The 107,872-nt window shown below is 70.3% G+C and carries 117 protein-coding genes and 1 tRNA gene (2 of these 118 running past the window's edge); 72 read left to right on the top strand and 46 right to left on the bottom strand.

The features are described from left to right. Together secF and BM109_RS30380 are read left to right on the top strand one after the other, a co-directional pair. Positions 1 to 780: the 3' portion of a protein translocase subunit SecF gene (gene secF, locus BM109_RS30385; RefSeq protein WP_093351319.1), read on the top strand. 174 nt of this gene lie to the left of the window's left edge; only the last 780 of its 954 coding nucleotides appear in the window; its start codon lies beyond the left edge, outside the window; its stop codon occupies positions 778 to 780. Positions 781 to 945: 165 nt separating this feature from the next. Further along, positions 946 to 3,321, top strand: coding sequence for a DUF1631 family protein (locus BM109_RS30380; RefSeq protein ID WP_093351317.1), 2,376 nt, complete (start codon positions 946 to 948; stop codon positions 3,319 to 3,321). Between the two features lie 23 nt (positions 3,322 to 3,344). Here BM109_RS30380 and BM109_RS30375 read toward each other — a convergent pair whose 3' ends face one another. The 3 genes from BM109_RS30375 to BM109_RS30365 all read right to left on the bottom strand — a co-directional run bounded on the left by BM109_RS30375 (position 3,345) and on the right by BM109_RS30365 (position 6,379). Further along, on the bottom strand, positions 3,345 to 3,863 hold the full coding sequence (locus BM109_RS30375) for a Smg family protein (RefSeq protein WP_093351314.1): 519 nt from the start codon (positions 3,861 to 3,863) through the stop codon (positions 3,345 to 3,347). Between the two features lie 127 nt (positions 3,864 to 3,990). Continuing rightward, entirely contained in the window at positions 3,991 to 5,145 is a 1,155-nt protein-coding gene (gene dprA, locus BM109_RS30370; RefSeq protein WP_093351312.1) for a DNA-processing protein DprA, read from the bottom strand. A gap of 16 nt (positions 5,146 to 5,161) precedes the next feature. Further along, entirely contained in the window at positions 5,162 to 6,379 is a 1,218-nt protein-coding gene (locus BM109_RS30365; RefSeq protein ID WP_093351309.1) for a LysM peptidoglycan-binding domain-containing protein, read from the bottom strand. Positions 6,380 to 6,539: 160 nt separating this feature from the next. Between BM109_RS30365 and def the strand changes: the two genes are divergently transcribed. Genes def through BM109_RS30340 form a run of 5 tightly spaced genes read left to right on the top strand, consistent with a single transcriptional unit; the run spans position 6,540 to position 9,607 of the window. After that, entirely contained in the window at positions 6,540 to 7,061 is a 522-nt protein-coding gene (gene def, locus BM109_RS30360) for a peptide deformylase (protein WP_093351307.1), read from the top strand. Between the two features lie 18 nt (positions 7,062 to 7,079). Beyond that, positions 7,080 to 7,568 carry a hypothetical protein gene (locus tag BM109_RS30355; protein ID WP_256222872.1) on the top strand — a complete coding sequence of 163 codons (489 nt, stop codon included), beginning with the start codon at positions 7,080 to 7,082 and terminating at the stop codon, positions 7,566 to 7,568. After that, positions 7,565 to 8,524, top strand: a complete 960-nt coding sequence (fmt, locus tag BM109_RS30350; protein ID WP_093351302.1) for a methionyl-tRNA formyltransferase — start codon at positions 7,565 to 7,567, stop codon at positions 8,522 to 8,524. The genes BM109_RS30355 and fmt overlap by 4 nt, the downstream gene beginning before the upstream one ends. Positions 8,525 to 8,531: 7 nt before the next feature. Further along, entirely contained in the window at positions 8,532 to 9,272 is a 741-nt protein-coding gene (locus BM109_RS30345; protein WP_093351299.1) for an AzlC family ABC transporter permease, read from the top strand. Further along, positions 9,269 to 9,607, top strand: a complete 339-nt coding sequence (locus BM109_RS30340; protein ID WP_093351297.1) for an AzlD domain-containing protein — start codon at positions 9,269 to 9,271, stop codon at positions 9,605 to 9,607. Before BM109_RS30345 ends, BM109_RS30340 begins: the two co-directional genes overlap by 4 nt. Here the strand turns inward: BM109_RS30340 and BM109_RS30335 are convergent. The 7 genes from BM109_RS30335 to BM109_RS30305 form a co-directional block, all read right to left on the bottom strand. Continuing rightward, positions 9,591 to 10,535 (bottom strand): NAD(P)-dependent oxidoreductase, encoded by a 945-nt coding sequence (locus BM109_RS30335; protein ID WP_093351294.1) that lies wholly within the window; start codon positions 10,533 to 10,535, stop codon positions 9,591 to 9,593. The two genes, BM109_RS30340 and BM109_RS30335, sit on opposite strands and share 17 nt — an antisense overlap. A gap of 35 nt (positions 10,536 to 10,570) precedes the next feature. Beyond that, on the bottom strand, positions 10,571 to 11,554 hold the full coding sequence (locus tag BM109_RS30330) for a Bug family tripartite tricarboxylate transporter substrate binding protein (protein ID WP_093351292.1): 984 nt from the start codon (positions 11,552 to 11,554) through the stop codon (positions 10,571 to 10,573). A gap of 89 nt (positions 11,555 to 11,643) precedes the next feature. Continuing rightward, positions 11,644 to 12,618, bottom strand: a complete 975-nt coding sequence (locus tag BM109_RS30325) for an MBL fold metallo-hydrolase (protein ID WP_093351289.1) — start codon at positions 12,616 to 12,618, stop codon at positions 11,644 to 11,646. Further along, entirely contained in the window at positions 12,615 to 12,824 is a 210-nt protein-coding gene (locus BM109_RS30320; RefSeq protein WP_093351286.1) for a DUF2783 domain-containing protein, read from the bottom strand. Before BM109_RS30320 ends, BM109_RS30325 begins: the two co-directional genes overlap by 4 nt. Beyond that, positions 12,821 to 14,482: an FAD-dependent monooxygenase gene (locus BM109_RS30315; protein ID WP_093351284.1), complete on the bottom strand. Its 1,662-nt coding sequence runs from the start codon at positions 14,480 to 14,482 to the stop codon at positions 12,821 to 12,823. The genes BM109_RS30320 and BM109_RS30315 overlap by 4 nt, the downstream gene beginning before the upstream one ends. A 15-nt stretch (positions 14,483 to 14,497) precedes the next feature. After that, positions 14,498 to 15,619: an alpha/beta hydrolase family protein gene (locus BM109_RS30310; RefSeq protein WP_093351281.1), complete on the bottom strand. Its 1,122-nt coding sequence runs from the start codon at positions 15,617 to 15,619 to the stop codon at positions 14,498 to 14,500. Further along, the gene (locus tag BM109_RS30305) at positions 15,612 to 16,157 is read right to left on the bottom strand and encodes a VOC family protein (RefSeq protein WP_057594377.1); all 546 of its coding nucleotides are present in this window, start codon (positions 16,155 to 16,157) and stop codon (positions 15,612 to 15,614) included. The genes BM109_RS30310 and BM109_RS30305 overlap by 8 nt, the downstream gene beginning before the upstream one ends. 106 nt (positions 16,158 to 16,263) lie before the next feature. On the opposite strand from BM109_RS30305, the gene BM109_RS30300 reads away from it, so the two are divergent. From BM109_RS30300 to pyk, 3 genes are all read left to right on the top strand, one after another. Further along, positions 16,264 to 17,172 carry a LysR family transcriptional regulator gene (locus BM109_RS30300; protein WP_093351278.1) on the top strand — a complete coding sequence of 303 codons (909 nt, stop codon included), beginning with the start codon at positions 16,264 to 16,266 and terminating at the stop codon, positions 17,170 to 17,172. 89 nt (positions 17,173 to 17,261) lie between these two features. After that, positions 17,262 to 18,455, top strand: a complete 1,194-nt coding sequence (locus BM109_RS30295; RefSeq protein WP_093351276.1) for a phosphoglycerate kinase — start codon at positions 17,262 to 17,264, stop codon at positions 18,453 to 18,455. A 100-nt stretch (positions 18,456 to 18,555) separates the two neighbouring features. Continuing rightward, on the top strand, positions 18,556 to 20,004 hold the full coding sequence (gene pyk, locus BM109_RS30290; RefSeq protein ID WP_093351273.1) for a pyruvate kinase: 1,449 nt from the start codon (positions 18,556 to 18,558) through the stop codon (positions 20,002 to 20,004). A gap of 64 nt (positions 20,005 to 20,068) precedes the next feature. Here the strand turns inward: pyk and BM109_RS30285 are convergent, their stop codons facing one another. Further along, positions 20,069 to 21,085, bottom strand: coding sequence for a 1-aminocyclopropane-1-carboxylate deaminase (locus BM109_RS30285; protein ID WP_093351271.1), 1,017 nt, complete (start codon positions 21,083 to 21,085; stop codon positions 20,069 to 20,071). Positions 21,086 to 21,236: 151 nt separating this feature from the next. Between BM109_RS30285 and BM109_RS30280 the strand changes: the two genes are divergently transcribed. From BM109_RS30280 to BM109_RS30265, 4 genes are all read left to right on the top strand, one after another. After that, positions 21,237 to 21,776, top strand: a complete 540-nt coding sequence (locus BM109_RS30280) for an Lrp/AsnC family transcriptional regulator (protein ID WP_093351268.1) — start codon at positions 21,237 to 21,239, stop codon at positions 21,774 to 21,776. An 82-nt stretch (positions 21,777 to 21,858) separates the two neighbouring features. Then, entirely contained in the window at positions 21,859 to 22,788 is a 930-nt protein-coding gene (locus BM109_RS30275) for an alpha/beta hydrolase (RefSeq protein WP_093351266.1), read from the top strand. Positions 22,789 to 22,854: 66 nt separating this feature from the next. Continuing rightward, the gene (gene fba / locus BM109_RS30270) at positions 22,855 to 23,919 is read left to right on the top strand and encodes a class II fructose-bisphosphate aldolase (RefSeq protein ID WP_093351263.1); all 1,065 of its coding nucleotides are present in this window, start codon (positions 22,855 to 22,857) and stop codon (positions 23,917 to 23,919) included. A 102-nt stretch (positions 23,920 to 24,021) separates the two neighbouring features. Next, complete coding sequence (locus BM109_RS30265; RefSeq protein WP_093351259.1) at positions 24,022 to 24,927, top strand: phosphoribosylaminoimidazolesuccinocarboxamide synthase; 906 nt, start codon at positions 24,022 to 24,024, stop codon at positions 24,925 to 24,927. 50 nt (positions 24,928 to 24,977) lie between these two features. On the opposite strand, the gene BM109_RS30260 is transcribed toward BM109_RS30265, so the two are convergent. The 4 genes from BM109_RS30260 to BM109_RS30245 form a co-directional block, all read right to left on the bottom strand. Further along, on the bottom strand, positions 24,978 to 25,391 hold the full coding sequence (locus BM109_RS30260) for an META domain-containing protein (RefSeq protein ID WP_256222871.1): 414 nt from the start codon (positions 25,389 to 25,391) through the stop codon (positions 24,978 to 24,980). Between the two features lie 145 nt (positions 25,392 to 25,536). Continuing rightward, entirely contained in the window at positions 25,537 to 26,838 is a 1,302-nt protein-coding gene (locus tag BM109_RS30255; protein ID WP_093351672.1) for a type II toxin-antitoxin system HipA family toxin, read from the bottom strand. Between the two features lie 55 nt (positions 26,839 to 26,893). After that, positions 26,894 to 27,208, bottom strand: coding sequence for a helix-turn-helix transcriptional regulator (locus tag BM109_RS30250; protein WP_093351252.1), 315 nt, complete (start codon positions 27,206 to 27,208; stop codon positions 26,894 to 26,896). A 131-nt stretch (positions 27,209 to 27,339) separates the two neighbouring features. Continuing rightward, a complete protein-coding gene (locus tag BM109_RS30245) occupies positions 27,340 to 28,260 on the bottom strand; it encodes a tetratricopeptide repeat protein (RefSeq protein WP_093351250.1) in 921 nt (306 codons plus the stop codon). A gap of 36 nt (positions 28,261 to 28,296) precedes the next feature. Between BM109_RS30245 and purE the strand changes: the two genes are divergently transcribed. From purE to BM109_RS30230, 3 genes are read left to right on the top strand one after another with little or no spacing between them, the layout of a single operon-like run. Then, positions 28,297 to 28,839 carry a 5-(carboxyamino)imidazole ribonucleotide mutase gene (gene purE / locus BM109_RS30240; protein ID WP_093351249.1) on the top strand — a complete coding sequence of 181 codons (543 nt, stop codon included), beginning with the start codon at positions 28,297 to 28,299 and terminating at the stop codon, positions 28,837 to 28,839. After that, positions 28,836 to 30,017 (top strand): 5-(carboxyamino)imidazole ribonucleotide synthase, encoded by a 1,182-nt coding sequence (locus tag BM109_RS30235; RefSeq protein WP_093351246.1) that lies wholly within the window; start codon positions 28,836 to 28,838, stop codon positions 30,015 to 30,017. Before purE ends, BM109_RS30235 begins: the two co-directional genes overlap by 4 nt. A 7-nt stretch (positions 30,018 to 30,024) precedes the next feature. After that, on the top strand, positions 30,025 to 31,026 hold the full coding sequence (locus tag BM109_RS30230) for an L-threonylcarbamoyladenylate synthase (protein WP_093351243.1): 1,002 nt from the start codon (positions 30,025 to 30,027) through the stop codon (positions 31,024 to 31,026). Between the two features lie 69 nt (positions 31,027 to 31,095). Here the strand turns inward: BM109_RS30230 and BM109_RS30225 are convergent, their stop codons facing one another. The 3 genes from BM109_RS30225 to BM109_RS30215 form a co-directional block, all read right to left on the bottom strand. Then, entirely contained in the window at positions 31,096 to 32,697 is a 1,602-nt protein-coding gene (locus tag BM109_RS30225; RefSeq protein WP_256222869.1) for an alpha/beta hydrolase family protein, read from the bottom strand. A 157-nt stretch (positions 32,698 to 32,854) separates the two neighbouring features. Next, a complete protein-coding gene (dacB, locus tag BM109_RS30220; RefSeq protein ID WP_093351670.1) occupies positions 32,855 to 34,303 on the bottom strand; it encodes a D-alanyl-D-alanine carboxypeptidase/D-alanyl-D-alanine endopeptidase in 1,449 nt (482 codons plus the stop codon). Positions 34,304 to 34,311: 8 nt separating this feature from the next. After that, on the bottom strand, positions 34,312 to 34,899 hold the full coding sequence (locus tag BM109_RS30215; protein WP_093351667.1) for an NUDIX hydrolase: 588 nt from the start codon (positions 34,897 to 34,899) through the stop codon (positions 34,312 to 34,314). A 79-nt stretch (positions 34,900 to 34,978) separates the two neighbouring features. On the opposite strand from BM109_RS30215, the gene BM109_RS30210 reads away from it, so the two are divergent. The 6 genes from BM109_RS30210 (at position 34,979) to pyrF (ending at position 39,824) form a co-directional block, all read left to right on the top strand. Then, positions 34,979 to 35,749 carry a DeoR/GlpR family DNA-binding transcription regulator gene (locus tag BM109_RS30210; protein WP_093351237.1) on the top strand — a complete coding sequence of 257 codons (771 nt, stop codon included), beginning with the start codon at positions 34,979 to 34,981 and terminating at the stop codon, positions 35,747 to 35,749. Between the two features lie 66 nt (positions 35,750 to 35,815). Beyond that, positions 35,816 to 36,850, top strand: a complete 1,035-nt coding sequence (locus tag BM109_RS30205; protein WP_371268860.1) for a DMT family transporter — start codon at positions 35,816 to 35,818, stop codon at positions 36,848 to 36,850. Then, complete coding sequence (tsaB, locus tag BM109_RS30200; protein ID WP_093351232.1) at positions 36,843 to 37,571, top strand: tRNA (adenosine(37)-N6)-threonylcarbamoyltransferase complex dimerization subunit type 1 TsaB; 729 nt, start codon at positions 36,843 to 36,845, stop codon at positions 37,569 to 37,571. The genes BM109_RS30205 and tsaB overlap by 8 nt, the downstream gene beginning before the upstream one ends. Continuing rightward, a complete protein-coding gene (gene rimI, locus BM109_RS30195) occupies positions 37,568 to 38,122 on the top strand; it encodes a ribosomal protein S18-alanine N-acetyltransferase (protein WP_093351228.1) in 555 nt (184 codons plus the stop codon). Before tsaB ends, rimI begins: the two co-directional genes overlap by 4 nt. Next, on the top strand, positions 38,119 to 38,946 hold the full coding sequence (locus BM109_RS30190; RefSeq protein WP_093351226.1) for a uracil-DNA glycosylase family protein: 828 nt from the start codon (positions 38,119 to 38,121) through the stop codon (positions 38,944 to 38,946). The genes rimI and BM109_RS30190 overlap by 4 nt, the downstream gene beginning before the upstream one ends. Positions 38,947 to 38,999: 53 nt before the next feature. Further along, positions 39,000 to 39,824, top strand: coding sequence for an orotidine-5'-phosphate decarboxylase (gene pyrF, locus BM109_RS30185; protein ID WP_093351223.1), 825 nt, complete (start codon positions 39,000 to 39,002; stop codon positions 39,822 to 39,824). 16 nt (positions 39,825 to 39,840) lie between these two features. On the opposite strand, the gene BM109_RS30180 is transcribed toward pyrF, so the two are convergent. Continuing rightward, positions 39,841 to 40,575, bottom strand: coding sequence for a helix-turn-helix domain-containing protein (locus BM109_RS30180; protein ID WP_057596203.1), 735 nt, complete (start codon positions 40,573 to 40,575; stop codon positions 39,841 to 39,843). 157 nt (positions 40,576 to 40,732) lie between these two features. On the opposite strand from BM109_RS30180, the gene BM109_RS30175 reads away from it, so the two are divergent. The 7 genes from BM109_RS30175 to BM109_RS30145 all read left to right on the top strand — a co-directional run bounded on the left by BM109_RS30175 (position 40,733) and on the right by BM109_RS30145 (position 47,234). After that, a complete protein-coding gene (locus tag BM109_RS30175; protein WP_093351221.1) occupies positions 40,733 to 41,590 on the top strand; it encodes a hypothetical protein in 858 nt (285 codons plus the stop codon). Positions 41,591 to 41,661: 71 nt separating this feature from the next. Continuing rightward, a complete protein-coding gene (locus tag BM109_RS30170) occupies positions 41,662 to 43,623 on the top strand; it encodes an MFS transporter (protein WP_093351218.1) in 1,962 nt (653 codons plus the stop codon). A 184-nt stretch (positions 43,624 to 43,807) separates the two neighbouring features. Further along, complete coding sequence (locus tag BM109_RS30165; RefSeq protein ID WP_093351215.1) at positions 43,808 to 44,308, top strand: YiaA/YiaB family inner membrane protein; 501 nt, start codon at positions 43,808 to 43,810, stop codon at positions 44,306 to 44,308. 31 nt (positions 44,309 to 44,339) lie between these two features. Then, a complete protein-coding gene (locus BM109_RS30160) occupies positions 44,340 to 44,819 on the top strand; it encodes a hypothetical protein (RefSeq protein WP_093351213.1) in 480 nt (159 codons plus the stop codon). A 17-nt stretch (positions 44,820 to 44,836) separates the two neighbouring features. Next, entirely contained in the window at positions 44,837 to 45,613 is a 777-nt protein-coding gene (locus BM109_RS30155; protein ID WP_093351665.1) for a DUF2145 domain-containing protein, read from the top strand. Between the two features lie 37 nt (positions 45,614 to 45,650). Beyond that, a complete protein-coding gene (locus BM109_RS30150) occupies positions 45,651 to 46,742 on the top strand; it encodes a zinc ribbon domain-containing protein (RefSeq protein WP_093351209.1) in 1,092 nt (363 codons plus the stop codon). Between the two features lie 99 nt (positions 46,743 to 46,841). Further along, a complete protein-coding gene (locus BM109_RS30145; RefSeq protein ID WP_093351205.1) occupies positions 46,842 to 47,234 on the top strand; it encodes a DUF3597 domain-containing protein in 393 nt (130 codons plus the stop codon). Positions 47,235 to 47,306: 72 nt separating this feature from the next. On the opposite strand, the gene BM109_RS30140 is transcribed toward BM109_RS30145, so the two are convergent. Further along, positions 47,307 to 48,089 carry an SDR family NAD(P)-dependent oxidoreductase gene (locus tag BM109_RS30140; RefSeq protein WP_093351202.1) on the bottom strand — a complete coding sequence of 261 codons (783 nt, stop codon included), beginning with the start codon at positions 48,087 to 48,089 and terminating at the stop codon, positions 47,307 to 47,309. 271 nt (positions 48,090 to 48,360) lie between these two features. Between BM109_RS30140 and BM109_RS30135 the strand changes: the two genes are divergently transcribed. Next, positions 48,361 to 48,843, top strand: coding sequence for a beta-class carbonic anhydrase (locus tag BM109_RS30135; RefSeq protein WP_218159428.1), 483 nt, complete (start codon positions 48,361 to 48,363; stop codon positions 48,841 to 48,843). Here the strand turns inward: BM109_RS30135 and tgt are convergent. Next, entirely contained in the window at positions 48,840 to 50,012 is a 1,173-nt protein-coding gene (gene tgt, locus BM109_RS30130) for a tRNA guanosine(34) transglycosylase Tgt (protein ID WP_093351200.1), read from the bottom strand. The two genes, BM109_RS30135 and tgt, sit on opposite strands and share 4 nt — an antisense overlap. A gap of 5 nt (positions 50,013 to 50,017) precedes the next feature. Beyond that, positions 50,018 to 51,070 (bottom strand): tRNA preQ1(34) S-adenosylmethionine ribosyltransferase-isomerase QueA, encoded by a 1,053-nt coding sequence (queA, locus tag BM109_RS30125; RefSeq protein WP_093351197.1) that lies wholly within the window; start codon positions 51,068 to 51,070, stop codon positions 50,018 to 50,020. A 140-nt stretch (positions 51,071 to 51,210) separates the two neighbouring features. Here queA and BM109_RS30120 point away from each other — a divergent pair, with 140 nt between their 5' ends. Genes BM109_RS30120 through recG form a run of 3 tightly spaced genes read left to right on the top strand, consistent with a single transcriptional unit; the run spans position 51,211 to position 55,546 of the window. Further along, complete coding sequence (locus BM109_RS30120) at positions 51,211 to 51,882, top strand: DUF4166 domain-containing protein (protein ID WP_093351195.1); 672 nt, start codon at positions 51,211 to 51,213, stop codon at positions 51,880 to 51,882. Beyond that, entirely contained in the window at positions 51,879 to 53,369 is a 1,491-nt protein-coding gene (locus BM109_RS30115) for a TIGR01777 family oxidoreductase (RefSeq protein WP_093351193.1), read from the top strand. The genes BM109_RS30120 and BM109_RS30115 overlap by 4 nt, the downstream gene beginning before the upstream one ends. A gap of 11 nt (positions 53,370 to 53,380) precedes the next feature. Then, the gene (gene recG, locus BM109_RS30110) at positions 53,381 to 55,546 is read left to right on the top strand and encodes an ATP-dependent DNA helicase RecG (protein ID WP_093351191.1); all 2,166 of its coding nucleotides are present in this window, start codon (positions 53,381 to 53,383) and stop codon (positions 55,544 to 55,546) included. 15 nt (positions 55,547 to 55,561) lie between these two features. Here the strand turns inward: recG and BM109_RS30105 are convergent, their stop codons facing one another. Both BM109_RS30105 and BM109_RS30100 read right to left on the bottom strand, forming a co-directional pair. Further along, complete coding sequence (locus BM109_RS30105) at positions 55,562 to 56,191, bottom strand: LysE family translocator (RefSeq protein WP_093351188.1); 630 nt, start codon at positions 56,189 to 56,191, stop codon at positions 55,562 to 55,564. A gap of 61 nt (positions 56,192 to 56,252) precedes the next feature. Continuing rightward, positions 56,253 to 57,209 carry an AraC-like ligand-binding domain-containing protein gene (locus BM109_RS30100; RefSeq protein WP_093351185.1) on the bottom strand — a complete coding sequence of 319 codons (957 nt, stop codon included), beginning with the start codon at positions 57,207 to 57,209 and terminating at the stop codon, positions 56,253 to 56,255. Positions 57,210 to 57,478: 269 nt separating this feature from the next. Between BM109_RS30100 and BM109_RS30095 the strand changes: the two genes are divergently transcribed. From BM109_RS30095 to BM109_RS30070, 6 genes are read left to right on the top strand one after another with little or no spacing between them, the layout of a single operon-like run. Further along, on the top strand, positions 57,479 to 58,612 hold the full coding sequence (locus tag BM109_RS30095) for an amino acid ABC transporter substrate-binding protein (protein ID WP_093351662.1): 1,134 nt from the start codon (positions 57,479 to 57,481) through the stop codon (positions 58,610 to 58,612). A gap of 4 nt (positions 58,613 to 58,616) precedes the next feature. After that, positions 58,617 to 59,492, top strand: a complete 876-nt coding sequence (locus BM109_RS30090; RefSeq protein ID WP_093351183.1) for a branched-chain amino acid ABC transporter permease — start codon at positions 58,617 to 58,619, stop codon at positions 59,490 to 59,492. Further along, positions 59,489 to 60,421, top strand: coding sequence for a branched-chain amino acid ABC transporter permease (locus tag BM109_RS30085; RefSeq protein WP_093351181.1), 933 nt, complete (start codon positions 59,489 to 59,491; stop codon positions 60,419 to 60,421). Before BM109_RS30090 ends, BM109_RS30085 begins: the two co-directional genes overlap by 4 nt. Further along, positions 60,414 to 61,172, top strand: coding sequence for an ABC transporter ATP-binding protein (locus BM109_RS30080; protein WP_093351179.1), 759 nt, complete (start codon positions 60,414 to 60,416; stop codon positions 61,170 to 61,172). Before BM109_RS30085 ends, BM109_RS30080 begins: the two co-directional genes overlap by 8 nt. Beyond that, entirely contained in the window at positions 61,169 to 61,894 is a 726-nt protein-coding gene (locus BM109_RS30075; RefSeq protein WP_093351177.1) for an ABC transporter ATP-binding protein, read from the top strand. The genes BM109_RS30080 and BM109_RS30075 overlap by 4 nt, the downstream gene beginning before the upstream one ends. A gap of 30 nt (positions 61,895 to 61,924) precedes the next feature. Continuing rightward, positions 61,925 to 63,376 carry an aldehyde dehydrogenase gene (locus BM109_RS30070; RefSeq protein WP_093351174.1) on the top strand — a complete coding sequence of 484 codons (1,452 nt, stop codon included), beginning with the start codon at positions 61,925 to 61,927 and terminating at the stop codon, positions 63,374 to 63,376. 15 nt (positions 63,377 to 63,391) lie between these two features. Here the strand turns inward: BM109_RS30070 and BM109_RS30065 are convergent, their stop codons facing one another. From BM109_RS30065 to BM109_RS30055, 3 genes are all read right to left on the bottom strand, one after another. Next, positions 63,392 to 65,167 carry a cytochrome c biogenesis protein DipZ gene (locus BM109_RS30065; protein WP_093351172.1) on the bottom strand — a complete coding sequence of 592 codons (1,776 nt, stop codon included), beginning with the start codon at positions 65,165 to 65,167 and terminating at the stop codon, positions 63,392 to 63,394. A gap of 113 nt (positions 65,168 to 65,280) precedes the next feature. Then, complete coding sequence (locus BM109_RS30060; protein WP_093351169.1) at positions 65,281 to 66,654, bottom strand: ATP-binding protein; 1,374 nt, start codon at positions 66,652 to 66,654, stop codon at positions 65,281 to 65,283. A gap of 56 nt (positions 66,655 to 66,710) precedes the next feature. Next, positions 66,711 to 67,130 carry an organic hydroperoxide resistance protein gene (locus tag BM109_RS30055; protein WP_093351167.1) on the bottom strand — a complete coding sequence of 140 codons (420 nt, stop codon included), beginning with the start codon at positions 67,128 to 67,130 and terminating at the stop codon, positions 66,711 to 66,713. Positions 67,131 to 67,396: 266 nt separating this feature from the next. Between BM109_RS30055 and BM109_RS30050 the strand changes: the two genes are divergently transcribed. Next, positions 67,397 to 68,137: a response regulator gene (locus tag BM109_RS30050; protein ID WP_057597879.1), complete on the top strand. Its 741-nt coding sequence runs from the start codon at positions 67,397 to 67,399 to the stop codon at positions 68,135 to 68,137. A gap of 126 nt (positions 68,138 to 68,263) precedes the next feature. On the opposite strand, the gene BM109_RS30045 is transcribed toward BM109_RS30050, so the two are convergent. The 3 genes from BM109_RS30045 to BM109_RS30035 form a co-directional block, all read right to left on the bottom strand. Further along, positions 68,264 to 68,821, bottom strand: coding sequence for a thioredoxin family protein (locus BM109_RS30045; RefSeq protein WP_093351164.1), 558 nt, complete (start codon positions 68,819 to 68,821; stop codon positions 68,264 to 68,266). A 135-nt stretch (positions 68,822 to 68,956) separates the two neighbouring features. Then, positions 68,957 to 69,937, bottom strand: a complete 981-nt coding sequence (locus BM109_RS30040; RefSeq protein ID WP_093351162.1) for a tripartite tricarboxylate transporter substrate binding protein — start codon at positions 69,935 to 69,937, stop codon at positions 68,957 to 68,959. Positions 69,938 to 69,962: 25 nt separating this feature from the next. Beyond that, entirely contained in the window at positions 69,963 to 71,030 is a 1,068-nt protein-coding gene (locus BM109_RS30035) for a GntG family PLP-dependent aldolase (RefSeq protein WP_093351159.1), read from the bottom strand. A gap of 70 nt (positions 71,031 to 71,100) precedes the next feature. On the opposite strand from BM109_RS30035, the gene BM109_RS30030 reads away from it, so the two are divergent. After that, on the top strand, positions 71,101 to 72,033 hold the full coding sequence (locus BM109_RS30030) for a LysR substrate-binding domain-containing protein (RefSeq protein ID WP_256222868.1): 933 nt from the start codon (positions 71,101 to 71,103) through the stop codon (positions 72,031 to 72,033). Between the two features lie 9 nt (positions 72,034 to 72,042). Here the strand turns inward: BM109_RS30030 and BM109_RS30025 are convergent, their stop codons facing one another. Continuing rightward, positions 72,043 to 72,987, bottom strand: coding sequence for a GlxA family transcriptional regulator (locus tag BM109_RS30025; protein WP_093351157.1), 945 nt, complete (start codon positions 72,985 to 72,987; stop codon positions 72,043 to 72,045). Positions 72,988 to 73,177: 190 nt separating this feature from the next. Here BM109_RS30025 and BM109_RS30020 point away from each other — a divergent pair, with 190 nt between their 5' ends. The 6 genes from BM109_RS30020 to BM109_RS29995 all read left to right on the top strand — a co-directional run bounded on the left by BM109_RS30020 (position 73,178) and on the right by BM109_RS29995 (position 77,616). Then, the gene (locus BM109_RS30020; RefSeq protein ID WP_093351657.1) at positions 73,178 to 73,981 is read left to right on the top strand and encodes an SDR family NAD(P)-dependent oxidoreductase; all 804 of its coding nucleotides are present in this window, start codon (positions 73,178 to 73,180) and stop codon (positions 73,979 to 73,981) included. A 30-nt stretch (positions 73,982 to 74,011) separates the two neighbouring features. Then, positions 74,012 to 74,407: a tautomerase family protein gene (locus tag BM109_RS30015; RefSeq protein ID WP_093351154.1), complete on the top strand. Its 396-nt coding sequence runs from the start codon at positions 74,012 to 74,014 to the stop codon at positions 74,405 to 74,407. Between the two features lie 74 nt (positions 74,408 to 74,481). Beyond that, entirely contained in the window at positions 74,482 to 75,447 is a 966-nt protein-coding gene (locus tag BM109_RS30010) for a LysR substrate-binding domain-containing protein (RefSeq protein WP_057593137.1), read from the top strand. 146 nt (positions 75,448 to 75,593) lie between these two features. Then, complete coding sequence (locus BM109_RS30005) at positions 75,594 to 76,175, top strand: Dps family protein (protein WP_057593138.1); 582 nt, start codon at positions 75,594 to 75,596, stop codon at positions 76,173 to 76,175. After that, positions 76,172 to 77,071 (top strand): 4-hydroxybenzoate octaprenyltransferase, encoded by a 900-nt coding sequence (ubiA, locus tag BM109_RS30000; protein WP_093351153.1) that lies wholly within the window; start codon positions 76,172 to 76,174, stop codon positions 77,069 to 77,071. Before BM109_RS30005 ends, ubiA begins: the two co-directional genes overlap by 4 nt. Positions 77,072 to 77,100: 29 nt before the next feature. Next, on the top strand, positions 77,101 to 77,616 hold the full coding sequence (locus BM109_RS29995) for a MaoC/PaaZ C-terminal domain-containing protein (protein ID WP_093351150.1): 516 nt from the start codon (positions 77,101 to 77,103) through the stop codon (positions 77,614 to 77,616). A gap of 6 nt (positions 77,617 to 77,622) precedes the next feature. Here BM109_RS29995 and proC read toward each other — a convergent pair whose 3' ends face one another. Both proC and BM109_RS29985 read right to left on the bottom strand, forming a co-directional pair. After that, on the bottom strand, positions 77,623 to 78,480 hold the full coding sequence (proC, locus tag BM109_RS29990; protein ID WP_093351146.1) for a pyrroline-5-carboxylate reductase: 858 nt from the start codon (positions 78,478 to 78,480) through the stop codon (positions 77,623 to 77,625). Next, entirely contained in the window at positions 78,477 to 79,670 is a 1,194-nt protein-coding gene (locus tag BM109_RS29985) for an esterase-like activity of phytase family protein (protein WP_256222867.1), read from the bottom strand. Before BM109_RS29985 ends, proC begins: the two co-directional genes overlap by 4 nt. A 225-nt stretch (positions 79,671 to 79,895) precedes the next feature. Here BM109_RS29985 and rplN point away from each other — a divergent pair, with 225 nt between their 5' ends. From rplN to BM109_RS29895, 18 genes are all read left to right on the top strand, one after another. Beyond that, on the top strand, positions 79,896 to 80,264 hold the full coding sequence (rplN, locus tag BM109_RS29980) for a 50S ribosomal protein L14 (protein WP_093351140.1): 369 nt from the start codon (positions 79,896 to 79,898) through the stop codon (positions 80,262 to 80,264). A 13-nt stretch (positions 80,265 to 80,277) separates the two neighbouring features. Next, a complete protein-coding gene (gene rplX / locus BM109_RS29975) occupies positions 80,278 to 80,610 on the top strand; it encodes a 50S ribosomal protein L24 (protein ID WP_057593144.1) in 333 nt (110 codons plus the stop codon). Positions 80,611 to 80,621: 11 nt separating this feature from the next. Then, positions 80,622 to 81,161, top strand: a complete 540-nt coding sequence (rplE, locus tag BM109_RS29970; RefSeq protein WP_093351137.1) for a 50S ribosomal protein L5 — start codon at positions 80,622 to 80,624, stop codon at positions 81,159 to 81,161. An 8-nt stretch (positions 81,162 to 81,169) separates the two neighbouring features. Further along, entirely contained in the window at positions 81,170 to 81,475 is a 306-nt protein-coding gene (gene rpsN / locus BM109_RS29965) for a 30S ribosomal protein S14 (protein WP_057593146.1), read from the top strand. 20 nt (positions 81,476 to 81,495) lie between these two features. Beyond that, positions 81,496 to 81,891, top strand: a complete 396-nt coding sequence (rpsH, locus tag BM109_RS29960; RefSeq protein ID WP_093351135.1) for a 30S ribosomal protein S8 — start codon at positions 81,496 to 81,498, stop codon at positions 81,889 to 81,891. Between the two features lie 25 nt (positions 81,892 to 81,916). Beyond that, entirely contained in the window at positions 81,917 to 82,450 is a 534-nt protein-coding gene (gene rplF, locus BM109_RS29955; RefSeq protein ID WP_093351132.1) for a 50S ribosomal protein L6, read from the top strand. Between the two features lie 14 nt (positions 82,451 to 82,464). Beyond that, positions 82,465 to 82,830, top strand: coding sequence for a 50S ribosomal protein L18 (gene rplR / locus BM109_RS29950; protein WP_057593190.1), 366 nt, complete (start codon positions 82,465 to 82,467; stop codon positions 82,828 to 82,830). Positions 82,831 to 82,848: 18 nt separating this feature from the next. After that, positions 82,849 to 83,367: a 30S ribosomal protein S5 gene (rpsE, locus tag BM109_RS29945; protein ID WP_093351130.1), complete on the top strand. Its 519-nt coding sequence runs from the start codon at positions 82,849 to 82,851 to the stop codon at positions 83,365 to 83,367. 35 nt (positions 83,368 to 83,402) lie between these two features. Beyond that, the gene (gene rpmD / locus BM109_RS29940; protein ID WP_009124818.1) at positions 83,403 to 83,588 is read left to right on the top strand and encodes a 50S ribosomal protein L30; all 186 of its coding nucleotides are present in this window, start codon (positions 83,403 to 83,405) and stop codon (positions 83,586 to 83,588) included. An 11-nt stretch (positions 83,589 to 83,599) separates the two neighbouring features. Next, a complete protein-coding gene (rplO, locus tag BM109_RS29935) occupies positions 83,600 to 84,031 on the top strand; it encodes a 50S ribosomal protein L15 (RefSeq protein ID WP_093351127.1) in 432 nt (143 codons plus the stop codon). Between the two features lie 32 nt (positions 84,032 to 84,063). Next, entirely contained in the window at positions 84,064 to 85,377 is a 1,314-nt protein-coding gene (gene secY, locus BM109_RS29930) for a preprotein translocase subunit SecY (RefSeq protein ID WP_057593152.1), read from the top strand. Between the two features lie 49 nt (positions 85,378 to 85,426). Next, positions 85,427 to 85,540, top strand: coding sequence for a 50S ribosomal protein L36 (rpmJ, locus tag BM109_RS29925; protein ID WP_038201958.1), 114 nt, complete (start codon positions 85,427 to 85,429; stop codon positions 85,538 to 85,540). Between the two features lie 23 nt (positions 85,541 to 85,563). After that, entirely contained in the window at positions 85,564 to 85,929 is a 366-nt protein-coding gene (rpsM, locus tag BM109_RS29920) for a 30S ribosomal protein S13 (protein ID WP_013544105.1), read from the top strand. Positions 85,930 to 85,942: 13 nt separating this feature from the next. Next, positions 85,943 to 86,347, top strand: a complete 405-nt coding sequence (gene rpsK, locus BM109_RS29915; protein ID WP_009124825.1) for a 30S ribosomal protein S11 — start codon at positions 85,943 to 85,945, stop codon at positions 86,345 to 86,347. Positions 86,348 to 86,477: 130 nt separating this feature from the next. Next, on the top strand, positions 86,478 to 87,101 hold the full coding sequence (gene rpsD, locus BM109_RS29910; RefSeq protein WP_057593153.1) for a 30S ribosomal protein S4: 624 nt from the start codon (positions 86,478 to 86,480) through the stop codon (positions 87,099 to 87,101). Between the two features lie 145 nt (positions 87,102 to 87,246). Further along, the gene (gene rpoA / locus BM109_RS29905) at positions 87,247 to 88,236 is read left to right on the top strand and encodes a DNA-directed RNA polymerase subunit alpha (RefSeq protein ID WP_009124827.1); all 990 of its coding nucleotides are present in this window, start codon (positions 87,247 to 87,249) and stop codon (positions 88,234 to 88,236) included. Positions 88,237 to 88,322: 86 nt separating this feature from the next. Next, positions 88,323 to 88,724: a 50S ribosomal protein L17 gene (rplQ, locus tag BM109_RS29900; RefSeq protein ID WP_093351125.1), complete on the top strand. Its 402-nt coding sequence runs from the start codon at positions 88,323 to 88,325 to the stop codon at positions 88,722 to 88,724. 21 nt (positions 88,725 to 88,745) lie between these two features. After that, a tRNA-Met gene (locus BM109_RS29895) sits at positions 88,746 to 88,822 on the top strand. Positions 88,823 to 88,968: 146 nt separating this feature from the next. Here the strand turns inward: BM109_RS29895 and BM109_RS29890 are convergent. Genes BM109_RS29890 through BM109_RS29865 form a run of 6 tightly spaced genes read right to left on the bottom strand, consistent with a single transcriptional unit; the run spans position 88,969 to position 95,900 of the window. Continuing rightward, complete coding sequence (locus BM109_RS29890) at positions 88,969 to 89,367, bottom strand: RidA family protein (RefSeq protein ID WP_093351655.1); 399 nt, start codon at positions 89,365 to 89,367, stop codon at positions 88,969 to 88,971. Beyond that, positions 89,361 to 91,013 carry an AMP-binding protein gene (locus tag BM109_RS29885; protein ID WP_093351122.1) on the bottom strand — a complete coding sequence of 551 codons (1,653 nt, stop codon included), beginning with the start codon at positions 91,011 to 91,013 and terminating at the stop codon, positions 89,361 to 89,363. The genes BM109_RS29890 and BM109_RS29885 overlap by 7 nt, the downstream gene beginning before the upstream one ends. Then, complete coding sequence (locus BM109_RS29880) at positions 91,010 to 92,200, bottom strand: acyl-CoA dehydrogenase family protein (protein WP_093351119.1); 1,191 nt, start codon at positions 92,198 to 92,200, stop codon at positions 91,010 to 91,012. Before BM109_RS29880 ends, BM109_RS29885 begins: the two co-directional genes overlap by 4 nt. A gap of 4 nt (positions 92,201 to 92,204) precedes the next feature. Further along, entirely contained in the window at positions 92,205 to 93,059 is an 855-nt protein-coding gene (locus BM109_RS29875; RefSeq protein ID WP_057593158.1) for an enoyl-CoA hydratase family protein, read from the bottom strand. Beyond that, positions 93,056 to 93,535 carry a MarR family winged helix-turn-helix transcriptional regulator gene (locus BM109_RS29870; RefSeq protein ID WP_093351117.1) on the bottom strand — a complete coding sequence of 160 codons (480 nt, stop codon included), beginning with the start codon at positions 93,533 to 93,535 and terminating at the stop codon, positions 93,056 to 93,058. Before BM109_RS29870 ends, BM109_RS29875 begins: the two co-directional genes overlap by 4 nt. Before the next feature lie 16 nt (positions 93,536 to 93,551). Beyond that, positions 93,552 to 95,900 carry a bifunctional salicylyl-CoA 5-hydroxylase/oxidoreductase gene (locus BM109_RS29865; protein WP_256222865.1) on the bottom strand — a complete coding sequence of 783 codons (2,349 nt, stop codon included), beginning with the start codon at positions 95,898 to 95,900 and terminating at the stop codon, positions 93,552 to 93,554. A 187-nt stretch (positions 95,901 to 96,087) separates the two neighbouring features. Between BM109_RS29865 and BM109_RS29860 the strand changes: the two genes are divergently transcribed. Together BM109_RS29860 and BM109_RS29855 are read left to right on the top strand one after the other, a co-directional pair. Beyond that, positions 96,088 to 97,359 carry an SAM-dependent methyltransferase gene (locus tag BM109_RS29860; protein WP_093351112.1) on the top strand — a complete coding sequence of 424 codons (1,272 nt, stop codon included), beginning with the start codon at positions 96,088 to 96,090 and terminating at the stop codon, positions 97,357 to 97,359. Between the two features lie 13 nt (positions 97,360 to 97,372). Next, on the top strand, positions 97,373 to 97,696 hold the full coding sequence (locus BM109_RS29855; protein ID WP_057593162.1) for a DUF1840 domain-containing protein: 324 nt from the start codon (positions 97,373 to 97,375) through the stop codon (positions 97,694 to 97,696). Between the two features lie 91 nt (positions 97,697 to 97,787). On the opposite strand, the gene BM109_RS29850 is transcribed toward BM109_RS29855, so the two are convergent. Both BM109_RS29850 and BM109_RS29845 read right to left on the bottom strand, forming a co-directional pair. Further along, positions 97,788 to 98,810 (bottom strand): Bug family tripartite tricarboxylate transporter substrate binding protein, encoded by a 1,023-nt coding sequence (locus tag BM109_RS29850; RefSeq protein WP_093351109.1) that lies wholly within the window; start codon positions 98,808 to 98,810, stop codon positions 97,788 to 97,790. 123 nt (positions 98,811 to 98,933) lie between these two features. Further along, complete coding sequence (locus tag BM109_RS29845) at positions 98,934 to 99,872, bottom strand: LysR family transcriptional regulator (protein ID WP_093351107.1); 939 nt, start codon at positions 99,870 to 99,872, stop codon at positions 98,934 to 98,936. Between the two features lie 112 nt (positions 99,873 to 99,984). Between BM109_RS29845 and BM109_RS29840 the strand changes: the two genes are divergently transcribed. Next, the gene (locus BM109_RS29840) at positions 99,985 to 100,752 is read left to right on the top strand and encodes an SDR family oxidoreductase (protein ID WP_093351104.1); all 768 of its coding nucleotides are present in this window, start codon (positions 99,985 to 99,987) and stop codon (positions 100,750 to 100,752) included. A 9-nt stretch (positions 100,753 to 100,761) separates the two neighbouring features. Here BM109_RS29840 and BM109_RS29835 read toward each other — a convergent pair whose 3' ends face one another. The 4 genes from BM109_RS29835 to BM109_RS29820 form a co-directional block, all read right to left on the bottom strand. Continuing rightward, entirely contained in the window at positions 100,762 to 101,184 is a 423-nt protein-coding gene (locus BM109_RS29835) for a MarR family winged helix-turn-helix transcriptional regulator (RefSeq protein WP_093351101.1), read from the bottom strand. A gap of 18 nt (positions 101,185 to 101,202) precedes the next feature. Continuing rightward, positions 101,203 to 102,183, bottom strand: coding sequence for an alpha-ketoacid dehydrogenase subunit beta (locus BM109_RS29830; RefSeq protein ID WP_093351099.1), 981 nt, complete (start codon positions 102,181 to 102,183; stop codon positions 101,203 to 101,205). After that, on the bottom strand, positions 102,174 to 103,196 hold the full coding sequence (locus BM109_RS29825; protein WP_093351096.1) for a thiamine pyrophosphate-dependent dehydrogenase E1 component subunit alpha: 1,023 nt from the start codon (positions 103,194 to 103,196) through the stop codon (positions 102,174 to 102,176). The genes BM109_RS29830 and BM109_RS29825 overlap by 10 nt, the downstream gene beginning before the upstream one ends. Positions 103,197 to 103,297: 101 nt before the next feature. Continuing rightward, on the bottom strand, positions 103,298 to 103,993 hold the full coding sequence (locus BM109_RS29820) for a GntR family transcriptional regulator (protein ID WP_093351094.1): 696 nt from the start codon (positions 103,991 to 103,993) through the stop codon (positions 103,298 to 103,300). Positions 103,994 to 104,172: 179 nt separating this feature from the next. Here BM109_RS29820 and BM109_RS29815 point away from each other — a divergent pair, with 179 nt between their 5' ends. Genes BM109_RS29815 through BM109_RS29805 form a run of 3 tightly spaced genes read left to right on the top strand, consistent with a single transcriptional unit; the run spans position 104,173 to position 107,106 of the window. Then, positions 104,173 to 104,976 (top strand): maleate cis-trans isomerase family protein, encoded by an 804-nt coding sequence (locus BM109_RS29815; protein ID WP_093351091.1) that lies wholly within the window; start codon positions 104,173 to 104,175, stop codon positions 104,974 to 104,976. A gap of 43 nt (positions 104,977 to 105,019) precedes the next feature. Then, a complete protein-coding gene (locus BM109_RS29810; RefSeq protein WP_093351089.1) occupies positions 105,020 to 106,006 on the top strand; it encodes a tripartite tricarboxylate transporter substrate binding protein in 987 nt (328 codons plus the stop codon). A gap of 5 nt (positions 106,007 to 106,011) precedes the next feature. Further along, positions 106,012 to 107,106, top strand: coding sequence for a TRAP transporter substrate-binding protein (locus BM109_RS29805; RefSeq protein ID WP_177239496.1), 1,095 nt, complete (start codon positions 106,012 to 106,014; stop codon positions 107,104 to 107,106). A 10-nt stretch (positions 107,107 to 107,116) separates the two neighbouring features. Here BM109_RS29805 and BM109_RS29800 read toward each other — a convergent pair whose 3' ends face one another. Then, positions 107,117 to 107,872: the 3' portion of a branched-chain amino acid ABC transporter substrate-binding protein gene (locus BM109_RS29800; protein ID WP_093351084.1), read on the bottom strand. 405 nt of this gene lie beyond the right edge of the window; the window shows 756 of its 1,161 coding nt (coding positions 406-1,161); its start codon lies beyond the right edge, outside the window; the stop codon is at positions 107,117 to 107,119.

Raw genomic sequence — 107,872 nt, 5'->3', positions numbered from 1 at the left:
GCCGACGTCGGCAAGATCCGCGATGCCGTGAGCAAGCTCGGCTACCAGGAAGTGCTGGTGCAGAACTACGGCAGCTCGCGCGACGTGCAGATCCGCCTGCCGGCGCGCCAGGGCATGAGCGCCGAGCAGCAGAGCGTGCCGGTGATGGCCGCGCTCAAGGCCATCGACCCTTCCGCCACGCAGCGCGGCATCGAGTTCGTCGGCCCGCAGGTGGGCGAGGAGCTCACCACCAATGGCCTGAAGGCGCTGGGCATGGTGGTGGTCGGGATCATGATCTACCTGGCGTTCCGCTTCGAGTGGAAGTTCGCGCTCGCCACCGTGCTGGCCAACCTGCACGACGTGGTGATCATCCTGGGCTTCTTCGCCTTCTTCCAGTGGGAGTTCTCGCTCGCGGTGCTGGCGGCGGTGCTGGCGGTGCTGGGCTACTCGGTGAACGAGTCGGTCGTGATCTTCGACCGGATCCGCGAGAACTTCCGGCGCTACCGGAAGATGACGACCACCGAGATCATCGACAACGCGATCACCTCGACCATCAGCCGGACCATCATCACCCACGGCTCCACGCAGCTGGTGGTGCTGTCGATGTTCTTCTTCGGCGGCCCGACGCTGCACTACTTCGCGCTGGCACTCACCATCGGCATCTGCTTCGGCATCTATTCGTCGTGCTTCGTGGCGGCGGCGATCGCCATGTGGCTCGGCATCAAGCGCGAGGACCTGATCAAGGGCCCGGTCAAGCGCGACGGCGATCCGGACGACCCGAACGCCGGCGCCGTGGTCTGAAGCGGCGCCCCTGCGGCATCCGCTGGGCAAGGTAAAGTCGGGCCCGTCCCTCGCCGCGAGGCGCCCATGCAACGCGACAGGAAGCGCACCCTTGTGCGGATGCGCTTCCCGATGCAAGCTCGCGTCTGTCGGGTGAAACCGGTACCTGCCCCCTGATCTTCCTCAATGAGCATTGCGCGATCAGCCTCGTCCCTGCAGCTCGCGCGCGAGACGCGTGAGCGTTTCGTGCTGGCGACGGAAGGCGCCATCGTTCCGCTGGCCCGTGCCATCCGCGACCGCCTGACCCAGCTGGCCTCCGAGGTCGGCAGCGCGCGCGCCATGCAGGAGCACCGCGACGACTTCGTGGCGTTCCAGGGCAATGCCTCGCAATGGGTGTCGCTCGCGCAGACCGGCTGGCGCAAGGCGCTCGGCGAGAGCGGCGCCAGCGGCTTCCACACCTCGACCTCGCACACCCAGATGCTGCGGCTCGAGCTGATCGGCGACGAGGTGGTGGAAAGCAACATCCTCTCCTCGCGCCTGGCGCAGATGATCCATGACCGCGCGAGCTTCGAGCTCAGCGACCTGCGGCTGCGCATCCAGCACCTCGAGGGCACGAGCGAGCTCGACGGCAAGGACGTGCTCAAGCCCGAGACCCTGGCCAAGCTGCTGGTCGAGCAATGGCTGGCCGCCGGCCTGAGCCGCCAGCTCTGGACCCGCGTGCAGGACACGGTGCAGGCGCAGCTGGTCGACGTGGTCGCCAAGGCCTACGAGGACGCCAATACTCACCTGGTCGCCCACGGCGTGATGCCCGAGATCGACCTCAAGAGCTTCGTGCGGCGCACCGGCGGCGCGGCCTCGGGCGGCGCGACCGGCCCGGGCGCGCCAGGCGCCGCGCAGCCCGGCGGCCATGTGGCGCCAGCCGGCGCGGCGGGGGCGACGGCGTCCGTGCCCGGCACGTTCCAGCGCGGCGGCGGCGGTGCGCCCGCTGGCGGTTCGCCGCTGGCCACGGCACGCCAGCGCGCCCAGACCGCGCTGCTAAACCTCAAGCGCTTCGTCACCGGCCGCATCGGCGGCGACACCGGCAACAGCACGCAGCCGGCCTCGTCGATCGGCGTCGACGGCCGCGGCAGCGCCGGCGGCGTCGACTTCGGCGCGCCACGGCCTTTCTCGCGCACCTTCGCGGGCGCCATCGCCGACGCCGAGGCCGCCTACCGCGCGGCCGCCACCCAGTACCTGGAAGCCGCGGGCGAGCAGGCCACGATGATCCAGCAGAGCGCGGTCGACCTGCGCCGCCGCAGCACCGAGCTCAAGAAGCGCGCGCCGACCACCGCCGACAAGGCCACGGTCGAGATCGTCGCGCTGATGTTCCAGGCCATCCTGGCCGAGGAGCGCATTCCGTTCTCGGCGCGCGTGTGGTTCGCGCGGCTGCAGATGCCGGTGCTGCGCGTGGCCATCGCCGAGCCCGAGTTCTTCGGCACCTTGCAGCATCCCGCGCGCATGCTGATCGACCGCATGGGCTCGTGCGTGATGGGCTTCGACGCGGCCGCGATCTCGGGCAGCGCGCTCGAGAACGAGATCAAGCGCGTGGTGCAGGTGATCGAGCAGTACCCCGAGACCGGGCAGCGCGTCTTCAAGCTGGTGTTCGACGAATTCGTCGCCTTCCTCAACCGCTACCTCACGCAGAGCGACACCGCGCAGCGCGTGATGAGCGTGGCGCAGCAGGTCGAGCAGAAGGAGACGATGGCGATCCAGTACACCATCGAGCTGCGCAAGATGCTCAACGACATGCCGGTGCGCGACGAGATCCGCGAGTTCCTGTTCAAGGTCTGGGCCGAGGTGCTGGCGATCGCCGCGCTGCGCTACGGCGGCCAGGACGAGCAGACCGTGACGCTCAAGCGCGCCGCCTCCGAACTGGTATGGGCCGCGAGCGCCAAGCCCAGCCGCACCGACCGCGCGCGCGTGATCCAGGACCTGCCGCAGCTGCTGCAGCGCCTGCGCCAGGGCATGGCGCTGCTGGGCATCGTCGGCGAGCCGCAGGAGGCCTACATCAAGACCATCGGCGCGACGCTCTCCGATGCCTTCATGCTCAAGACCGAGGCCATCCCGCAGGCCAAGATCGAGGCCATGGCCGAGCGGCTGGCGCACCTCGAGGACTTCGTGAGCGACAGCGGCGGCGACGCCGACCTGCCGCTCGACGCCACCAACATCGAGCTGCTGCTGGGCGTGGACGCGAGCACCATCGAGGTCGTGGCCGACACGGCGGGAGCGCGCGCGACCGAGGACATGCTGGCCTGGGCCAACGAGCTGCAGGTGGGCACCTGGTTCATGCTCGACCACAACGACCGCGTGAGCCAGGTCCAGTTCGTCTGGCGCAGCGACCGCAAGCAGCTGCACCTGTTCGCCTCGGCCGACGGGCGCAGCTTCCTGATCCAGGCCGGGCGGCTCGCGTCCTACCTGCAGGCGGGCCTGCTGGTGCCGGCCGAGGAAGAGACGCTGACGGTGCGCGCCACGCGCGAGGCGCTCGCGAAGCTCGATGCGAACCCCGAGCGGCTGTTGAACTAGCGAGAGGTCGTCTCGCGAAGGGCTCAGTGCGCGAGCCGGCCTTCGTGGTTCTCGCAGAGCTCGTCGAGCACCAGCGCATCGGGCTCGATGCCGGTGCTCCAGTGCACCATCAGCACGATGATCTTGAGCTCGTCGAGCGCCACCGGCGCGCCGGGCGCGGCCATCGCGCGTTCGACGACGATCTCGCGCATGTCGCAGGGCAGCACGTTCGAGCCTTCGAGGAACTGGATGAAGCCCAGGCATTCGGCGCCCAGGTGCTCCTGCTCGGCTTGCGAATACACGCGCATCGAATCGGGCGACTGCGGCCGCGTGGCCTCGGCGCTGCTGCGCAATGCGACCGTGACGCTGCGGCCCTCCTCGTCGTTGCGCGTGAGCTGCACGCCTTGCGTGGCGAGGCTCAGGCCATCGAGCCATTGCAAGGCATCGCGTATCTCCTCGGCCTCGAAGCCGTGGGCGCTGAGCTTGCGGCTCAATTGTTCGGGTTCAGGGCAGGCATCGCTGCGCCAGTAGTTTTCGTAGACAAACACGAGCACTTCGAACATGGGCCCAATATAGCCCACGCCGATGGATGCGGCGCGACGCGTGGTGCAAATGCAAGGATCGGCGTAAATACCGATGGCCGCTCGCGAGGCCGTGCGCGACGGTGGCGGGTGGTGCGCGTTCGTGTGCTCAGGCCGCGCCCATGCGCTGGAACAGCCCGCCCGGCAGGCGCGCGACCTGGCCCTCGAGTTCGAGCTCGAGCATGCGGGCCTGCAGCGCCGCCGCACCCCAGCCGGTGCGCGCACCGAGTGCATCGAGACTCACCGGATCGAAACCCAGCGCCTCGAGCAACGGATCTCCGTGGTCCGTGCCGCCGGTCCACGGCCTGAAGGCGTCCGGCGATGGCTGCTGCGCGAGCGGGTGCAATTCCTCGAGGATGTCGGCCACCGACTCGACCAGCTTCGCGCCCTGGCGGATCAGCGCATGGCAGCCGCGCGACTGCGGCGAGTGGATCGAACCGGGGATCGCGAACACGTCCTTGCCCTGCTCGGAGGTGAGCCGCGCCGTGATCAGCGAGCCCGAGGCGAGCGCCGCCTCGACCACCAGGGTGCCGCGCGCGAGTCCCGCGATCAGCCGGTTGCGCTTCGGAAAGTTCTGCGTGAGCGGCGGCGTGCCGAGCAGGAACTCGCTCACGATCAGGCCCTGCTGCGTGATGCGCTGCGCGAGCTCGCGGTGCCGCGCTGGATAGACGCGGTCGAGCCCGGTGCCGACCACCGCCACCGTGGCGAGCCGCGGCCCGGCGCCCGCGGCATCGGCCGCGTCGAGCGCGCCCTGGTGCGCGGCGCCGTCCACGCCGAGCGCCAGGCCCGAGATCACGGGCAAGCCGGCCTCTCCGAGCGCGCGCCCGAAGGCGCGCGCATTCGAGGCGCCCTGCGGCGTGGGGTTGCGGCTGCCGACCACGGCGAGGCTGTGGTCGAGCTGGGTCAGGTCGAAGGCTTCGGCGCCCAGCACGTGCAGCATCAGCGGCGGGTCGGCGGTCTCGAGCAGCGAGCGCGGATAGCCGGGGTCGCCGAGCGTGACGATGCGGCGCACCACCGCGCCCTCGCCGTCCTCGCGCTGGCGCAACCATAGCTGGGTCTGGTCGATCAGCGCCTGCAGGTTGACTGGCATCTGCCGCAGCGCCGCGGCCTGGGCCTCGCTCACGACCTGCTGCAGCGCGGCCTCGGTCTGGGCGAATATGTCTGCGGGCAGGCCGAACGCGGCCAGCAGGCGACGGGCGGCGCCGTCGCCGATGCCCGGCGTCATCGACAGCCGCAGCCAGCCCGCGAGTTCTGCGCGGTCCACGCGGGAACCGGGTGGGTCAGGGGTTGACGATGAAGTCGCCGGCGCGCGGGGTGTCGTTGATTTCGAGCACCAGCGCGTACGAGACCTTCTCGAAGGGGCGGAACACCATCAGCAGGCCGATGCGTTCGTTCGGCAGCTTGATGGTTTCCTTCTTCTCGCCGGTGCGGTCGAGGATGGTCTCGCCGTTCTTGAGGATCGCCAGCACGTGGCCGCTGTCGATGCCGTCGCGCGTGCCCTTGTTGATGGCCACCACCTGGTTCTGCGCCGCGAACTGCACCGCGTTGCCGTAGACCGACACGATGCGGCCCTCGACCTGCGTGGAGGGCGCGCGCGGCGCGTAGCTCAGCAGCTGGCGCGGCGGCTCGGGCAGCAGGCGGTCGCCGGCGCGGATTTCCTCGCGCGCCGCGATCACGTCGACGGTGGCGGGCACGACCGTGATGTAGTCCTTGTCGTCCTTGGTCTCGACCGTGGTCGATTCGCCGCGCTGCAGCCGGACCTTGCCCAGGTACTGGGCTTCGTAGCCGAGGATCTCGCCGGTGCCGGGGTCCTTCAGCGGCGTGGCATTGCGGAACACGCGGTAGTTCTGGAGCGGGCCCGGCACCTCGACCAGGGGCGAATCCTTCTCGCCGCGCGCATAGGCGCGGTCGCCGCGCGACAGCAGCACGCGGCTGTCGTTGCCGGCCACGATGCGCGGCGCGGCTTGCAGCGTGTTCTCGTCGACCACGATCGGCTCGCTGAGGAAGGGCTCGATCAGGCTCGGGTTGAGCGTGGGCAGCGCCATGCCGGACAGCGAATCGAAACGGGTGCGCGGTGTCAGCTTGATGGTGCCGCCCTCGCCGCCGGCGCCGCGGCGCGTGGTGAGGCGGGCGCGGCCGCCGCTCTTGTCGAGGTAGAGCACCTGGCCCGGGTAGATGCGGTGCGGGTTCGCGATCTCGTTGATGTTCATGCCCCAGAGCTCGGGCCAGCGCCAGGGCCGCAGCAGGTACAGGCGCGAGATGGCCCAGAGGGTGTCGCCGGGCTTGACCGTGTACTCGTCGGGCGCATTGGGTGCCAGCTCGCTCAGCGGCACGCCGGCCTGGGCGGTCTGCTGGGCCGTGGCGCGCTGCTGGGCGGTGATCGGATAATTCTGCGCCCAGGCCGCCGTGGTGCCGACGCCACCTGCCGCAACGACCGCGAGGACTGCCAGGGAGGCGGAGAGGTTCGTGCGGCGGGCCGGGGTTGGGAGCTTTTTCATGTCTGGATGGGTGAGCGCACGACGTATCGTGGCGCATACGAATCTCACAATTTGCTACGAATTCTGGCGCCAAGCCCCCGGAAGGGCAACGTTTATCCGGCAAACGCGCGGCCCGCGGCCGCCGAATTGGCGAAAATAGCCACAACTTCCCCCCGATTTCATGGCCAAACGAATCATTCTGAGTTACCCGGACAAGCGCCTGCACACGGTGGCCAAGCCCGTGCAGGGCGTGGACGCGCGCATCAAGACCCTGGTCGCCGACATGCTCGAGACCATGTACGACGCCAATGGCATCGGTCTGGCCGCGACCCAGGTCAACGTGCACGAACGGATCGTGGTCATCGACGTCTCCGAAGAGCGCGATCAGCCGCTGGTGCTGATCAACCCCGAGATCACCTGGGCCAGCGACGAGAAGGTCATCAACGAGGAAGGTTGCCTCTCGGTGCCCGGCATCTACGACGGCGTCGAGCGTTCGACCGCGGTCAAGGTGCAGGCGCTCGACCTCGACGGCGAACTGCGCAGCATCGAGGCCGACGGCCTGCTGGCCGTGTGCATCCAGCACGAGCTCGATCACCTGCTGGGCAAGGTCTTCGTCGAATACCTGTCGCCGCTCAAGCGCAACCGCATCAAGAACAAGCTGCTCAAGCAGCAGCGCGAGGACGTGCGCGAAGGCAGGGCCTGACCGATGGCCGTTGGTGCCTTGACCCGCCTGCCCCTTCTTTGCGCCGCCGTCCTGCTGGTGCTCGCCGGCTGCGCCAGCGAACCCACCCGCATCGTCCCCGGCACCTCGGCCGCCGAAACCCTGCAGCGCCTGGGCGAGCCCACGGGCCGCTATCCGCTGAACGGCGGCGGCGAGCGGCTGCAGTACTCGCGCACGCCGGCCGGTTTCGAGGTCACCGACATCGACCTCGATGCCGCGGGCAAGGTGGTCTCGGTGACCCAGGTGCTCGACGAGCGCCGCTTCGACCACGACATCCAGGTCGACAAGTGGCGCCAGAACGACGTCATGGCCTTCTACGGCCGCCCCTATGAGATCCGCCGCGTGACCTCCTTCGACGGCAATGTCTGGACCTGGCGCTACAAGTCGGTGAACGAGCGCCGCCTGCTCCACATCTACATCGACCCCGCCGGCGTGGTGCGGCGCTACCACACGGGCGACGACCTCGACTTCGATCGGCTGCGCCGGTGAGCCCGTTGCGCGTCGTTTTCGCGGGCACGCCCGAGTTCGCGCGCGTCGCGCTGGAGGCCATCGCGGCCGCCGGCCACGACGTGGCGCTGGTGCTGACCCAGCCCGATCGCCCGGCCGGCCGCGGCATGAAGCTGCAGGCCTCGCCGGTCAAGCAGTGCGCGCTGGCCAAGGGCTGGCCCGTGGCGCAGCCGCGCAGCCTGCGACTGGACGGCAAGTACCCCGACGAGGCCGCCGCCGCGCGCGAGGCCCTGCTGGCGGCGCGTGCCGACGTGATGGTGGTCGCGGCCTACGGCCTGATCCTGCCGCAGTGGGTGCTCGACCTGCCGCGCCTGGGTTGCCTCAACATCCACGCCAGCCTGCTGCCGCGCTGGCGCGGCGCCGCGCCGATCCACCGCGCCATCGAGGCCGGCGACGCGCGCACCGGCATCACGATCATGCAGATGGATGCCGGCCTCGACACCGGCGACATGCTGTCGGTCGAGGCGCTCGAGATCGGCGAGGACAACACCGCCCGCCTGCACGACCGGCTGGCCGCGCTCGGCGGCCGCATGATCGTCGAGGCGCTGGCCGGCGCCGCCGAGGGCCGGCTGGTGCGCACGCCGCAGCCGGCCGAGGGCGTGACCTACGCCAACAAGGTCGAGAAGCAGGAAGCGCTGATCGACTGGCAGCGGCCCGCCGTCGAGATCGTGCGCCGCATCCGCGCCTTCGATCCCTTCCCCGGCGCCAACAGCCCGCTCGAGAACGAGACCATCAAGCTCTGGGCCGCGCATGCCGTGGCCGGCACGGTGTCGGACGCGCCCGGCACCATCCTCGCGGTGACCGGCGACGGCATCGCGGTGGCGGCCGCCGATGCGGTCGTGACCGTCACCGAGCTCCAGCGACCGGGCGGCAAGCGCCTGGGCGTCGCCGATTTCCTGCGCGGCTTCGACCTGAAGACCGGCCAGGTGTTCGGGTGAGCGCCTGATGTTCCTGTCGGCCGCCATCCGGCGCCGCCCGCAGTTCCGCGTGGGCGTGCGCGACATGACCCCCGTGGCGCTGGGCATCGGCGCCTGGGGCCTGATGACCGGCGTCGCCATGGTCAAGTCGAACATGAGCGTGCTCGAGGCCGTGGCGATGACCCTGCTGGTCTACGCGGGCAGCTCGCAGCTCGCGGCCATTCCGCTGCTGTTCGCGGGCGCGCCGGCCTGGGTGATCCTGGCGACCGGCTTCTGCGTCAACCTGCGCTTCGTGGTCTTCAGCCTGCACCTGCGGCCCTACCTGATGCACATGCCGCGCTGGCGCCGCATGCTGCACGGCTACCTCACGGCCGACATGAGCTATGCGCTGTTCACCAAGCAGTACCCGGCGCCGCCGGTCACCGACGAGGAACGGCTCGCGCAGGAGGCCTACCTCACGGGCAACTACGCCGTGACCTGGTGCGCCTGGATGGGCATGAGCCTGCTGGGCATCGCGCTGGCCAACCTGATCCCGCAGAGCTGGGGCCTGGGCTTCGCGGGCGTGCTGAGCCTGGTGGCGATCGTCTGCTCGATGGCCACGACGCGGCTGCGCATCCTCGCGGCACTGATCGCGGGCGCCACGGCGGTGGCGGCCTATGCGCTGCCGCTCAAGCTCAACATCGTGGTCGCCATCGGCGTGGCGGTGCTGCTGTGCTTCTGGCTCGAGAAGCAGTTCGGCCTCGACCCCGAGGCGGAGGACGACAAGTGAAGGGCGAGACCGATTTCTGGACGCTCGCCGTGATCGTCGGCCTGGCCGGCGTCACCGTGCTCACGCGCTGCTTCTTCTTCATCCTCGACCGGCCCTGGGGCCTGCCCGAGTGGGCGCACCGCGCGCTGCACTACGCGCCGGCCGCCGCGCTGGCCGGCGTGATCGCGCCCGAGATCGTGATGACGCAGGGCCACCTGATCACCTCGCTGCACGATGCGCGCATCTACGCGACCGTGGTCGGCGCGGCCTATTACTACTGGCGCCGCGGCGTGCTCGGCACCATGCTGGCCGGCATGGCGGTGTACCTGCCGCTGCACCTCATCTGGGGCTGGTAGCCGAGCGGATCTCGGTGCCGGCCTCGGTCTCGACCCAGCGCACCAGCTCGCTCACGCTCACGCCGGGCCCGCGCGCCGCATCGGCCTGCTGCCACAGCCGGCGGCCCTCCTCGCTGATCGGCGCCGGCATGCCGAGCTCTCGCGCCAGGTCGACCGCGATGCCCATGTCCTTGAGCATCAGCTCGAGCTTGAACGGATCGTCGAAGCTGCGGCTGATCACGCGCTGGTGGATGTGCGTGCGCGTGATCCACGAGCCGCCCGTGGCCTCGTTGAGCACGTCGGTCATCACGGCCGGATCGAGCCCGGCGCGGGTGCCGATCGCCAGCCCCTCGGCCGTGGCCGTGAGCGTGACGGCGGTGATCAGGTTGTTGAGGCACTTCATGGTGTGGCCGGCGCCGAGCGCGCCCAGGTGGAACACCGCGCGGCCCATCGCGTCGAGCAGCGGCCGCGCGCGCGCCACGTCGTCCGGCGCGCCGCCGACCATGAACACCAGCTCGGCCGCCTGCGCGCCCCAGGCCGCGCCCGAGACCGGCGCGTCGACCATCGCGATGCCGTGCTCGGCCAGCCGCGCGGCGGTCTCGCGCGTGATCCACGGTTCGGCCGAGGAGGTGTCGAGCAGCAGGCTGCCGCGCGCCCAGCCCGCGAGCAGGCCGTCGTCGGCGAACACCACCTCGCGCACCACGCGGCCGTTGGGCAGCATGGTCACGATGACGTCGCTGTGCGCGGCCACCTCGCGCAGGCTGGTGCGCGCCGTGATGCCGGGCTGCGATTCGGCGAGCCGCTGCGCCGCGCCGGGCGCGAGGTCGTAGACCGAGACCGCGTGACCGGCGCGCGCGAGGTGGCCGGCCATGGGCGCGCCCATGACGCCGAGGCCGATGAAGCCGACGCGCTCGCGCGCGGTCGAAGCGGGGGATGGTTCGTTGGACATGAGTGAAAGCGGAAACGGTCGGATGAAAAGGGTGCTCAGTCGAGCTGCACGCCCGAGGTCTTGATGACCTGGCCCCAGTACGCGCTCTGCGAACGCGCCATCTCCTGGAACTCCTTCGGCGTACCGGGCAGCGCCTCGAAGCCGAACTCGCTGAACACCTGCTGGATGCGCGGCGTCTGCAGCGCCTTGTGCAGCTCGGCGTTGAGCCGGTTCACCACCTCGGGCGGCATGCCGGCCGGGCCGATGAGGCCATGGAAGGCGAAGGCATTGACTTCCGGATAGCCGAGCTCGGCGAAGGTCGGCACCTCGGGCAGGCCCTTGGCGCGCTGCGGCAGCGCGATCGCCAGCGCGCGCAACTTGCCGGTCTTGAGATAGGGCAACGCGGCCGTGAGGTCGAGCATCATCATCGGCACCTGGCCGCCCATGATGTCCTGCAGCGCCGGCGCGCCGCCCTTGTAGGCCACGTGCGTGATCGACAGGCCGGCCTTCTGCTTGAACAGCTCCATCGCCATGTGGTGCGGCGTGCCGATGCCCGGCGACGCGTAGTTGGTCTTGTCGCCGTTGGCCTTCACGTAGGCGACGAAGTCCTTGAGGGTCTTGGCCTGGAAGTCGGGCCGCACCACCAGCGCCAGCGGAATGCGGCCGATGGCGCCGATGTAGGTGAAGTCGCTTGCGGGCTTGTAGGGCAGCTTGGCGAACATGTGCTCGTTGAACAGCAGCGCCGCGTTCTCGGCCTGCATGATCGTGTAGCCGTCGGGCTTCGACTGCATCAGCAGGCCGACCGCGATGTTGGTCGAGGCGCCCGGGCGGTTGTCGATCACCACCGGCTGGCCCAGCGAGGGCTGCATCGCATCGGCGAGCTGGCGCGCGATGTTGTCGGTGCCGCCGCCCGCGGCATAGGGCACCAGCCACTTGATCGGCTGGTTCGGATAGGGCCCGCTCTGGGCCGACGCGAGGCTGGCGCCGGCCAGCGCGAAGGCGGCGAGCACGGGGGCGATCAGGGGCAGGAAGCGCTTCATCGGTTTGTCTCCGGGGTGGTTTTCTTCAGGGAAATCGGGGCGGCGGCGCGCCTTCCTCGTCGCGGGAAGATCGCGCGCCGCGCGGCGGCCTATGCGTGCAGCGTCTGCCAGAGTTCGCGGTCGCGCTCGGCGGTCCACACCACCGGGTGCTCGATGCCGCGCAGCTCGTCGTAGGCGCGCGAGACGTCGAAGGGCAGCACGTGCTGGAACACCGGCCACTGGCCGAAGCGCGGCTTCATCGCGGCCTCGGCGCGCGCGAAGCAGCCCTTGAGCGCCTCGCCCGCGGCGATGCCGGCGCGCACGCTGTCGAGCAGGGTCGAGAGGAAGGCCTGGGTCAGGTCGATCGCCTCGGCGCAGGCGGCCTCGCCCTGCAGCACCGCGCCGCGGCCCGGTACCAGCACGCGCGGGCGCAGCGCGCGCACCGCGTCGAGCGTGCCGGCCCAGTCGCCGATGTAGGCGTCGCCCGCGTACACGCCGCAGTGGTTCTCGACCACGTCGCCCGAGAACAGCAGGCCGCAATCGGGCAGCCAGGCGACGGTGTCGCCGCTCGAATGGCCGCGGCCCAGCGCCATCAGTCGCAGCTCGCGGCCGATGCCGGGGCGCGGGCCCAGCCACAGGCTCATCTCGTTCTGGAAGCTCAGGGTGGGCCAGGTCAGGCCCGGGATCTCCTCGAGGCCCGCGAACAGGCGCGGGAAGCGCCCCACCTCCGAATCGAAGTCGGCCTGGCCGCGCGTGCGGATCCAGTCGAGCGTGCCCGCGCTCGCGACGATCTGCTCGACCTCGTCGAAGGCGCTCGCGCCCATCACGCGCACCGCGTGGTAGTGGGTCAGCACGATGGTCCGGATCGGCTTGTCGGTCACCGTGCGGATGGCCGCGAGGAAGTCGCGCGCCATGCGCGGCGTGGGGCGGGTGTCGATCAGCACCACCTGCTCGTCGCCGACCACGAAGCCGCAGTTGGGATCGAAGTCGCTGATGTAGCCGAAGGCGCCGGGCGCGAGCTCGCGCAGTTGCGGCTTCTGCTCGCGGGTGTCGGAGGCGGAGGCGAAGGAAACGGTGGCGGTCATGCGGGGTGGGGGCTCGTGGAGTGTTCTTCTTCGGCGGCCGCGCGGATGCAGGCCAGCAGCACCGCCTGGTCGGCGCACTGGTTGGCCAGCAGCAGCACGAGGCGGGCGTTGAGGTCGGCGCTCTGCGCCTCGCTGCGACCTTCGTGCGCGGCCAGCAGCGCGGCATAGAAGCCGTCGGGATCGGGGATGCGGAGTTCGGTGTTCATGGCGCGGGATCGAGGGGGAGGGCCAGGGCGGTGCGGACGGCTTCGGCGATGGCTTCGGGCGTGGCCTGCGCGAGCACGCGCGCGCGGTAGGCATCGGGGCGCACCAGCACGAAGCTGCCGGGCTCGCCCGCGCCGACATGGGCCGCGAGCCGCTCGTCGGGCTGCAGCGCGGGCAGGCCGTGGTCGGTGCCACCGACCGCGAGCAGGCGCAGCGGCAGTCCTGCCGTCGCATCGAGCGCGGCCCGTGCCGCATCCGCCGTCGGCGCGAACCACAGGCCGATGCAGCGCGTGTCCTCGGCCAGCAGTTGCATCAGCGTGGTCTCGCGGCCGTCGGTCCGGCGCAGCGGCAGGTTCTGCACCGTGCGGCCGCCCGCGGGCAACTGCGGCGCGGCGGGGTAGTCGTTGGCGACCGACATGCGCCCGGTGTTCACCAGGGCGCGCGCGAACGGAAAGCGCGCGGCCAGCGCGACCACGGCGCGGCGCAGCGTGTGCTCGGCCGGCGAGCGCGGCGCGAGGAAGCGCGCCGAGCGGCTCGTGACCCGAAGGTTCTCGCGCGCGGCCGGCTGGCGCTCGGCGTCGTAGCTGTCGAGCAGCGCGTCGCCGGCCTGGCCCTGCGCCACCAGCGCGAGCTTCCAGCCGAGGTTGGCCGCGTCCTGGATGCCGCTGTTGCCGCCGCGCGCGCCGAAGGGGCTCACCACGTGCGCGGCATCGCCGATGAAGAACACGCGGCCATGGCGGAAGCGCTCGAGCAGGTGGTCGCGGTAGCCGTAGGGGCCGATCCAGACGAATTCGAACTCCACGCCCGGCCCGAGCTGCTCGCGCAGCCGCGCGCCCGCCACCTCGGGCCGGCTGATGTAGGCGGTGTCGCAGTCCTCGGGCATCTGGTAGTCGATGCGCCAGACGCCGTCGGCCATCAGGTGCTGCCAGACGCCGCGGCCCTCGTTGAAGGGCGCGTCGACCCAGGTCCAGCGCTCGGTCGGCAGCGGCTTGCGAAAGCGCACGTCGCTGATGCACCAGCGGTCGGTGCTGCGCGAGGCATGGGCCTCGATGCCGAGGCCGGTGCGGATCGCGCTGTTGGCGCCGGTGGCGTCGATCAGTCGGTCGGCCTCGATCGTGTAGCGGCCCGCGGGCGTCTCGACCTCGAGGCGCACGCCGTCGGCGAGGGGCTCGACGCGCGTCACGCGGCTCTTCCAGCGCAGGTCGGTCAGGCCGAGCTCGAGGATGCGCTCGACCAGGAACCACTCGATGTAGAACTGCTGCAGGTTGATGAAGGGCGGCTGCCGCGAGACGCTGGCCGCCTGCAGGTTGAAGTTGTAGACCTCCTGCTCGCCCGAGAAGGTGCGCCCGAAGGACCAGGTGATGCCCTTGGCCGCGATGCGCTCGAAGATGCCCAGGCGCTCGAAGATCTCCAGGCTCTTCTGCGCATAGCAGATGCCGCGCGAGGAGGCGCCGCGCACGCCGACGGTGTCGTCCTCGTCGAGCAGCACGGCGCGCACGCCGCGCTGGGCGAGGTCGCAGGCCAGCGTGAGGCCCGAGGGGCCGGCGCCGACGATCACGAGCGGGTGGCGCACCACCTGGCCGCTGGCCAGCTCGGGCGGCGGCACGAAGGGCCAGCTCGGCAGTTCGTAGGCTGGCGCGAAAGCGAAGTTTTCTTCCATGGCTTGCCTGCGTGACTAGAGCGAATGCGCGAACTCGGCGATCGCGTCGGCGGCCTGCGGCACCAGCTCCGGCTGCCCCGCGAGGTAGTGGTTGCCGCCGACGATGTCGACGTTGCGGATGCGCGCGCCGCCCGCGGCCAGCCAGGCATCGCGCGTGCTCGGGAAGGTCGACTGGTCGCCGGTGTAGGTCAGCAGCAGCTTGGGCACCGTGGTGCGCGCGAGGTTGGTGGGGCCGTCGGCCTGCGAGCGCGAGGACCACTGCGAGAGGAAGGCCGTGAGCGAGGTGGTGCGGCCCATCGCGTTGGCCGAGTAGTTGACCTGGCGCGCGTCGCCCCAGACGCTGCCGGGCAGGCGGTCGTTGGGATCGAGCGAGAGGTCGACGCAGCGCGGATCGGCATGGGTGCGGTAGACGATGAAGGTCTGGTCGCGCGGCGCGCCCTCGGTGCCGCGCAGCAGCGCGAGCCGGTCGAGGCACCACTGCTCGATGCGCGCGAGCCGCGCCTGCTGCGCGGTGGAGAAGCGCGCGAGGAAGTCGGCGTCGTAGGGCACGCGGTGGCGCGCGTCGTACATGTCGAGTTCGGGGTCCACCGACAGCGGGTCGTGCTCGTCGGTGACCGAGGGATCGATCCAGTCGCGCATCAGCCGCGTGCGGCCCAGGTGCGCGGCGCACAGCGCGATGCCGTCGACCGGCGGCAGGTCGACGGGGTGCAGGTGGGTGGGGTCGCCGTCGGCGAAGTGCGTGGCCGTGAGCCGCTCGGCCTGCGCCTGGTAGAAGGCCGCGAGCGCGGCGCCGCCCGAGTTGCCGATCAGGAACACCTTCTCGTAGCCGGCCGCGCGCAGGTACTGCACGCCGGCGCCCAGGTCCTGGATCGCGCGCTCCATCAGCAGCACCGTGTCGTTGCCGACGTAGCGCGAGTTGAGCCCCATGCAGCAGATGCCGCGCTCGGCCAGCGGCGCGATCAGGTAGTGGCCCATGAAGTTGCTGGTGGGATGCATCACGATCGCCGCGATGCGCTTCGGCCCCGCGGGCGCGCGGTAGGCGCCGTAGATGCGCGGGCGCAGCATCTGCAGGCCCGACTGGCTCTCGAGCGCCGCGCCCGGCTTGACGTCGATGACGGCGAGTTGCAGTTCAGGCATCGGCCGTGCCTTTCGCGGCCAGCAGCTGCGCCTTGCGCGCGGTCCAGGCGTCGAGGTCGGCATGGGCGCGCAGCGCGTGCGCGTCCATCTCGGCCTGCGGCACCGTCGGCGTGGTCAGTTCCACGCGGATGCCGTTGGGGTCGAAGAAGTAGATCGACTCGATGATGTGGTGGTCGGTGATGCCCAGCACCTCGACGCCCGCGGCCTCGAGCCGGGCCTTGGCGGCCAGCAGGTCGGGCACGCCGTCCACGCGCAGCGCGATGTGGTTGACCCACGAGGGCGTGTTGGGCGAGGGCAGCGCGGCGATGTCGTCGCCGAGGTCGAAGAAGGCGATGAACGAGCCGTCGCGCATCCGGAAGAAGATGTGGACGTAGGGGCAGTACTCGCCGGTGCTCGGCACGTGGTCGCTCTTGATCACGTGCACCAGCGGCAGGCCGAGCAGGTCCTCGTAGAAGCGGCGGGTTTCCTCGCTGTCGCGGCAGCGCCAGGCGAAATGGTGCAGGCCCCGGATCGGGGGCGCGGCGGATGGGGTCGGCATCGGGTTTGTCTCCGGGACGGCCATCGGGGCCGTCCGAGCCGCTATTGGGCGATGGCTGGACCTATGATGCAATCGAAATTAATTCATCGATTGATGAAATAGCCATATGAATCTGACCTTGCGCCAGCTGCGCGCCTTCGCCGCCGTCGCCGAGACCGGCAGCTTCACCGCCGCGGCCCAGCAACTGCACCTGACGCAGTCGGCGCTCAGCGTGCTGGTGCGCGAGCTCGAGCGCGAGATGGGCGTGCAACTGCTCGACCGCCACACGCGGCGCGTGCTGCTGTCGGAGGCCGGGCGCGAGTTCCTGCCCTCGGTGCACCGGCTGCTCGGCGACCTCGCGGGCGCGGTGGCCGGCGTGACCGAGCTGCGCGACAAGAAGAAGGGCCTGCTGCGGCTGGCCGCGCCGCAGCTCATGGCCTGCACGCTGATGCCGCGCGTGATCGCCGTGTACCGCGCGCAATACCCCGACGTGGAGGTGCGACTGGCCGACACCCTGCCCGAGCACCTGCTCGACGGCATCCTCGCGGGCGAGGTCGAGCTGGCCGTGGGGCAGGACCTCGAGGTCGACCCGGCGCTGATCGAGCGCCGCACGCTGCTGCGCGACCGCCACTGGCTGATCTGCCCACCCGGCCATGCCTTCGAGGGGCGGCGCAAGGTGCGCTGGGCCGAACTGGCGCCCTACACCTTCATCGCGCCCACGCGCGACTTCCGCCAGCGCGTGCTGCCCGAGCTCGCGAGCGCCGAGCGCGCCTGGATGCAGCGCCCCGGCACCCAGGAGGTGTCGTACATGACGACCGCGCTCGGCATGGTGGCCTCGGGGCTCGGGCTGACCGTGTGCCCGACCTACTCGGCGCCGCTGGTGCAGGCGCACGGGTTGCGCATGGTGCGGCTGGAGGCGCCCGACTTCCACCGCGAGGTCTGCGTCTACGGCGCGGCGCGGCGTTCGCTGTCGCCCGCGGCGGCCAGCTTCGTGCAGATTCTGGAGCGCTTCGCCAGCGAGCGGGGCGAGGCCTGAAAAGCATCGGCCGGCGTCACGAGACGCACAGTCGCGCAGTGAGGCCCTACCTACAATGCGGGGCGACCCGTATCCATCCCATCCAGACCATGAACGTTCTTCGATTCACCGACCTCTGCGCCCAGGGCAAAGCCGCCGGCCAGCGCGTCTTCATCCGTGCCGACCTCAACGTGCCGCAGGACGATGCCGGCAACATCACCGAGGACACCCGCATCCGCGCCTCGGTGCCCTGCATCCAGCTGGCCCTCGACGCCGGTGCCGCGGTGATGGTCACCTCGCACCTGGGCCGCCCGACCGAGGGCGAGTTCAAGCCCGAGGATTCGCTGGCGCCGGTCGCCCAGCGCCTGGGCGAGCTGCTGGGCCGCGAGGTGCCCTTGGTCGCGAACTGGGTCGACGGTGTCGACGTGAAGCCGGGCCAGGTCGTGCTGCTCGAGAACTGCCGCCTCAACAAGGGCGAGAAGAAGAACGACGAGGCGCTCGCGCGCAAGCTCGCCGCGCTGACCGACATCTACGTCAACGACGCCTTCGGCACCGCGCACCGCGCCGAGGCCACCACCTACGGCATCGCGCAGTTCGCCAAGGTGGCGAGCGCCGGCCCGCTGCTGGCGGCCGAGATCGACGCCATCACCAAGGCCCTGGCCCAGCCCAAGCGCCCGCTGGTGGCGATCGTCGCGGGCTCCAAGGTCAGCACCAAGCTCACGATCCTGCAGAGCCTGTCGGCCAACGTCGACCAGCTGATCGTCGGCGGCGGCATCGCCAACACCTTCCTGCTCGCGGCCGGCCTGAAGATCGGCAAGTCGCTGGCCGAGCCCGACCTGGTCGACCAGGCGAAGTCGGTGATCGAATCGATGCGCGCGCGCGGCGCCGACGTGCCGATCCCGGTCGACGTGGTCACGGCCAAGACCTTCGCGGCCGACGCGCCGGCCACCGTCAAGGCGGCCAGCGAGGTGGCCGACGACGACCTGATCCTCGACATCGGCCCGAAGACGGCCGCGCAACTGGCCGCGCAACTGCGCGAGGCCGGCACCATCGTCTGGAACGGCCCGGTGGGCGTGTTCGAGTTCGACGCCTTCGCGGGCGGCACCAAGGCCATCGCCCAGGCGATCGCCGAAAGCAGCGCGTTCTCGATCGCCGGCGGCGGCGACACCCTCGCGGCGATCGCCAAGTACGGCATCGAGAAGGACGTGGGCTACATCTCGACCGGCGGCGGCGCCTTCCTCGAGGTGCTGGAGGGCAAGACCCTGCCGGCCTTCGAGATCCTGGCCAAGCGCGCCGCGGGCTGAGAGCGCGGAGGGATCGCGCGGATTCCATCGATCCGCGTGGTGTCTTCCACGCGACACATAAATTGTATACAGTAGCGGATACAAAAACGGAGATAGATCCATGAGCACCGACCGCCTTCCCCGCCACGCCACCAAGATCGTCGCTACGCTCGGCCCCGCGTCGAGCACGCCCGAGCTGCTCGAGCAGATGATCATCCACAAGGTGAGCGTGGTCCGGCTCAACTTCAGCCACGGGACGGCGCAGGACCACATCGACCGCGCCACCATGGTCCGCGAGGCGGCGCGCAAGGCCGGCCGCGAGGTCGCGATCATGGCCGACCTGCAGGGCCCGAAGATCCGCGTGGGCAAGTTCGCGCAGGGCAAGATCTGGCTCGAGCCGGGCGCGAAGTTCGTGCTCGACGCCTCGCGCACCGAGCCCGGCGACATCGATGCCGTGGGCCTCGACTACAAGGACCTGCCGCGCGACGTGCGCGCCGGCGACCGGCTGCTGCTCAACGACGGCCTGATCGTGCTGGTGGTCGACGCCGTGCGCGGCGAGGCGGTGCACACCACCGTCAAGCTCGGCGGCGAGCTCTCGAACAACAAGGGCATCAACAAGCAGGGCGGCGGCCTCACGGCGCCCGCACTCACGGCCAAGGACATGGAGGACATCAAGACCGCGATGAGCTTCCAGGCCGACTACGTGGCCGTGAGCTTCCCGAAGAACGCGACCGACATGGAAATGGCGCGCCAGCTGTGCAACGTGGCGGCCGCCGAATACGGCCACAAGCCCGGACTGATCGCGAAGATCGAGCGCGCCGAGGCGATCCCCCGGCTCGAGGAGATCCTGCGCGCCAGCGACGGCATCATGGTCGCGCGCGGCGACCTCGCGGTCGAGGTCGGCAATGCCGCGGTGCCGGCGCTGCAGAAGAGGATGATCCGCATGGCGCGCGAGATGGACAAGGTGGCGATCACCGCGACCCAGATGATGGAGTCGATGATCACCAACCCCGTGCCCACGCGCGCCGAGGTCAGCGACGTGGCGAACGCGGTGCTCGACGGCACCGACGCCGTGATGCTCTCGGCCGAGACCGCCTCGGGCCGCTATCCGCTCGAGACCGTGCAGGAGATGAGCCGCATCTGCGAAGCCGCCGAGGCCGCCGAAGACAAGCAGCTCGACGCCGACTTCAGCGGCCAGTCCTATGCGCGCATCGACCAGTCGATCGCCATGGGCGCGCTGTTCACCGCGCACCACCTGGGCGCCAAGGCCATCGTCGCGCTGACCGAGTCGGGCTCGACCCCGCTGTGGATGAGCCGCCACCGCGCCCACATCCCGATGTACGCGCTGACCTCGCGCCTGGCCACGCAGCGCAAGATGGCGCTCTACCGCAACGTGCGCCCGCTGCTGATGGATTCGGAAAGCGACCGCGACACCGCGCTCGAGCAGGCCGAGGCGCATCTGAAGAAGCGCGGCATCGTGCAGAGCGGCGACGTCTACGCGATCACCTGCGGCGAGCCGATGGGCGCGCCGGGCGGCACCAACATGCTGAAGATCTGCCGCGCGAGCTGATCCGCGCGCTGACAAAGACAAAGGCCGGCGCATGCCGGCCTTTCTTCCTGGCGCCGGCCTCCGGTCAGCCGTTGCGGAACAGGAAGCTGTAGGCGTTGAGCGCCGGCACGCCGCCCAGGTGCGCATAGAGCACCTTCGAGCCGGCCGGGAATTCGCCCAGGCGCACCTTCTCGATCATCCCGTGCATCGACTTGCCCTCGTACACCGGGTCGGTCAGCATGCCCTCGAAGCGCGCGCTCAGGCGGATCGCCTCCAGCGTGCCCTCGTTCGGCAGGCCGTACTCGGGGCCGCCGAAGCGGCGGTCGAGCACCACGTCCTTCTCGGTGATCTCGCGGCCCAGCTCGATCAACTCGGCCGTGTTGCGCGCGATGCGCAGGATCTGCTCGAAGGTCTGCTGCGGCTTGGCCGAGGCGTCGATGCCGATCACGCGATCGGCCCGGCCGTCGGCCGCGAAGCCCGCCACCATGCCGGCCTGCGTGCTGCCTGTGACCGAGCAGAGCACGATGTAGTCGAACTTGAAGTCGAGCTCGGCCTCCTGCTGGCGCACTTCCTCGGCGAAGCCCACGAAGCCCAGCCCGCCCAGCGGATGCTCGGAGCAGCCCGCGGGAATCGGGAACGGCTTGCCGCCGGCCTGGCGCACGCTGTCCATCGCGTCCTCCCAGCTCTTGCGGATGCCGATGTCGAAGCCGGCCGCGTCGAGCCGCACGTCGGCGCCGAGGATGCGCGACATCTCGATGTTGCCCACGCGGTCGTACACCGCGTCGGAGTAGTTGACCCAGTTCTCCTGCACCAGCACGCACTTCAGGCCCAGGTGCGCGGCCACCGCGGCCACCTGCCGGGTCTGGTTCGACTGGATGCCGCCGATCGACACCAGCGTGTCGTAGCCGCCCTCGAGCGCCTCGGGGATCAGGTACTCGAGCTTGCGCGTCTTGTTGCCGCCGAAGGCGAGGCCGCTGTTGCAGTCCTCGCGCTTCGCATAGAGCTCGACCTTGCCGCCGAGGTGGGCGCTCAGGCGCGGGAGCGGATGGATCGGCGTCGGGCCGAAGGTCAGCACGTGGCGGGGGAATTTCTTCAGGTTCATCGGCAAGACTCCAGGGTGAAGCACAGGGGAAGGGCGATGAAGCCGATGGTAGGAAGAAGGCCGAGCAACAGGGTTGCAAAATTCGGTGGCCTCGCAAATCAAAAGAAATCAAGATGCGGGGATCGAAGCCATTTGATGCGCCAAAGCCGCCATGAGCACAACAAAATTGCGTTCCTCGCCTGCGCGTTCCGCCAAGCCGCAGCAGGCCCCCACGCCCGCCGTTTCGGCGGCCGCCGCGCTCGACCGCACCGACCGCGCGATCCTGCGCGCGCTGCAGCGCGACGCCTCGATGTCCAACGTCGCGCTGGCCGCCAAGGTCAGCCTCAGCGCGCCGGCCTGCCTGCGCCGCGTCGAGCGGCTCAAGGCCTCGGGCCTGATCAAGGGCGTGGTCGCGCTGCTCGACGCGCAGGCGCTCGACATGGGCATGCTGGTGATGATCGGCGTGGTGCTCGACCGCTCCACGCCCGACTCCTTCGCCGACTTCGAGAAGGCCGCGCAGAAGGTCTCGGGCTGCCTCGAATGCCATGTGGTCACGGGCGAGTTCGACTACTTCATGCTGGTGCGCACGCGCGACAACGACAGCTTCAACCGGCTGCATGCCGAGCAGCTGCTCTACCTGCCGGGCGTGCGGCAGATCCGGACCTTCGTGGTGCTCAAGCAGGTGCTGTCGACCACACAGCTGCCTCTCTGACACGCGGCGCGCGCGCCATGCGCTGCAATCGGCGCTTCGTCGCGCCGCGAAACCGGCGCCCCTTCCCGCGCGTACCCCTTCGATGACCTTTCCCGTCCTTGCGTCGCTTCGCCGGCGCCGCCGTGCCCTGTCCACCGCTCTGGGCGTCGCCGCGGCCACCGCGCTCGCGGCCTGCTCGCCGATCAAGCTGCTCAACGGCCTGGTGCCCACCGACACCTACCAGTTCCAGGGCGACATCGCCTACGGATCCGCGCCGCGCCAGCAGCTCGACGTCTACCAGCCATTGCCCGACACCGCGCCCGCGCGCGGCCGGCGGCCGCTGGTGGTGTTCTTCTTCGGCGGCACCTGGAGCACCGGCGACCGCGCGAGCTACCGCTTCCTCGGCGAGGCGCTGGCCGCGCGCGGTGCGGTGGTGGTGGTGCCCGACTACGGCCTGTCGCCGCGCCATACCTATCCGGTGTTCGTGCGCGACAGCGCGCTGGCGGTGAAATGGGCGCTCGACAACGCGGCCCAACTCGGCGCCGACCCGAAGCAGGTCTACGTGATGGGCCACAGCTCGGGCGGCTACAACGCGGCCATGGTCGCGCTCGACGGCCGCTGGCTCGGCGAGCTCGGCGCCAGTCCGCGCCAGCTCGCGGGCTGGATCGGGCTGGCCGGGCCCTACGACTTCCTGCCCATCGGCGATCCGCAGACCCGCGTCGCCTTCGACTGGCCGCGCACGCCGGCCGATTCGCAGCCGCTCGCCCACGTCACGCCGGGCGCGCCGCGCACGCTGCTGATGGCCGCGGCCAAGGACAACCTGGTCTACCCCGAGCGCAACACCCTGCCAATGGCGGCCGCGCTGCGCGCCGCGGGCGTGCCGGTCGAGGTGCGGGTGTTCGACAACCTGAGCCACGTCACGCTGATGGGCGCCTTCGGCAAACCCATCCAGTGGCTGGGCGGTCCGGTGCTGCCGCCCGTGGTCGATTTCCTCGGGTTGCCGTCAGTCCCGTCCCACAAGGGCCCTCGGTAGAATCGCGGCAGTTTTCTCTCGTCTTCTCCCCGTCTTCTCACCCTATTTCCCGCGAGGTATTTCCCCATGGCACTCGTCTCGATGCGCGAACTGCTGGACCATGCAGCCGCCAACGGCTACGGCATTCCGGCCTTCAACGTCAACAACCTCGAACAGGTCCAGGCCGTGATGGAAGCCGCCAAGGAAGTCGGCGCGCCCGTGATCCTCCAGGCCAGCGCTGGTGCCCGCAAGTACGCCGGCGAAGCCTTCATCAAGCACCTGATCCAGGCCGCCATCGAGGCCTATCCGCAGATTCCGCTGGTGATGCACCAGGACCATGGCCAGAGCCCGGCCATCTGCCAGGGCGCCATCGACCTCGGTTTCTCGTCCGTGATGATGGACGGCTCGCTGCACGAGGACGGCAAGACGCCGGCTTCGTTCGACTACAACGTCGACGTGACCCGCAAGGTGGTGCAGCTGGCCCACAAGGTCGGCGTCACCGTCGAGGGCGAACTGGGCTGCCTGGGCTCGCTCGAGACCGGCATGGCCGGCGAGGAAGACGGCATCGGCGCCGAGGGCGTGCTCGACCACTCGGCCCTGCTGACCGACCCCGAGGAAGCCGCCCAGTTCGTCAAGGCCACGCAGCTCGACGCGCTGGCCATCGCGATCGGCACCAGCCACGGCGCCTACAAGTTCACCCGCAAGCCCACCGGCGACATCCTGTCGATCTCGCGCGTGAAGGAAATCCACGCCCGCCTGCCCAACACCCACCTGGTGATGCACGGTTCGTCGTCGGTGCCGCAGGACCTGCTCGAGATCATTCGCCAGTACGGCGGCAACATGAAGGAAACCTACGGCGTGCCGGTCGAGGAAATCCAGGAAGCCATCAAGTACGGCGTGCGCAAGATCAACATCGACACCGACATCCGCCTCGCGATGACCGGCGCGGTGCGCAAGTTCCTGGCCGAGAATCCCGAGAAGTTCGATGCCCGCGAGTGGCTCAAGCCCGCGCGCGAAGCCGCCAAGCAGATCTGCAAGCAGCGCTACATCGAGTTCGGCTGCGAAGGCCAGGCGCCCAAGATCAAGGGCGAATCGCTGCAGGTCGTCGCCGCCAAGTACACCAAGGGCGAGCTCGCGCAAGAAGTGGTCTGAGCCGCTTGCCGTGAATACCCGGCCACCGCTCGCGGTGGCTTTTTTCTGCGCGCACAATCCGCTTCACCGTCCCCCGTTTTTCACCGTTCGCTGTCCCTGCCCATGACCACCGTCCACACCTCCTCCATCCAGAGCCTGCCCCTGCTTGCGCGCGGGAAGGTGCGCGACAACTACGCGGTCGGCGAGGACCGCATCCTGATGGTCGCGAGCGACCGGCTCAGCGCCTTCGACGTGATCATGGGCGAGCCGATCCCCGGCAAGGGCGAGATCCTCACGCAGATGGCGCTGTGGTGGTTCGACCGGCTCGGCCAGCTCTGCCCCAACCACCTGACCGGCGACGCGCCCGAGAGCGTGGTCAAGCCCGAGGAAGTCGCCCAGGTCACGGGCCGCTCGATGCTGGTCAAGCGCCTGAAGCCGATCCCGGTCGAGGCCGTGGTGCGCGGCTACCTGGCCGGCAGCGGCTGGAAGGAATACCAGGAATCGCGCGCGGTCTGCGGCGTGCCGCTGCCCGAGGGCCTGACCAACGCGAGCAAGCTGCCGCGCCCGATCTTCACGCCCGCGGCCAAGGCCGCCGCCGGCGAGCACGACGAGAACATCAGCTACGAGCGCGTGGTCGAGATCGTCGGCCCCAAGCTCGCGCAGCAGATCCGCGAGACCAGCATCGCGATCTACGAGACCGCGGCCCAGATCGCGCTGACCAAGGGCATGATCATTGCCGACACCAAGTTCGAGTTCGGCCTCGACGAGGCCGGCACGCTGGTGCTGATGGACGAGGTGCTCACGCCCGACAGCTCGCGCTACTGGCCGGTCGAGGGCTACGAGGCCGCGCTGGCCGCCGGCACCAACCCGCCGAGCTACGACAAGCAGTTCGTGCGCGACTGGCTCGAGGCCACCAAGATCAACGGCAAGCCCTGGGACAAGACGCCGCCGGCGCCGCGCCTGCCGGCCGAGGTGATCGAGAAGACCGCCGCCAAGTACCGCGAGGCGCTGGAGCGGCTGACGGCCTGAGCGGGCCGGGGTTTCGTATCAAAGGGTCGGTTCTCCGGCCCTTTTCCTTTTCAGCGACCCGAACTCAGCGTTGCCACCGTGCGCCCGCCCGCGTCGAGCAGGGTCAGCCGTCCGGGCGCCAGCCGGTAGCTGGTCGTGCCCTGCAGCACCGCGAGGAACTGCGCCTCGGTCGCGCCGCGCACCGGGTCGGCGCAGGCCATGCGGGTGGCGGCGATCTGGCCGATGCGCAAGGCGCTGCCGGTGCGCGTGTACGAGCCCGAGATGCGGTTGCAGCCGCCCGAGCCGGTGACGCGGGCGTTGGCGCGGTCGAACTGCAGCTGCGCGTCGCTGCCCGGCGCGATCGCCTCCTCGCCCAGCTGCGCCAGGCGCCACACCGGGCCTTCGATCGGCTCGTCGAGGTTGATGCCGCTGCCGCAGGCGGTCAGCAGTGCCGCGAGCGCGGTGGCGGCGAGGGCGGGAAGCACGCGGAGGGCGGCAGGGCGGGCGGAGGAGCGCATGGCCAGTCTGTCCTTTTGACGAATCTGCAACAAGGTGAAATCGGCGTCATCGTATGCGAGCCGGCGTGGCTCGCCAACGCCGGGGGCCAGTGGGTGTTCGAGCCCCGCGCGCTCAGCGCGGCAGGTCGGCCGCGAGCGCCACGCCGCCATCGAGCCGCGCCTGCACGCAGCGCCGCACGGCCGGCGGCGTGGCGTCGTCGGCCAGCAGCGCCGGCCACTCGGCGCGCGCCTGGCGCACCGTGTCGCGCGCGATCGCCAGCAGCCGCGCGGGACGCAGCAGCCCGGCGTCGCGCAGCAGCGCCTCGAGCGCGGGCCAGCCGAAGGCGCGCAGCTTGGCGTCGATGGCGCGGTTGACCGCGTAGTCGCCGCCGGGCACCTGCTCGAAGAAGGCGGCCACGCAGACCGGGTCGTAGAGCGGCGCGAGCACCGGCGCCACGCCGTCGGGATAGCGCAGCGCCCAGTTCTTCAGGTGCGCGTCGCTGTTGCCCAGCAGGATGAAGGCGACGATGCGGCGCACGCATTCGCGCACGTCGGCCACCGGGTTCGGCGACAGCCGGTCGAGCACGCGCAGCATCGCGGGCCCGTCGATCGCGAGGCCGCGGCCGTACTTCTGGCGCGGCTCGTACTGCAGCACCTGCGCGAACTCCTCCATGTGGATGCGCCCGCCGTCGGGCGTGCGGTCGAAGCGGCGCACCGCGAGGATCTGCTCGAACGGCAACTGCTCGGGCAGGTCGGCGTCGGCGCGGCCGATCACGCTGGCCTCGGCGCAGTCCAGGCCGAGCGCGCCGCACAGGCGGTAGCCGGTGATCTCGTTGGCGACCAGGTCCGGATGGCGCGTGGTCGGCAGCTTGAGGATGAAGGAACCGGCCGCGCCGTGGCGCCGCACCACGTAGCGCCGGCCGTCCTGCACGGCCGAGAACTTGGTCACCACGCCGGGGATGGCGGCGGCGTCCTCCACCGGCATCTCGACGAAGCCGGGCTCGAGCACGTCGAGCCCGAGCGCGGTGTGCCAGTGCCGCACCGTGTCGGGAATGCCCTCGGCCCGGGGCACCGGCTCGACCTCGATCGCGCCCATCAGGTCGTGGCCGGCGGCGGCCAGCAGTTCGAACTCGTCGTCGGCGCGGCAGCCGCGCTGCTGCGCGAGGCGCTCGCGGTTGTGGCCCTCGGGCAGCAGGTTCTGGAAATAGCCGGGCCAGTGGCCGTCGCCGCGCGACACCCGTGCATCGCGTGCCGAGCCCAGGATGGCGCGCGTGGCGGCCTCGTCGGCGCCGCGGTAGGCCAGCGACAGCGTGGGGCGCGCCGGGTCGTCGACATAGCCGGGGTCGAAGGACACGCGCAGGATGTCGCCGTATTGCGAGAGCCAGCCGATGGCGCGCCGCCGCGAGGCATCGCCGCCCGGGGCGTGCAGGTACATCCGCAGGTAGCGGATGCTGGTGGTGAAGGCGGCGTCGCTCACGGTGGCGGGGCGCTCAGCGCGGGCCGCGCCCGGTCTCCAGGCTCTGCGCGATCGACGGCGGCGCCTCGATGCCGGCCGGCTGGCCGAGCAGCCGGCCGCCCGCGCGCACGAAGTCCTCGAGCGTGGGGCGCAGCGCCGCGGGCACCGGCATCAGGTCGAGCCCCAGCACGCGCGCCATCTCGAGCAGGGTCGACAGCCGCGGATCGATCTGGCCGCTCTCGATGCGCTGCACCGTCATGCGCGACAGGCCCGCGCGCGTGGCCAGCGCCTCCTGGCTCAGGCCAGCGGCCTTGCGCGCCTGTTCGAGTTCCTGGATCAAATGGATCATTGGAGCGATCTTTTCAGGAAAAAAGAGTATTAATAGTAGCTATGTGGGCGTGGCGAGGCAAATAAAAAAGCGACTCGTAAGTCGCTTTTTGATGAAATTGCGCATTCGGCTGCGCTTTTGCGGAAATCGCCTCAGCTCAACACCACGCTGCTGAGCCGGCGACGGTAGGTCGCCACGGTCGGATCGTCGGGCGGGATCTGGCCGTCGGCCACCTTCACCTTGGGCGGCTCGATCAGCTCGAGGATCGCCACGTAGGTCTTGCGCGCGAGCTCCTCGCTCCAGGCCTTGTCGCGCATCAGGATCTCGAGCAGCTCGTCCATCGCGGCGGTCCACTGCTGGTCGGCGACCAGCAGGCGGGCGCGGTCGAAGCGGGCCTGGAAGTCGCGCTTGTTGGCGGCGATCTTCGCGTCGAGCTCGGCCACGGCCGGTGCCGCACCCGTGGGCGGGGCGGCGAAATCGATGGCGTCCATCCAGCGCTGCAGCGCCTCGAAGCGGCGCACCGCCGCGGCCTTGGCGATCACCGGCGCGAACGCCACCTTGGCGTCGTCGGAACGGCCGAGCTGCAGCAGCAGCTTCACGTAGTCGAAGCGGGCATCGTCGTTGGCCGGGTCGGTGGCCACCGCGTGCTGCAGCTTCTCGAGCGCACCCTCGGTGTCGCCCTCGGCCAGCGCTTCCTGCGCCGCTTCTTCCTCGGCGGCCGCTTCGGCCTCGTCGGCGCCCGGCACGTGCTTGTCGAGGAACTCGCGGATCTTCTCGGCGGGGATGGCGCCGACGAAGCCGTCGACCGGCTGGCCGTCCTTGAACATCACGCAGAACGGGATGCTGCGCACGCCGAACATCTCGGACAGCTGCGAGGAGATCTGCGGCACCTTGTCGGCGTCGAGCTTGGCCAGCGTGAAGCGTCCGGCGTACTCCACCTCGAGCTTTTCGAGCACCGGCCCGAGCTGTTTGCAGGGGCCGCACCATTCGGCCCAGATGTCCAGCAGCACCGGCCGGGCGAGGGAGGCTTCGATCAGCTCGTCCTGGAAATTTTCGAGAGTGATGTCGATCATCGGGAACAACTGGGGGTGAAACGTAAAATTGAAACCATGAACGAAACCATTCAGGTCGGTGTGGTGATGGGCTCCAACTCCGATTGGGAGACGATGCGCAACGCGGTCGAGATTCTCCAGCAATTCGGCATCCGTCACGAAGCGAAGGTGGTCTCCGCCCACCGCATGCCCGATACGCTCTTCGCGTACGCCGAAAGCGTCGCCGGGCGCGGCCTCGCGGCGATCATCGCCGGCGCGGGGGGCGCGGCCCACCTGCCGGGCATGCTGGCCTCCAAGACCACGGTGCCGGTGCTCGGCGTGCCGGTCGCCAGCCGGCACCTGCAGGGCGTCGATTCCCTCTACAGCATCGTGCAGATGCCCAAGGGCGTGCCGGTCGCCACCTTCGCCATCGGCAACGCCGGCGCGGCCAACGCGGCGCTGTTCGCGGTCTCGATGCTGGCGGTCAACGACCCCGGCCTGCGCGCGAAGCTCGATGCCTTCCGCGCGGCCCAGACCGCCGCGGCCGAGGCGATGGCGCTGCCGCCCGTGGAACCGGCCCCGGTTTCTCCTTTCTCGCCGCAAGGCGGAGGTGCCCTGTGAGCAGCAACCACGGCGACCTGCCGATCCTTCCGGGCGCCACGCTCGGCGTGCTCGGCGGCGGCCAGCTCGGCCGCATGTTCGTGCATGCCGCCCAGCGCATGGGCTACTTCACCGCGGTGCTCGACCCCGACGCCGACAGCCCGGCCGGCCGGGTCAGCCACCACCACATCCACACCGACTACGGCGACGTCGACGGCCTCGCGCGGCTGGCCGGCCTGGCCGACGCCGTGACCACCGAGTTCGAGAACGTGCCCGCGCCCTCGCTCGAGCACCTCGCGGTGGCGCGGCCGGTGGCGCCCGCCGCCCCGGCGATCGCGATCGCGCAGGACCGGATCGCCGAGAAGGCCCATTTCGGCCGCTGCGGCGTGGCCTGCGCGCCCTACGCGGCGATCGAGACGGCGGCCCAGCTCGCGGCGGTGGACGACCGGCTCCTGCCCGGCATCCTGAAGACCGCGCGCCTGGGCTACGACGGCAAGGGCCAGCAGCGCGTGCGCACGCGCGCCGAGCTGGTCGATGCCTGGCAGGCCACGGGCTGCGTGCCCTGCGTGCTCGAGCAGCTGCTGCCGCTGGACTTCGAATGCTCGGTGATCGTGGCGCGCGGCCGCGACGGCCAGGTGGTGCACTTCCCGCCCCAGCGCAACCTGCACCGCGACGGCATCCTGGCCGTGACCGAGGTGCATCCGCAGAACATGCCCAAGACCGTGGCCCAGGCCGCGATCACCGGGGCGAAGAACATCGCCAACGGCCTCGGTTACGTCGGCGTGCTGTGCGTCGAGTTCTTCGTGCTGGCCGACGGCTCGCTGGTGGTCAACGAGATGGCGCCGCGCCCGCACAACAGCGGCCACTACACCATGGAGGCCTGCGACGTGTCGCAGTTCGAGCTGCAGGTGCGCACCCTGGCCGGCCTGCCGCTGGCCATGCCGCGCCAGCACAGCCCGGCCGTCATGCTGAACCTGCTGGGCGACCTGTGGTTCTCGGCCGGCGACGACACGCCGGTCTCGCCGCGCTGGAGCGAGGTGCTCGCGCTGCCCGGCGCCCACCTGCACCTGTACGGCAAGATCGAGCCGCGCCGCGGCCGCAAGATGGGCCACCTGACCTTCACCGGCGCCGACGCCGGCCAGGTGCGCGCCATCGCCTCGCAGGTCGCGCTGCTGCTCGGCCTGCCGCCGGTGGCATGAAGGCCGCATGATCCTCGACGGCCAATCGCCCGCAGCCATCGCCGAAGCGGCGCGCATCCTGCGCGCCGGCGGGCTGGTGGCCTTTCCCACCGAAACCGTCTACGGCCTCGGCGCCGACGCCAGCAACGACGCGGCCGTGGCCGGCATCTTCCAGGCCAAGGGCCGGCCGGCCGACCATCCGCTGATCGTGCACGTGGCCGCCGGCACCAAGGGCACCGAGGCGCTGTCGCGCTTCGCCCAGCCGCTGCCGCCGTTCGCGCAGAAGCTGGTGCAGGCCTTCTGGCCCGGACCGCTGACCCTGATCGTCACGCGCCAGCCCGGCGTGGGCGCCGCCGCCGCGGGCGGGCAGGACACCATCGGCCTGCGCTGCCCCTCGCACCCGGTGGCGCAGGCGCTGCTCGAGGCCTGCGCCGAGCAGGGCGTGCCCGGCCTCGCGGGCCCGAGCGCCAACCGCTTCGGCCGCGTGAGCCCGACCACCGCGCAGCACGTGTTCGGCGAGTTCGGCGACACCGTGCCGGTGATCGATGGCGGCGCCTGCGAGGTCGGCATCGAGTCGACCATCGTCGACTGCAGCCGCGGCGCGCCGGTGCTGCTGCGCCCGGGGCTGATCACGCGCGCGCAGATCGAGGCCGCCTGCGGCGAACGCCTGCGCGACCGCGAACTCATGGCCATGCCCGACCCGCGCGCCTCGGGCACGCTCGAGGCGCACTACGCGCCCGACGCCAAGGTGCGGCTGATGGACGCCAAGGCGATCCAGACCGGCCTCGACGTGCTCGGCGCCAATGCCGCCCACATCGCGATCTGGACCCGCAGCGCCGTGCGCAGCCGTTCGCAGCGCGTCGTGCAGCGGCGCATGCCCGACGACGCGGCCGCCAGCGCGCAGCAGCTGTTCGCGGTGCTGCGCGAGTTCGACGCCCAGGGCGTCAAGCTGATCTGGGTCGAGACGCCGCCCGACACGCCCGAGTGGGAGGGCGTGCGCGACCGCCTGCAGCGGGCCGCCGCGGCCTGAGCGTCGCGCACCATGAAAAAAGGCCCGGCAGTACCGGGCCTTCTTCTTGGGTGGAAGCCTCGACGGGCCTCAGCCCCCCGCCGCCAGCACGCCCTGGAAGAAGCCGCGTGCCGCCGCCAGGCAGAACGGCGGCGCCAGCGTGCCGTGGTAGGCCAGCATCACGGCGCGGTCCTTGTCGGCATCGCTGCCCTCGGTGCCCTGCTTGAGCACGTCCTTGGCCTGCGCGAAGCCGGCGCGCGCGGCCGAGTAGGCGTCGGTGGTCGCGCTGTCCTCGAGGTCGACCACGGTCAGCTGCTGCGCCGGCATGCCCTTGGCGCGGAAGTAGCCGGCGGTGGCGCGCGTGCTCAGGAAGTTGACGGTCGGGTCCTGCGCGCCGCCGCACATCAGCACCGGCTTGGCCGGCACCCAGTTGCGCAGGTCGTTGGCGCGCGCCGCCTTGCGGAAGCCCAGCGTGGGCGCGCAGTCGAGCGGCGTGGCCGAGTTCAGCGAGGCCGGCGTGGCCTTCAGCGCGTTGCCAGGGCAGCCATTGGCGTCGATGTCGCCGGAGGCGCGCGTCAGGTAGCTCTGGCGCACCAGGTTGCCGGCGCCGTAGAAGATCGACAGCGCCGGATCGACCGGACCGGGCGTGGCGCCGGCCGGGTACAGCGCGAGCTGCGGCAGCTTGCCCTGCGCGATCAGCGTGCTGGTGGGCGTGAGGCTCGGCAGCAGGGTGTCGATGCCGGTCGCGTACTGCGCCTCGTAGATCTCGCTGGTGCTGCCGTAGACGTCGCCGAACTGCTGCTGCCAGCTGGTCGACAGCAGCGGCACGAACAGCGTGCTGCCGAGCGCCGGCCAGCCCTTGAAGTTGTAGTCCACCAGCAGGCTGATGGCCGAGGGGGCCGACAGCGGCGCCGAGGCCGTCACCGTCTTGCCCGTGGCCTGCAGCTCGCGGTGCGCGGCCAGCGCCACGTAGCCGCCCTGCGAATAGCCGGTGACGAACAGCGAGCCCGCGTCCGCGGCGTCGATGTTGGCGAAGGTCTTGCGCGCGGCGGTCAGCGCATCGACCATGTCCTTGCCCTGCTGGTCGCCGTTGAGGTAGGGGTGGTAGGGCAGCGTCGACTTGTCGTAGCCCGCGTAGTTGGGCGCCACCACGATGAAGCCCTGCGCCGCCAGCATGGCCGCGACCACCACGCCTTCGCCGGCGGCGGGCTGGTTCAGGTCGGCCCACTTGGCGATGTTGTAGTCGCGCGCGGCATTGGTGCCGTGGGCGTACAGCACGATGGGCCGCGGGCCGCTGCAGGCCGCGTCGCCGCCGCGCGGCACCATGATGGCGGCCGTGGCGTTGGTGGCCTCGCCCTTGCCGCCGACGGTGCGGTATTCGAGGTAGCGCGTGTCGATGCCGCACTTGGGCTGGCCCGACACCTGCAGCAGTGCCTTGCCCTTGTCGTCGAGCTGCAGCAGCGCGCGGAAGTCGCCGGCCGACAGGCTCAGCACGCGCTCGGGCGGGTTGGTCACCACCGAGCCGCGGCCGGTGTCCTCGGGCGGCGGCGTGGTCGGCGGAAAGATGCCGATGCCGCCACCACCGCCGCCGCCACCGCAGGCCGAGAGCAGCAGCGCCGCGCCCGCGAGGGCGACGGCGAACAGGTTGCGGGAAGAGGCGGATGGCCTTGCGGGCGGCACGGGTCTTTGCACGTCTTTGTCTCCTGGATCGATGGGGTGCGCGATGCGCACCGTGGCCCGGCTCGGCGGGCGAACGAGCGTTCGATTCTGTCAGCGCCGCTGCGGCGCGCAAGCGGTGGCGGCCTACACAACGTTTTCAGTACAGGCCGCGCGCTTCGGCCTTTGGCCTTCAGTTGTCCTGCGCGGTCCAGTCGACCAGCGCGTCGAAGGCCGCGCGCGCCGCGCCCGCGTTCTCGGCATTGGCGATCGCCACCAGCACGTAGCGCCGGCCGCTCGCGCCATGCACGTAGCCGGCGATGCCCGAGGCGTCGCGCAGCGTGCCGGTCTTCAGGTGCGCGGCGCCGCCCGAGCGCAGCGTGCGCTTGCGCAGGGTGCCGTCCACCCCGAGCGCGGGCAGCGAGCCCACGAGCTCGGGCATCACCGGCGAGCGCCAGGCCACCTGCAGCATCTTGCCGAGCGCGGCCGCGCTGATGCGCTCGTCGCGCGACAGGCCCGAGCCGTTCTCGAACACCGGCGGCGCCTCGCCGGTGCCGATGCGCTCGCGCCACCACTGGACCAGCGCGCCGCGCGAGGCCTCGAAGGTGCCGCGGTTCTTCTGCGTGAGGCCGAGGGTCAGGAACACCTGCTGCGCCATCACGTTGTTGCTGTACTTGTTGATGTCGCGGATCACCTCGGGCAGCGGCGGCGAGGCGAACTCGAACGCCGGCTTGAGCCCCGCGGGCACGCGGCCCTCGCGCATCTGGCCGCCCACGCGCCCGCCCATCTCGGCCCACAGGCCGCCGATGGCGCGCAGCGCGTAGCTGCGCGGATCGGCATAGGCCACGGCCCAGCTCTTCTCGCCGCAGGCGGCGGGAAAGCCGCCGTTGAAGCGGATGCGGTTCGGATCGCCGTAGTCGGCGCGCAGCGCCGTGCGCCAGTCGCCGCATTCGCCGGGCGAAAGCGGCACCGTCTGCGGCATCGCCACGGCCGCCAGCGGCGGCTCGTAGCTCACGCGCGCGAACTGGCCGCCGCGGTCGGGAACGAAGGTCATGTTGACCGACTTGAAGTTCAGCAGCAGCGCGTCGGGCGAGGCGTTGTAGGGCCGCAGCGGCTCGCCGTCGAAGGCGCCCGGGTCGTTCTCGACCGTGTTCTCGAACGCGCTGCGGTCGATCACGATGTCGCCGCTCACGCTGGTGATGCCCAGGCCCTGCACGTGGCGCAGCAGCAGCCACATGCGCTCGATCACCAGCTTGGGATCGCCCTGGCCCTTGATGTAGAGGTTGCCGTTGAGCACGCCGTTGGCGATGCTGCCCTCGACGTAGACCGGCGTGTTCCAGGTGTAGGCCGCGCCCAGCAGGTCGAGCGCGGCGTAGGTGGTCACCAGCTTCATGATCGAGGCGGGATTCACCGGCACCTGCGTGCGCCAGGCCAGCCGCGGCGGGCGCAGGCCGTCGGCATCGGCGACCAGCATGGTCACGGCGTCGCGCGGCAGCTTGGCGCGCGCCAGCGCGGCATCGACCTCGGCCGGCAGCGGCTGCGGCTGCTGGGCGTGGGCGCCGGCGGCCAGGCACAGCGCGATGGCGCAGAGCGCGCGGGAAGGACGGGGAAAGGGAAGGCGTGCGACGGTGACAGCGGGCATGCGGCCCATTATCCCGGCGCGAAAAGATGCAGCCGCGCGTGGTACAGCAGCAGGATCGTCTTCGCGTCCGCGATGCGGCCGTCGGCCACCATGGCCAGCGCCTCGTCGATGCCGAACTCGAGCACCTCGATGTCCTCGCCCTCCTCGGCCAGCCCGCCGCCCGCGCCCACGCGCATCGAGGGCTCGTACTCGGCGACGAAGAAGTGCAGCTTCTCGGTCACCGAGCCCGGGCTCATGAAACATTCGAAGACCTTCTGCACCGCGCCCAGCCGGTAGCCGAGTTCCTCCTCGACCTCGGCGCGGATGCGTTCCTCGGGCGCCGCGTTGTCGAGCAGGCCGGCGGCGGCCTCGATCAGCAGGTCGTCCCAGCCGTTGACGAAGGCCGGGTAGCGGAACTGCCGCGTCAGCAGCACCGTGCGCCGCGCGCGGTTGTAGGCCAGCAGGGTGGCGCCGTTGCCGCGGTCGTAGGTCTCGCGGTGCATGCGCTGCCAGCTGCCGTCGCTGCGGCGCCAGTCGAAGGCCGTGGTCTTCAGCGTGTACCAGTTGTCGGACAGAAGGGTGACTTCGTGCACCCGGACGCGGTCTTGCAGGCTCATGGCGGCGAGCATAGGTGCGAATTCGTGCAATAACAAGAAAATTCGTGCAATCGCGTGAAGCCGCCGCTACCATCGGCCCATGCTCACCCGGCAGCGCAAGCAACACATCCTCTCGGTCCTGGCGCGCGACGGCCAGGTGGTCGCCAAGCCGCTCAGCGAAGCGCTGGGCCTGTCGGAAGACACGATCCGGCGCGATCTGCGCGAGCTCGCGGCCGAGGGCCGGCTGCAGCGCGTGCACGGCGGGGCGCTGCCGCTGGCGCCGGCCGAGGCCGACCTCGCGGGCCGCCAGCGCATCGCGCCCGGGGAGAAGGTGGCGATCGGCCGCGCCGCGGCGCGCATGGTGCGCCCGGGCCAGGTGGTGTTCGTCGACGGCGGCACCACCGCCGTGCAGCTCGCGCGCCACCTGCCGCTGGACCTGCGCGCCACCGTCGTCACCCACAGCCCGCTGGTGGCGGCCGAACTGGCCGGCCATGACCGGCTCGAGCTGCTGCTGATCGGCGGGCGGCTGTTCCGGCATTCGATGGTGGCGGTGGGCGCGGCCGCCATGGACGCGATCTCGCGCGTGCATGCCGACCTCTTCTTCCTGGGCGTCACCGGCGTGCATGCCGAGGCCGGCCTGACCACCGGCGACAGCGAGGAGGCCGAGATCAAGCGCGCGTTGATGGCCGCGGCCGCCGAGACCGTGGTGCTGGCCTCGTCCGAGAAGCTGGGCGCGGCCTCGGCCTGGGTCGTGAATCCGGTGCGCGCGGCCGCGCGGCTGCTGGTGTCGCCCGAGGCGCCCGAGAAGGCGCTGGCGCCGCTGCGCCGGGCCGGCTTGGCGATCGTGCGCAGTGACGCCGCGGCTGGCTGACCCCGCCGCGGGCCCCGATTCGCCCCCGCCGGGCGCAGTCCGCGGGGCCCCTCGATAATCCCGGGGATGCCCGCCGCGCCCCCGATGTCTCCCCCTGCCCGCCTGTCCCCCCGCGCCGTCGGCATCGGCGCGGCCGTGATCACCGTGCTGGTGTGGACCGCCTTCATCGTCATCGCGCGCGCCTCGGCCGGCCGCTCGCTGTCCCCGTTCGACATCGCCTTCGCGCGCATCTGCGGCGCCAGCCTGGTGCTGGTGCCCTGGGGCGCATGGCTGGTGCTGCGCGCCCGCGCGGGCGGCGCGCAGGCGGCCGCCTCCTTCTTCGGCCTGTCGCCGCTGTCGCTGCGCGTCACGGCCATGGCCGGCGTGTTCGGCGGCGTCGCCTATGCCGTGTGCGCCTACTGCGGCTTCTTCTTCGCGCCGGCCAGCCATGCCTCGGTGCTGCTGCCCGGCAGCCTGCCGCTGTGGACCACGCTGCTGGCCGCGCTGGTGCTGCGCGACCGCATCACGCCGGCGCGCGCGCTCGGGCTGGCGCTGATCGTCGCGGGCGACCTTCTGGTGGGCGGGCGCAGCCTGCTGCATGCCTTCGAAGGCGGCGAGGTCTGGAAGGGCGACCTGCTGTTCATGGCCGCGGCCTTCTGCTGGGCCTGCTACAGCATCGTGGTGCGCCGCCACGGCCTCGATGCCGTGCGCGCCACCATCGCCATCACCGTGTTCGCGCTGCTGAGCTACGTGCCGGTCTACAGCCTGCTGGTGGCCGGCGGCTGGGTCGCCAGCCGCATCGGCAGCGCGCCCTGGGGCGAGCTGGCGTTCCAGATGCTGTTCCAGGGCATCGGCTCGGTCGTGGTGTCGGGCATCACCTTCACGAAGATGGTCCAGCACTTCGGCCCGGTGCGCACCACCATGATCACGGCGCTGGTGCCCGGCCTGTCGGCGCTGGGCGCGGTGCTGTGGCTCGACGAGCCGCTCTACTGGAACCTGGTCGCCGGCCTGCTGCTGGTGACCGCCGGCATCCTGTTCGGCGTGCAGAAGCCGACGCCCGCGCGCGCCGCCGGCCTGGTGCCGGCCGTGGCCGCCGTGGCGGGAGGGCGTCGCGATGCCTGATGTGTTGGCCTTCGACACCAGCACCGAGCAGCTGTCGATCGCGGTGCGCCGCGGCGAGCGCGTCTGGACGCACGAGGGCGCGGGCGGCGCCCAGTCCTCGGCCACGCTGATCCCGCTGATCCAGCAGCTGCTGGCCGAGGCCGGCCTCGCGCTCGCGCAGCTCGATGCCATCGCCTTCGGCCGCGGCCCGGGCTCGTTCACCGGGTTGCGCACCGCCTGCGCGGTGGCGCAGGGCCTGGCGCTGGGCTCGGGCGTGCCGCTGCTGCCGGTCGACACCCTGCTGGCCGTGGCCGAGGAGGCGCGCCATGCCTTCGGCGCGCAGCGCACGGTGGCGCTGCTCGACGCGCGCATGGAGGAGATCTACGCCGCGCGCTACGACTTCGAGGCCCATGGCCCGCTCGGCGAGCCCGCCGCCGGCGCCGAGGGTCCGCTGCTGATGGCGCCCGAATCGCTCGCGGTGCCCGCCGGCTGGGCGCTGGCCGGCAATGCCTTCGCCGCCTACGGCGAACGCCTGCCGGCCGCGGCCGCGCGCCACGCGGTGCTGCCCACGGCCGCCGCCCTGCTGCGCCTGGCCCCCGCGCTGTTGGCGGCAGGCCGCACCGTGCCCGCCGCGCAGGCCTGGCCGCTCTACGTTCGCGATAAAGTGGCGCAAACCACCGAGGAGCGTGCCGCCATCAAGGCGGCCGCCGCCCACCACAACACACCGCCCGCGACCGCATGAGCGCCCTCCCGCAACCCGTGGAAGCCCGCCTCGAGCCGCTCACCATCGAGCGGCTCGACGCCGTCTGCGCCGTCGAGCAGACCGCCTACAGCCATCCCTGGACGCGCGCCAACTTCACCGACTCGATCGCCGTCGGCTACCACTGCCAGTGCCTGCTGGCGCCGGTCGCCGGCACCGGCATCGAGGCGGCGCGCTTCTCTCCGGTCACCAGCCTCGGCGAGATGCTGATCGGCTACTTCGTGGCCATGAAGGGCGTCGACGAGGTGCACCTGCTCAACATCACCGTGGCGCCGGCCTTCCAGCGCCAGGGCTGGGCACCGCTGATGCTCGAGGCGCTGACCGGCTGGTCGCGCGCCCAGGGCGCCCAGTGGCTGTGGCTCGAGGTGCGCCAGAGCAACCGGCGCGCGCTCGACATCTACCTGCGCCAGGGCTATCGCACGGTCGGCGTGCGCAAGGGCTACTACCCGGGCGCCGAGGGCGGCCGCGAGGATGCGATCGTCATGAGCATGCGCCTCAACGAAACCGGCAGTGCCTGGGGAGCCTTGCGATGAACGCCGCCGTGCAGACCCTGCGGCTCGATGCGCGCCAGCGCGCGATGCTCGACGAGATGGGCGTGAAGGTCTGGTGGCCGGTGCCCGAGGCGGTCGAGGTCCCGGTGGCCGTGGCGCCCGCGCCGGTGGTGGAGGACGAGGCCGAACCGGTCGACATGCCGCCGCCGGACGCCGGCCACGACACCCGTGACGACGCCGCGCCCGAACCCGAACCGGTCGCGCCGCGCGCCCCGGCCGCCGCGCGGGCGCCCGTGGCCGCGCCGCCGCCGCGCCCGGCGCCGGTTCCCGCCGGCCACGGCGCGGCCGTGCTGGTCGAGGCGCCGCGCCGCCTCTATGCCGACGCCGCCGAGGGCGTTGCGCCGCAGGGCGGCTGGCTGGTGCTGGCCGACATGCCGCCCGAGGTCGACGGCCGCCACGGCGAGCCTTTCGCGGGCGATGCCGGCCGGCTGCTCGACAACATGCTGCGCGCGCTCAAGCTGCACGAGGGCGGCGTGCCGGTGCACCTGATGCGCCTGCACCGCGGCGTGGCCTCGGGCCAGCCCGGCGGCCCGCGCCCGCTCGACGAAGCCTTCGCCGAACACGCCGCGGCGCTCGCGCCCCGACTGGTGCTGGCCATGGGCCCGCTGGCCGCGCAGGGCCTGATGCAGAGCGGCGAGCCGCTGGGCAAGCTGCGCGGGCGGGTCGGCCAGGCGGCGCAGCTGGCGGGCGTGCCAGTGGTCGCCACCTACCACCCGGCCTACCTGCTGCGCAATCCGGTCGACAAGGGCCGCGCCTGGGCCGACCTGTGCCTGGCGGCCGCGCAGCAGCAGCCCGAGGCGGGCTGAACCTGGGCGAGGCCGGGCCGGGGCCGTCGGGGGCCCCCTTTAAAATCGCCCCCATGACTTTCCTCGACAAGCTTGCCGCCGCGCAGCAAACAAACGGTTCGTTGCTCTGCGTGGGGCTCGATCCGGAGCCGGCGAAGTTCCCGGGGCAGTTCAAGGGCGACGCGCGCCGCATCTACGACTTCTGCGCTCGCATCGTCGACGCCACGGCCGACCTCGCCATCGCCTTCAAGCCGCAGATCGCCTACTTCGCGGCCCACCGCGCCGAGGACCAGCTCGAGCAGCTCATGGAGCACATGCGCCGCAACGCGCCCCAGGTGCCCACCATCCTCGACGCCAAGCGCGGCGACATCGGCTCCACGGCCGAGCAGTACGCGATCGAGGCCTTCGAGCGCTACGGCGCCGACGCGGTCACGCTCTCGCCCTTCATGGGCTTCGACTCGGTCGAGCCCTACCTGCGCCACCACGGCAAGGGCGCCTTCCTGCTGTGCCGCACCAGCAACCCCGGCGGGTCCGACCTGCAGGGCCAGCGGCTGGCGAGCGTCGAGGGCCAGCCCTTCCTCTACGAGCACGTGGCGCGGCTGGCGCAGGGCCCGTGGAACCTCAACGGCCAGCTCGGCCTCGTGGTCGGCGCCACCTACCCGGCCGAGATCGAGCGCGTGCGCGCGCTGGCGCCGACGGTGCCGCTGCTGATCCCGGGCGTCGGCGCCCAGGGCGGCGACGCGGTCGCCACGGTGCGTGCCGGCTGGCGCGCCGACGCGCCGATCGTCGTGAACTCCTCGCGCGCGATCATCTATGCCTCGTCGGGCGACGATTTCGCCGAGGCCGCGCGCGCCGCGGCGCGGACCACGCGCGACACGCTCGAAGCCGCCAAGGCCTGACCCGGGCGGCCCGGGCTCAGGCCCGCCGCAGCCGCGTGAACAGCTCGAACTCCCAGTTGCGCATCCCCAGCAGCAGCGTGTAGCCCTCGCGGTCCTTGGGCGACAGCTTCTGGTCGGTCTGGTGCTGCTGCGCGAAGTCCTGCGCCACGCGCTGCAGCCGCTCGAGGAAGGCCGGCGCCAGCGAACGGCTGATCGAGCCGTGCACCAGCAGCAGGCCCTCGGCCGGGCCGTCGAAGCCGCCGCGGTAGTAGTCGAGCACCACGTTCTCGCGGAAGAACTCCATCACCGGCCCGTGCGGGCGCCAGCGGAAGGTCTTGGCGAGCTTCAGGCGGTACCGGTTCAGCGGCCTCAGCTCGATGATCCCGATCCGGTCGAGCTGGGCCAGGAAACCGATGCACTCGGCCTCGCTGATCCGGTAGGCCGTCACGATCTGCTCCAGCGTCCACTGGCTCAGCACGCTGATCGCCACCAGCAGCAGCTTCTTGTCCTTGACCACGGCCTTCTCCTGCTCGTGCGTCAGTTCCTTGAGCAGCGGCTGGGCGTCGGCCACGCGCCGCGCCAGCTCGGCGAAATCGATCTTCAGCGCGCGGCAGATGGCGTCCACGCGCGACAGCGGCATGTCGCTCTTGGCCAGCATCCGCTTGACGCTGGACTCGGCCATGTCGAGCGAACGCGCCAGGTCGGCGTAGGTCATGCGGGCGCTCTTGAGTTCGTTCTTGAGGGCTTGGACGAGATCGACGGTGGTGCTCATGAAGGTGGCAGGGTTCCGGTTGGGTATCGGTTGGAGATACCGATGGGTGTGAAATAGTGCCTCGTATCGATTCTCGATGCCTGGGGAGAGGCTGGCAACTAAATTCCGCCCGCCAACCGATCGGCCATCCCGCCATCACCCAACTTCGAGAACAGACATGCTCCTCCACTCCCTGACACGCCGCGAACGTGGCCTGGCCTTCTTCCTGGGCCTGCTGCTCCTGATCGGCATCGTCGGCCCGGTGCTGCCGGCCGCCGAGGTCGCGATCGCCCTGGTCTTCGCCGACACCCGCGCCTGGCACGGCCTGCCCAACGCCATGGACGTGCTGAGCAACCTGCCCTTCCTGCTCATGGGCTGCTGGGGCCTGTACTGGCTCAACCGCATCGACCGCGCGCACCACGAGGCGCTGTCCGGCTTCCCGCTCGCGCCGCCGGCCAGCGATCCGCCCGACAACACGCTCGACTGCGCCTGGCTGTTCTTCGCCGGCCTGATCGCCACCGCCGCCGGCTCGGCCTTCTATCACCTGGCGCCCGACGCGCCGCGGCTGGCCGCCGACCGCGCCGGCATGGCGGTCGCCTTCGCCGGCCTGATCGGGATGGCGGTCTGCGAGCGCGTGAGCCAGCGCGCCGGCTGGCCGGCCGCCTGGTTCGTGCTCACCACCGGCCTGCTGTCGGCCGAGATCGCGCAGGAGACCGGCAACGTGCTGCCCTGGGCGCTGGTGCAGTTCGGCGGCATGGCGCTGGTGCTCACGCTGGCGCTGTCGCGGCCGATCTCCGGCGCCGTCGGCCTGCGCCTGGGCTGGGTGATCGCGGCCTACGTGCTGGCCAAGGCCTTCGAGCTGGCCGACCAGCCGATCTACGAGGCCACGCAGGGCGTGATCTCGGGCCACACGCTCAAGCACCTGTGCGCCGCCCTGGCCGCGCTGCCGGTGCTCACCGCGCTCCAGCGGCTCGACCGCGGCTGGCGCGCCGCGGCCCTGCGGCACAATCCCGGCGCGGCCGCCCTGACGGCCTGACGACAGCCCCCGGCCCCGCGAGCGTTCCCCGCCGGGGGCCGCGCGGAGCCGCCAAGAGGAGAAGCTTCCGAATGACAACGCCCGCCGCTGCCGCGCCCTCGTCCCCCGCCGACTCGCACGAAGCGAACGCGCACGCCAACCAGTTCGCGCTGCTCGGCCAGCGGCGCTTCGCGCCCTTCTTCTGGACCCAGTTCGCGGGCGCGGCGAACGACAACCTGTTCAAGTTCGCCTTCACCGTGATGGTGACCTACCAGCTGCAGCTCAGCTGGATGCAGCCCTCGATGGCGGGGCTTGTGATCGGCGCGCTGTTCATCCTGCCGTTCCTGCTGTTCTCGGCCACCGCGGGCCAGCTCACCGACAAGTTCGACAAGACGAAGATGATCCGCTTCGTCAAGAACCTCGAGATCGCGATCATGCTGATCGCGGCCTGGGGCTTCGTGCGCGCCGATGCGGTCGTCCTGCTGGGCTGCGTGTTCCTCATGGGCCTGCACTCCACCCTGTTCGGCCCGGTCAAGTTCGCCTACCTGCCGCAGGTGCTCGACGCGCGCGAGCTCACGGGCGGCAACGGCATGGTCGAGATGGGCACCTTCGTCGCGATCCTGCTGGGCCAGGTGGCCGGCGGCCTGCTGGTGGCCGTGCCGCAGATCGGCCACCTGAGCGTGGCCGTCGCCTGCGTGGCGGTGGCCCTGATCGGACGCGCCGTGGCGCAGGCGATCCCGCCGGCGCCGGCCACCGACCCGGGCCTGGTCGTCAACTGGAACCCGGTCAGCGAGACCTGGCGCAACCTCAAGCTGGCGCACGAGAACATCGTGGTGTTCCGCTCGCTGCTCGGCATCTCGTGGATGTGGTTCTTCGGCGCCGTGTTCCTGAGCCAGTTCCCGAGCTTCGCCAAGGAGGTGCTGCACGGCAACGAGCAGGTCGCCTCGCTGCTGCTGATGGTGTTCTCGATCGGCATCGGCGTCGGCTCGCTGCTGTGCGAGACGCTGAGCCGGCGTCAGGTCGAGATCGGGCTGGTGCCGCTGGGCGCCATCGGCATGAGCGTGTTCGCGATCGACCTGTACTTCGCCGCGCGCGGCCTGCCCGCGGTGCCCGAGATGGGGCTCGGCGCCTTCCTGCGCCAGAGCGCGCACTGGCGCGTGATGGCCGACCTGGCACTGCTGTCGCTGTTCGCGGGCCTCTACAGCGTGCCGATGTACGCGCTGATCCAGCTGCGCAGCCAGCCCACGCACCGCGCGCGCATCATCGCGGCCAACAACATCCTCAACGCCCTCTTCATGATCGGCAGCTCGGTCATCGCCGGCGCGTTGCTGGGCGCGGGCTTCAGCATCCCGCAGATCTTCCTGTTCACCGGCATCGCCAACGCGGTGGTGGCCTTCTACATCTTCATGCTGGTGCCCGAGTACCTGCTGCGCTTCGTGGCCTGGGTGCTGTCGCGCTTCGTCTACCGCTTCGACATCCGGGGCGACGAGCACATCCCCGTCGAGGGCCCGGCCGTGCTGGTGTGCAACCACGTGAGCTTCATCGACGCGGTGCTGCTGATGGCCGCGAGCCCGCGGCCGATCCGCTTCATCATGGACCACCGCATCTTCAAGGTGCCGGTGCTCGGCTGGCTGTTCAAGCTCGCCAAGGCGATCCCGATCGCGCCGCAGAAGGAGGACCCGGCGGCCTACGAGGCGGCCTTCGCCAAGGCGCTCGGCGTGCTGCGCGAGGGCGACCTGCTGGCCATCTTCCCCGAGGGCGCGATCACGCGCGACGGCGCGCTGCAGCCCTTCAAGGGCGGCGTGATGAAGATCGTGGACAGCGCGCGCGCCGAGGGCCTCGAGCCGCCCGTGATCCCGATGGCGCTGACCAACCTCTGGGGCTCGTTCTTCAGCCGCATCGAGCTGCGCGGCGGCGAACCGGTGGCGATGGTCAAGCCCTTCCGCCGCGGCTTCTTCAGCCGCGTGGGCCTCAACGTCGGCGCCCCGGTGGCGCCGGCCGAGGTGCGGCCCGAGCTGCTGCAGCAGCGCGTGGGCGGGCTGCTCCATCCCTGAGGCCGGGCGGAACGCACGGACCAGGCCGCCTTCGGGCGGCTTTTTCTTTGGGGGCGGGATACCCCGAAAAGTATCCGTTAGAGATACCGCCGGAGCCGAAACGCTGAACCGGTCGAATCATTCGAGTCCCGCGGCGCGGGGGCGGACCATCATCCGCCCACCTTCACTACGCCGCGAGGCACTCATGCAAACTCATATAGCCAACACCATCACCAACGCCCCGGTCCAGCGCGACACGCGGGCCTGGCAGTTCCAGGTCTGGGCGTCCTTCGGGATCGCCGTCTTCCTCTGCGCGACCGGCCTGAGCTGGCTGCCGGGCGAGGCACTGGACCGGGCCTTCATGGTGATGGGCTATGTGTTCTGCCTGAGTACCGCCTTCGTGCTGTCGAAGTTCGTGCGCGACAACCAGCATGCCGCCGGCCGCGACCTGCCGATGTGGAAGCTGGTCGTCTGGGGCAGCTTCTTCGTCGCGATGCTGCTGACCGGCTGGGGCCTGCTGCGCATGGAGGTCAACGACACCTACAAGGCCTTCCTCGGCGTGAGCTGGCTGTTCCTGATCAGCTCGGCCTTCACGCTGGCCAAGACCCTGCGCGACCGCCACGAGGCCGACCTCGCCGAAGCCCGCCTGCAAGGCCGCCACGCCGCCCGCGTCGAAGCCGCCCAGACCCCGGCCGCCGCCGAATGACCGCCCGCCCCCCCACGCAAGGAGCCCGATCATGAACACCGCTTTAGCCCGCAAGTCCCTGGCCACTGTCCTCGTGGCCGCCTGCACCGCCTTCGCCGCGCTCGCGGCGCCCGTGGCCCGCGCCCAGAGCGATGCCTCCATCGCGCTGTCGATGCTGCCCGTGGCCTCGGTGCTGGTCGGCGCCTCCGCGGTCGGTGCCGCCGGCGCCTCGGCCGCCAAGGCCAGCGAAGTGCCGGCCGCGCTCTCGGTCGGCGGCTCGATCCTGACCGTGGTCGCCGTCGAGGCCTCGGCCGACGGCACGGTCTACGTGCTCGAACGCGCCGCCGACGGCGCGCGCGCCAGCGTCAAGGTGGCGGGCCGCGTGGCGCAGGGCGCCTCGACCGCGGTCGGCACCGCCATCGTCGTCAGCGTGATCGGCACCGGCGTCGTGCTCTCGGCCGCGGGCGAGGTGCTGGCCTTCGTGCCCAACGCCATCGGCCGCGCGCTGCTGGCCAACGAGAGGCTGTCGTGAAACGCGCCGCCGTCGTCATGGCGCTGGCCCTGCTGACCGCGGCGGCCCTGCCGCTGCAGGCGCAGGCCGGCCGCTCGTGCGAGCAGGTCAAGCCCGGCGCCGCGCTGATCGCCAAGGGCATGGAGCTGGCCGAGCGCACCTCGCAGCAGCTCGACGCCAGCGGCGCGCGCGTCGTCGTGCTGGCGCGCGCCGGCCAGGACCTGAGCAAGTACGGCCTGCGCTACTCGCACTTCGGCCTCGCCTACAAGACCGACGCCGGCCCATGGCGCGTGGTGCACAAGCTCAACCAGTGCGGCACCGCGGTGGCGGCCGTCTACCGCCAGGGGCTCGGCGAGTTCTTCCTCGACGACCTCTGGCGCTACGAGGCCGCCTGGGTCGTGCCCACGCCGCAGGTGCAGGCGCAGCTGCTGGCCGCGCTCAAGGAGCCGACGCCGCGCCTGGTGCGGCTGCATGCCGCGCCCTACAGCATCGTCAGCTACGCCTGGGGCCAGAAGTACCAGCAGTCGAACCAGTGGGCGCTCGAGACGCTGGCCGCCGCGATGGAGCCTGCCACCATCGTCAACCGCTCGCAGGCGCAGGCCTGGCTGCAGTTCAAGGGCTACGAGCCCACCACACTGAAGCTCGGCCCGCTGACCCGCCTGGGCGGGCGCATCGGCTCGGCCAACATCGCCTTCGACGACCATCCCAACGACAAGCGCTTCTCGGACCGCATCGAGACCGTGACCGTCGATTCGGTGTTCGAATGGCTGCAGCGCGCGGGCCTCGGCGCGGCGCCGGTGGCGCTCAAGCTGTGAGCGCGGCCCGCACGAGAAGAATGGAAGGAACGACGACATGAGCAAATCCCTGCGCCTCTCCGAGAAATGGTTCCGCCGTGGCCTCTGGCTGGTGGCGCTGGTGTTCGCGGGCTTCCTGATCGGGCTGGGCAGCACCATCGTGGGCGACCTGCCGCAGGTCGAGCGCGTGCGCACCATCGAGGACTTCATCGACCACCGCGCGGCCGATCCGCTGCGCGCCACCGTCAAGGCCTCGGAGGCGGCCGAGCTGCAGGCCTCGCGCGACCTCGACCAGATCCGGCTGCAGCTGCAGGCCGCGCAGCAGGCCGGCGCCAATGCACGCGAGACCTTCGGCAACTGGATCGCCACGCGCCGCGCCACCGCGCAGCCCGACCAGGACCCCGAGCTGATCGCGCGCACCAAGGCGCTCGATGCCATCAAGCAGAAGGAGGAGGCGGTGCAGCGCCAGGTCAACGCGCAGCAGCAGGTCATGCTCGATGCGCGCCAGGCCGAGCAGCGCGCGCGCACCACGCTGGTCGAGCTGGAGCGCGACGCGCAGCTCAAGCTCGACGCCGAGTACCGCCGCATCGAGCTGCGCGTGTTCGCCTACCGGCTCGCGCTCACGCTGCCGCTCCTGGTGGTCGCGGGCTGGCTGTTCGTGAAGAAGCGCAAGAGCACCTGGTGGCCCTTCGTCTGGGGCTTCATCCTGTTCGCGCTGTTCGCCTTCTTCGTCGAGCTCGTGCCCTACCTGCCGAGCTACGGCGGCTACGTGCGCTACGTGGTGGGCATCGTGCTCACGGTGCTGGTGGGGCGCTACGCGATCGTCGCGCTCAACAACTACCTCGCGCGCCAGAAGCTGGCCGAGCAGCAGCCCGACCAGGTACGGCGCGAGGAGCTGAGCTACGACACCGCGCTGGCGCGGCTCGACAAGGGCGTGTGCCCCGGCTGCGAGCGGCCGGTGGACCTGAAGAACACGGCGATCGACTTCTGCCCGCATTGCGGCATCGGCCTGCACGACCACTGCGAGGTCTGCGAGACGCGCAAGAGTGCCTTCTCGCGCTTCTGCCATGCCTGCGGTGCCTCGGCCACATCGTCGGAGGCGGACGCGAAATCCTTCACGCCCCGGACCCCGCCGCAACCCGCGACCTGAGGAGGGCGGTCACGCGCTCGTGCTACAACCGCCCGCTGCGCCGCGTTCGCGGCCGCAGCCCCGGTCCGTTCCATGCCTCACCTCGAAGGAGTACGCGCAATGAGCATCTTCGGCAGCATCCTTTCCAAGATCTTCCCGTCCGCGCAGGCCGCGCAACCGCCGGCCGCGGCACCCGCTGCCCCCGCCGCGCCGGCGCCCGCGGGCGCACCGGCCGCAGCCGCACCGCCGCCGGCCATCACGGTGGTCGACGTCGAGGCCCTGCTCGACGGCATGCCGGGCGCGAAGCAGCTCAACTGGCGCACCTCCATCGTCGACCTGATGAAGCTGCTGGGCCTGGACAGCAGCCTCGACGCGCGCAAGCAGCTCGCGGCCGAACTGAGCTACGGCGCCGACACCAGCGACAGCGCCAAGATGAACATCTGGCTGCACCGCCAGGTCATGACCAAGCTGGCCGCCAATGGCGGCAAGGTGCCGGCCGAACTGCGCGACTGATCCGCGCTGTTTCCACCATGCAAACAGCCCGGCATTGCCGGGCTGTTTGCTTTGGAGGCGCGAAGAAGGGCTTCAGGTCCAGCCCGCGTCCACCACGTAGTCCTGCGCCGTGCACATGCGCGAATCGTCGGCGCCCAGGAACAGCGCCATCGCCGCGATGTCCTCGCCCATCACGCGGCCCGGCAGGCACTGGGCCGCGTCGATCTCCGCGCCCGACTCGGGCTTGACCCACAGCCGCAGTTGCCGCTCGGTCATCACCCAGCCCGGCACGATCGTGTTGACGCGGATGTTCTGCTTGCCCAGGTCGCGCGCCAGCGAGCGCGTGAGGCCGCGCACGGCCGCCTTGCAGGCCTGGTAGACCGGGTAGCCGCGGCCCTTCATCATCCAGCTGACCGAGCCGAAGTTGACGATCGAGCCGCCGCCCAGCGCGCGCATGTCGGGTGCCACCGCCTGCGCGGCGAAGAACTGGTGCTTGAGGTTCACGGCCACCAGCCGGTCGAAGTCCTCGTCGGTGACGTCGGCCATCTCGTGGCGGCGGTCGTTGGCCGCGTTGTTGAGCAGCACACTCACAGGCCCGAAGTGCGAGCGCACCGACTCGATGGTGGCGCCCAGCGCGGCCGTGTCGGTCACGTCGCAAGGCAGGAACAGCGCGGGATGCCCGCCGCGCAACTGGCCCGCGAGCGCCTGGCCCGCGGCGGCGTCGAGGTCGCAGAAGCCGACCTTCGCGCCCTGCGCATGGAAGGCCCGCACCAGCGACTCGCCGATGCCGCTCGCGCCGCCCGAGATGAAGACGGTGCGCTCGGCGAGCGAGGGATAGCGCGCGGTGTAGGGCGAGGGGGTGGATGCAGTGGTCATGAAAAAGGAAGACGACAGCGGTGAGGCGGGAAGGTTAGCGCGGATCGCCGGGCTCGCGCGCGCAGCGCCAGTTTCGCGATAAGCACATGCGAACTCGGTCGTTGTGGCCGGCCGCGGCGCTGCCCAGAATGGCCCGACGCCGATGGGTGCGTGTGAGCCATGGAGTCCGCCGATGTCCGTCCTGCAAGAAGTGCTCGAAGCCAACGAGTGATATGCCGCCGGGTTCGGCGAGAAATCGAAGCTGGCGCTGCCGCCCGCGCGCCGCTTCGCGGTGCTCACCTGCATGGATGCGCGCCTCGATCCCGCGGGCTATGCGGGGCTCGCCGAGGGCGACGCGCACGTGATCCGCAATGCCGGCGGCCGCGCCACCGACGACGCCATCCGCTCGCTGGTCATCTCGTACAAGCTGCTGGGCACGCGCGAGTTCTTCGTGGTGCACCACAGCGACTGCGGCATGGAGCTGTTCACCGACGACGTCATCTCGGGCCTGCTCGAGCAGAGCCTGGAGACCGCGAGCGTCGATGCCACGGGCTGGCACGACACGGGCCACGGCCCGGGCTCGTCGGCCGGGCGCTACATCAAGTGGCACACCTTCACGCACAACGCGCGCAGCGTGCAGGAGGACGTGGAGCGCATCCGCCAGCACCCGCTGGTGCCGAGGACGATCCCGATCTACGGCTACATCTACGACGTGCGCAGCGGCCGGCTGGTGGAGGTGCCCGAGGCCACCGCCGCGGGCAAGGCCGCCGGCTAGACGCCGCGCGCGCGCTCCGACTTGAAGCGCGCGCGGAATGCCGTGAACGTTCCCGCGTCGAGCGCCTCGCGGATCTCGCGCATCAGGTTCAGGTAGTAGTGCAGGTTGTGGATGGTCGTGAGCATCGGCCCGAGCATCTCGCCGCAGCGGTCGAGGTGATGCAGGTAGGCGCGGCTGAAGCCCTCGCGCCCGCCGTCGTTCCAGCTCACGCCCGAGCTGCCCGCGCAGGCGTGGCAGGTGCAGCTCGGATCGATCGGCTGCGGGTCGCTCTTGTGGCGCGCGTTGCGCATCTTGAGGTCGCCGAAGCGCGTGAACAGCGTGCCGTTGCGCGCATTGCGCGTGGGCATCACGCAGTCGAACATGTCGACGCCGTCGGCCACGCCCTGCACCAGGTCCTCGGGCGTGCCCACGCCCATCAGGTAGCGCGGCTTGTTCGCGGGCAGCCGGTGCGGCGTGTGGCCCATGATGTGCAGCATCTCCTCCTTGGGCTCGCCCACGCTCACGCCGCCGATGGCGTAGCCCGGGAAGTCCAGCTCGACCAGCGCCGCCAGCGATTCCTCGCGCAGGTTCTCGAACATGCCGCCCTGCACGATGCCGAACAGCGCGTTCGGGTTCGACAGGCGCTCGAATTCCGTCTGGCAGCGCTTGGCCCAGCGCAGGCTCAGCTCCATCGAGATGCGCGCCTCGGCCTCGGTCGTGATGTGGCCCTTGGTGTCGTAGGGCGTGCACTCGTCGAACTGCATCACGATGTCGCTGTTGAGGATGGTCTGGATCTGCATCGAGACCTCGGGCGTGAGGAACAGCTTGTCGCCGTTGACCGGCGAGGCGAACTTCACGCCTTCCTCGCTGATCTTGCGCATCGCGCCCAGCGACCAGACCTGGAAGCCGCCCGAGTCGGTGAGGATGGGCTTGTTCCACTTCTCGAACTGGTGCAGCCCGCCGAAGCTCTGCATCACGTCCAGGCCCGGGCGCATCCACAGGTGGAAGGTGTTGCCCAGGATGATCTGCGCGCCCATCTCCTCGAGGCTGCGCGGCATCACGCCCTTGACGGTGCCGTAGGTGCCCACGGGCATGAAGATCGGCGTCTGCACCACGCCGTGGTTGAGCGTGAGCGTGGCGCGGCGCGCGTGGCTGTCGGGGTCGGTCTTGAGGAGTTCGAAGTTCAGCATGGGGGTCAGTCCTCTGTTCTCGGTTGGCGCGCGAGCAGCATCGCATCGCCATAGCTGAAGAAGCGGTAGCCCTGCGCGATGGCGTGCGCATAGAGCGCCATCACGCGCTCGTAGCCCGCGAGGGCCGAGACCAGCATCATCAGCGTGCTCTTGGGCAGGTGGAAGTTGGTGATCAGCAGGTCGACGTGCGCGAAGGCGAAGCCCGGCGTGATGAAGATGCGGGTGTCGCCCGCGGCCTCGCCGCTCTTGGCCCACGACTCGAGCGTGCGCACGGTGGTCGTGCCCACGGCCACGATGCGGCCGCCGCGCGCCTTGCATTCGGCGATGGCGCGCTGCGTGGCCTCGGGCACCTCGTAGCGCTCGGCGTGCATGGTGTGCTCGGCGATGTTCTCGGTCTTCACCGGCTGGAAGGTGCCGGCGCCCACGTGCAGCGTGACGTTGGCGCGCTGCACGCCGCGCGCCTCGAGCGCGGCCAGCAGGCCCTCGTCGAAGTGCAGCGCGGCGGTGGGCGCGGCCACGGCACCGGGCACGCGCGCGAACACGGTCTGGTAGCGGCGCTCGTCCTCGGCCGAGTCGTCGTGCGTGATATAGGGCGGCAGCGGCACGTGGCCGCAGCGCTCCATCAGCAGGTAGGGGTTCTCGCCCGTGTCGCTCTCGAAGGCGAAGCGGAACAGGGCGCCGTCCTCCTCGGGCCAGCGGCCGAGCAGGGTGGCGCGGAAGCCGCCGTCCATCTGCAGCGTGGTGCCCACGGGCGGCTTCTTGCTGACCTTCATGTGGGCCACCACCTCCTGCCCCTGCAGCACGCGCTCGACCAGCAGCTCGAGCTTGCCGCCGGTCGGCTTCTCGCCGAACAGGCGCGCCTTGACGACGCGGGTGTCGTTGAAGACCAGCAGGTCGCCCTCGCGCAGCAGCGAGGGCAGGTCGCGGAAGATGCGGTCGGCCGGGGCGGGGCCGGTGCCGTCGAGCAGGCGGGAGGCGGTGCGTTCGGTGGCCGGGTGTTGCGCCACCAGCTCGGGCGGCAGGGCGAAATCGAAATCGGAAAGCGTGAAGGCGCGCATGATGCTTGAGGGCCGGACGGGCCCGTTCCAAGAGGGGGCCGCGAGGGGCCGTTCGGAGAGCGAGGCGGCGATTGTCCCATGGCGCGAAAACCGGCCGCCGCCGCGGGGTCGGGCCAGGGCCGGCGAGGCAGAATCGCCGCATGGTCGATACACATGCAGCGCGCGTCACGCAGGAGTCCGGGTCCGCGCCCGGGCCCTCCGAAGGCGAGCTCTTCAAGAAGATCCTCGGCGCCGCCTGGCAGGGCCTGCATGCCGACATCCGCCGCCGCTTCGACAAGAACCCCTCGCCCGGCAAGGCGCTGCACTACAGCGGCCGGCTCAGCGAGCTGCGCTGCTCGCGCTTCGGCCGGCTGCTGGGCCACCTCACGCAGCCGCTGATCCAGGGCGCGCTGATTCCCTACAGCGACGCCGACTTCCCGGTCGAGATCCAGGTCTACGCGAAGCCCGGCGACCCCGCGATCTACAAGCAGCGCATCTACCGGCTGCACGGGCGTCGGCCGATCCAGTTCACCAGCTTCATGCGCGAGAGCGAACGCGGCGAGGTGCTCGAGTACGTCGGCATGGGGCTGGGCATGAAGCTGGTGCTCAGCGTGGAGAACGGCAGCCTGCATTTCCGCAGCGACGGCTATTTCTGGCAGCTGTTCGGCTGGCGCCTCCCGCTGCCGGGCCTGCTCACGCCCGGCAAGACCTTCCTCTGGCACCACAACGAGACGCCCGAGCGCTTCAACATCCGCATCGAGATCCGCCACCCGCTGATGGGCACCACCTTCACCCAGGTCGGCGTGTTCGAGGAAGTGTCCGCCCCCGCATGATCGACACGCACCTGCTGGCGCTGCAGCTGATGGCGGCCCAGGGCGCGCTCGGCGCCTTCGACACGCTCTACCACCACGAGGGCACCGAGGCCCTGCCGCGGCGCGCCTCGGCCGGGCGCGAGCTCGCGATCCACGCCACGCGCTCGTCGATCTACTGCCTGCTGTTCATCGGCCTCTCGTCCTGGGCCTGGCATGGCGCCTGGGCCTGGGTGCTGCTCGCCGTGTTCGGCGTCGAGATCGTGCTCACGCTGTGGGACTTCGTGGTCGAGGACCGCAGCCGCCTGCTGCCGGCCACCGAGCGCGTCACGCACACGGTGCTGGCGATCAACGCGGGCGCCTTCATCGCGCTGCTGGCGCTGGCGGCCGTCGGCTGGGCCGCCGAGCCGACCGCGCTCGCCTGGCAGCCGCAGGGCTGGCTCGGCGCCTTCCTCGCGCTGTGCGGCGTGGGGGTGGGCGTGTCGGGGCTGCGCGATGCCTTCGCGGCGCGCGCGCTGCTGCGGCGCCGGCGCCATGCGCGGGTGCGCGAGACCGAGGCGCCGGTGCGCTTCGGCGCGCGGCCGCGGCGCGTGCTGGTCACGGGCGGCACCGGCTTCATCGGCCAGATCCTCGTGCGCCACCTGCTGGCCGACGGCCATGCGGTCACGGTGTGGACGCGCGACGCGCGCGCGGCGGCCTGGAACTTCGGCGGCGCGGTGCGCTGCGTGCGGTCGCTGGCCGAGCTGCCCGCGGCCGAGGAGATCGAGGTGGTGGTCAACCTCGCGGGCGCGCGCATCCTCGGCGCGCGCTGGAGCGAGCGGCGCCAGCGCCAGCTGCTGGCCAGCCGCGAGGGCCTGACGCGGCAGCTGGTCGAATGGATGGCCGCGCGCCCGCGCAAGCCCTGGCTGCTGCTGTCGGGCTCGGCCATCGGCTACTACGGCGTGCAGCCGCAGGGCGATGCCACCGCGCTCGACGAGGAGGCGCCGCCGCAGGACATCTTCATGTCGCGCCTGTGCCAGCGCTGGGAGCAGGCGGCGCAGGCCGCGGTCGCGCTGGGCGTGCAGGTGGCCTGCATGCGCTTCGGCTTCGTGCTGGGCCACCAGGGCTCGCTGCCGCAACTGCTGCTGCCGGTGCGGCTCGGTGTCGGCGGGCGGCTGGGCAGCGGGCGGCAGTGGCTGTCGTGGGTGCATGTGCACGACCTGGTGCGCGCGCTCGCGCATGCCTGGAGCCGGATCGAACGCGAAGCTGGCACGCCGGCCGCGCAGGCCTTCAACGTGACCGCGCCGCAGGCGCTGAGCCAGCACGACTTCACGCGCGTCGCGGCCAGCGTGCTGCACCGCCCCTGCTGGATGCCCACGCCCGCGGCGCCCGTGAAGCTGCTGCTCGGCGAGCAGGCCGACCTGCTGCTCGAAGGCCAGCGCGTGGTGCCCGCGCGGCTGCTGCGTGGCGGCTTCGCGTTCACGTTCCCCGATGCGCGCAGCGCCTTGACGGACCTTTGCCGTCCGCGCTAGAAGACCTGTCCGTGCCCGCCAAGAAGAAAGCCTCCACACCCGCCGCCGCGCCGAGCGCACCGGGCGCCGCCACGCCTGCACCCGCCGCGCCCGCCGCTCCCGCCGGGCCACCGGGCAGCGGCCTCAGCGTGGTGCAGCGCGCGCTGCGCAAGCTCGGCCTGGTGCGCGACATCGACTTCGCGCTCTACCTGCCGATGCGCTACGAGGACGAGACCCGCGTGGTGCGGCTGGCCGACACGCGCGACGGCGACACCGCGCAGATCGAAGGCGTGGTGACCGAGGCCGAGGTGGCCTACCGGCCGCGGCGCCAGCTCATCGTCACCATCGACGACGGCGGCGAGACCTGCCAGCTGCGCTTCTTCAACTTCTATCCCTCGCAGCAGAAGCAGCTCGCGGTGGGCGCGCGGGTGCGCGTGCGCGGCGAGGTGCGCGGCGGCTTCGTCGGGCGGCAGATGATGCATCCCACGGTCAAGGCCGCGGGCACCGCGCTGCCCGAGGCGCTCACGCCCGTCTACCCGACCGTGGCCGGCCTCGCGCAGCCGGTGCTGCGGCGCGAGGTGCGTTCGGGCCTCGCGCGCGCGGTGCTCGACGAGACCATCCCGGTGCAGATCGGCCTGCGCGGCGCCTGGGACCTGCGCGCCTCGCTGAGCTTCCTGCACTACCCGACGCCCGACGTGGCGATGGCCACGCTCGAGGACCACAGCCACCCGGCCTGGCAGCGCATCAAGGCCGAGGAGCTGCTGGCGCAGCAGCTGTCGCAGATGCAGGCGCGCATGGAGCGCGCGGCGCAGCGCGCGCCGATGCTCGACATGGCGGCCGCGCCCGTCGGCGGCAAGGGCTCGCTGCACGACGCGCTGCTGGCCGTGCTGCCCTTCGGCCTGACCGGCGCGCAGGCGCGCGTGGGCGAGGAGATCGCGCGCGACCTCGGGCGCGAGCTGCCGATGCACCGGCTGCTGCAGGGCGACGTGGGTTCGGGCAAGACGGTGGTGGCCGCGCTCGCGGCGGCGCGCTGCATCGACGCGGGTTTCCAGTGCGCGCTGATGGCGCCGACCGAGATCCTCGCGGCCCAGCATTTCGGCAAGCTGGTCGGCTGGCTCGATCCGCTGCTGGCCGAGCGCGGCCTGCGCGTGGCCTGGCTCACCGGCAGCCAGAAGAAGAAGGAGCGCGACGCCATGGGCGCGGCGGTCGAGAGCGGCGAGGCCGCGCTGGTGATCGGCACCCATGCCGTGATCTCCGAGAAGGTGCGCTTCCACAACCTCGCGCTGGCGATCATCGACGAGCAGCACCGCTTCGGCGTGGCGCAGCGGCTGGCGCTGCGCGGCAAGGCGCGCGACGAGCTCGAGCCGCACCTGCTGATGATGAGCGCCACGCCGATCCCGCGCACGCTCGCGATGAGCTACTACGCCGACCTCGACGTCTCCACGCTCGACGAGCTGCCGCCGGGCCGCACGCCGATCGTCACCCGGCTGGTGGCCGAGCACCGGCGCGACGAGGTGATCGCGCGCATCCAGTCGCAGATCGAGCAGGGCCGGCAGGTCTACTGGGTCTGCCCGCTGATCGAGGAGAGCGAGGCGGTCGACCTGCGCAACGCCACCGCCACGCGCGACGAGCTGGCCGACCTGCTCGGGCCGCAGGTCAACGTCGGCCTGCTGCATTCGCGCATGCCCACGGCCGAGAAGCAGGCGGTGATGGCCGCCTTCACCGCCAACCAGATGCACGTGCTGGTGAGCACCACGGTGATCGAGGTCGGCGTGGACGTGCCCAATGCCTCGCTGATGGTGATCGAGCATGCCGAGCGCTTCGGCCTGTCGCAGCTGCACCAGCTGCGCGGCCGCGTGGGCCGCGGCGCGGCGGCCTCGGCCTGCGTGCTGCTCTATGCGCCCGGCGACAGCGGCCGCGTCGGCGAGGCGGCGCGCGCGCGGCTGCGCGCGATGGCCGAGACCAGCGACGGCTTCGAGATCGCGCGCCGGGACCTCGAGATCCGCGGGCCCGGCGAGTTCCTCGGCGCGCGCCAGTCGGGCGCGCCGCTGCTGCGCTTCGCCGACCTCACGACCGACACCTTGCTGCTCGACTGGGCGCGCGAGCTCGCGCCGCGCATGCTCGAGCAGCATCCCGAGCTGGCGCGGCGGCACATCGACCGCTGGCTCGGCACCAAGGCCGAGTACCTGAAGGCTTGAGAGGGCAGGCGTCGATCAACTCGGCCGCCGCGTCAACGCCAGCAGGCAGCCGAAGCCGATCATCATGCTGCCGCTCACGCGGTTGAACCAGCGCATCGCGCGGCTGCCGCCGGCCAGCCGGCGCATGCGCGCGCCGAGCAGCGCATAGAGCGCGATCGCCACCACCTCGAAGACCAGGAAGGTCAGGCCCAGCAGCAGGTAGCTCGATGCGTACGCGCCCGGCACCACGAACTGCGGGAAGAAGGCGGTGAACACCAGGATCGCCTTCGGGTTGCCCGCGGCGACGGTGAACTCCTGCCGCACCAGCACGCGCATCGGCGGCGGGCCCGCGAGCTCGCGCGCCTGCTGCGCCAGTTCGGGCGCGGGCGCGCGCAGCAGCCGGATGCCGATCCACACGAGGTAGGCGGCGCCGATCCACTTGACGACGTCGAAGGCCAGCTCGGAGGCGACCAGCACCGCGCCCATGCCCAGGCCGGCGATCGCGATCATCAGCGCGAAGGCGACCAGGCGGCCGGCCGCGGCGGTCACGGCCTGCGCGATGCCGTAGCGCGCGCCGTTGCTCACCGAGAGCAGGTTGTTGGGGCCGAACGCCATGTTGATGGCGAAGCAGGCCGGCAGGAACAGCAGGTAGGCGGACAGGGTCATGGCGTCTGCGGTGGGGGCGGGGGAGGCGACCATTATCCGCAGCCCCGCGGACCGCCCGTCTTCAGCCGAGCGCCTGGCGCCGGAAATCGCTCGGGCTCAGGCCCGTGTGGGCGCGGAACACGCGGCTGAAGTGCGAGAGGTTCACGAAGCCGGCCGCGAGCGCGATCGCGGTCACGGGCTCGGCGGCGCGCGCCGGGTCGCGCAGCGCGCGGATGCTGGCGGCCAGCCGCTGCTGCTGGATGTGGCCCGCGAGCGTGTCCTCGCCATCGGCGAAGGCGCCGTGCAGCAGCCGCTTGCTGCAGCGCAGCGCCTGCGCGATGCCCTCGACCGACAGGGCCGGGTCGTGCAGGTTCTGCGCCACGTGGTGGCGGATGCGGTCGGCCAGCGCCTCGCGCTGGGTCTGCTGCGTGTGCTGGCCGGCCAGCTCCATCAGCGACAGCCGCACCAGCTGGATCAGCAGCTCGCCCGCGCCGCGCGCGGCCGCCTCGCTCATCGAAGGCAGCTCCTGGTAGGTGCTGCGCATGGTCTCGAGCGCCACGCGCGAGATGCCGCTGGTGCCGCCGACGCGCCGCGCCACCAGCTGCGCGAGCGGCAGCGAGGGCAGGGCCAGCTGTTCCTTGGGCAGCATCACGATCAGGTGGTCGCTGCGCTCGGGGTTGGCCACCGTGTAGTCGAGCGTGGTGTCGTAGAGCGTCCAGCCGCCCGAGCGCACCGCCGCCGCGCGGCCCTTCTGCACCACCTCGGCCGAGCCCTGCCAGGGCGCCACGATCTTCAGGTAGGCCGCGTCGCTCAGGCGCGCCATCCGCGCGGTGCGCAGCACCCGGTGGCGGTTGGCCTCGAGCCGCGTGAGGATCACGTCGCCCGCGCGCGAGGCCGCCAGGTGGCCGTCGAACGGCACCTCGTCGCCGTAGAGGTCGGAGCCCAGGCCGCCGAAGTGGCGGTACACCCACTCGCACCACGCCGGGCCGCGCTCGCGCGGCGGCACTTCGTCGGTCGACAGCAACTGCGATGCGGTCATGGCGCGGCGGGAGGCATTGGGGGGTGGATGGGGCGCCCATTGTGGGCCGCGCGGGCGCCGCCTCGCCTTGCGGGTTAACCACTAGCCGGCTGCACGCTGGGACAAGCGCTTTGTGCACCGCCGGCACAGCGTCCGCGCGGTGCCGTTCCTACGATGCCGGCAGGGCCCGCACCGGGCGCCGCACGACCCGAACATCGAAGGAGACCGCCGTGTTCCACACCCCTCGCCGCCGCTGGATCCAGGGCGCCGCCGCGCTCGGCGCCGCCGCCATGGCGCCGCGCCTGTTCGCCCAGCAGGGCGCGCCGGTGCGCATCGGCTATGCCATCGCCCGCACCGGTCCCTGGGCCGCGGGCGCGCAGGTGAGCCAGGAGCCCAACTACCTGCTGTGGGCCGAGCAGGTCAACGCGGCCGGCGGCCTCGCGGTGAAGGGCGGCGCCAGGCGTCCGATCGAGCTGATCGGCTACGACGACCGCAGCGAGACCGAGACCTGCGTGCGCACCTTCGAGAAGCTCATGGGCAGCGACAAGGTCGACCTGGTGCTGCCGCCCTGGGGCTCGGGCGCCAACTTCGCGGTCGCGCCGCTGGCCAACCGCCTCGGCTATCCGCTGCTCGCGCCCACCGCGCTGTCGCGCAAGCTCATCGACATGCGGCTGCCCTACTTCTTCTCGCTGCTGCAGCAGCCCGACAAGATGATGGGCGCGCTGGTCGACCTGCTGGTGGCCCAGGGCGCGAAGACCGTGGCCATCGTCTACATGGACGACCTGTTCGGCCTCGAGAACTTCGCGGCGCTCAACAACGCGCTCAAGAAGACGCAGATCCAGGTGGTGGAGCGCAAGAGCTATCCGCTCGGCGTGAAGGACCTGGCGCCGGTGCTGCGCGGCATCAAGGACCTGAATCCCGACGCCTTCATCGGCATCACCTATCCGCCCGACACCATCCTCGCGAGCCGCCAGGCACGCGAGGTGGGCTTCAATCCGAAGTTCTTCTACGCCTCGGTCGGCACCGCCTTCCAGCTCTACAGGAACGTGATGGCCGCCAACACCGAGGGCGTGATCGGCATGGGCTCGTGGAACGGCAAGACCAGCCCCGGCGCCAAGGCCTATTTCGACGCCCACACGAAGAAGTTCGGCAAGGAGCCCGACCGCTGGGCCAGCGGCCATGCCTGGGCCGGCCTCGAGATCCTGCAGCAGGCCGTGGCCAGCGTGGGGCTGGACCGCAAGGCGCTGCGCGAGCACATCGCGAAGACCGAGTTCGGGACCATCCTCGGGCCGATCCGCTTCGAGGGCAGCGAGAACGCCTCGGTGCCCGGCACCGTCGCGCAATGGCAGGGCGGCGAGTTCGAGGTGGTGTGGCCGAAGGACCGCGCCACCGCGCAGCTCGCGCCCAAGCCGGCCTGGAAGTAGCCGCATGTCCTTCGGAGGATGGGCCGAGCTGCTGGCGGGCGGATTGATCTCGGGCGGCATCTACGCGTTGGTGGCCATCGGCCTGAACCTGCAGTACGGGCTGATGCGCATCATGAACATCTCGCACGGCGAGTTCCTGATGCTCGGCGCCTTCCTGACCTGGTGGGCCCACACCGCGCTGGGCATCTCGCCGCTGCTGTTCGTTCCGGTGGCCTTCGCGCTGCTGATGGCGCTGGGCATGGCGGTGCACTGGCTGTGCTTTCGGCAGGTGGCGGCGCGCGCGCCCAGCGTCGAGGTGTTCGAGGCGCGCAGCCTGATGGTGGGCTTCGGCCTGATGTTCCTGGTGCAGAACACCGCGCTGCTGGTGTGGGGCGGCGACCTGCGCGGCTACGACTACCTGGCCGAGCCGGTGCAGCTCGGCGCGATGCGCTTCACGGCCAACAAGCTGGTGCTGTTCGGCGTCGCGCTCGCGCTGAGCCTGGTGCTGGTGGCGCTGCTCAAGCGCACCCTGCTGGGCAAGGCGGTGCGCGCGCTGATGCAGTCGCCCACCGGCGCGCAACTGGTCGGCATCAACACGAAGCGGCTGCATCCGCTGATGTTCGGCATCGGCCTGGGCCTCTCGGGCGTGGCCGGCGCGCTGCTGTCGATGACCTACGAGATCTCGCCCTCGATGGGCGAGCCCTACACCGTGACCGCGCTGATCGTCATCACGCTCGGCGGCTTCGGCAGCATCGCCGGCAGCCTGGTCGGCGGCCTGCTGCTCGGCGTGGTCGAGGCGCTGGGCATGTACTTCACCAGCCCTTCGCTCAAGATGCTGCTGTCGTACGCCGTGTTCATCGGCGTGCTGATCTGGCGGCCCAACGGATTGTTCTCGCGATGAGTTCCCTGTCCTCTTCTTCCGCGCGGCCTTGGCTGCTGCTCGGCGCGGCCGCCGCGCTCGCCGCCTGCGTGCCCTGGATCGCCAGCGAGTTCCTGAGCTCGGTGGCGCTGGGCTGCCTGATGTACATCGCGCTGGCCACGAGCTGGTCGCTGTTCTGCGGCGCCACGCGCTACCTGTCGCTCGCCACCTCGGCCTTCTTCGGCCTCGGCGCCTATGCCAGCGCCGTGCTGCTCGACGTGCTGCCCTGGCCGCTGGTGATCCTCGGCGGCGCGGCCATCGCGAGCGCGGTCGCGCTGCTGATGGGCGCGGCCGTGCTGCACCTGCGCGGCACCTACTTCGCGGTGCTGACCTTCGGCATGACCGAACTGATCCGGCATGCGCTGACCTTCGTCGAGAAGCAGATCTCGGGCACGGTGGGCCGGGTGCTGACCGAGGTGCCGTCCAACGAGACGGTCTACCTCACGGTGCTCGCGATCGCCGTGCTGGCGATCGCCACCGCGATGGCCGTGAAGCGCAGCCGCTTCGGCCTCGCGCTCGCGGGCATCGGTGCCGACGAGCAGCGCGCCCAGACCCTGGGCGTGGACACGCGGCGCGTGAAGATCGCCGGCTTCGCGCTCACCGCGGCCTTCGCGGGCGCGGTCGGCGCGGCGATGGCGGTGCGCTGGACCTACATCGAGCCGGCCGCCGTCTTCAGCCCCTTCATCGGTTTCCAGACCGTGCTGATCGCGATGATCGGCGGCGCCGCCAGCATCGGCGGGCCGGTGCTCGCGGCCGTGGTGTTCAGCGTGCTGTCCGAGACCCTGCGGCTGCAGCTGCCCTACGGCTACATGATGGTGCTGGGGCTGCTGCTGATCCTGTGCGTGATGTACCTGCCCGAGGGGCTGGCGTCGCTGTGGCGGCGCAAGGCGAAGGGAGCGCGCCATGTCTGAGGCCGCGAGCCCCCTGCTGCTCGAGGCGCGCGAGGTCAGCGTGCGCTTCGGCGGCCTCACCGCCGTCGACGCGGTCAGCGTCGCGCTGCATGCCGGCGAGCTGGTCGGCATCATCGGCCCCAACGGCGCGGGCAAGACCACCTTCTTCAACGCCATCTCGGGCGTGGTGATGCCCACCGGCGGGCAGCTGCTGGTGGAGGACGGCATCGACCTCACGCGCCGCGGCCCGCACCGCTTCGCCGCGCACGGCATCGCGCGCACCTTCCAGACACCGCGCGTGATGGCCGGCATGAGCCTGGCGGACAACGTGCGCTTCGGCATGCAGTTCGCGGGCCGGCACCGCGCGCCGCTGCCGGGCCTCGCGAGCGTGGGGGAGATCCTCGACATGCTGGGCCTGGGCGCGCTCGGCGGGCGCTTCGCGGCCGAGGTCACGCCCTCGCAGCAGCGGCTGCTCGAGATCGGCATGGCGCTCGGCACGCGGCCGCGCGTGCTGCTGCTCGACGAGGTCGCGGCCGGGCTCACCGAGGCCGAGGTCGAGGCCATGGCGCAGCGCATCCGCCGGCTGCGCGACGCGCACGGCCTCACCGTGGTGTGGATCGAGCATGCGGTGACCACCCTGCTCAAGTACGTCGAGCGCGTGCTGGTGCTGCACCAGGGCCGCAAGATCGCCGACGGCACGCCCGCCGAGGTGGTGCGCAACGCGGAGGTGATCGAGGCCTACCTGGGCGACGAGATGGAGGCCACGGCATGAACGCCGCATCGAACGACGGCAGCCGCCTCGCCGTGCGCGGCCTGCGCGCCGGCTACCACGGCTTCGAGGTGGTGCAGGGGCTCGACCTCGAGGCCGTGCCCGGCGTGACCGTGGTGCTGGGTCCCAACGGCGCCGGCAAGACCACGCTGCTGAAGGCGCTGGCCGGCCTGCTGCCGCGCCGCGGCGAGGCGCTGCTCGACGGCGTGGCGCTGCCCGCGGGCGACGCCACCGCCTGCGTGCGCCGCGGCATGGCGCTGGTGGCCGAGGGCCGCCAGCTGTTCGCGCAGATGACGGTGACCGAGAACCTCGAGCTCGGCGGCTGGCTGGTGCCCGCCGCGCTGCGCGCCGAGCGGTTGGCGCGCGCCTTCGACGACTTCCCGCGGCTGCGCGAACGCGCGAGGCAACTGGCCGGCACCATGAGCGGCGGCGAGCAGCAGATGGTGGCGGTGGCGCGCGCCATGATGAGCGGGCCGCGCCTGCTGATGCTCGACGAGCCCTCGCTGGGCCTCGCGCCGCGCATGGTCGACGAGCTGCTGGCCATCGTGCGCCGCATCGCCGACCAGGGCGTGACCGTGCTGATGGTCGAGCAGAACGTGCGCAAGGCACTGCAGGCCGCCGACCGCGGCTACGTGCTCGAGCGCGGTCGCATCGTGGCCGCGGGCGAGGCCCGCGCGCTGCTCGATTCCGACGCGGTGCGCCAGGCCTACCTCGGCGTCGCCTGAACCTTCTTTCTTCCAGCCAAGGACTTCCTCATGACCGACATCCTCATGCGCATCGGCGGCGAACGCCGTCCGGCCGAAGGCGGCGCCGTCTTCGAGCGCCGCAACCCGCTCGATGGCGCCGTCGCCACGCGCGCCCCCGCCGCCACCGCGCGCGATGCCGTCGCCGCGGTCGAGGCCGCGCAACGAGCGTTCGGCGCCTGGTCGCAGACCGGCCCCGGCGAGCGCCGCGCGCTGCTGCTGAAGGCCGCGCAGGCGATCGAGGCGCGCCACGACGACTTCGTGCAGGCGATGGCGCGCGAGACCGGCGCCTCGGCGCTGTGGGCCGGCTTCAACGTGCACCTCGCGGCCGGGCTGCTGACCGAGGCGGCCGCGCTCACCACCCAGATCGGCGGCGAGGTGATTCCCTCCGACGTGCCCGGCAGCCTCGCGCTGGGCGTGCGCCAGGCGGCCGGCGTGGTGCTCGGCATCGCGCCGTGGAACGCGCCCGTGATCCTCGGCGTGCGCGCGCTCGCCACGCCGCTGGCCTGCGGCAACACGGTGGTGTTCAAGGGCTCGGAGCTGTGCCCGCAGACCCATGCGCTGATCGTCGATGCGCTGCACGACGCCGGCCTGCCGCCGGGCACGGTGAACTTCGTGACCAACGCGCCGGCCGACGCGGCCGAGGTGGTCGACGCGATCGTCGCGCACCCGGCGGTGCGGCGCGTCAACTTCACCGGCTCCACGCGCGTGGGCCGGCTGATCGCGCAGACCTGCGCGCGCCACCTCAAGCCCGCCGTGCTCGAACTCGGCGGCAAGGCGCCCTTCGTGGTGCTCGACGATGCCGACATCGACGCCGCGGTGGATGCCGCGGTGTTCGGCGCCTTCGCCAACTCGGGCCAGATCTGCATGTCGACCGAGCGCATCGTGCTCGACGCGCGCATCGCCGACGAGTTCGTCGCCAGGTTCGCGGCGCGCGCGAAGAGCCTGCCGCTGGGCGACCCGCGCGAGGGCCCGGTGGTGCTGGGCTCGGTGGTCGACATGGCGACCGTGGAGCGCTGCAACGCGCTGATCGACGATGCGCTGGCCCAGGGCGCGGTGCTGGTCTGCGGCGGCCGCGCCGAGAACACGCTGATGCCGGCCACCGTGCTCGACCGCGTGACGCCCGCGATGCGCGTCTACGGCGAGGAGACCTTCGGTCCGCTCAAGGCCATCGTGCGCGTGGCCGATACCGAGGCCGCGATCGTCACCGCCAACGACAACGCCTTCGGCCTCTCGTCGGCCGTGTTCGGCCGCGACATCGCGCGCGCCTGGAACGTGGCGCGTCGCATCGAGGCCGGCATCTGTCACGTCAACGGGCCCACGGTGCACGACGAGGCGCAGATGCCCTTCGGCGGCGTGAAGGCCTCGGGCTACGGCCGCTTCGGCGGCAAGGCCGGCGTGGAGGCCTTCACCGAGCTGCGCTGGCTCACGGTGCAGACCACGCCGCGGCACTACCCGTTCTGAGCCACCGCCCCGGCTTCAGCCGAAGGTGAAGGCATAGGCCTGCGCGCCGGGGTCGAGGAACTCGATCTCGAACAGCCGCTCGCGCGCGCCCTGCTGCTGGCGCACCAGCTGGTAGAGCCGCTGCGCGTCGACCGTGCCCACGCCTTGCGCGTCGGTGTCGAAGCCGTGGTCGGCCAGCGGCGGCTGGCCGTCGATGCGCACGCGGAAGCGCACCGGCTTGCCGTCGGCCGCGGGGCCGAGCACCAGGTGCAGGTCGCGCGCCTGGAAGCGGTAGGCGATGCGCCCGCCCGGGCGCGCGAGCACCGCGCGCTCGGCATCGACCGCCCAGTCGCCCGCCAGCGCCCACTGGTTGATGCGCAGCGCGGCCGGCACTTGGTAGGCATGGGTGCGGCCCGCGACCAGCCCGCCCGGCGAGGCGAAGCCCTCGGCGCGTTCCTGGCCGATGTAGGTCTCGCCCGAGCGCACGGGCTCGGTGCCGGGCGCGGCCTGCGTGCCCAGGCCCTGTGGCGCGACCAGTCCCGCGGCCACGCGCGACGGCCCGGCCTCGGCCAGCAGCTGCTGGATCACCTGCTCCGACTTCGCATACTGGCCCTCGCCGAACAGCTGGTGGCGGATGCGCCCCTGCGCGTCGACGAAGTAGAAGGCCGGCCAGGCCTGGTTGCCGAAGGCGCGCCAGATCGCGTAGTCGCTGTCGACCGCGACCGGGAAGCCGATCTCGAGGTCCTTGACCGCGCGGCGCACGTTGGCCGGGCGCTTCTCGAAGGCGAACTCGGGCGTGTGCACGCCCACCACCACGAGGCCGGCGTCCTTGTACTTCTCGGCCCAGGCGCGCAGGTAGGGCAGGGTGCGCAGGCAGTTGATGCAGGAGTAGGTCCAGAAGTCGACCAGCACCACCTTGCCGCGCAGCGCCTCGGGCGTGAGCGGCGGCGAGTTGATCCATTCGGTGGCGCCGGCCAGCGCGGGGAACGGGCCCTGGTCGCGCAGGGGGCGCGGCGTGAAGGCGGGCGCGGGCGCTTCGGCGCTGGTCAGCATCAGGCCGCCGCGGTCCTGGCGCGCGGACTGCGGCACGGCGGGCTTCGGCGGGCCGAGGCGGTCGAGCAGCGCCTGTTCGAGCGCGTTGGTGCCGCCGCCCGAGAGCTGGCTCAGCAGGCCGGTGTCCAGGCCGAGCGCGATCGCGCCCACGCCCGCGAGCACCGCGGCGCCGGCCGCGCGACGCAGCCATTCGCCGGTGCGCAGCGAGGCCTTCATGCGCGCGAACACGCGGTGGCCGAACAGCAGCGCGCCCGCCAGCGAGGTGCAGGCACCGGCCGCGTAGGCCAGCAGCAGCAGCGAGGTGCCGACGCTGGCGCCGTTGAGCGCGGCGCCGGTCAGGATCAGGCCCAGGATCGGCCCCGCGCAGGGTGCCCACAGCAGGCCCGTGCCCACGCCCAGCAACAGCGGCGAGAACACCGAGCCACCGGTGGGCGCATCGGCCAGCCGCAAGCCGAGCGCCACCAGCGGTCGGCTCAGCCGGTCGGCCAGCGCGGGCAGCAGCAGCGTGAGGCCGAACAGCGCGAGCAGCGCGATCGCCGCGTAGCGCCCCCACTCGTTGAGCGCCACCACCCAGCCGCCGCCCACGGCCGCGAGGGTGGCGACGGCCGCGAAGGCCAGCGCCATGCCCGCGAGCATCGGCAGGCCGTGCGAGCGGAACGGGCGGTCGGCGCGCGCGAACACGAAGGGCAGCACCGGCAGGATGCAGGGGCTCAGGATGGTGAGCACCCCGCCGAGGTAGGCAACGATGAGAACGAGCATGGTGGCGCTCCTGGTTGGGTCGTGGATGAATCGATGGGAAGGGGCGTGCGCATCCCGCGCGGCCTCGCGTCGCGCGGCCGCCGTCGGGTGTCGCCGGGGTGGGTCGTGTGCGCTCAGTCGCCCGGCGCGGGGCGCGTGCCCAGCAGCAGGCTGGCCTCGAGCCCGCCCTCGGGCCGGTTGGCCAGCCGCAGCTGCGCGCCCATCGCGGTCGCGAGCTGCTGCGCGATCGCGAGGCCCAGGCCGGTGCCGCCGGTGTCGCGGTTGCGCGAGCTCTCGACGCGGTAGAAGGGCTTGAGCACCGCGTCGAGCTCGTCGGCCGGGATGCCCGGGCCGTTGTCGACCACCGCGATGCGCAGCTGGCCGCCCGCGGCCTCGGGCTGCACGCGCACGCTGACCTCGGTGCCGAACTTGAGCGCGTTGTCGATCAGGTTGGCGAGGATGCGGCGCAGCGCGTTGGGCCGGGTCACGATCGGCGTGCCGGCGCGGCCCTCGAGCCGCACCGGCTGGCCGGCGTCCTCGTAGTCGGCCAGCATGCTCTGCACCAGCGCATCGGCATCCACGCGCAGCGGCGGCTCGGTCGCGCCGTGTAGCGTGCGCGCATAGGTCACGCCCTCGCGCACCAGCGACTTCATCGCGTCGAGGTCCTGGCGGAACTTGTCGCGGTCGGGCGTGGCGTCCATCAGCTCGGTGCGCAGCCGCATGCGCGTGATCGGCGTCTGCAGGTCGTGCGAGATCGCGGCCAGGATCTCGACGCGCTCCGACATGTAGCCCGAGATGCGCTGCTGCATCGCGTTGAAGGCGCGCGCGGCATGGGCCACCTCGCTCGGGCCGTGCTCGTCGAGCGGCCGGCCCTTGAGGTCGGGCCCGAGCTCGTCGGCCGCGCTCGCCAGCTGCGCCAGCGGCCGCGTGACCAGCCGCACCGCAGCCCAGGCGCACAGCGCCAGCACCAGCAGCTGGATCGCCATGCCCCACATCAGCCAGGGCGACATCGGCATGTCGACCCGGCGCGCATGCACGATCAGCGCCGAGCCGTCGTGCAGCCGCACCTGGATCTCCAGGCCGCCGACGGGGTTGCCCACCTCGCCGATCTTCACGATCTCGAACGGCCGCATCGCGTCCATGATGGCCTCGCCGAACTGGCGCAGCGAGGCCGAGGCCGGCGTGCCGCCACCGGCCTCGCCGCCGAGCGTGAAGTGGTAGTTGCGCCGCTCCAGCCGCGCCAGCCAGTCCGCGCGCTCGCCGGCCGGCAGGCGGTCGAGCAGTGCCACCGAGCTCGCGATGTCGCGCTCGATGCCGATCATCATCAGCTCGCGCATCGCGAGGCCGCGCTCGTAGTTGATCGCGCCGAAGGTCAGGGCCTGCGCGATCGCGAGGCCGACCACGATGATCAGCGTGACGCGCGCGAACAGCGAGCGCGGGACCAGCCGACGCAGCCCGCGGCGGACGGGGGCGGCCTGGCTGGCGGCGGGGCTGGCGGGGGTGGACATGAACGCCTTTATAGACGGGTGGACGAAGGCGCCGGCATTGGCCGGCGCGCCGCGGCTCAGACCAGGCGCAGCGTCACGTCGATGTTGCCGCGCGTGGCCTTCGAGTACGGGCAGGTCTGGTGCGCCGCGTCGACCAGGCCCTGGGCCACCTCGCGGTCCAGGCCCGGGATGCTCACGTCGAGCCGGGCCTGCAGGAAGTAGCCGCCGGTGCCGGTGCCGAGGTCGACCTCGGCGCTCACGCTCAGGTCGGCCGGCAGCGCGATCTTCTGCTTGGCGGCGGCCAGGCCCATCGCGCCGATGAAGCAGGCCGACCAGCCGGCCGCGAACAGCTGCTCGGGATTGGTGCCCTGGCCGGCGGAGCCGGGCGAGGACAGCTGGATGTCGAGCCGGCCGTCGCTGCTGCGCGCGCTGCCGTCGCGGCCGCCGGAGGTGGTGTGGGTCTTGCCGGTGTAGAGGACCTTGTCGATCTGGCTCATGGTGGTTCCTTGGATGGATGAAGAAGGGGTTGTTCGTCGAACGGAACGGATTCTTGGGCCGCGGCCACCCCCGCGGCGCGCCTTGCGTATGCCTGTGTATCCGCGCGAAAAACGCACACAGTACGTTTCACGTCCGCGGGTGCGGCCAGCCGCCAGTGCAACGGTATGTGGCGCTTCGCCGCGCCGGATACTTGGGCATACAAAAGCCGCTCTCGCGCACCGGCCGGCGGCTACATTGCGCTGCACGACAACCCAGAGACCGCGCCATGAACACCAGGCCCTCCGACCACATCCTCATCGTCGACGACGACCGGGAGATCCGCGAACTGCTGAGCACCTACCTGGTGAAGAACGGCCTGCGCGTGGTGGCGGTGCCGACCGGGCGCCACATGCGCGCGGCGCTCGAGGACTCGGGACCCTTCGACCTGATCATCCTCGACCTGATGCTGCCGGGCGAGGACGGCCTGACCCTGTGCCGCGACCTGCGCACCGGCAAGTACAAGGCCACGCCGATCCTGATGCTGACCGCGCGCAGCGAGGAGGCCGACCGCATCCTGGGCCTGGAGATGGGCGCCGACGACTACCTGGCCAAGCCCTTCTCGGCGCGCGAGCTGCTCGCGCGCATCCGCTCGGTGATGCGCCGCACCCGCATGCTGCCGCCCAACATGGGCTCGGCCGAGGCCGCGCGCAAGCTGGTGTTCGGCGAATGGCAGGTCGACACGGTGGAGCGCCACCTGCTCGACGAGAGCGGCACCATGGTCGCGCTCAGCGGCGCCGAGTACCGGCTGCTGCGCGTGTTCCTCGACCATCCGCAGAAGGTGCTGAGCCGCGACCAGCTGCTGAGCCTGACCCAGGGCCGCGAGGCCGAGCTGTTCGAGCGCTCGATCGACCTGCTGGTGAGCCGGCTGCGCCAGCGCCTGCGCGACGATGCGCGCGAGCCGCGCTACCTGAAGACGGTGCGCAGCGAGGGCTACGTGCTGGCCGCGGCGGTCGAGGCGCGCGACTAGGCGCCTTTTCGCTTCGAAGGACCCGTCGCCGAACGGGTCGAGATGCATTGGCAGTTCGTCGGCTGGCGGACTTCGTGCGCGAAGCCGCCCGCGAGGAACAGCAGGGCGAACCAGAGCTTCTTCATCTCAGGACGCCGGTGCGGGTTCGGCCAGCAGCGCCTGGATCTTCTTCTCGGTGGTGCCGTAGCTGCCCTCGCCGAAGTGCGAATAGACGATGCGGCCCTGCTTGTCGATCAGGTAGACGGCCGGCCAGTACTGGTTGCGGAAGGCTTTCCAGGTGCCATAGCCGTTGTCCTGCGCCACCGCGTGGCGGATCTGCAGGCGCTGGATCGCGTCCTTCACGTTCTGCGTCGACTTCTCGTAGGCGAACTCGGGCGTGTGCACGCCGACCACGACCAGCCCCTGGTCCTTGTACTTCGCGTCCCAGTCCTTGACGTAGGGCAGGTGGTTCAGGCAGTTGATGCAGGTGTAGGTCCAGAAGTCGACCAGCACCACCTTGCCGCGCAGCGCCGCCATGTCCAGCGGCGGCGAGTTGAGCCAGGTGTCGATGTGGGTGAAGGCCGGCGCGGGCGCGGCCTGCGCGGCGGGGATGTCGCCGCCGCCGGGCGGCGCGGCGAGGGTGACGAAAGCCACCGAGGCGGCAATGGCGGCGGCGATGGCGAGCGGTGCGGCGGGGATGCGCATGGCGGTTCCTTCGGGTGAGAAAGAGGCGGTGGAAGAATCGATGCGGCGATTCTTCGACGCCCGCCGCCGCTGCCGCGCGTGCTGCGTATGCCTGTGTATCCGTGGGGCGCAAGCCGCACAGTACGTTGCACGCTGCTAGCTGTTGAGCGTGAACCCCGTCTGCTTCACCACCGCCTGCCAGCGCGCGATCTCGTCGTTCAGGTGCTTCGCGAAGGCCTGGCTGCCGCGCGGCATCGGGTCGATGAAGGCATCGGCCAGCCGGGCCTTGACCTCGGGCAGGTCGAGCACCTTAGCGAGCGCGGCGTTCAGGCGCTGCTGCACGTCGGCGGGCGTCTTCGCGGGCACCATGAGGCCGTACCAGACGCTGCCGACGATGCCGGGCGCGCTCTCCGCGAAGGTCTGCACCTGCGGCAGCTTGGGATCGCGCGCCGTGCTCGCGATGGCGAGCACCTTGAGCCGCTTGGCCTCGATGTGCGGCATGCAGGCCGGCACCGAGTTGATCACCATCGGCACCTGGCCGCCGATGGCATCGGTCAGCGCCAGCGCGCCGCCCTTGTAGGGCACGTGCACCAGCTCCATCCCGGTCTTGAGCTTGAGCAGCTCGTAGAGCAGGTGCGGCGCCGAGCCCTGGCCCGGCGTGCCGACGCCGTACTGGCGCACCTGCTCGCGCGGCAGCGCCAGCAGTTCCTTGAGCGAGTTGGCGGGGAGCGACGGATGCGCCACCAGCAGCTGCGGCGAGGAGCCGATCAGCGTGAGCGGCGCGAAGTCCTTGGTCGAATCGAAGGGCAGCCGCGGCTGCACCGCCGCGTTGGTGGCGTGCGCGGCATCGGCGATCAGCAGCGTGTAGCCATCGGCCGCGCTCTTGGCCACGGCGTCGGTGCCGATCATGGCGGAGGCGCCGGCCTTGTTGTCGACGATGACGTTCCAGCCGCTGGACTCGGTCAGCTTCTGCGCCACCAGGCGCCCGACCACGTCGGAGCCGCCACCGGGCGCATAGGGCACGACCAAGCGGATCGGGCGGCTCGGGTAGTCATTGGCGAAGGCGGGGCGGCCGAGCGACAGGGCCGCGGCCGAGAGGGAGGTGGCGACGAAGTCGCGGCGAGACAGGGTGGGCATGGTGGATCTCCTGGAAGGGGGCGGCTCAGCGGAGCAGGGTGTCGGCGGCACGGCGGAAGCCGGCGATGGCGGCGTCGACGGCGGCGGTGTCGATGTGGCGGTGCGTCACGAGGCGCAGCCGGTGGCCGCCCCAGGCGCGCACCAGCACGCCGTGCTCGCGCAACGCGCGCGTCCACGCCTCGCTGTCGGGGCCGTGCGCGGGCAGGTCGGCGAGCACGATGTTGGTGGCGGGCGTGTTGGTGCGCAGCGCGCCGGGTCGGATGTCGGCGAGACCCTCGGCCAGCCGGCGCGCCTGGCGGTGGTCGTCGGCGAGCCGGCCGGCCATGGTCTCGATCGCCTCGAGCCCCGCGGCCGCGACCACGCCGATCTGGCGTTGCGTGCCGCCGAGCATCTTGCGCAGCCGGCGCGCGCGTTCGATCGTCGCGGCGGTGCCGACCAGCACCGCGCCGGCCGGCGCGCTCAGGCCCTTCGAGAGGCAGACGGCCACGCTGTCGGCGAAGCAGGCGATGGCGGCGGGCGCCACGTCGAGCGCGACCGCCGCGTTGAAAAGCCGCGCGCCGTCGAGGTGCACGCGCGCGCCCGCGCGCCGCGCGGCCTCCATCACCGCGCGCATGTGCTCGAGCGGCGGCACGGCACCGCCCGCGTTCGCGTGCGAGGTCTCCATGCCGACGAGTTCGGTGCGCAGGCCGCCGGGGCGGCGCAGGGTGCGTTCCAGCTCGTCGAGGTCCATGGCGCCGGCCGTGCCCGCGATGCCGAGGTAGGCCAGGCCCGCGAGCGTGGCGCCGCCGCGCTCGGTCAGGAACATGTGGGCCGTGGCCTCGAGCAGCACCTGGCCCTGGCGCTCGGTCTGCGCGAGCACGGCCAGCAGGTTGCCCATGGTGGCCGTGGGCACGTAGAGGCCGGCCTCCTTGCCGAGCGTGCGCGCCACCAGCGCCTCGAGTTCGCGCGCGGTCGGGTCGCCGTCGAGGCCGTCGTCGCCCAGCGGCGCGTTGCGCATGCGTTCGTACATTGCGGGCGTGGGCCGCGTCACGGTGTCGCTGCGCAGGTCTACGCCGGGAGGATCGGAGGGTGCGGTCGCTTCGGTGCCAGTCATGGCGGCGAGTATTCGCGCGCCGCCCGGATACGCAAAATTCCTTGTAGAGGGTGCGTCATACAATTTTGATATGACGACCCGCCGCATGACGCTCAAGCACATCGAGGCCTTCCGCATCGTCATGCAGACGGGCTCGATGACCGAGGCCGCGCGCCGGCTCCACACCTCGCAGCCCCAGGTCAGCCGGCTGGTGTCGCAGCTCGAGGCCATCGTCGGCTTCCTGCTGTTCGAGCGCCGCGGCACGCGCCTTCTGCCCTCGCTCGACGGCAAGCGTTTCTTCCAGGACGTGGAGAAGGCCTTCGTCGGGCTCGAGGGCCTGGAGGGCGCGGCCTCGAACATCCGCTCCTTCGGCGGCGACCGGCTCGCGGTGGCCGCCATGCCGCGGATCGCGGGCGGGCTGCTGAGCAAGGCCGTCGCGCAGTTCAAGGCCGAGCATCCCGAGACCCTGCTCACCATCCACTCGGGCGCCGCCGCCACCGTCAACACCTGGGTCAGCTCGGGCCTGTGCGAGCTCGGCCTGGCCATCCTCTACGGCGACGACGTGCCGGGCATGCAGGTCCAGACCCTGCTGACCATGGACTGCGTGGCCGTGCTGCCGATCGGGCACCGGCTCGCGAAGCGCAAGCAGGTCGCGGCGGCCGACCTCGAGGGCGAGGCCTTCGTCTCGTTCCCGCTCGGCAGCGCGCCGCGCGAACGCATCGACCGCGTACTGGCGGCCGCGGGCGCCCGCACGCGCACGGTGCTGGAGTCGGACCTCGGTGCCTCGGTCTGCGCGCTGGTCGCCGCGGGCCTGGGCGTCAGCGTGCTCAACCCGCTGGCGGCGCTCGAGGAGCGGCGCAACCTCGAGCTCGCGGTGCGCGCCTTCGTGCCCGCGATCCCGGTGCGGCTCGCGCTGCTGCTGCCGCCCGATGCGACGGATTCGCGGCTGGTGAGCGCCTTCGCGGACCAGGTGCGCACGGTGATCGCGTCGGACCTCGAGGTGATCCGACCGTACCGGCGCTGAGGCCGCCGGCTACACCAGCTCGGCGTTGGCCGAGATGCGCTGGATCGCCTGCGGCGGCTGCCCGAAGGCGCGCAGGAACGCCTGTCGCATGCGCTCGCGGTCGCCGAACCCGGTTTCGCGCGCGATCACCTCGATCGGATGGCGGCTGGTTTCCATCATCAGGCGCGCGGCCTCCACGCGCAGCCGCTCGATCGCCTTGGCCGGTGGCTGGCCGGTTTCCTCGCGGAACACGCGGCTGAACTGGCGCGGGCTCAGGTGCGCCGCGTTGGCCAGCACCTCCACCGACAGGTCGGCGGCGAGGTTCTCCCTGGCGTAGGCCAGGGCCGTCTGCACGCGATCGGACTTGGCGTCGAGCTCGAGCAGGGTCGAGAACTGCGACTGGCCGCCGCCCCGGCGCTGGTAGATGACCAGCTTGCGCGCGATCGTCAGCGCCAGCTTGCGGCCGAGGTCTTTCTCGATCACCGCGAGCGCGAGATCGAGGCCCGCGCTCATGCCGGCCGAGGTCCAGACCGGCCCGTCGATGACGAAGATGCGGTCTTCCTCCATCTGCACGCGCGGAAAGCGCTCCCTGAAGGCGCGCGCATGCAGCCAGTGGGTGGTGGCCTTGCGGCCGTCGAGCAGCCCGGCCTCGGCCAGCACGAAGGCGCCGGTGCAGATCGAGGCCATGCGGCGCGAGCGGGCGGCCGACGTCCGGACGCGCTCGATCAGGCTGCGCGGCGGCAGGCGGCATTCGTTGTCGCCCGCCACGATCAGGGTGTCGAACACGCGCTCGCCCCAGGCCTCGGTCTGCACCGCGAAGCCCTGCGACGAGGCCACCGCGCCGCCGGGTTCGGACACCACGGCGAAGTCATAGGCCGCCGAGCCGTTCATCAGGTTGGCGTATTCGAAGGCCGTGGCCACGGCCAGGGCCAGGGACTGGAAGCCGGGGTAGACGAGCAATCCGACGCTGTGCATTTCGCGCTCCTTGGGTGACCTGAAACCTTGCATGCCGTGCAAGCGCGCCATTCTGCGGCGCTTTGCCGGGCGCCGCCGGGCTGTGTCCTAAAACCTTGCATCTACGACATTGAGGAAATACAGCGTCATTTTTACGATGACCCTCAGGCGCCGGCAGCCCGTCGGCCCGCTCTCTTCCAAGGTGAATTTCATGACCTCTTCCACGGCCTCCCCAGGCACCGCGCTCATCACGGGCGCTTCCACCGGCATCGGCGCCATCTACGCCGACCGCCTGGCCCGGCGCGGCCACGACCTGATCCTGGTGGCCCGCAACGGCGAGCGGCTGCGCGCGCTGGCCGACGAACTGCGCGCCGCCACCGGCCGACGGATCACGACCCTCGTCGCCGACCTGACCGACCCGGCGGCGCGCTCGCGCGTCGAAGAGGTGCTGCGCACCGACGAGTCCCTCACGATGCTCGTCAACAACGCCGGCATCGGCTCGGTCGCATCCATCCTCGCGGACGACGCCGACACCATGGAACACATGATCGCGCTCAACGTCACGGCGCTCACGCGCCTGAGCTACGCCGTGGCGCCCGCGTTCGTGCGGCGCAAGGCCGGCACGATCGTCAACATCGCCTCGGTGGTCGGCGTCGCGGTCGAGATGCTCAACGGCGTCTACAGCGCGTCCAAGTCCTATGTGATCGGTTTCGGCCACACGCTGCAGCGCGACCTGGGCGACAAGGGCGTGCGCATCCAGACCGTGATGCCGGGCGCCACGGCCACCGAGTTCTGGGACGTCGCGGGCTATGCGCCGCAGAAGGAATCGGCCAGCACCATGTCGGCCGCGGACCTGGTGGACGCCGCGCTGGCGGGCCTCGACGCGGGCGAGCGCGTGACCATTCCGGGCCTGCACGAGGGCGAGCGGTGGACGCAGTGGGAAGCCGATCGCCGTGCGCTGGCGCCGAAGTTCGCCAACGCCGTGCCGGCCGCGCGCTATGGTCTGGCGCGCTGAGTCCTCTTTCCCTCTTTTCAGGAGCCCCGCATGCCGTACCTCCAACTGGACGTCAACGACCACTACCCGAGCGAGCTCAAGCAGCGCCTGGCCGAGCGCATGAGCCGCACCTACGCCGAGATGATGTCGGTGGACATCCGCCGCATCAGCGTGGCGGTGCGCGAACTCGGCGAGGGCGGGCTCTGGCGCATTCCCGACCCGGAGGGCCCGCCGGTGCCGGTGTCGCTGATGATGCTGGACATCCGCCACGGCCGGCCGCCCGAGCTGCGCATGGCGCTCGCCAAGGCGCTGTGCGCCCACTGCATCGAGCTGCTGGGCCTGCGAGAGGACCGGCTCAATGTCGAGTTCACGCAGCACACGGGCGACGAGATGTACCACCCCACGCTCGGCGGCTACAGCCCGGACTGGACGCCCGGGGAGTCCTGACGCGTGCCGCTCCGGCGGCGCCCGACCCCTGACCGCGAGCGGTCACGGTGCCTTGCGCATAATTGACGCAAGCTATGACCCTCACCGAACTCAAATACATCGTTGCCGTGGCCAGGGAGCGCCACTTCGGCAAGGCGGCCGAAGCCTGCTACGTGTCCCAGCCCACGCTCTCGGTGGCCATCAAGAAGCTCGAGGACGAACTCGAAGTCAAGCTCTTCGAGCGCAGCGCCGGCGAAGTCACGGTCACGCCGCTCGGCGAGCAGATCGTGCAGCAGGCCCAGAGCGTGCTCGACCAGGCGGCCAGCATCAAGGAGATCGCCAAGCGCGGCAAGGATCCGCTGGCCGGGCCGCTGAACCTCGGCGTGATCTACACCATCGGGCCCTACCTGCTGCCCGACCTCGTGCGCCAGGTGATCTCGCGCACGCCGCAGATGCCGCTGGTGCTGCAGGAGAACTTCACCGTCAAGCTGCTCGAGATGCTGCGCGCCGGCGAGATCGACTGCGCGATCATGGCCGAGCCCTTTCCCGACACCGGCCTCGCGATGGCGCCGCTGTACGACGAGCCCTTCGTGGCGGCGCTGCCGGTCAAGCACAAGTTCGCCGACCGCGAATCGATCACCTCGGAAGAGCTGCAGAGCGAGACCATGCTGCTGCTGGGCACGGGCCACTGCTTTCGCGACCACGTGCTCGAGGTCTGCCCCGAGTTCGCGCGCTTCTCGAGCAATGCCGAGGGCATCCGCAAGAGCTTCGAGGGCTCCTCGCTCGAGACCATCAAGCACATGGTGGCCTCGGGCATGGGCGTGACGCTGGTGCCGCGGCTGTCGGTGCCGGCCGAGGCGCTCAAGCCCAGGGGCAAGGGCCGCAAGGAGTCCGAACAGATGGTGCGCTACCTGCCGGTGCGCGATGCGCAGGACCGCGATCCGCCCACGCGCCGCGTGGTGCTCGCATGGCGGCGCACCTTCACGCGCTACGAGGCGATCGCGGCGCTGCGCAACGCGATCTACGCCTGCGAGTTGCCGGGCGTGAAGCGGCTGTCCTGAGCCAGGGCAGGCGAATTCGCGACCTCGGCCTACGCCGCCGCAAGCCTGGAATATCGAACGCTGCGATAGAGTGACGCTGTTGCGAAGCCGCGCGCCGGCTTCGAGAATTCCGGTGTCACACCCAACTTGAAGAAAGACCTTTTGCCATGGCCAAAGCTCCCAAGAAAACCAAGCCCTCTCCCGCTTCCTCCGCCGGCAAGGTGCCCAAGAAGGGCGGCGCGGTGGTCGCGCAGGAGTCCGGCAGCCGCAATGCGCCGATCATCAACATCGGCATCGAGCGCCAGGACCGCGCGGCCATCGCCGAAGGCCTGAGCCGCGTGCTCGCCGACACCTACACGCTCTACCTCACCACCCACAACTTCCACTGGAACGTGACGGGTCCGCACTTCAACTCGCTGCACGCGATGTTCATGGCGCAATACACCGAGCTGTGGAACTCGACCGACGTGATCGCCGAGCGCATCCGCGCGCTGGGCCATTACGCGCCGGGTTCGTACGCCGAGTTCAGCAAGATCGCCACCGTGCCCGACGTGCCGCAGGACCCGCCCAAGGCGATGGAGATGGTGCGCATCCTCGTGAAGGGCCACGAGACCGTGTCGCGCATCGCGCGCGAATTCATCCCCGTGGCCGAGGAAGCCGGCGACGATCCGACGGCCGACATGCTGACCGCGCGCTGCACGGTGCACGACCAGACCGCCTGGATGCTGCGTTCGCTGCTCGAGGATTGACCACCCATCCCGCCCCCCACGGCCTCACGCCCGCGCCACGCCGCGGGCGTTTTGCCGTGTACCTCGACCTGATCCGCTGGAACCGTCCCGCGGGCTGGCTGCTGCTGCTGTGGCCCAGCCTCGGCGCGCTCTGGTTCGCGGCCGACGGCTGGCCGGGCTGGCACCTGATCGCGGTGTTCGTGCTCGGCACGATCCTGATGCGCAGCGCGGGCTGCTGCGTCAACGACGTGGCCGACCGCGACTTCGACCGCCACGTGAAGCGCACCGCGCAGCGGCCCGTGACCAGCGGCGAGATCTCGGTGCGCGAGGCGCTGCTGTTCGGCGCGGTGCTCGCGCTGGTGGCCTTCGGCCTGGTGCTCACGACCAACCGGGTCACGGTGTACTGGTCGTTCGCCGCGCTCGCGGTCACGCTGGTCTATCCCTATGCCAAGCGCTTCGTCTCGATCCCGCAGGCGGTGCTCGGCATCGCGTTCAGCTTCGGCATTCCGATGGCCTTCGCGGCCGTGCAGGCGACCGTGCCGGCCTTCGCGTGGTGGCTGCTGGCGGGCAACCTGTTCTGGGTGCTGGCCTACGACACCGAGTACGCGATGGTCGACCGCGACGACGACCTCAAGATCGGCATGAAGACCTCGGCCATCACCTTCGGCCGCTACGACGTGGCGGCGGTGATGGCGAGCTATGCGGTCTTTCTCGCCGTGTGGACCTGGGCCGGCGCGAGCCGCGGGCTCGGCGCCGTGTTCTACCTCGCGATCGCGATCGCCGCGGGGCAGGCGGCCTGGCACTGGCGGCTGATCCGCGAGCGCACGCGCGAAGGCTGCTTCCAGGCCTTCCGGCTCAACCACTGGCTGGGCTTCGCGGTCTTCGCCGGCGTGGTGGCCGGCTACGGCCTGCGCTGATCCACGGCCGGCAACGGAAACGAGACCGCATGCAGCCCACGCCCGACGCCGAGGCCACGCTGGCGCAGCTGCGCGGCCGGATCGGCCAGGAGGCCCATTCGGAATGGCACCGCATCACCCAGGACATGGTGGCGCGCTATGCCGAGCTCTCGGGCGACGGCGAGGGCGAATGGATCCATCTCGATCCGGAGCGCGCCGCGCGCGAGGCCGGCTACGGCGGCGCCATCGTGCAGGGCTTCTTCCAGGTCTCGCACCTGATCAAGCTCAGCGGCGAGGCGATGCGCAGCCTGCTGCCCTTCGACACCAACCATGCGCTGAACTACGGCTTCGACCGCCTGCGCTTCGTGCGGCCGATGCCGGTGGGCGCGCGCTTCCGGGCGCGCGTGCGCATCGCGGAGGTCACGCCCAAACCCGGCGACAGCTTCCTGCTGAAGGAAGCGCTGCAGCTCGAACTGGAGGACGGCACCGTGACGCTGGCGGCCGACTGGCTGTTCTTCCTCGGCCCGCGCGCGCTGGCGGGCACCTTCGACGCGCCGCCGGCCTGAGGGCCCTCAACCGCGGCCGAATTCCTCGCCGAGCTCGGCCGCGCGCTTCTGCGCCGCGCGGATCGCGGTCTTGAACTGTCCCTTGACGTCGGCCTGCTGCAGCGCGCTGATCGCCGCGTGGGTGGTGCCGCCCTTGGAGGTCACGCGCTCGCGCAGCACCGCGGGCGGCTCGTGCGCGCTGTCGGCCAGCGCCGAGGCGCCGGTGAAGGTGCCGATCGCCAGGCGCTGCGCCTGGTCGGGCGTGAGGCCCATCTCGATGCCGGCCTCGGTCATGGCCTCGATGAAATAGAACACGTAGGCCGGGCCCGAGCCCGACATCGCGGTCACCGCGTCGAGCGCGGGTTCTTCGTCGACCCAGATCAGCTCGCCGGTGGGCGTCAGCAGCTGGCCGACCAGCGCGCGGTCGGCGCCGTCGGCACCGGCGCGCGCGAACAGGCCCGTCATGCCCTGGCCGACCAGCGCCGGCGTGTTCGGCATGGCGCGCACCACGCGCTCGGTGCCCAGCCAGCGGGCGATGCTGTCGGACGGGATGCCCGCGGCCACGCTCAGGTGCAGCGCGTTCCCGGCGAAAGCGCGCACCGGGCGCGTGGCCTCGGCGAAGGTCTGGGGCTTGACCGCCCAGACCACCACCGCGCAGCGCGACAGCGCCGCGCCGGCCTCCGGCTGGGCCGCGATGCCGAAGGTGTTGGCCAGCCTGGCGCGGGCCTCCTCGAAGGGCTCGACCACCTCGAAGGAGGTGGCGGGCGTGCCTTGCTGGATCAGCCCGCCGATGATGGCGCTGGCCATGTTGCCGCCGCCGATGAAGGCGATGGGCGGCAGCGGCGCGGGGGCGTTGCGGGGCAGGAAGGTGGCGGCGATGGTCATGGTCGGTCGAGGAATTCGAAGGCGGCGAACTGCGTGATCTGCAGCGGGTTGAAATTGTCGTCGCTGACGATCATCAGCGTCCGCCCGCCACCGGGCAGCGGCGGGCCCCAGCACATGCCCTCGCTGTTGTCGAGGCGCGAGAGGCCGTTGCCGGCCCCGAGCCGGGAGAAATCGGCGACCAGGGTCTTGGCGACCGGGCGGTGGTTGCCCGGCGCCAGCGCCTCCAGGCCCAGCACGTCGCTGCCGCCGCGGGTGTCTATTTCATAGAGACGCAGCGAATTCCCGGTGCCGGCGGCGTAGGCGCGCTCGAGCACCAGCATGCGGTGCGCGTCGATCATCAGCACCTCGCTCACGCCGTTGTCGGCATAGGTGCCCGGCAGCAGCGGGCGCAGGGGGATGGCGTCGGGCACATAGGCGATCTGGCCGGTCGCCCGGCCGCTGGCCAGGTCGATGCGCGTGAAGCGGCAGGGGCCGCCGGCGGCGTCGACCGTGGGCACGGGGCCGTCCTGGATCAGCGCGTTCTCCATCGCCAGCCAGGCCGTGCGGCCATCGGGCGTCAGCGCGAGGCCCTCGAAGGCGAGGTTGTCGCGCGCGCCGCGGCGCTGGGCCGGGTCGGGCTGGAACAGGGCGGGCAGCGCGAATTCGCGCAGGAAACGCCCATCGCGCGCCGATTCGTAGAGCGCGGGGCCGAAGCCGCGCGCGAGGTCGCCCTCGCTGCTCCACAGCAGGGTGCCGGTGTCGGGGCGCAGGCGCAGCGATTCGGGGTCGGGCACCGGCAGGCCGGCGATGGCCTGGCGGCGCGAAGGCCAGGGGCCGCCGCCCGGGCGTTGCAGTTCGACGACACCGGTGGCTTCGGGCGCGGCGCTCCAGGGCGCGGGCCAGCGCGCCCTATAGAAGCGCACGGGCGCCAGGTCCGACCGGTCGTCGCTCAGGAGCAGGTACTCACCTGCGCGGGCGTCGAAGTCGATGCCCGACAGTCCGCCCGCCGGCGTGCCGCCGATGGAGAGCCGGTGCGGCCAGCGGGCTTCCGCGAGGCGGCGCAGCCGGACGGGCGCCGGGGCATCGGGCGCGGCCGCCGGGGCGCCGCAGCCGGCGACGCCCAGCGCCAGGGCGCCAGCGGCCCCCGCGAGGCCGCCCAGCACGAGACGGCGGGTGGTCGAGAACGAGGGGGTGGGGGCAGGAGGGCGCACGGGGCCAGAGTCTAGTGTCTTGGCGGGCTGCGCAAAGAAGGCAGTTGACATCGAAGCAGGCGGGTGCCACAATCGCGGGCTTCGCTTCAAAAAGGCGAAGATTTCAGCCCAAACGGGAAGCGCTTCGAGTGGTTCGAGGCGCGGACGGCGGGCCCAAGACTGACCGATGCGAGACACGCGAATCCCTCCGGGCCGCGCATTGGTACAAGTTGGGAATATCAAGAAATGATCCAAACTGAATCCCGGCTCGAAGTGGCCGACAACACAGGCGCGAAGTCCGTCCTGTGTATCAAGGTGCTCGGTGGCTCCAAGCGGCGTTATGCCAGCGTGGGCGACGTCATCAAGGTCAGCATCAAGGAAGCCGCTCCGCGTGGTCGCGTCAAGAAGGGCGAGATCTACAGCGCAGTGGTCGTGCGCACCGCCAAGGGCATCCGTCGCAGCGACGGCTCGCTCGTCAAGTTCGACGGCAATGCCGCCGTGCTGCTCAACGCCAAGCTGGAGCCGATCGGCACCCGCATCTTCGGACCGGTGACGCGCGAACTGCGCACCGAAAAGTTCATGAAGATCGTGTCGCTGGCACCCGAAGTTCTCTAAGGACAACAACGCCATGAACAAGATTCGCAAAGGCGACCAGGTCATCGTGTTGGCCGGCCGCGACAAGGGCAAGCGCGGCGTCGTGACGCTGCGCAAGGACGACTCGCACGTGCTCGTCGAAGGCATCAACCTCGTCAAGAAGCACACCAAGCCGAACCCGCTCAAGGGCACGACCGGTGGCATCGTCGAGAAGGCCATGCCGATTCACCAATCCAACGTGGCGATCTTCAATGCCGCGACCGGCAAGGCCGATCGCGTGGGCATCAAGGTGAGCCAGGATGCCGAAGGCAAGCGCGTCGCAGTGCGTGTCTTCAAGTCCAGCGGCGAAGAAATCAAGATCGCCTAAGAGGTACTCAGATGGCACGTCTCCAACAACACTATCGCGAAAAGATCGCCAAGGACCTGACCGAGAAGTTCGGTTATGTCTCGCCGATGCAGGTCCCGCGCCTCACCAAGATCACGCTCAACATGGGCGTGGGTGAAGCTGTCGCCGACAAGAAGGTCCTCGACAACGCCGTCGCCGACCTGACCAAGATCGCCGGCCAGAAGCCCGTGGTCACCAAGTCGAAGAAGGCCATCGCCGGTTTCAAGATCCGCGAAAACCAACCCATCGGCTGCATGGTCACGCTGCGCGGCGTCCAGATGTACGAATTCCTGGACCGCTTCGTGACGGTGGCTCTGCCCCGCGTTCGCGACTTCCGCGGTATCTCGGGTCGTGCCTTCGACGGTCGCGGCAACTACAACATCGGTGTGAAAGAGCAGATCATTTTCCCCGAGATCGAGTACGACAAGGTCGACGCCCTGCGTGGTCTGAACATCAGCATCACGACGACGGCCAAGACCGATGAAGAAGCCAAGGCGCTGCTCGCCGGCTTCCGTTTCCCGTTCAAGAACTGAGGTGATTCGTGGCTAAAGCATCTTTGATCCAGCGCGAACTCAAGCGCGACAAGCTGGTTGCCAAGTTCGCCGCCAAGCACGCCGAACTGAAGGCCGCCTCGAACGACCTCAAGAAGACCGAAGAAGAGCGCGCAGCCGCCCGCCTGGCACTGCAAAAGCTCCCGCGCAACGCGAACCCCACGCGTCAACGCAACCGTTGCGAAATCACCGGTCGTCCGCGCGGCACCTTCCGTCAATTCGGTCTGGCCCGCGCCAAGATCCGCGAACTGGCCTTCAACGGTGACATCCCCGGTGTCATCAAGGCCAGCTGGTAAGCCAGGCAGGAGCAAACAACATGAGCATGAGTGATCCCATTGCCGACCTGCTGACGCGTATCCGCAACGCGCAGATGGTGGCGAAGCCCACTGTGTCGGTCCCGTCTTCCAAGGTGAAGATCGCGATCGCGCAGGTCCTGAAGGACGAGGGCTACATCGACGGCTTCCAGGTCAAGACCGAAGCCGGCAAGAGCGAACTCGAAATTTCGCTGAAGTACTACGCTGGTCGCCCGGTCATCGAGCGCATCGAGCGCGTGAGCCGCCCCGGCCTGCGCGTCTACAAGTCCAGCACTGCCATTCCGCAAGTCCAGAACGGCCTCGGCGTTGCGATCGTCACGACCCCCCAGGGCGTGATGACCGACCGCAAGGCACGCGCCTCCGGTGTCGGTGGCGAAGTGCTGTGCTACGTCGCCTGACCGAGACATCGAGGAGAACACTGAAATGTCCCGAGTAGGAAAATCGCCGGTCGCCATCCCCCAAGGCGTGGATGTGTCGATCAAGGAAGACCAGATCAGCGTCAAGGGCACGGGCGGTTCGCTCAGCCTCGCGCGCAACGCACTGGTCAACGTCGTCAGCAAGGACGGCAAGCTGAGCTTCGAGCCGGCCAACGATTCGCGTGAAGCCAACGCGATGAGCGGCACGATTCGTCAGCTCGTGAACAACATGGTGGTCGGCGTGACCAAGGGCTTCGAGAAGAAGCTCAACCTGGTTGGCGTGGGCTACAAGGCCGCCGCCCAAGGTTCCAAGTTGAACCTGCAAGTCGGTTACTCGCACCCGGTCAACATCGACATGCCGCAAGGCATCACGGTGGCCACCGCGACCCCGACCGAAATCGTGATCAAGGGTGCCGACCGCCAGCGCGTCGGCCAAGTGGCCGCCGAGATCCGTGCCGTTCGTCCGCCCGAGCCCTACAAGGGCAAGGGTATCCGTTATGCGGACGAGAAGATCGTGATCAAAGAGACCAAGAAGAAGTAAGGGGCAGCAAAATGATGTTGACCAAAAAAGCACAGCGTCTCCGCCGTTCGCGCCAGACCCGCATCCGCATCGCGACGCAGGGTGTGGCTCGCCTCACGGTGAACCGTACCAACCTGCACATCTACGCGACCGTCATCTCCGGCGACGGCTCGAAGGTGCTGGCCACGGCCTCCACCGCCGAAGCCGAAGTGCGCACCGCGCTCGGCGGCTCGGGCAAGGGTGGCAACACCGCTGCAGCCACCGCCATCGGCAAGCGCATCGCCGAAAAGGCGAAGGCCGCCGGCGTCGAGAAGGTTGCCTTCGACCGCGCAGGTTTTGCGTACCACGGCCGCGTCAAGGCGCTGGCCGATGCCGCCCGCGAAGCCGGCCTGCAGTTCTAACCGGACACGAGATTCAAAATGGCAAAGATTCAGGCAAGAACGCAGAACGAAGGCCCCGAGGACGGTCTGCGCGAGAAGATGATCGCGATCAACCGCGTCACCAAGGTGGTGAAGGGCGGTCGTATCCTCGGTTTCGCAGCACTCACCGTGGTCGGTGACGGCGATGGCCGCGTCGGCATGGGCAAGGGCAAGTCGAAGGAAGTGCCCGCTGCCGTGCAGAAGGCGATGGAAGAAGCCCGTCGCAATCTGTTCAAGGCTCCGATCAAGAACGGCACGCTGCACCACCAGGTGCAAGGCCACCACGGCGCCTCCACGGTCGTGATGTACCCGGCCCCCAAGGGTACCGGCATCATCGCCGGCGGCCCGATGCGCGCAGTGTTCGAAGTCTTGGGCATCACCGACATCGTGGCCAAGAGCCATGGTTCGTCGAATCCCTACAACATGGTTCGCGCCACGCTCGACGGGTTGAAGAATTCGACGACCGCGTCCGCAGTGGCTGCCAAGCGCGGCCTGACCGTCGAAGAAATCTTCGCCTGAGCGCGAGCTCTTGCAAGGCTGAAGGAAGCATTCAAATGACGACGCAACAACAAACCCTGAAGGTGCAATTGGTCAAGAGCCCGATCGGCACCAAGGAATCGCACCGTGCCACCGTTCGTGGCCTGGGCCTGCGCAAGCTCAACAGCGTGAGCGAACTGCAGGACACCCCCGCGGTGCGCGGCATGATCAACAAGATCAGTTATCTGGTCAAAGTTCTGTAAGAGAGACTGATATGGAACTCAATGGCATCAAGCCGGCGGATGGCGCCAAGCACGCCAAGCGCCGCGTTGGCCGCGGTATCGGCTCCGGCATCGGCAAGACCGCGGGTCGCGGTCACAAGGGCCAGAAGTCGCGCGCAGGCGGTTTCCACAAGGTCGGCTTCGAAGGCGGTCAAATGCCGCTGCAGCGTCGCCTGCCGAAGCGTGGCTTCAAGTCGCAGACGCTCAAGTTCAACGCCGAAGTCACGCTGGCTGCTCTCGAGCAGCTCGGCCTGGCCGAAGTCGATGTGCTCGCCCTGAAGCAAGCCGGCCTCGTGGGCCAGCTCGCCAAGGTGGTGAAGATCATCAAGACCGGCGAACTCACCAAGGCCGTCAAGCTGACGGGCGTCGGTGCCACCGCTGGTGCCAAGGCCGCGATCGAAGCGGCCGGCGGCAGCGTCGCCTGATCGACAGACCTTCGGACTGAAAGAAGCTCCTCGTGGCAACTAACGCGGCAACGATCGCAAAGACGGGCAAGTTCGGTGACCTGCGTCGCCGGCTGGTCTTCTTGCTGCTCGCGCTCGTGGTCTACCGGATCGGCGCGCACATTCCCGTGCCCGGCATCAACCCCGACCAGCTCGCGGCGTTGTTCCAGGGGCAGCAGGGCGGCATCCTGAGCCTGTTCAACATGTTCTCGGGTGGCGCGCTGTCGCGTTTCACGGTGTTTGCGCTGGGGATCATGCCGTACATCTCGGCGTCGATCATCATGCAGCTGATGACCTACGTGCTTCCGAGCTTCGAGCAATTGAAGAAGGAAGGCGAGGCCGGTCGCCGCAAGATCACGCAGTACACCCGTTACGGTGCACTGGGTCTGGCGCTGTTCCAGTCGTTCAGCATCGCAGTGGCGCTCGAGTCGTCGGCTGGCCTGGTGATCTCGCCCGGCTTCGGCTTCCGGATCACCGCCATGGTGAGCCTGACGGCAGGTTCGATGTTCCTGATGTGGCTCGGCGAGCAGATCACCGAACGCGGCCTGGGCAACGGCATCTCGATCCTGATCTTCGCGGGTATCGCCGCCGGTCTGCCGAACGCCATCGGCGGTCTGCTGGAGCTGGTTCGTACCGGCGCCATGAACGTGATCATCGCGCTGTTCATCGTCGCGGTGGTGGTGCTGGTCACCTACTTCGTGGTGTTCGTCGAACGCGGCCAACGCAAGATCCTCGTGAACTATGCGCGGCGCCAGGTCGGCAACAAGGTGTATGGCGGTCAGTCGTCGCACCTGCCGCTGAAGCTGAACATGGCCGGTGTGATTCCGCCGATCTTCGCGTCCTCGATCATTCTGCTGCCGGCAACGGTGGTGGGCTGGTTCAGCACCGGCGAAGGCGGGTTCCGCTGGATCAAGGATGTGGCCAGCGCGCTGCGCCCGGGCGAGCCGATCTACGTGCTGCTGTATGCCGCCGCGATCGTGTTCTTCTGCTTCTTCTATACGGCCCTCGTGTTCAACAGCCGCGAGACCGCCGACAACCTGAAGAAGAGCGGTGCGTTCATTCCGGGCATCCGTCCGGGGGACCAGACGGCGCGCTACATCGACAAGATTCTGGTTCGCCTGACGTTGGCCGGCGCGGTGTACATCACCTTCGTCTGCCTGCTGCCCGAGTTCCTGATCCTGAAATACAACGTTCCGTTCTATTTCGGCGGTACCTCCCTGTTGATCATCGTGGTCGTCACGATGGACTTCATGGCCCAGGTCCAAAACTACATGATGTCCCAGCAGTACGAGTCGCTGCTGAAGAAGGCCAATTTCAAGACTTCGTAAGGCACAGGGCACTGGCCCGCCGGGTTGAACAGAGTTTTAGGAGAATGAAATGAGAGTTTCGGCTTCGGTCAAAACCATCTGCCGTAATTGCAAGATCATCCGCCGCAAGGGTGTGGTGCGCGTGATCTGTACCGACCCGCGCCACAAGCAGCGCCAGGGTTGATCAAAGAGTATTAGAGGACGCACATGGCACGTATTGCTGGCATCAACATTCCGCCGCACAAGCACGCTGAGATCGGCCTGACCGCCATCTTCGGTATCGGTCGCACCCGCGCCCGTCAAATCTGCGAAGCGAGCGGCATCGAATATTCGAAGAAGATCAAGGATCTGACGGACGCCGATCTCGAAAAGATCCGCGACCAGATCGCCTTGTTCACGATCGAAGGCGACCTGCGCCGCGAGACGACGATGAACATCAAGCGCTTGATGGACATCGGCTGCTACCGCGGCTTCCGTCATCGTCGCGGCCTGCCGATGCGCGGCCAGCGCACGCGCACCAATGCCCGCACCCGCAAGGGTCCGCGCAAGGCTGCGCAGTCCCTGAAGAAGTAAGGATTGAAACAGCATGGCTAAAGCTCCTGCCAACAACGCCGCACAGCGCGTTCGCAAGAAGGTTCGCAAGAACGTTGCGGACGGCATCGCTCACGTGCACGCCTCGTTCAACAACACCATCATCACGATCACCGATCGCCAGGGCAACGCCCTGTCGTGGGCTTCGTCGGGTGGCCAGGGCTTCAAGGGCTCGCGCAAGTCGACCCCGTTCGCCGCGCAGGTCGCTTCCGAAGTGGCCGGCCGTGCTGCTGTCGAACAAGGCATCAAGAACCTCGACGTCGAGATCAAGGGCCCCGGCCCCGGTCGCGAATCGTCGGTGCGCGCACTGGCTGCGCTCGGCATCCGGATCAATTCCATTGCCGACGTGACGCCCGTTCCGCACAACGGCTGCCGTCCCCAGAAGCGTCGTCGCATCTGAGCGTCAGCCCCCTCAGGCGCAGCCGTTTCAAAGCGGCTGCGCATTTGTTTTTTAACTAAGCCCACCGCCATCGGCACTCTGTTGTCGATGGCTCCCGCAGGCGACTGCGGCAGCAAACAAAGGAAAAGACGTGGCACGCTACCTCGGCCCCAAGGCCAAACTTTCCCGCCGCGAAGGCACCGACCTGTTCCTGAAGAGCGCCCGCCGCTCGATCCAGGACAAGGCCAAGTTCGACTCCAAGCCCGGCCAGCACGGCCGTACCTCGGGTCAGCGCACCTCGGACTACGGTCTGCAGCTGCGTGAGAAGCAGAAGGTCAAGCGCATGTACGGCGTGCTCGAGAAGCAGTTCCGCCGCTACTTCGAAGAAGCCGATCGCCGCCGTGGCAACACCGGCGCCAACCTGCTGTTCCTGCTCGAGTCGCGCCTGGACAACGTCGTCTACCGCATGGGCTTCGGCTCGACCCGCGCCGAAGCGCGCCAGCTCGTGTCGCACAAGGCCATCACGGTGAACGGCCAGTCGGTCAACATCCCGTCGTACCTGGTGAAGACCGGCGACGTGATCGCCGTGCGCGAGAAGTCGAAGAAGCAGAACCGCGTCGTCGAAGCACTGCAACTCGCCCAGCAAGTCGGTATCCCCGGCTGGGTCGACGTCAACGCCGACAAGGCCGAAGGCACCTTCAAGAAGGTCCCGGACCGCGACGAGTTCGCTGCGGACATCAACGAATCGCTGATCGTCGAACTGTATTCGCGTTGATTTCCACTCCCGCACCGCGCAAGCGGCGGCGGGAGTCCTGTTTTTGTTGTTCACGTTCCTGGTTCGTGCCGCACTCGCGCTGCGGGCCAGGCGCTTCACCAGCCTTACCGGTGTAACGAGCCGGGGGTATTGAGAGGAAGTCTGCATGCAAACCACCCTGCTGAAACCCAAGACCATCCAGGTCGAGCAACTCGCGGCCAACAAGGCCAAGGTGACGCTCGAGCCTTTCGAGCGCGGCTACGGCCACACGCTCGGCAACGCGCTGCGTCGCGTGCTGCTGTCGTCCATGGTCGGTTATTCGGCCACCGAAGTCACGATCGCCGGCGTTCTGCACGAGTACTCGTCGATCGATGGCGTGCAGGAAGACGTCGTCAACATCCTGCTGAACCTCAAGGGCGTGGTGTTCAAGCTCCACAACCGCGATGAAGTCACGCTGAGCCTGCGCAAGGACGGCGAAGGCCCAGTCCTGGCCTCGGACATCCAGACCCCGCACGACGTCGAGATCATCAATCCCGACCACGTGATCGCTCACCTGTCGCAAGGCGGCAAGCTCGACATGCAGATCAAGGTCGAGAAGGGCCGCGGCTACGTGCCCGGCACGATGCGCCGCTATGCCGACGAGCCGACCAAGTCGATCGGCCGCATCGTTCTCGATGCTTCGTTCTCGCCCGTGAAGCGCGTGAGCTACACCGTCGAAAGCGCCCGCGTCGAGCAGCGCACCGACCTCGACAAGCTGCTGGTCGAAATCGAGACCAACGGCGCGATCACCGCCGAAGACGCCGTGCGCGCCTCGGCCAAGATCCTGGTCGAGCAGCTCGCCGTGTTCGCGCAGCTCGAAGGCGGCGAACTGGCCGCGTTCGATGCACCGGCACCGCGCAGCGCACAGCAGTTCGACCCGATCCTGCTGCGCCCGGTCGACGAGCTCGAGCTCACCGTGCGTTCGGCCAACTGCCTGAAGGCCGAAAACATCTACTACATCGGCGACCTGATCCAGCGTACCGAGAACGAGCTGCTCAAGACCCCGAACCTGGGTCGCAAGTCGCTCAACGAAATCAAGGAAGTGCTCGCCTCGCGCGGCCTGACCCTGGGTATGAAGCTCGAAAGCTGGCCGCCGGCCGGCCTCGACAAGCGTTGATTTTTTAACGGCCCTCTGAAAAGGGCCAGTGCACCGGGCAGTACCTGACACGGCTGCCCGTTCTTCAAAAAGCAAAGGAAAGCACCATGCGTCACGGACACGGACTCCGCAAACTCAACCGCACCAGCTCGCACCGCCTCGCGATGCTGCAGAACATGATGAACTCGCTCATCGAGCACGAAGTCATCAAGACCACGGTCCCCAAGGCCAAGGAACTGCGCCGCGTCATCGAGCCGATGATCACGCTCGCCAAGAAGCCCACCGTCGCCAACAAGCGCCTGGCCTTCGACCGCCTGCGCAGCCGCGACTCCGTCGTGAAGCTGTTCGGCGAACTGGGCCCGCGCTTCGCCGCGCGTCCCGGTGGCTACACCCGCATCCTGAAGATGGGTTTCCGCGTGGGCGACAACGCGCCGATGGCGCTGGTCGAACTCGTCGATCGCCCTGAAGTGAGCGAAGTTTCTGCGGCCGACCAGAACGCCGCCGAATAAGTGCTATAATTTATCTCTTGCCGCGCGATGGAGCAGCCTGGTAGCTCGTTGGGCTCATAACCCAAAGGTCGCAAGTTCAAATCTTGCTCGCGCAACCAAATTGATAAGGGTCTTTCGGAAACGAAAGACCCTTTTCTTTGCCCGCTGCGGATTCGCAAGCGCGTTGCAACAATGCGAAGCGCGCACCCAAAAGAAAAGCCCTCGCGAGAGGGCTTTGTCGTTGCTGGAGGCAGTGCCTCGTCCTTCAGTCCGGCACGACCGCCGTGACCTCGATCTCGATCTTCGCGCGCGGCTCCACCAGCGCCGCGACCTGCACGCAGGTCATGGCCGGGAAGTTGCGGCCCATCGCATCGCGATACACCGGGCCGAGCTCGGCGAGCCGGCGGCTGTACTCGTCGCGGTCGACCACGTACCAGGTCATGCGCACCATGTGCTCGGGACCGGCACCGGCCTCGCGCAGCACCTCGACGATGTTGCGCAGCGCCAGGCCGCACTGGTCGATGAAGTCGTCCGACTCGAACTGCTGCTGGGCATTCCAGCCGATCTGTCCGCCGACGAACACCATGGTGCCGCGCGCCGCGACGCCATTCGCATAGCCCTTGGGGGGCAACCAGCCCGGAGGCTGCAAGAGTTTGATCATGATGTGGTGGACCTGTTGTCTTCGGTTTGTCTCAGTTTGAAGCGTTGCAGCTTGCCGGTTTCGGTGCGTGGCAGCACGGACACGAACTCGATCTCGCGCGGGTACTTGAACGGCGCGATCGTGGCCTTCACGTGGTCCTGCAGCGCCTTCACGAGGCCGGCATCGCCGGTCTGTCCGGGCTTCAGCACGCAGAAGGCCTTGACGATCATGCCGCGGTCGGCATCGGGCTTGCCGATCACGCCGCACTCGGCCACGGCCGGATGCTTGAGCAGCGCGTCCTCGACCTCGGGGCCGCCGACGTTGTAGCCGGCGGTGATGATCATGTCGTCGGCGCGCGCCTGATAGAAGAAATAGCCGTCCTCGTCCTGGACGAAGGAATCGCCCGGATAGTTCCAGCCGTTCTTCACGTAGTCGGCCTGCCGCACGTCGTCGAGGTAGCGGCAGCCCACCGGCCCTTGCAGCGCCAGCTTGCCGACCGTGCCGCGCGGCACCTCGTTGCCCTCGGCATCGACCACCTTGGCGATGAAGCCCGGCACGGCCTTGCCGACGGCGCCGCGGCGCACCTCGTCGCCCGCGGCCGAGATGTAGATGTGGAACACCTCGGTGCCGCCGATGCCGTCGAGCATCTCGAGGCCGGTGGCCTCCTTCCAGAGCTGGCGCGTGGCATCGGGCAGGGCCTCGCCCGCGCTCACGCTGATGCGCAGCGTGGGCGCGCCGTGCTGCTTCACGAACGGCGCCATCTGGCGGTAGAAGGTCGGGGCGGTGTAGCAGATGGTCGCGCCGACCTCGTTGATCAGCTTCACCAGGCCTTCGGGCGTGAAGGGCGCGTCGGGGAAGTAGATCGAGGCGCCCGCGTACATCGGGAACACCAGCAGCCCGCCGAGCCCGAAGGTGAAGGCCAGCGGCGGCGAGCCCACCACCACGTCGTCGGGCCGCGCTTGCAGCACGTGGCGCGGCCAGGTCTCGCACATCGCGAGCACGTCGCGGTGCGTGGTCACGGGCGCCTTCGGCTTGCCGGTGGTGCCCGAGGTGAAGGCCAGCAACGCGATGTCGTCGGCCGCCGTGGGGCAGGCCTCGAAGATGCCGCTCCTGGCGGCCGCGCGTGCCGACAGCGAATCGGGCGCGTCGGGCTGGTTGAAGGCGATGATGTCGGCGAGCACCGGGTGCGCCTGCTGCGCGGCCACCAGCTCGTCGAGCAGCCGGCCGTCGCACAGCGCGGCCACCGGCTGCGACTTCTCGACGATGTCGCCGAGCTCCTTGGCGCGCAGCAGCGGCATGGTCGCGACGGCGATCAGTCCGGCCTTCACCACCGCGAGCCAGGCCAGCGCCATCGCCACCGAGTTGCCGCCGCGCAGCAGCACGCGGTTGCCGGGCACCAGGCCCAGGTCCTCGGTCAGCACCTGCGCGATGCGGTTGACCTGGATGGCGGCCTGCGAATAGCTGAGCGTGCCTTGCGGCGAGCGCAGCAGCGGCCGGTCGCCGAAGCCCTTGGCGGGGGCCTTGTCGAGCAGCTCCTCGACCAGGTTGAGCTGGTCGGGCAGTTGCAGTTCGGGCCGGTCGTAGCGGAAGACCGGCAGCTGCGCCGCCGGCGGCAGCCGGTCGTGCACGAAGCGGTCGACTTGGGCGGATGGAGCGGTCACGGTGTTCATCCCCGCAGTACGGATTTGCCGATGATCAGTTGCTGCACTTCCGTCGCGCCCTCGTAGATGCGCAGCGAACGGATGTCGCGGTAAAGGGCCTCGATCTTGGTGCCGACCTTGACGCCGAGGCCGCCATGCATCTGCAGCGCCATGTCGATGACGCGGCTGGCGTTCTCGGTCGCGGCCATCTTGGCCATCGCGGCCGCGGCCGACACGTCGCCCACCGGCGCGCCGCCGCGCTGCTCGGCCTCGTCGCGCATCCAGGCCGCGCGGTAGGTCAGCAGCGCCGCGCCGTCGATCAGCGCCGCCATCTCGCCGAGCTTGGCCTGCGTGAGCTGGAAGTCGGCCAGCGTCTGGCCGAACATGCGGCGGCTCTTCGCATGCGAGATCGCCTCGGCCAGCGCGCGCCGGCCCATGCCGAGCGCGGCACCGGCCACCGAGGCGCGGAAGATGTCGAGCGTGCGCATCGCGAGCTTGAAGCCGCCGTTCAGTTCGCCGAGTTGGGCGCCGCGCGGCACCACGCAGTCGTCGAAACGCAGGGTGGCCAGCGGGTGCGGTGCCATCACGTCGATGTGCTCGGAGGTGTCGAGGCCGGGCGTGGTCGCATCGACGATGAACACCGTGATGCCGCGCGTGCCGCCCGCGGGATCGGTCTTGGCGAACACGCAGTAAAAGTCGGCGATGCCGCCGTTGCTGATCCAGGTCTTGCTGCCACTGAGGCGCCAGCCGTCGGCGGTGGGTTCGGCGCGCATGGCCATGGCGGCCACGTCGGAGCCGGCCTCGGGCTCGCTCAGCGCGAAGGCCGCGATCTTCTCGCCCTTGCCGACCGCGCCGAGGTAGCGCGACTGCTGCTCGGGCGTGCCCGCGAGCGTGATCGCGCCGCTGCCCAGGCCCTGCATCGCGAACGCGAAGTCGGCCAGCGGCGAGTGGTAGCCGAGGGTTTCGCGCAGCAGCACCAGCGCGCGCGAATCGAGGCGCTCGAGCGCGCCGCCGGCGCTGCCGGGCACCGCGTAGCGCAGCCAGCCGCCGTTGCCGAGGCGGCGCACCCATTCGCGGCAGGCCGCGCGGTCGTCGCGCTCGTCGACCTCCTGCGCGGCGCACCAGGGCAGCAGGTCGCTCGCGAGGGCGCGGTGCGCCTCGTCGAAGAAGGGCAGCGCCAGGTGCGCGGTGGAAGGAGGAGCCGGGATCTTCGCCATGGCCTCAGTCCCCGCCGAACACCGGCTTGCGCTTGGCCGCGAAGGCCTCGTAGGCGCGGCGGAAGTCCTCGGTCTGCATGCAGATCGCCTGCGCCTGCGCCTCGGCCTCGATCGCCTGGTCGATGGTCATCGACCATTCCTGGGCCAGCATGGTCTTGGTCATGCCGTGCGCGAAGCTCGGGCCCTCGGCCAGCTCGCGCGCCATCTTGGTCGCGGCTTCGAGCAGCGCGTCGCTTTCGTGCAGCGCGTTGAAGAAGCCCCAGGCATGGCCTTCCTGCGCGGTCATCGCGCGGCCCGTGAACAGCAGCTCGGAAGCGCGGCCCTGGCCGATCACGCGCGGCAGCAGCGCGCAGGCACCCATGTCCGCGCCGGCCAGGCCGACGCGCGTGAACAGGAAGGCGGTGCGCGTGGCGGGCGAGCCGTAGCGCAGGTCGCAGGCCAGCGCGATCATCGCGCCGGCGCCGGCGCACACGCCGTCGATCGCGCCGACGATCGGCTGCGGGCAGGCGCGGATCGCCTTCACCAGGTCGCCCGTCATGCGCGTGAACTCGAGCAGCTCGGGCATGCGCATGCCGGTCAGCGGGCCGATGATCTCGTGCACGTCGCCGCCCGAGCAGAAGTTGCCGCCCGCGCCCGTGACCACGATCACCTTCACGTCGCTCGCGTAGTTGAGCGCGCGGAACAGGTCGCGCAGCTCGGCGTACGAGTCGAAGGTCAGCGGGTTCTTGCGCTCGGGGCGGTTCAGCGTGATGGTGCCCACGCCGTTGTCGTAGTGCCAGGCGAAGTGCTTCGCGGCATAGGCCGCCTTCGCTTCGAATTGCGCGTGCATGGGATTGCCCGCACCGATGTAATGCTTCATTCGGCCTCCGCCAGTGTCTGGCTCTGTGAGTGTTGCTTGACCTTGCCGAGCAGCTTGTGCAGCTGCGCGATCTCCTTGCCCGTGAGGCCCGCGAAGGCCCCGACGATCCAGTCCTCGTGCTGCTGCGCCATCTCGTGGAACAGCTTGCGGCCGCGCGGCGTGAGCCGCACGCGCCAGGCGCGGCGATCGCCCTCGACGTCGACGCGCTCGACCAGGCCCTCGGTCACGAGCTGGTCGGTGATGCCGGTCACGTTGCCGCCGGTCACCATCATCCGGCGCGACAGCTCGTTCATCTTCAGCCCCTCGGGCGAGCGCTCGAGCTGCGACATCAGGTCGAAGCGCGGCAGCGTGGTGGTGAACTGCGCGCGCAGCCCGTTGCGCACTTCCTTCTCGATCAGCTGCGTGCAGGTCAGCAGGCGCAGCCACAGCCGCAGCGCTTCGGGATGCTCGGCGTGGGCGCGGGCTTCGAGGTCCATGGGGTGCCGCCGGTGATCAGTGCGTTTCTTCGCTCTGCGCCGCGGCCATCGCCGCGGTGGCTGCTGCCGCCATCTGCTGCTGCTTGGCGATCTCGCGGTACATCTGGTCGCGCCCGCTCAGGTACTGCTTCGGCCATTCGACGGCGCGGCTCTGCAGCTTGGCGGCCTCGTGCAGCGTCCAGGCCGGGTCGGCCAGGTGCGGCCGCGCGATCGCGCAGAGGTCGGCGCGGCCGGCCGCGATGATGCTGTTGGCCTGGTCGGCCTCGGTGATCGCGCCCACGGCGATGGTCGAGATGCCGACCTCGTTGCGGATGCGGTCGGCGAACGGCGTCTGGTACATGCGGCCGTAGACCGGCTTGGCGGCGCGCGTGGTCTGGCCCGAGGAGACGTCGATGAAGTCGGCGCCCGCGTCCTTGAAGAAGCGCGCGATCGCCACCGCGTCGGCATCGGTGTTGCCGCCCGGCGCCCAGTCGTGGGCCGAGATGCGCACGCTCATCGGCTTGTCCGCCGGCCAGGCGGCGCGCATCGCGCGGAACACCTCGAGCGGATAGCGGCAGCGGTTCTCGAGGCTGCCGCCGTACGCGTCCTCGCGCAGGTTGGTCAGCGGGCTGATGAAGGCCGACAGCAGGTAGCCGTGCGCGCAGTGCAGCTCGAGCCAGTCGAAGCCGGCCTCGGCCGTGCGGCGCGTCGATGCCACGAACTGATCGCGCAGCGTGTCCATCTCGGCGCGCGTGATCGCGGCCGGCAGCTGGTTCTGCTCGCCGTAGGGCAGCGCGCTGGCGGCCAGCAGCGGCCAGTTGCCGCTGGGCAGCGGCTCGTCGGTGCCTTCCCAGCCCACCTGCGTCGAGCCCTTGGGACCGCTGTGACCGAGCTGCATCGCGATCTTCGCGCTCGACTGCGTGTGCACGAAGTCGACGATGCGCTTGAACGCGGCCTGCTGCTCGTCGTTGTAGAGGCCGGTGCAGCCGGGCGTGATGCGGCCTTCGGGCGTGGGGCTGGTCATCTCGACGAACACCATCGCCGCGCCGCCGAGCGCGCGTGCGCCCAGGTGCACCAGCAGGAAGTCCTGCGGCACGCCGTCGACCGCGCTGTAGGTCGCCATCGGCGACACCAGGATGCGGTTCTTGAGCTCGAGGCCGCGCACCTTGAGCGGCATCAGCATAGGCGCGACGGCCTTGCCGCCGGCCAGCCACTGCTCGTAGCCGCCGAGCCACTTCGTGTCGCGCAGCCGCAGGTTCTCGTGGCTGATGCGCTGCGAGCGCGTGAGCAGCGAATAGGCGAACTGCTCGATCTCCATGCCGGTGTAGCGCGGCACGTTCTCGAACCATTCGGTGGAGTTGCGCGCGGCGTTCTGGATCTTGAGCACCTCGACGCTGCGGCGCGCCTCGTACTGCGCGAGCACCTGGTCGGTGCTGCCGCCGGCCGCGAATTCGTTGGCCAGGTCGATCGCGTCTTCGAGCGCGAGCTTGGTGCCCGAGCCGATCGAGAAGTGCGCTGTGTGCGCGGCGTCGCCCATCAGCACCACGGGCACCGAGCGGCCGCCGACGTCGACGCGGTGCGTCCAGTGCTCGCACACCACGCGCGGGAAGCGGATCCAGTTGGCCGAGCCGCGCAGGTGCGTGGCGTTGCTGATCAGCGTGTGGCCGCCGAGGTACTTCGCGAACAGCTTCTCGCAGAAGGCGATCGCCTCGGGCTGCTCCATCCTGTCGAGGCCGTGGGCCTGCCACACGGCCTCGGGCGTCTCGACGATGAAGGTCGAGGTGTCCTTGTCGAACTGGTAGGCGTGGGCCTGGAACCAGCCGTGCTCGGTCTGTTCGAAGGCGAAGGTGAAGGCGTCGAAGGTCTGGTGCGTGCCGAGCCAGACGAAGCGGCACTGGCGCAGGTCGATGTCGGGCTGGAACACGTCGGCATAGCGCTGGCGGATGCGGCTGTTGAGGCCGTCGCTCGCGATCACCAGGTCGGCCTCGTACTTCGCGGCCAGTGCCTGGTCGTCGGTCACGTCGGTCTCGAACACCAGTTCCACGCCGAGCGCGAGGCAGCGTTCCTGCAGGATGTTGAGCAGCCGCTTGCGGCCGATGCCGCAGAAGCCGTGGCCGCCCGAGCGCACCTGGCGGCCCTTGAAGAAGACCTGGATGTCGTCCCAGTGGTGGAAGTCGTCGCCGATTAGCGCGGCGGACTCGGCGTCGGCCGCGCGCAGGTTCGCGAGCGTCTGGTCGCTGAGCACCACGCCCCAGCCGAAGGTGTCGAAGGGCCGGTTGCGCTCCACCACCGTGATCTGGAGGGCCGGGTTGCGCGCCTTCATCAGCAGCGCGAAGTACAGGCCGGCGGGCCCGCCGCCGATGCACAGGATGCGTTGGAGGTCCATGGACGGGGCGTGGGCGATGCTGTTCATGGTTGAATAGTTTAGACATAAACAATCTGGTGTCAAACGGATTTTCCCGAAGCACATCGGGCCCGCCGGTGCTGGCGCCGGCCGGCGTCCCCGCGATGCGATCCGGGCCGCCCGATGCAACCGCATGCAAGAAGCTCGAAAAATCAATACCATGCGGCCCATGCAAAGCTTGATACCCAAGATCGAGTCGCAGCTGGCTTCGCTTCCCGTGCCCGTGGCACTGCAATTGCCCGATGGGCGACGGGTGGCGGCAGCCGGTTCGCGTGTCACGCTGGCTTTCTCGGAATGGTCCGCCCTGGCCAAGCTCGCAGGCCGACAGGTGGGTGCGATCGGCGAGGCCTACGTCGAGGGCAAGGTGCAGATCGAGGGCGCGATGCGCGACCTGATCGACGCCACCGTCGGGCTGCTGCCCGGCAACCCGGCCGAGACCGACACCGGATGGTGGAGCCGCCTGCAGCACCTGGCCAAGTCGCGCGGCTCGCACTCGCTGCGCAAGGACGCCGCCCAGATCGAGTTCCACTACGACGTCTCCGACGACTTCTACGCGCTGTGGCTCGACCCGCGTCGGGTCTACTCGTGCGCCTACTATGCGACGCCCGACCTCACGCTGGCGCAGGCGCAGGAAGCCAAGCTCGACCACATCTGCCGCAAGCTGATGCTCAAGCCCGGCGAGCGCTACCTCGACGTCGGCTCGGGCTGGGGCGGCCTGCTGCTGTGGGCCGCCGAGCACTACGGCGTCGACGCCACCGGCATCACGCTGTCGCGCAACCAGCATGCGCACGTGCAGCGCCTGATCGAGGAGAAGGGCCTCACGGGCCGCGTGCGCGTCGAGCTGCGCGACTACCGCGAGCTGTCGGCCGAGCGGCCGTTCGACAAGATCTCCTCGGTGGGCATGTTCGAGCACGTGGGCGCGGCCAACATGCCGACCTACTTCGCCAAGATCCATTCATTGCTGGCACCCGGCGGCCTGCTGATGAACCACGGCATCACCTCGGGCCAGCTCAACTACCGCCAACTCGGCAACGGCATGGGCGACTTCATCGAGAAGTACATCTTCCCGGGCGGCGAGCTGCTGCACGTCACGCACGTGCTGCGCGAGACCGCGGCGGCCGGCCTGGAGATCGTCGACGTCGAGAGCCTGCGGCCGCACTACGCGCGCACGCTGTGGGCCTGGTCCGACGCGCTCGAGGCACAGCTCGAGACCGCGCGCACCGTGCTGCGCAACGGCGGCAGCGAGCGCCAGCACGCCAACGCCGAGCGCATCCTGCGCGCCTACCGGCTCTACCTCGCGGGCTCGGCCATGAGCTTCGAGCAGGGCTGGATCGGCCTGTACCAGATGGTCTCGACCAAGCCCGACGGCAAGGTCGATCACGGCACTTTGCGCGGTGCGCAATCGGTGTACCCTTTCACGCGTGATCATCTCTACAAGTGAAAGGGACACCCCCATGCTCTATCGTTTCCAGTCCAGGGCCTCGTCGGATTTCGTGATGCTCGAGACGCACGCGCGCCAGTTGTTCGACATCGTCGGCAAGTCGCCTTCGGCGCAAGGAATCATCACGGTCGAGCAGATTCCCGGGGCGATCTCGGCCATCGAGGCCGCGCTCGCGCGCGAGAAAAGCAACACCCACAACCATGACGAATTCGCGGTCGAGGACCACACCCACGACGCCGAAAAACAGCATGTGGCGCTGCACCAGCGCGCCACGCCGCTGCTGCACATGCTCAAGGAATCGCTGGCCGAAAACAAGGACGTGACCTGGACCACCTGAGTCCGGGTCGGACAACCGGCCGCGCGGCGGCCGGTGTCCGGCGCCAGTCCGCGACGGACGGGCGCTGAATCTTCACTCGGGCGGACTGCCTTCAGTCCACCTTCGCGCCCGACTCCTTCACCACCTTCGCCCACTTCACGTGCTCGCTCGCGATGAGCTTCGTGAAGTCGGCTGGCGTGTTGCCGCTCGGGATCGCGCCCTGCGCCAGCATCTTCTCCTTGATCGCCGCCGTGCCGAGCGACTTGGCGACTTCCTGCTGGATGCGGTTGACGATCTCGGGCGAGGTGCCCGCCGGCGCCAGCAGCCCGAACCACGAGCTGGCCTCGAAGCCCTTGAGCGTCGGGCCGCCGGCCTCTTCCACCGTCGGCACGTCGGGCAGCGCGGGCGAGCGCTGCGCGCTGGTCACGGCCAGCGCCGTGAGCTTGCCGGCCTTGATCTGCGCCATCGACGAGGGCAGGTTGTCGAACATCACGTCGGCGTTGCCGGCCACCATGTCGAGCAGGGCCGGGCCCGAACCCTTGTAGGGGATGTGGGCCATGAAGGTGCCCGTCATGCTCTTGAACAGCTCGCCCGCGAGATGGATCGAGGTGCCGCTGCCGCTCGAGGCCATGTTGAACTTGCCGGGGTTGGCCTTGCTGTACTTGATGAAGTCCTGCACGTTGTGGATGCCGAGCGTCTTGGCCTTCTCGGCGTTCATCTCCATCACGTTCGGCACCGCGGCCACCATGGTGATCGGCGCGAAGTCCTTGATCGGATCGAAGGGCAGCTTCGGATAGAGCGCGCGGTTGATGCCGTGCGTGCCCACCGTGCCCATCAGCAGCGTGTAGCCGTCGTTCGGCGCGCGCGCCACGATCTCCGCGCCCAGGTTGCCGCCCGCGCCCGCGCGGTTGTCGACGATGAACTGCTGGCCGAAGGCCTTGGAGAGCTCGGGCGCGATCGCGCGCGCGAGGATGTCGGTGGTGCCGCCCGCGGCGAAGGGCACGACGATGCGCACCGGCTTGGTGGGCCAGGCGCCTTGTGCCCACGAGGGTGCGGCGAGCAGTGTCGCGGCGGCGGCGACCGAGGCGGCGAGCAGCGCGCGCCGGGACGGAAAGTGAAGGTGAGAAGAAGTCATGCGCGCCTTTGTACAGGCGCGTGCCGCGGCCGTCGCGGGTGAAAACCCCGGGCGTGGCTCATTGGATCACCTTCGCGCTTCGCACCGCGGTGCGAGCTTGCCTGGGGCGGCCCGGCGCTGCGCTCAGCCCACCTGCATGCGCTGCGCGAACCGCTCCTCGCGGAAGCGCTCGAGCACGAAGTCGACGAAGGCCCGCGTCTTCGGCGGCAGCAGCTTCTTGCTCGGGTAGTAGAGCCAGACCGCGCCCGCGTCGTGGTGCCACTCGGGCAGCAGCCGCAGCAGGCTGCCGTCGCGCAGTCCCTGTTCCACGAAGGGCATCGGCAGCATCGCCACGCCCAGCCCCATCAGCGCGGCCTGCGCGATGGCCTCGGGGTCGTTGAAGATCGCGCGCGGGCGCGGCAGCTCGACCGTGACCTCCGCCTCCTTCGCCGCGCCGCGCGCATGCCGCAAGGTCCAGCTGCGCAGCCGGCCCGTGGGCGAGGAGCGGCGCACCAGCGCGTCGAGCGCCGCCAGCTCCAACGGATGGCGCGGCATCCGCCGCTGCGCCATGTAGGCCGGCGCTGCCACCGCCACCACGTGGATGCGCGCCAGCTCGCGCGCCACCAGCCCGGCCGACAGCTCGAAGCCGCCGCCGATGGCCGCGTCGAAGCCCTCGCCGACGAGGTCGGCCTGCAGGTTGTCGAAATGCCAGTCCGGCACGATCGCCGGGTAGCGCGCGAGGAAGTCGCCCATCATCGGCAGCACGTGCGTGCGGCCGAAGGCCTGGCCCATGCTGACCTTGAGCGTGCCCGAGGGCTGGCCGTCGTCCTTGTCGATGCCGGCCACCGCCTCCTGCAGGGTGGCGAGCGCGCCGCCGATCTGCGCCAGGAAGCGCTCGCCGCCCTCGGTCAGCGTGAGCCGGCGCGTGCTGCGCTGGAACAGCCGCACGCCGAGCCGCGCCTCCAGCCGCGCCACGTTCTTGCTGACCGCGGCCGGCGTGAGCCCGAGGCGGCGCGCGGCGGCCGAGAAGCTGCCGCCCTCTGCGCTTTGCACGAAGGAAGCGAGATGGTTGAGCGGTTCCATCGCGCCATTTTCAACCAATGGTTGAATTTGATGGGACCGATTGATGGCTACCGCAAACGCAATCGAAGGCAGAGACTGGAGGCCTTCCAACCCACCCACCCAGGAAAAAACCATGACCTCCACCACCACCTCCCCGACCCCCGTCCTCGCCGGCAAGGTCGCCTTCGTCACCGGCGGCTCGCGCGGCATCGGCGCGGCCATCGTGCGCCGCCTGGCGCGCGACGGCGCCGCCGTGGCCTTCAGCTACAGCAGCTCGCAGACAGTCGCCGAGGAACTCGCGCGCAGCCTCGAGGCCGAGGGCGGCCGCGCGCTCGCGCTGAAGATCGACAGCGCCGACGCCGAGGCGCTCAAGGCCGGCATCGACCAGGCGGCGCGCCACTTCGGCGGCCGCATCGACATCCTGGTCAACAGCGCCGGCGTGCTGCACCTGGGCCCGGTCGACCAGCTCACGCTGGCCGATTTCGACCGCACCATCGCCGTCAACGTGCGCGCCGTGTTCGTCGCCATCCAGGCCGCGCTGGCGCACATGGGCAGCGGCGGGCGCATCGTCAACATCGGCAGCACCAACGCCGAGCGCATGCCCTTCGCGGGCGGCAGCATCTACGCCATGAGCAAGTCGGCGCTCACGGGCCTGGTGCAGGGCCTGGCGCGCGACCTCGGCCCGCGCGGCATCACGGTCAACAACGTGCAGCCCGGCCCGGTCGACACCGACATGAACCCGGCCAACGGCCCGATGGCCGCGACCATGCACAGCTTCATGGCGCTCGACCGCCACGGCCACGCCGACGAGATCGCGGGCATGGTGGCCTACCTCGCGAGCCCCGAGGCCGCGTTCGTGACCGGCGCCGGGCTCAACATCGACGGCGGTTTCGCGGCCTGAGCCGGGCCTTCAGTCGGCGCGCTGCACGGCCTCGGTGAGCCGGTCCAGCGTCGCACCCAGCCGCGCGAGTTCCGCGGCGTCGATGCCTGCGAACAGCGCGGCCTCGCGTTCCCGCCCGAGCGCGCCCACCGTCTCGTGCAGCGCCTTGCCCGCGGCCGTGAGGTGCAGCCGGCTGCGGCGCTGGTCGGTCGGATCCTCACGGCACTGCACGCGCCGGTGGCGCTTGAGGCCGGCCAGCGCGCGGCTCACCGCCATCTTGTCGAGACCGGTCTGGTCGGCCACCTGCGAGGCGGTGAGCCCGGGCTGCGCGCCCAGCACCGCCATCGTGCGCCACTCGTTGAGCGTGAGCTGGTGCTCGCGGCCCACGCGTTCGTGGAACGGCCGCGCCGTGAGGTTGACCACGCGCACCAGCTTGAAGAACAGCGGGTCCATGGGTGCGCGGGGCGCGTGTCAGCCCGCCAGCTTCTTCGCCGCCGCGACGATGGCGTCGACGCCCACGCGCGACTGCGCCTCGAGCACCGGCGCATAGCCGACCGGGATGCGCGGCGCGCCGAGCCGCGCGATGCGGCAGCCCGTGGCCTCGGCCGCGCTGGCCGCGATCTCGGCGCCGAAGCCCGCGGCCTGCACCGCCTCGTGGGCCACCAGCAGCCGGCCGGTGCGCGCGCAAGATTCGAACACCGTCTCGCGGTCCCAGGGCCACAGCGTGCGCAGGTCGATCAGGTCGACCGCGATGCCCTCGGCCGCGAGCCGCTCGCAGGCCTCGGCGCAGACCTGCGCCTGCCGGCTCCAGCTCACCAGCGTGAGCGCGTCGCCCTGGCGCATGCGCGCCGCCTTGCCCAGCGGCACCGCCAGCGTCTCGTCGACCGGGCCGCGCGCGCCCCACAGCGTCTTGTGCTCGATGTAGACCACCGGGTCGCCGCACTGCAGCGCCGCGCGCAGCAGCGAATGGTTGTCCTGCGGCGTCGACGGGCTCACCACCACCACGCCGGGCAGGTGCGCGAACCAGGCCTCGAGCGACTGCGAATGCTGCGCCGCCGAGGCGTCCCAGATGCCGCCCGGCATGCGCGCCACCAGCGGCACGCGGCCCTGGCCGCCGAACATGAAGCGGTTCTTGGCGGCCTGGTTCACCAGTTCGTCCATGCCGCACAGCGCGAAGTCGACCACGCGCATCTCGACCACCGGCCGCAGGCCCGCGAGCGCCATGCCCACGCCCGCGCCCATGATCGCGGCCTCGCTGATCGGCGTGTCGATCACGCGCCGCTCGCCGAAGCGCTGCTGCAGCCCCTTGTACTGGCCGAAGATGCCGCCGCGGCCCACGTCCTCGCCGAGCACGACCACGCGCGCATCGGCTTCCATCTCGCGCGCGATGGCGCGCACGGCGGCTTCGGCATAGCTGAGTTCTTCCACGCTGTTCGCTGCGTTCAGTGCCATTGCCCGGCTCCCGTGGTCTGCACGTCGGTGAAGGCGGCGCCGGCCTCGGGCCAGGGCGCCGCGTCGGCGGTGGCCAGGGCGGCCTCGACCTCGGCCGTGGCCGCGTTCTCGATCGCATCGAGCGCCGTCGCCTCGAGCCCGGCTTCCAGCAGCCGGCCGCGCGCGCGGGCCAGCGGGTCGGTCTCGAGCGCCGCCGCCAGTTCGGCCGGATCGCGGTAGGCCGCGAGGTCGACCGACACGTGGCCCTTCACGCGGTAGGTCAGCGCATGCAGCAGCCGTGGCCCGCCACCGCCGCGCACCTCGGCCACCAGCCGCGCCGCGGCCGCATGCACCGCGAACACGTCGTTGCCGTCGACCTGCGTGGCCGCGATGCCCAGCGATTCGGCGCGCGCCGAGGCGCCTTCGCCCGCGGTCATCGGGCCGCTCGCGGTGGTCGCGCTCCAGCGGTTGTCCTCGCAGACGAACAGCACCGGCAACTCGTACACGCGGGCCCAGTTCAGCGCCTCGAGGAAGGGGCCGCGGTTGATCGCGCCGTCGCCGAAGAAGCAGACCGTGAGGGCGTCGCCCTGGCCCAGCACCTTCTGCGCATGCGCCGCGCCCACCGCGATCGGCAGCCCGGCCGCCACCACGCCGTTGGCGCCCAGCATGCCGACCGAGAAATCGGCGATGTGCATCGAGCCGCCCTTGCCGCCGTTGAAGCCCGTGGCCTTGCCGAACAGCTCGCACATCATGCGCGCGAGGTCGGCGCCCTTGGCCAGCGTGTGGCCGTGGCCGCGGTGCGTGGACGTGAGGTAGTCGCTCGCGCGCAGGTGCGCGCAGACGCCGGCCGGCACCGCCTCCTGCCCGGTCGACAGGTGCAGCGGCCCGCGCACCTTGGCCGCGCCGCCGGCCTGCTGCCCATAGGCGCTCACGCCGCCCTGGCTGGCCGTCTCGGCCGCGTTCTCGAACGCGCGGATGCGCACCATGGTGCGGTACAGCGCCTCGGCGGCGCCGCTGGGGATGTCCAGGTCCATCTTGTCTCCGACGCCTGTGGAATGGGCGTTTGCGGAAAAATCGTATCAAGCGTGACGGACTGGGGGCAGGGGGCTTTCCCCGGGGAGGCGGTGCTGCGCGTTCAGGCCGCCTTGCGCCGCGATCCACTGGCAGCCTGCGCCGCGGCCGCATCGGCCGTGGCCTTCATCCCCTCGAGGATCGCCTCGCACTTGTGCTTCAGGTGCGTCTTGAGGATGCCCGACAGCGAGGCCGCGTCGCGCCGCGCCAGCGCGTTGAGCATGCCCTCGTGTTCCGCCATCGCGCGCGACCAGATCTCGGGCGTCATCGGCGAGTTGAAGCGGATGCGCCGGATGCGCGCGTTGATCAGCGCGTACTGATCGAGCAGCACCGGGTTGCGCGTGGCCTGCACGATGGTCTCGTGGATGCCGCGGTTCAGCGCGTAGTAGCTCGCCATGTCGCGCGCCGCGAAGGCAGCGCGCATGCGCTCGTGCAGCGCGGTGATCTCCGCGAGCTGCGCGTCGGTGACGCGCGCGGCCGCCTGCTCGCCGGCCAGCGCCTCGAGCGCGCCGGCCACCGCGAACAGCCCCTCCACCTCCTCGAGCGACAGCTCGCGCACGCGCGCGCCGCGGTTGGGCAGCAGCTCGACGTGGCCTTCGGCGGCCAGCACCTTGAGCGCCTCGCGCAGCGGCGTGCGCGAGATGCCGAAGCGCTCGCACAGCAGGGCTTCGGGCACCTTGCTGCCCGGCGGGAACTCGCCCTGCACGAACACTTCGCGCAGGTTTCCGAGCAGATCGTTGTGAACGAATTCTTTGGCCATGGGCAATTATGAATTCATTTTTCGATGAAATGGCCGGTCAAAGCCCTTGAAAGAGGAAAATTTCGTCCATTTGAATTCAAAGTGTTGACCGAGCCGGCCACCCTCCGCTACATTGAACGCATTCATTTGCAGCACTTGAACCCCCGAAACTCTCCCAATCCAGCTTCAAAAGGCAATTTATGAATGCATTCCAGCAGGGCATCGTCGAAATCGCAGGCTCGACCCATGACACCGACCGCTACACCAACGCCCTCGGTCCGCGCGGCGTGATCGGCGTGATGACGCCGGGACCGAACGTGAACGTCGAGAACGAGATGATGGACATGCGCCCGCGCGGCGTGATCAACGCCATCGACCGCTACTACGTGCCGAACCAGAAGATCGCACAGGACGAGGACTGGTCGGTGATCATGCGCAACGTCACGGCCAACCTCGACGACTCGGTGCGCCGCCTGAAGGAAGCGCTGATCGACCACCTCGTGCTCGGCATGTCCTCGCAGAGCTACATGGGCGGCGAGAAGGGCAGCTTCGCGCTGCTCGAGCACCTCGAGAAGCTCTCGGGCGTGCCGGTGACCATGGGCGCGCAGTCGGCCGAGCAGGCCTTCAAGCTCTGCGGCGCGAAGCGCATCGCGCTGCTCACGCCCTACTACCCGGTGATCGAGACCAACGCCATCAGCTACTTCACGTCGCGCGGCTTCGAGGTCGTGCACGTCGAGGGCCTCAAGTGCAAGAGCATCATCCACGTCGCCTCGCAGACCTACGAGCAGCTCGCCGAGGCCACCCTGCGCTGCGAGGCCGCCAAGCCCGACGCGATCCTGCAGCTGGGCACCAACCTCGCCTATGCGCGCGTGGCCAACGATGCCGAGAAGTGGCTCAGGAAGCCGGTCTTCGCCTCGGGCCCGGTGATCTATTGGTCGGCGCTGCGCAGGATGGGCATCAAGGATCAGTTCCCGGGCTTCGGCAGCCTGACGGAATTCCACTGAGTCCGGCGCGCGCGCACAGACGCACAGAACAAAGGAGACAAGCATGACGACGAGACAACGCATGCGCGCGGCTTGCGCCGCGCTCGCTGCCTGGGCGCTGCTCGGGCCGCTGCCCGCGGCGGCCGAGGAGCACTGGCCGGCCAAGCCGGTCACGCTGCTGGTGGGCTTCGCGCCCGGCGGCGGCACCGACCTGATCGCGCGCCAGGTCGCGCCGCGCCTGTCCGAGCTGCTGAAGCAGCCGGTGATCGTGGAGAACCGCGCCGGCGCCAGCGGCACCATCGCGACCGCCGCCGCGGCGCGCGCGCGGCCCGACGGCTACACGCTGCTGCTGGGCCACGTGAGCTCGAACGCGATGGTGCCGGCGATCATGCCGAAGCTGCCCTACGCGGCGGCGCGCGACTTCACCGCCATCACGCTGATCGGCAGCGTGCCGCAGGTGGTGACCGTGCCCGCGAGCCTGCCCGTGAAGACGCTGCAGGAGTTCATCGCCTTCGCGAAGACCAAGCCGGGTGGCGTCAACTACGCCTCCTCGGGCGCGGGCACGCAGCAGCACTTCGCGGCCGAGCTGTTCCAGCAGGCCACGCGGACCACCATGACGCACGTGCCCTACAAGGGCAGCGGCGCGGCGCTGGCCGACCTGATCGCGGGCCAGGTCGACGTGAACTTCGACACCGTGCCCACCGTGCTGCAGCAGGTGAAGGCCGGCAAGCTGCGCGCGCTCGCCGTCACCTCGCGCCAGCGCGCGGCCAGCCTGCCCGAGGTGCCGACCGTGATCGAGGCCGGCGTGCCCGACTACGAGATTGGCGCCTGGTACATGCTGATGGGCCCGGCCGGCCTGCCCAAGCCGGTGGTCGACGCGCTGGCCGATGCGATGAACCGCACGCTGCAGTCGCCCGAGGTGCGCGACAAGCTCGCGGCGCTGGGCACCGACGTCGCGGGCGGCACGCCGGCCCAGGCGCAGGACTACCTGAAGGCCGAGATCGCGCGCTGGAGCAAGCTGGCCGCGGACAAACGGATCGTGGCGGAGTGATGGCCATGCCCGGGAACTTCATTCTTCCGCGCCGCGGCCTGGCCGCACTCCTGCTGCCGTTCGCGTTCGCACTCTCGCTCGCCGGCTGCGCCGCACCCGCCGCCGCGCCACCGGCCACCCAACCCATCGTGTGGCGCATGGGCACCTCGTGGCCCACCAGCCTGCCGCTGCTGCACGAAGCCGCGCTCGACTTCGCCGACACCGTGAATGCCGCCTCGGGCGGGCGCCTGCGCATCGAGACCATCGATCCCGCGCGCCATGGCAAGCCCGCGGGCCTGCTGCAGGCGCTGCGCGGCGGCGAGTTCGACCTCGTGCACACCACGGCGCAGTACTACGCCGCCGAGGTGCCCGCGATCGACTTCTTCACCGCCGTGCCCTTCGGCCTCTTGCCGGTCGAGCAGGAAGGCTGGCTCAACGAGGGCGGTGGCCAGGCGCTGTTCGAGGCGGTGCTGGCACCGCTGGATGTGCTGCCGCTGACGGCGGGCCACACCGGCATCCAGATGGGCGGCTGGTTCGCGAAGCCGTTGCGCACGCCCGAGGACCTGCGCGGCGTGCGCGTGCGCATCGCGGGCTTTCCGGGCCGCGTGCTGGCGCGCGTGGGCGCGGTGCCGGTGAACCTGCCGCTGGGGCAGATCGTGCCGGCCTTCGCCGAGGGCCGCATCGATGCGGCCGACGTGGTCGGTCCCGCGATCGACGCGACGCTGCCGCTCGCGCGCTATGCGCCGCACTACGTCGCGCCCTGGCACGAGCCCGACGTGGCGATGCACCTGTTCATCGGCCGCGCGAAGTTCCTCGCGCTGCCGGCCGACCTGCAGCAGATCGTGCGGCAGTCGGCGCAGGCGGCCGCGCTGCGCTCGATCGCGCGCGCCAACGACCGCAACGCGGTGGCGATGCGCGAACTCGAGGCGCGCGGCACGCGCATCGAGGCGCTGCCGCCGGCTGTCGTCGAGGCCCTGCGCGAGGCCACGCGCGTGGAGCTCGATGCCAGCGCGCGCGCCGATGCCGATGCGCGCCGCGTGATCCAGAGCCTGCTGGCCTACAAGGCGCGCGTGGCGCCCTACAGCCTGCAGGCCGACCAGGCCGTGTTCAGGGTGCGTTGAGCCCGCCTGCTCAGGGCATCTGGATCGTCGCCAGGTGCGCGCGCACGCCGCGCCTGAAGGTGTAGAGCGCCAGCTGCGGATGCAGCAGGTCGCCCTTGGCATCGAAGGAGATCCTGCCCGTGAGCCCGGCGTAGTCGCGCGTGCGCGCCAGGAAGGGCAGGTAGGTCTCGGGCTTCGCGGAATCGGCGCGGCGCATCGCATCCGCGAGCACCTTCACCGCATCGTAGGAATAGAGCGAGACCAGCTCCGGGTCCATGTCGAAGCGCTGGCGGTAGGCCTTCCTGAAGTCGCGCAGCCGGCCTTCGCGGTCGTCCTCGATCTCGCCCGAGGCCGCGCAGAACACCTGGTCGTCGCGCGCCGCGCCGCCGGCCAGCCGCAGCAGTTCGTTGTCGCAGATGCCGTCGCCGCCGAGCACGCTGGCACCGAGGCCGAGCTGCTTCATCTGGCGCAGCATCGGGCCGGCCATCGCGTACATGCCGCCGACGAAGATCGCATCGGGCTGCTGCGCCTTGATCGCCGTGAGGATGGCCGAGAAGTCGCTGCTCTTGTCGCTCGCGTGCTCGCGGCCGACGATCGTGCCGCCCGCGCGCACGGCGGCCTTGGCGAACTCCTCGGCGATGCCGTGGCCATAGGAGCTGCGGTCGTCGACGATCGCGAAGCGCTTCATGCCCAGCCGCTGCACCGCATGGGTGGCGATGGCGTCGCCGATGCTGGCGTCGCCGGCAACGATGCGGAAGGTGGTCTTGAAGCCCTGGTCGGTGTACTT

Origin of the sequence: Variovorax sp. PDC80, assembly GCF_900115375.1 — a bacterium.
Lineage (GTDB): Bacteria > Pseudomonadota > Gammaproteobacteria > Burkholderiales > Burkholderiaceae_C > Variovorax.
Note: the sequence above shows the minus strand (reverse complement) of the source record. Positions and strands in the feature narration are given on the sequence as shown.

Bases quoted from the DNA above. Each gene is read 5' to 3' on its own strand.
- BM109_RS30275 (WP_093351266.1), top strand. From the start codon at position 21,859: ATGACCTTTCCCGTCCTTGCGTCGCTTCGCCGGCGCCGCCGTGCCCTG.
- BM109_RS30170 (WP_093351218.1), top strand. From the start codon at position 41,662: ATGACAACGCCCGCCGCTGCCGCGCCCTCGTCCCCCGCCGACTCGCAC.
- BM109_RS29865 (WP_256222865.1), bottom strand. From the start codon at position 95,900: ATGGACCTCCAACGCATCCTGTGCATCGGCGGCGGGCCCGCCGGCCTG.
- BM109_RS30300 (WP_093351278.1), top strand. From the start codon at position 16,264: ATGAATCTGACCTTGCGCCAGCTGCGCGCCTTCGCCGCCGTCGCCGAG.
- BM109_RS30120 (WP_093351195.1), top strand. From the start codon at position 51,211: ATGGTCGATACACATGCAGCGCGCGTCACGCAGGAGTCCGGGTCCGCG.
- BM109_RS29995 (WP_093351150.1), top strand. From the start codon at position 77,101: ATGCAGCCCACGCCCGACGCCGAGGCCACGCTGGCGCAGCTGCGCGGC.
- BM109_RS30050 (WP_057597879.1), top strand. From the start codon at position 67,397: ATGAACACCAGGCCCTCCGACCACATCCTCATCGTCGACGACGACCGG.
- BM109_RS30095 (WP_093351662.1), top strand. From the start codon at position 57,479: ATGGCGCCGCGCCTGTTCGCCCAGCAGGGCGCGCCGGTGCGCATCGGC.
- BM109_RS30040 (WP_093351162.1), bottom strand. From the start codon at position 69,937: ATGCCCACCCTGTCTCGCCGCGACTTCGTCGCCACCTCCCTCTCGGCC.
- BM109_RS30045 (WP_093351164.1), bottom strand. From the start codon at position 68,821: ATGCGCATCCCCGCCGCACCGCTCGCCATCGCCGCCGCCATTGCCGCC.
- BM109_RS30165 (WP_093351215.1), top strand. From the start codon at position 43,808: ATGCAAACTCATATAGCCAACACCATCACCAACGCCCCGGTCCAGCGC.
- rplE (WP_093351137.1), top strand. From the start codon at position 80,622: ATGGCACGTCTCCAACAACACTATCGCGAAAAGATCGCCAAGGACCTG.
- BM109_RS30075 (WP_093351177.1), top strand. From the start codon at position 61,169: ATGAACGCCGCATCGAACGACGGCAGCCGCCTCGCCGTGCGCGGCCTG.
- BM109_RS29875 (WP_057593158.1), bottom strand. From the start codon at position 93,059: ATGAAGCATTACATCGGTGCGGGCAATCCCATGCACGCGCAATTCGAA.
- BM109_RS29885 (WP_093351122.1), bottom strand. From the start codon at position 91,013: ATGAACACCGTGACCGCTCCATCCGCCCAAGTCGACCGCTTCGTGCAC.
- BM109_RS30085 (WP_093351181.1), top strand. From the start codon at position 59,489: ATGAGTTCCCTGTCCTCTTCTTCCGCGCGGCCTTGGCTGCTGCTCGGC.
- dacB (WP_093351670.1), bottom strand. From the start codon at position 34,303: ATGCCCGCTGTCACCGTCGCACGCCTTCCCTTTCCCCGTCCTTCCCGC.
- BM109_RS30025 (WP_093351157.1), bottom strand. From the start codon at position 72,987: ATGCACAGCGTCGGATTGCTCGTCTACCCCGGCTTCCAGTCCCTGGCC.
- rpsK (WP_009124825.1), top strand. From the start codon at position 85,943: ATGGCTAAAGCTCCTGCCAACAACGCCGCACAGCGCGTTCGCAAGAAG.
- rplO (WP_093351127.1), top strand. From the start codon at position 83,600: ATGGAACTCAATGGCATCAAGCCGGCGGATGGCGCCAAGCACGCCAAG.
- BM109_RS30060 (WP_093351169.1), bottom strand. From the start codon at position 66,654: ATGTCCACCCCCGCCAGCCCCGCCGCCAGCCAGGCCGCCCCCGTCCGC.
- BM109_RS30255 (WP_093351672.1), bottom strand. From the start codon at position 26,838: ATGTACCTGCACGCCCCGGGCGGCGATGCCTCGCGGCGGCGCGCCATC.
- rpoA (WP_009124827.1), top strand. From the start codon at position 87,247: ATGCAAACCACCCTGCTGAAACCCAAGACCATCCAGGTCGAGCAACTC.
- BM109_RS30070 (WP_093351174.1), top strand. From the start codon at position 61,925: ATGACCGACATCCTCATGCGCATCGGCGGCGAACGCCGTCCGGCCGAA.
- pyrF (WP_093351223.1), top strand. From the start codon at position 39,000: ATGACTTTCCTCGACAAGCTTGCCGCCGCGCAGCAAACAAACGGTTCG.
- BM109_RS30145 (WP_093351205.1), top strand. From the start codon at position 46,842: ATGAGCATCTTCGGCAGCATCCTTTCCAAGATCTTCCCGTCCGCGCAG.
- BM109_RS30375 (WP_093351314.1), bottom strand. From the start codon at position 3,863: ATGTTCGAAGTGCTCGTGTTTGTCTACGAAAACTACTGGCGCAGCGAT.
- proC (WP_093351146.1), bottom strand. From the start codon at position 78,480: ATGACCATCGCCGCCACCTTCCTGCCCCGCAACGCCCCCGCGCCGCTG.
- BM109_RS30005 (WP_057593138.1), top strand. From the start codon at position 75,594: ATGGCCAAAGCTCCCAAGAAAACCAAGCCCTCTCCCGCTTCCTCCGCC.
- BM109_RS30175 (WP_093351221.1), top strand. From the start codon at position 40,733: ATGCTCCTCCACTCCCTGACACGCCGCGAACGTGGCCTGGCCTTCTTC.
- BM109_RS29855 (WP_057593162.1), top strand. From the start codon at position 97,373: ATGCTCTATCGTTTCCAGTCCAGGGCCTCGTCGGATTTCGTGATGCTC.
- BM109_RS30020 (WP_093351657.1), top strand. From the start codon at position 73,178: ATGACCTCTTCCACGGCCTCCCCAGGCACCGCGCTCATCACGGGCGCT.
- BM109_RS30210 (WP_093351237.1), top strand. From the start codon at position 34,979: ATGCTCACCCGGCAGCGCAAGCAACACATCCTCTCGGTCCTGGCGCGC.
- BM109_RS30080 (WP_093351179.1), top strand. From the start codon at position 60,414: ATGTCTGAGGCCGCGAGCCCCCTGCTGCTCGAGGCGCGCGAGGTCAGC.
- pyk (WP_093351273.1), top strand. From the start codon at position 18,556: ATGAGCACCGACCGCCTTCCCCGCCACGCCACCAAGATCGTCGCTACG.
- BM109_RS30190 (WP_093351226.1), top strand. From the start codon at position 38,119: ATGAACGCCGCCGTGCAGACCCTGCGGCTCGATGCGCGCCAGCGCGCG.
- rpmD (WP_009124818.1), top strand. From the start codon at position 83,403: ATGACGACGCAACAACAAACCCTGAAGGTGCAATTGGTCAAGAGCCCG.
- BM109_RS30155 (WP_093351665.1), top strand. From the start codon at position 44,837: ATGGCGCTGGCCCTGCTGACCGCGGCGGCCCTGCCGCTGCAGGCGCAG.
- BM109_RS30280 (WP_093351268.1), top strand. From the start codon at position 21,237: ATGAGCACAACAAAATTGCGTTCCTCGCCTGCGCGTTCCGCCAAGCCG.
- BM109_RS30100 (WP_093351185.1), bottom strand. From the start codon at position 57,209: ATGACCGCATCGCAGTTGCTGTCGACCGACGAAGTGCCGCCGCGCGAG.
- BM109_RS30230 (WP_093351243.1), top strand. From the start codon at position 30,025: ATGATCCTCGACGGCCAATCGCCCGCAGCCATCGCCGAAGCGGCGCGC.
- BM109_RS30325 (WP_093351289.1), bottom strand. From the start codon at position 12,618: ATGACCGCCACCGTTTCCTTCGCCTCCGCCTCCGACACCCGCGAGCAG.
- BM109_RS29880 (WP_093351119.1), bottom strand. From the start codon at position 92,200: ATGGCGAAGATCCCGGCTCCTCCTTCCACCGCGCACCTGGCGCTGCCC.
- BM109_RS30335 (WP_093351294.1), bottom strand. From the start codon at position 10,535: ATGTCCAACGAACCATCCCCCGCTTCGACCGCGCGCGAGCGCGTCGGC.
- BM109_RS29845 (WP_093351107.1), bottom strand. From the start codon at position 99,872: ATGGAACCGCTCAACCATCTCGCTTCCTTCGTGCAAAGCGCAGAGGGC.
- BM109_RS30250 (WP_093351252.1), bottom strand. From the start codon at position 27,208: ATGATCCATTTGATCCAGGAACTCGAACAGGCGCGCAAGGCCGCTGGC.
- tgt (WP_093351200.1), bottom strand. From the start codon at position 50,012: ATGCTGAACTTCGAACTCCTCAAGACCGACCCCGACAGCCACGCGCGC.
- BM109_RS30065 (WP_093351172.1), bottom strand. From the start codon at position 65,167: ATGCTCGTTCTCATCGTTGCCTACCTCGGCGGGGTGCTCACCATCCTG.
- BM109_RS30180 (WP_057596203.1), bottom strand. From the start codon at position 40,575: ATGAGCACCACCGTCGATCTCGTCCAAGCCCTCAAGAACGAACTCAAG.
- BM109_RS29820 (WP_093351094.1), bottom strand. From the start codon at position 103,993: ATGGCCAAAGAATTCGTTCACAACGATCTGCTCGGAAACCTGCGCGAA.
- rplN (WP_093351140.1), top strand. From the start codon at position 79,896: ATGATCCAAACTGAATCCCGGCTCGAAGTGGCCGACAACACAGGCGCG.
- rplR (WP_057593190.1), top strand. From the start codon at position 82,465: ATGTTGACCAAAAAAGCACAGCGTCTCCGCCGTTCGCGCCAGACCCGC.
- BM109_RS30265 (WP_093351259.1), top strand. From the start codon at position 24,022: ATGACCACCGTCCACACCTCCTCCATCCAGAGCCTGCCCCTGCTTGCG.
- rpsE (WP_093351130.1), top strand. From the start codon at position 82,849: ATGGCAAAGATTCAGGCAAGAACGCAGAACGAAGGCCCCGAGGACGGT.
- BM109_RS30310 (WP_093351281.1), bottom strand. From the start codon at position 15,619: ATGCCTGAACTGCAACTCGCCGTCATCGACGTCAAGCCGGGCGCGGCG.
- BM109_RS30245 (WP_093351250.1), bottom strand. From the start codon at position 28,260: ATGATCGACATCACTCTCGAAAATTTCCAGGACGAGCTGATCGAAGCC.
- BM109_RS30160 (WP_093351213.1), top strand. From the start codon at position 44,340: ATGAACACCGCTTTAGCCCGCAAGTCCCTGGCCACTGTCCTCGTGGCC.
- BM109_RS29805 (WP_177239496.1), top strand. From the start codon at position 106,012: ATGCCCGGGAACTTCATTCTTCCGCGCCGCGGCCTGGCCGCACTCCTG.
- queA (WP_093351197.1), bottom strand. From the start codon at position 51,070: ATGCGCGCCTTCACGCTTTCCGATTTCGATTTCGCCCTGCCGCCCGAG.
- BM109_RS30295 (WP_093351276.1), top strand. From the start codon at position 17,262: ATGAACGTTCTTCGATTCACCGACCTCTGCGCCCAGGGCAAAGCCGCC.
- def (WP_093351307.1), top strand. From the start codon at position 6,540: ATGGCCAAACGAATCATTCTGAGTTACCCGGACAAGCGCCTGCACACG.
- BM109_RS30115 (WP_093351193.1), top strand. From the start codon at position 51,879: ATGATCGACACGCACCTGCTGGCGCTGCAGCTGATGGCGGCCCAGGGC.
- BM109_RS29835 (WP_093351101.1), bottom strand. From the start codon at position 101,184: ATGGACCCGCTGTTCTTCAAGCTGGTGCGCGTGGTCAACCTCACGGCG.
- BM109_RS30030 (WP_256222868.1), top strand. From the start codon at position 71,101: ATGACGACCCGCCGCATGACGCTCAAGCACATCGAGGCCTTCCGCATC.
- BM109_RS29840 (WP_093351104.1), top strand. From the start codon at position 99,985: ATGACCTCCACCACCACCTCCCCGACCCCCGTCCTCGCCGGCAAGGTC.
- BM109_RS30215 (WP_093351667.1), bottom strand. From the start codon at position 34,899: ATGAGCCTGCAAGACCGCGTCCGGGTGCACGAAGTCACCCTTCTGTCC.
- BM109_RS30285 (WP_093351271.1), bottom strand. From the start codon at position 21,085: ATGAACCTGAAGAAATTCCCCCGCCACGTGCTGACCTTCGGCCCGACG.
- BM109_RS29810 (WP_093351089.1), top strand. From the start codon at position 105,020: ATGACGACGAGACAACGCATGCGCGCGGCTTGCGCCGCGCTCGCTGCC.
- tsaB (WP_093351232.1), top strand. From the start codon at position 36,843: ATGCCTGATGTGTTGGCCTTCGACACCAGCACCGAGCAGCTGTCGATC.
- BM109_RS29830 (WP_093351099.1), bottom strand. From the start codon at position 102,183: ATGGCACTGAACGCAGCGAACAGCGTGGAAGAACTCAGCTATGCCGAA.
- rpmJ (WP_038201958.1), top strand. From the start codon at position 85,427: ATGAGAGTTTCGGCTTCGGTCAAAACCATCTGCCGTAATTGCAAGATC.
- BM109_RS30330 (WP_093351292.1), bottom strand. From the start codon at position 11,554: ATGAAGCGCTTCCTGCCCCTGATCGCCCCCGTGCTCGCCGCCTTCGCG.
- rimI (WP_093351228.1), top strand. From the start codon at position 37,568: ATGAGCGCCCTCCCGCAACCCGTGGAAGCCCGCCTCGAGCCGCTCACC.
- BM109_RS30365 (WP_093351309.1), bottom strand. From the start codon at position 6,379: ATGAAAAAGCTCCCAACCCCGGCCCGCCGCACGAACCTCTCCGCCTCC.
- BM109_RS30055 (WP_093351167.1), bottom strand. From the start codon at position 67,130: ATGAGCCAGATCGACAAGGTCCTCTACACCGGCAAGACCCACACCACC.
- BM109_RS30380 (WP_093351317.1), top strand. From the start codon at position 946: ATGAGCATTGCGCGATCAGCCTCGTCCCTGCAGCTCGCGCGCGAGACG.
- rpsM (WP_013544105.1), top strand. From the start codon at position 85,564: ATGGCACGTATTGCTGGCATCAACATTCCGCCGCACAAGCACGCTGAG.
- BM109_RS30105 (WP_093351188.1), bottom strand. From the start codon at position 56,191: ATGACCCTGTCCGCCTACCTGCTGTTCCTGCCGGCCTGCTTCGCCATC.
- BM109_RS29850 (WP_093351109.1), bottom strand. From the start codon at position 98,810: ATGACTTCTTCTCACCTTCACTTTCCGTCCCGGCGCGCGCTGCTCGCC.
- BM109_RS30015 (WP_093351154.1), top strand. From the start codon at position 74,012: ATGCCGTACCTCCAACTGGACGTCAACGACCACTACCCGAGCGAGCTC.
- purE (WP_093351249.1), top strand. From the start codon at position 28,297: ATGAACGAAACCATTCAGGTCGGTGTGGTGATGGGCTCCAACTCCGAT.
- rplX (WP_057593144.1), top strand. From the start codon at position 80,278: ATGAACAAGATTCGCAAAGGCGACCAGGTCATCGTGTTGGCCGGCCGC.
- BM109_RS30035 (WP_093351159.1), bottom strand. From the start codon at position 71,030: ATGACTGGCACCGAAGCGACCGCACCCTCCGATCCTCCCGGCGTAGAC.
- BM109_RS29815 (WP_093351091.1), top strand. From the start codon at position 104,173: ATGAATGCATTCCAGCAGGGCATCGTCGAAATCGCAGGCTCGACCCAT.
- BM109_RS30345 (WP_093351299.1), top strand. From the start codon at position 8,532: ATGTTCCTGTCGGCCGCCATCCGGCGCCGCCCGCAGTTCCGCGTGGGC.
- rplF (WP_093351132.1), top strand. From the start codon at position 81,917: ATGTCCCGAGTAGGAAAATCGCCGGTCGCCATCCCCCAAGGCGTGGAT.
- BM109_RS30140 (WP_093351202.1), bottom strand. From the start codon at position 48,089: ATGACCACTGCATCCACCCCCTCGCCCTACACCGCGCGCTATCCCTCG.
- BM109_RS29870 (WP_093351117.1), bottom strand. From the start codon at position 93,535: ATGGACCTCGAAGCCCGCGCCCACGCCGAGCATCCCGAAGCGCTGCGG.
- BM109_RS30315 (WP_093351284.1), bottom strand. From the start codon at position 14,482: ATGGAAGAAAACTTCGCTTTCGCGCCAGCCTACGAACTGCCGAGCTGG.
- rplQ (WP_093351125.1), top strand. From the start codon at position 88,323: ATGCGTCACGGACACGGACTCCGCAAACTCAACCGCACCAGCTCGCAC.
- BM109_RS30090 (WP_093351183.1), top strand. From the start codon at position 58,617: ATGTCCTTCGGAGGATGGGCCGAGCTGCTGGCGGGCGGATTGATCTCG.
- BM109_RS29860 (WP_093351112.1), top strand. From the start codon at position 96,088: ATGCAAAGCTTGATACCCAAGATCGAGTCGCAGCTGGCTTCGCTTCCC.
- rpsH (WP_093351135.1), top strand. From the start codon at position 81,496: ATGAGCATGAGTGATCCCATTGCCGACCTGCTGACGCGTATCCGCAAC.
- BM109_RS30320 (WP_093351286.1), bottom strand. From the start codon at position 12,824: ATGAACACCGAACTCCGCATCCCCGATCCCGACGGCTTCTATGCCGCG.
- fba (WP_093351263.1), top strand. From the start codon at position 22,855: ATGGCACTCGTCTCGATGCGCGAACTGCTGGACCATGCAGCCGCCAAC.
- BM109_RS30305 (WP_057594377.1), bottom strand. From the start codon at position 16,157: ATGCCGACCCCATCCGCCGCGCCCCCGATCCGGGGCCTGCACCATTTC.
- BM109_RS30150 (WP_093351209.1), top strand. From the start codon at position 45,651: ATGAGCAAATCCCTGCGCCTCTCCGAGAAATGGTTCCGCCGTGGCCTC.
- BM109_RS30205 (WP_371268860.1), top strand. From the start codon at position 35,816: ATGCCCGCCGCGCCCCCGATGTCTCCCCCTGCCCGCCTGTCCCCCCGC.
- BM109_RS29825 (WP_093351096.1), bottom strand. From the start codon at position 103,196: ATGGACCTGGACATCCCCAGCGGCGCCGCCGAGGCGCTGTACCGCACC.
- BM109_RS30010 (WP_057593137.1), top strand. From the start codon at position 74,482: ATGACCCTCACCGAACTCAAATACATCGTTGCCGTGGCCAGGGAGCGC.